Origin of the sequence: Kitasatospora sp. A2-31 (assembly GCF_022288725.1) — a bacterium.
In the GTDB taxonomy this organism is placed as follows: Bacteria; Actinomycetota; Actinomycetes; order Streptomycetales; family Streptomycetaceae; genus Kitasatospora.
Genome location: NZ_JAKNTA010000001.1, coordinates 657,096 through 764,155 on the forward strand (window position 1 = coordinate 657,096; position 107,060 = coordinate 764,155).

A 107,060-nucleotide genomic window follows, 5' to 3' on the forward strand; every position below is an offset into this window, starting at 1 on the left:
TCGGCAGGTCGTCGCCGCCGAAGACCGCCACGGTGGCCGGGTCGCCGCCGAGCGCGGCCACGGCCAGCAGCAGCGCCCCCGCCGTCCAGGTCGTGCGCTCCTCGGGCCAGATGGCGTCGTCCTCGAACACGTAGCCGGTCCAGTACGAGCCGTCGGTGTGCCGCAGGTGCTTCTGGATCCACCGCAGGATGTCCACCGCGCGGTCGGACTCGCCGACCGCCCAGAGCGCCAGCGCCAGTTCGGCGCTCTCGCCGCCGGTCACCCAGGGCCGGTCGCTGACGCAGCGGACGCCCAGGCCCGGGACGACGAAGCGGTCCCACTCCCGCTCGATCCGCTCCAGCGCGGCCGGGCCGCGCAGCGCGGTGCCGAGGACCGGGTAGTACCAGTCCATCGAGAAGCGGTCCTTGTCCAGGAACCGCTCGGGGTGGTGGGCGATCGCGTGCCGCAGCCGGCCGGCCGCCAGCTCCCAGTCGGGCTGCGGCTCCTCCAGGTAGTCGGCGATCGCCAGGCCGCAGCGCAGGGCGTGCAGGATGCTGGAGGAACCGGTCAGCAGCGCCTCGTCGGTCGCCTCGCCGTTCTCGGCCACCCGCCAGGCGATCGGCCCGCCCGGCAGCCGCAGGCCGACGATGAAGTCCAGCGCGCGCCGGACGACGGGCCAGATCCACTCCAGGAACGCGTCGTCGCCGGTGCTGAGGTGGTGGTGCCAGACGCCGACCGCGACGTACGCGCAGAAGTTGGTCTCCTTGGCGGCGTTGACCACCTCGCCGTCCGGGCCGCCGTGGCCGTAGCCGTAGGCCGCGTACCAGGAGCCGTCGGCGTTCTGGCGGTCCGCCAGCCAGCGGTAGGCGGCCTTCGCGGCGGCGTGCTCGCCGGCCGTGTCCAGGGCCATCGCGGCCTCGGTGTGGTCCCACGGGTCGAGGTGGTGCCCCGTGAACCACGGTATGGCGCCGTCGCGCTGCTGCTCCGCGAGGATGCTGCGGACGGTGCCGGCGGCCTGCTCGGCGTCGAGCACCCCGTCCAGCAGCAGCACCTCGGGAACGGCGGCGGTCACGCCACCCCGCCCGGAGCGCGGTTCGGCTTGGAGGCGTAGGCGACGAAGCTCTTGCCGATGACCGGGTTGAGCGCCTTCTCGGCGGCCTTGGTGAGGGTGCTGATCACCGGGGTGCCGACGATGTCCCAGACCAGCAGCTGGTGGTAGGCCTTGACCGGCAGCGCCTTGTCGTTGTCCACGCCGACCGCGCACTTGATCCACCAGTACGGCGAGTGCAGCGCGTGCGCGTGGTGGGTGCCGTACGGCTCCAGGCCGGCGTCCTTGAGCTTGCCGAGCAGTTCGTCGCCCCGGTAGATCCGGATGTGGCCGCCCTCGACCTCGTGGTACTCGTCGGACAGCGCCCAGCAGATCTTCTCCGGCAGCCAGCGCGGCACGGTGACGGCGAGCAGGCCGCCGGGCTTGAGCACCCGGAACATCTCGTTGAGCACGCCCTTGTCGTCCGGGATGTGCTCCATCACCTCGGAGATGATGATCTTGTCGAAGTACTCGTCCTCGAACGGAAGGGCCAGCGCGTTGCCCTCGATCGCGACCGCCGACGCGCCCTCGGGGGCCTCACCGGCCTGCTCCATGGCCGCGAACCACTTCCTGACCTCGGCGATCTCCTCGGCGTTCTGGTCGAGGGCGACCACGTTGGCCCCGCGCCGGTAGCACTCGAACGCGTGCCGCCCCCCGCCACAGCCCAGGTCGAGCACCCGGTCGCCAGGGGCGAGCGGGAAGCGCGAGAAATCAACGGTCAGCACTGCGGGCTCCCATTCCTTCGGTACCAAACGTTTCCGGCCCCGGGGCGACCTGGAGCCGACCCCGGGCCGACCCGGGCGGGCCTGACCGGCCGCCCGCGGCGGCCGGCGCGACCGACGCCGCGGCCAGCGCCGGGGTCGGGCCCGGCGCGGATCGGACAGCACGCTCCGACGCGCCGTCAGGCGACATAGCGCCAGCCCGGACCGGAGCGGGCCCGCCGCCCGGTCCCGGTGGCGATCGCCTTCCGGTAGGCCTCCGCGGTCAGTTCGGCGGCCCGCCGCCAGGTGAACCGCTCCAGCACCCGCTCGCGACCGGCCTCGCCGAGGGTCCGGCGCAGCTCCGGGTCGTCCAGCAGCCGGCCGAGCGCGGCCGCCAGCGCGCCCGCGTCGCCCGGGGGCACCGCGAGGCAGGTCCCGCCGTCCGGCCCGGCCACCTCGGGGATCGCCCCGCCGGTGGTGGCGACCAGCGGCGTGCCGGTGGCCATCGCCTCGGCGGCCGGCAGCGAGAAGCCCTCGTAGAGGGACGGCACGCAGGCCACCTCGGCCGAGCGGTACAGGTCGACCAGTTCCCCGTCCGTCAGCCCGGTGCGGAACTCGATGTGCTGCTCCAGCCCGAATCGCCGCACCGCGTCCGAGACCGGCCCCTGCTCCTTCTGCGGCTTGCCGACCACGACCAGGTGCGCGTCCCGCTCGGTGCGGACCTTCGCCAGCGCCTCCACCAGGTGGACGAGGCCCTTGAGCGGGACGTCGGCGCTGGAGGTGGTGACGATCCGGCCGGGCACCCGGGCGATCCGGTCGGACGGCGACCAGAGCCGGGTGTCGGCGCCGATCGGCACCACCGAGACCGTGCCGGGCGCGGCGCCCAGGTGCTCGACGATCTCCCGCTTCGAGGAGCCGGAGACGGTGACGATGTGGTCCAGCCGGGCGGTGACCCGGCGCTGCATCCGGGTGAACGCGTACCAGCGGCGGAGCGAGAGCCGCCGCAGCCGGGTGGTCGCGGCGTCCAGCTCCAGCTGCCGGTCGACGGTGATCGGGTGGTGGATCGTGGTGACCAGCGGGAACCCGTGCCGGGCCAGTCCGAGCAGGCCGTAACCGAGGGTCTGGTTGTCGTGCACCACGTCGTAGCGGCCCTTGTGCCGGGCCAGGTACTGGCGGGCGCGGAGCGAGAACGTCAGCGGCTCGGGGAAGCCACCGGTGCGCATGGTGGCGACCTCCAGCACGTCCACCAGGCCGCGGTACTCGGCGAGGGCGGGGGTGCGGAAGGGATCGTCGGCGCGGTAGAGGTCCAGGCTCGGCAGCTCGACCAGGCGGACCGAGCCGGGGCCCTCCACCTCGTCCAGCACCGGGTACGGCTGAGCGCCGATCACGTCCACGTGGTGCCCGAGGCGGGCCAGTTCACGGGAGAGGTGCCGTACGTAGACGCCCTGGCCACCGCAGAACGGGTCGCCGCGGTACGACAACAGGGCGATCCGCAGCGGCTGCGCGGTCATCGTCGGCCCCCATCTCTGCTGCTAGGTGTGCTGCCGGTCGGCTGCCGGGTGTGCTGCCGGTCGCTAAAGTAGATCAGGTTTCAGTGTGGTGTGGAGTTCACCAGTGACCATGTGAACAATGAGAGACCTCGAAGATACCGGCCCGTAGCATTCCGTCAGACGCCAGGGCTGGTGATTCACGCCACGCCGGACCACCCGGCCGGACCTGCCGGAGCGACTCCGCCGGACCGGTTTCCGGATCGGTTCTGAACCACGTCGGAACCATGTTGGACACCTCGCCACTCTCGCGCCCCGGGAGCATCCTTGCCGTCGTCCGCCACGCCCGCGCCCCCCGCCGCCTCCGCCGCAGACGCCGCGGGTCCTCCCGCTCCCCCGGCCGGGGCCGCGGAGGAGGCGCCGGCCGGCGCCTCCTCCGCCGCAGACGCCGCGGGTCCTCCCGCTCCCCCGGCCGGGGCCGCGGAGGAGGCGCCGGCCGGCGCCTCCTCCGCCCGGTCGCCCGGATCGCCCTCCACTGCTCCGTCCGGGTCGTTCGCGACCGACCCGCCGCTGACCGCGCGCCAGGCCGAGCGGCGCCGGCGGATCCTCCGCACCGCCACCGTCCTGGCCGCCCGCGGCGGGTACGAGGCGGTGCAGATGCGCGAGGTCGCGGAGGGCGCGCAGGTCGCGCTCGGCACCCTGTACCGGTACTTCCCGTCCAAGGTGCACTTGCTGGTGGCGGTGATGCTGGAACAGCTCCAGGGCCTCCAGGAGCAGGTCAGGCGCCATCCGCCGGGGGAGCGGGAGCCGGCGCCGCGGGTCGCCGAGACGCTCACCCGGGCGTTCCACGCGCTCCAGCGCGAGCCGCTGCTGGCCGAGGCGATGGTCCGGGCGCTCTCCTTCGCCGACCGCTCGGTGAGCGCCGAGGTGGACCTCGTGAGCTCGGCCACCGGGCAGTTGATCCTGGACGCGATCGGCCAGTCCGGCCCGCCCACCGAGAGCCAGCGTGCCGCCGTCCGGGTGATCGAGCACACCTGGCACTCGGCCCTGGTGTCGTGGCTGTCCGGCCGGGCCTCGATCGCGGAGGTCCGCGCCGACCTGCACACGGCGGCGCGGCTGCTCACCCTGCCCTGAGGGGGCGCGTGGGGGCCGGGCCGCGCTCCGTCGGGGCGGCCCCGCGCCGGTTCGGGGCCGGGCCCGCACGCCGTTCCTCCACCGCGCCTCCCCCGGCCCTCCGTCACCTCTTCCCGGGGTCTCCCCGCTGGGCACCGCCCGGCACCGGCCCCCGACGGGGCCCGGGTAGGGCCTCGAACGCCCCCACGGCCGCGGCCGGCCCGACGCGCCGGACCGCGCGGAGCCGCGAGTGGAACGTGTTCTCGACCACGTCGGTCCGACGGGCCCCGCGCGGCGGCTAGAGTCGACGCGCAGGACAACTCCATCCCGCTTCTCCCCCGGGGAAAGCCGGTGCGAATCCGGCACTGACCCGCAACCGTGAGCCCGGCGCCGGACGGCCGGGCGAGTCGGAGTGCCCGGGGCGAAGCGAGCGGCCAGTCCGGGCAGGAGCAGCGCCCGGCACCGTCGAGGACTACGGATCGGCCCACGGGCCACCACACCGCTCACCGAAAGGCTCAACCGACCATGCTCACCGCCGCCCGCCTGGGCGCCGCCGCCCTGACCGCTGCGCTGCTGACCGGCACCGCCGCCGCACCGGCCCTCGCCGACAGCCCCTCCCCGAGCGCCGCCCCCGCCGCCCCCGCCGCCCCCGAAGGCCTGTACGGCAAGGGCGACCCGACCTACGACGGGGTGTGGCGGCAGTCGCTCGCCCTCACCGCCCTGGCCGGTGCCAAGGTGACGCCCGCCGACTCGGCCGTCTCCTGGCTCACCGGCCAGCAGTGCGCGGACGGCGGCTGGCCGTCGTTCCGGGCCGACACCGCGGCCGCGTGCGACGCCAAGACCGAGGACAGCAACGCGACCGCCGTCGCCGTCCAGGCCCTGATCGCGCTCGGCGGGCACCAGGACGCCGTCGACAAGGGCGTCCAGTGGCTCAAGGCCAACCAGAACGCGGACGGCAGCTGGGCCTACAACCCCGGCAGCCCCGGCGACGCCGACTCCACCGGCCTGGCCGTGAACGCCCTGTTCGCCGCCAAGGCCGACCCGGCCGGCGTCGCCAAGGCGGGCAAGAACGCCTTCGACGGGCTGGCGCTCTTCCAGCTCGGCTGTGCCGCCCCCGCCGACCAGCGCGGCGCCTTCGCGTACCAGCCCAAGCCGGACGGGGCGCTCGGGGCGAACGCGCTCGCCACCGGCCAGGCCGCGCTGGCCGCGGCCGGCGGGAAGCTGCCGGTCACCAACACCAACCGGACCGACGCCGCGCCCAAGGCCCTGTCGTGCACCGACGGTTCGGCCGCGACGCCGGCTTCGGGTCAGGGGTCGGCTCCGGCGGGGGCGCCGGTCGCGCACGCCGACTCCGCCGAGGCGGTCGGCGCCTACCTGACCGCGCAGCTCGCGGCGGGCGGACAGCACCTCGTGCTGACCACGCCGGGTGCCCCGCCGGCCCCCGACTACACGGCCACCGCCTGGGCCGCGCTCGGCCTGATCCAGGGCGGCCACCCGCAGCAGGCCGCCGGCGCGGTGGACTGGCTCGCCAAGGAGGGCGGCACCTGGACCAAGGGCGGCACCGACGCCGCCGCCACCGCCACGCTGCTGATGGTCGCCCAGGCCGCCCAGCGCGACCCGGCCTCGTTCGGCGGCGACCTGGTCGCGCAGCTGACCGCCCTCGGCCCGGCGCCCAAGGCGACCTCGGCCGCCCCGACCGCTGCGGCGTCGTCGGCTCCGGCCAAGGAGGAGAAGAAGGACGGCGGCATCGGGCAGTGGTGGCTGATCGGCGTCGGCCTGCTGATCGGCATCGGCGGCGGCCTGGTGCTCAGCCTCCAGCGCAAGCGCGGCCCGAAGCTGTGACCGGCCCCGCCACCCCCGGGCCGGACGCCGCGGCCGGCCCGGGCGTCGCGTCCGGTCCGGGCGTCGCGTCCGGTCCGGCTGCAGCGTCCCGCCCGGTGGTGGCGGGTGAGCTGTCGGCGCCCGACGGGCAGCGGCGCTGCCGGCGGGTGACGCCCGCGGTCGTCCGGTTCGCCGCCGGAGTGCTCACCGGGCTGCTCATCCTGCTGGTGCTCGCCGCGGCCCCGGCCCAGGCGGCCGGGGCTCGGGCTGCCGGGGCTCGGGCGGCAGCGGCTCAGGCAGCAGCGGCTCAGGCAGCAGCGGCTCAGGCGGCCGGGGCCGGATACCGGTACTGGTCGTTCTGGAAGTGGTCCGACGGCGCCTGGGCGTACCAGCAGCAGGGCCCGGCCGTGTACGTGCCGCAGGACGGCGGCACGGACGGGTGGCGCTTCGCGGTCAGCCCGGACGGCGGCCGGGACGCCGCCCGGCCCGGCGGCCCCGGGGACTTCGCCACGATCTGCGGCGGCACGCCGGAACGGTCCGGGCGCAAGCGGGTCGCCGTGGTCCTGGACTTCGGCACCGCCGCGGACGCCGCCGGCGAGACCCCGCCCGAGCCCCGGACGGCGTGCGCCGTCGTCCCCGCCGACGCCAGCTCGGCAGAGGTGCTGGCCACCGTCGCCCCGCCCCTGCGGTACGACACCAACGGCCTGCTCTGCGCCATCGCCGGCTACCCGAAGTCCGGTTGCGGCGACCGGCTCGGCGCGGCCGACAAGCCCACCGCACAGGCCGCCGGCGGCAGCGGCACGGGGAGCGGAGGCGGGACCGCGGCCGGTGGCGGGGGTGGCGGTGCCGGCCCCGACATCGGCCTGATCGCCGGCGCCGCGCTGGTGGCCGTCCTGGCCACGGGCGCGGTCGTGCAGGCCCGCCGCCGGCGCTGAGCGGCGCCCGCTGCCCCACCCCTGGAGCGTCCCCTGGAGCAGGAAGTCGGGCCGCCCGACTTCCTGCTCCGAAACGGCACCGCCCGCACCGGCCGCAGCCCCGCCCGCACCCGTCCCCCACCGCACCGGCCCCAGCCCCGCACGTACCCGACCCTGGACCGCTCTCCCGTGACCGAACCCCGCGTCTCCGGCCCGCCCCGCGCCACCCGACGCCCGCCCGCAGGCCCCCGCCAACTGCACCCCGGGGCCTGGTGGCTGTGGGCGCTCGGCCTGGGCGCGGCCGCCACCCGGACCACCAACCCGCTCCTGCTGCTCCTGCTCGCCGCCGTCGCCGGCTACGTCGTGGCGGCCCGGCGCGGCGATGCGCCGTGGTCGCGCTCCTACGGCGCGTTCCTCCGGCTCGGCCTGGTGGTGCTCGGCATCCGCCTGGTCTTCGCCGTGCTGCTCGGCTCGCCGGTTCCCGGCACGCACGTCCTCCTCACCCTCCCCGAGGTACCGCTGCCCGACTGGGCCCAGGGCGTGCGCATCGGCGGCCGGGTCACCCTGGAGGGCCTGCTCGCCGCGCTCTACGACGGCCTGCGGCTGGCCACCCTGCTGGTCTGCGTCGGCGCCGCCAACGCCCTCGCCAGCCCGGCGCGGCTGCTGCGCACGCTCCCCGGCGCGCTCTACGAGGCGGGCGTGGCCGTCGTGGTCGCGATGACCTTCGCGCCCAACCTGGTCGCCGACGTCCGGCGGCTGCGCGCCGCCCGCCGCCTGCGCGGCCGCACCGACCGCGGCATCGCCGCCGTGCTGAGCGTCGGACTTCCCGTCCTGGAGGGCGCGTTGGAGCGTTCGGTGGCGCTCGCCGCCGCCATGGACACCCGCGGCTTCGGCCGCACCGCCGACGTCCCGCGGAGCCTGGCCCGCACCACCGCCCTACTCACCCTGGCCGGCCTGCTGGGGATCTGCCTCGCCGCGTACGGGCTGCTCACGGCCGGCGGTGCCGGCTGGGCGGTGCCGGTCCTGCTGCTCGGCCTGGCCGCCGCCTCCGCCGGCCTGCTGCTCGGCAGCCGCCGTTCGGTCCGGACCCGCTACCGCCCCGATCCGTGGGCGCTGCCCGAGTGGCTGACCGCCGGATCCGGCGCCGCGGTGGCCGCGTCGACGATCTGGCTCGCCGGCGTCGACCCGGCCGCCTTCGCCCCCACCGTCGTGCCGCCGACCGCCCCCGCCCTGCCCCTGGCCGCCGTCCTCGCCGTCCTGACCGGCCTCGTCCCGGCGTTCGCCGCCCCGCATCCGCCCCGGAGGGTTTCGTGATCACCTTCGAGCAGGTCTCCGTGCAGTACTCCGACGCCGCCGCCCCGGCGCTCAGCGGCGTCGACCTGACCGTGCCCGAGGGCGAACTCTGCCTGGTGGTGGGCCCGTCCGGCTCCGGCAAGTCGACGCTGCTGGGCACGGTGAGCGGCCTCGTCCCGCACTTCACCGGCGGCGTGCTGCACGGTCGGGTGACCGTCGGCGGCCGCGACACCCGGGAGCACCGGCCGCGCGAACTCGCCGACCTGGTCGGCACCGTGGGCCAGGACCCGCTCGCGCACTTCGTCACCGACACGGTCGAGGACGAACTGGCCTACGGCATGGAGTCGTTGGGACTGGCACCGGACGTGATGCGGCGGCGGGTCGAGGAGACGCTGGACCTGCTCGGCCTCGCCGACCTGCGCGACCGCGCGCTCACCTCCCTCTCCGGCGGCCAGCAGCAGCGCGTGGCCATCGGCTCGGTGCTCACCGCCCACCCGCGGGTGCTGGTCCTCGACGAGCCCACGTCCGCGCTCGACCCGGGCGCGGCCGAGGAGGTGCTGGCCGTGCTGCAGCGACTGGTCCACGACCTCGGCACCACCGTGCTGATGGCCGAGCACCGGCTGGAGCGGGTGGTCCAGTACGCCGACCAGGTCCTGCTGCTGACCCCCGGCGAGCCGCCCGTCCTCGGCGAGCCCGCCGCGGTGATGGCCCACTCCCCCGTCCACCCGCCGGTCGTCGGCCTCGGCCGGCTGGCCGGCTGGCGTCCGCTGCCGCTCTCGGTCCGCGACGCCCGCCGCAAGGCCGCCGCGCTGCGGACGCGTCTCGACGGCCTGCAGCCGGGCGCCGTGCCGTCGACCACCGGTGCACCCGTGGCGGAGGCCGAACGCCTGGTCGTCAGGCGCGGCCCGGTGCCGGCCCTGCGGGGCGTGGACCTCGCCCTCCACCCGGGGGAGATCACGGCGCTCATGGGGCGCAACGGCGCCGGCAAGTCCACCCTGCTCGGCACGCTCGTCGGCCTGCACGCCCCGGCGTCCGGCAGCGTCCGGGTCGGCGGCCGCACGCCGCACCGCACCCGGCCCGCCGAACTGATCCGCCGGGTCGGCCTCGTCCCCCAGGACCCGCGCGACCTGCTGTACGGGGAGAGCGTCGTCGCCGAGTGCGCCGCCGCCGACACCGATGCGGGCGCCGCCCCGGGCACCTGTCGCGCCCTGGTCGAGCGGCTGCTGCCCGGCGTCCCCGACGCCGCGCACCCCCGCGACCTCTCCGAGGGGCAGCGGCTCACCCTCGCGCTCGCCGTCGTGCTCACCGCGCGCCCGCCGGTGGTGCTGCTGGACGAGCCGACCCGCGGTCTGGACTACGCCGCCAAGGCCCGGCTGGTCGAGATCCTGCGCACGCTCGCCGCCGAGGGCCACACCGTCCTGCTCGCCACCCACGACGTCGAGCTGGCCGCCGAACTCGCCCACCGCACGGTCATCATGGCGGACGGCGAGATCGTCGCGGACGGCCCGACGCCGGAGGTGGTGGTCTCCTCCCCGGCCTTCGCACCGCAGGTCGCCAAGGTGCTCGCCCCGGGCCCGTGGCTCACCGTGCACCAGGTCGAGCGGGCCCTGGCGGAGGTCGAGCCGTCGTGACCGCCGCCGACCACCCGAAGGACGCCCCCGGTGCGGACGACATCGCCGCCACCCGCCGCCGGCTCGCCCGACCCGTCCCGCTCGGCCGCCGCTCGATCGCCGTGCTGGCGCTCACCTCGCTGGTCGGCGTGGCCGGCTTCGGCTGGCCGCTGCTCGCCGCCACCGACTCCGCGCTGGTCGGCCACGCGACCGACGCCCCGTGGCTGTTCGCCCTCCTGCTGCCCCTCCTGCTCGCCGTCGTCGTCGCCCAGATCTCCGAGGGGCGCTCGGCGGGCGGCGGCGCGCCCGGCCTGGACGCCAAGTCGGTGGCCCTGCTCGGGGTCCTCGCCGCCGCAGGTGCCGCACTGCGGCCGCTCGGCGCCGGGACGGCCGGGCTGGAGCCGATGTTCTTCCTGATGGTGCTGGCCGGGCGGGTGCTGGGGCCGGGCTTCGGCTTCGTCCTCGGCTCGCTGTCGATGTTCGCGTCCGCCCTGCTGACCGGCGGGGTCGGGCCGTGGCTGCCGTTCCAGATGCTCGCCATGGGCTGGGTCTGCCTCGGCGCGGGCCTGCTGCCCGGCGCCGCCACCCTGCGCGGCCGCGGCGAGCTCGTCATGCTCGCGGCGTACGGGGCCGTGGCCTCGCTCCTCTACGGCACGATCATGAACCTCCAGGGCTGGCCCTACATCGCGGGCCTGGCCGGTTCGATCTCGTTCGTCCCGGGCGACCCGGTGAGTGCCAACCTGGTCCGGTTCACGGCCTACTGCCTGGCCACCTCGCTCGGTTGGGACCTGCCCCGGGCGGCGCTCACCGTCGTCCTCTGCCTCACCCTGGGCACCTCCGTCCTGCGCGCCCTGCGCCGGGCGACCCGCCGCGCCGCCTTCAACGCCCCGGCGACCTTCGACCCGCCGGAGGCGTGAGGGGGCTCTCCCGTCGGCCGGAGGGCCCCCGGTTCGCTGCCTGAACCCGCTACCGGACCGCCGAGTTCAGCAGGCTCGCGAGCGAACGGTTGACCTGCCGGGTTGCACTCACCGAACCATGGCGAGGAAGGACTCGTCCGGCGACACCGCCGATCGGCACGGCAGGACAGTCGGGGACCTTCTCCTGCTTCTTCAGTTCGTCTTCGAGCTCCTTGATCAGCGCACTCGTCTTCCGGTGCAGCCTGGAGAACCGCGCGATCAGGTAGCGCTGCCGAAGGTCCAGTGGCCCGGCGCTCTCTCTCATTTCGCGCAGGATCGACTGGAACTCCAGGTCGAAGAAGAGATTGAGATTGCGGAGCCCCTCCCTGAACTTGGCCCGATGGAATTCACACCTCTGGGCGTCGCCGGACTGCCGCCCCTCCATGTGCTCCTGTAACGCCAGGAGTCTCTTGACGGACTCCGCCAGGAACTCCGCGAGGTGCGCCTTGGCCTGCCGCTCTGCGGTGAGGCTCTCGAGCAGTTCCTGCGCCGAGGCCGGCGAGTACCCCGGGCCGCTGTGCGTGACGGCATCGAGAAGCTGCCCGATTCGGGAGTTCCGCGGCATGGACCAGCTGTCCGCGGTGTCGACTTCGTAGCCGGGCCCACGCCTTGCCAGGGCATCGGAGAGTTTCGCAGCCATTTCACGCACCACCTTCGGATACCGTCGATGTGGACAGGCTTTCGGGGGCCTCTGCCGCAGGCTTTCGCCCGCGCGACGTCCTCGTGGCCTGACGGGGGGTCCTGGCAGGAGTGTCGCCGTCCAGCTGGCTGGCGGCTGCCACCTGCGGACCCATGCGCTGCCACTGTTCGAGGATGGCCGGCGCGCCCGCTCCGGCCATCAGTGCGCCCAACGTCCCGAGCGGACCTGACGCAGCCAGCCCCCACGCGACGATGGCGCCGAGGATGATGCGGATCAGTTCGCCGGTGAGATATATCCCGAAGGTGGGCCCGTTCTTGACGTGCCAAGGCCACTGTCGCCTGGTCTGGAGGTGGCGGTAGAGGGAGACGAGGAAGATCAGCCCACCGCCCACAGCTCCACACAGGAAGCTCTGCCAGTGTGGCATGGCGCTCCTTCACTCGGCCCGGCCGACTCAAGGGGGCCGGAGCCCCGGGACAACTCCTGACTGCCAGTCAGACCTACCCAGTGTAGTGAGGCCGAACGCCCGGTGCTGGCCGAACGAGTGATCGGCGCCGACCGGCGCCCCTACGGCGCTACCCCCCGCACGCCGGACACACCCTTCCGGCCATGGCCACCGGCCGCCCGCAGAGGCCGTCCCGCCCGGGACACTCATGGCCGACGGCGCTCGGTACCTGCGCGGCGGCAACGGGCTCGCGCCTCGGGCTCGGCGGCACCGCCGCCAGCCTCGCCGAGACGATCGCCCCGACGCTGTGGGTGATCCTCTCCGGCAGTGGCGCGGCCAGGATGCTCGTGAGCGCGTCCGCGGTCCAGCCACCCGCGAGCAGGCCCTCCACCCGGGTGGCCTGATCACTCAACGGCTTGCCGGCCAGGGCGAACCGAGGGTTGCGGCAGCCGAGTTCGAGCAACAGTGCCATGCCCTCCGTCGTGCGCGACGGGCGAGGCGGCGCGACCTTCACCGTCGGCTCCTCGGACGGAGGGACGGAAGGTTCTTCCGCATCCTTCACCGCTTCCTTTACGGAGGGGCTTCCCGCGATCCCGCCGCCCGAGGGACCAGCTCCGGGCCGACCGGCGGCCGGGGGTACGGGAAGCGGCGGCATTGCGTGAACGGCTTTGCCCGTCACGGGCACCTCGTGGACGGAGACCACCGTTCGGACCTGGCCGGTGACCGGGTCGCGGTGCGTCCGGCGAATGTAGTGCCCGGCCTCCTCCAGCTCACGCAGCGCGCGGGCCACGGTCGCGCGCCCTTCCACGCTCTTCGCGGCGAGCGTGCGGACGTCCTCGCGGGAGCCGTCGGGCAGGCTGAGCAGGTAGCCGAGCAGCCCGCGTGCGGCCCAACTCAGCGAGTGCTTCCGGACGACATGCCCGTTGTCGAGGATCGTGTACCCGGGCGCATGCCGGGGGATACGATGAATGTGCATTCGGGAGTCTCGTTCCTGGTGCCATACCCCGGGGTGTTCCAGCACCGCCGGGGCTCATTGTTCGTCGAACACGGGGCACCCTTCCGAGCACCCGCGCCGCAATCGTCACCGTAATGCCGCAGCCGGGCACTCAATTCCCTTTCGTGTCACCCGATCGGGCGGCGCAAGCGCACCCCACCCGGCGCGCACCCCGAACCCGAGCGGCGCACCCCGGCCGACAGCCCGGGGTGCGCCCTTATCAGCTGGTCAGCCGACGATATGACCCGGCTCGTCGAGCCACACCCGGTGTTCGCCCGCGACGGTGACCGTCAGGCCGAAGCGGGTCAGTCCGAGTGAGCCCTGGCGCCGCCACCAGGCGTGGGCCGCCGTCAGCTCGTCCCACAGGTTGCGAGGCCCGGACTGGGAGACGGCGTGTTTACCGTCCCAGTCGGCGAGGCGGCAGTGGGCGTACGACCCGCCGTCCCAGACCTCGAAACGCCCGGTGCCGAACCGGTCGTAGCCGGCCCACACCTCCTGCCGAAACAGTCCCGGCGACCGCAGTCCGATCGCGAACGCGGCGTCGGTGTAGTCGGCGACGGCAGCAGGATCGAGCTACGCGTGATGCTCTACGGCCATGGCAAGCGCGGCACGGACGGCCCGATTCTCGTCTTCGACAAGGGCACCGAGGCCGGCACTCCCTACTGGCAGTACTTCGCCGATCAGCTCGCGTGGATGCTCCGGCTGGCCTCCGCCGACGAAATCCCCGAGCCCTGGCGCTCCAAAGCCATCCACATCCGCGAGTACGGCCGGAACTGACACCGGCGCGCCCCGGACAGGTCCCGGGGCGCGCCGGGTGAAGGGGGGGCGGCTCTGGATCAGGGGATGATCGGGTTGCGGACTGCGTCGCTGCGGTGACGGCGAGGTTGAACTGACGGGTGGTGCCGCCCCAGCTGTTCCGGTAGTCGAAGTGCCCGATGTAACCGGTGACCTGCTCGATGGCCAGGCCGGTCTCCTCCGCCGTCTCCCGGTGAAGGGCGGAACTTGGACCGGCCGGGATCTGCGTGAACACTGTCGTAGCCGGAGCCATCCAGGTCGAGGCGGAGAACGACCTGCCCGCCCACCGCCGCGCACGCCCGGAGGGCCAGATCCGCCGCCAGTGCGTCCGGCGCCGGGGGCGGCCCGAGGATGTCGCCGCCGCGGTCGCTTCCCCGCCGGTCCCAGCACGTCCTTCATCACCGGCCAGTCGTTGCACGTCGACGGAGGCTGGCTCCTCCACTGACCGGCCCGTCCCACCGAACAGGAGACAGACCACCATGCAGCACCGCGTCCGCGCCGTCCTCCTCACCCCGAACAACACCATGCTGCTGATCAAGCGCATCCGCCCCGGCATCGACCCGTACTGCGTGATCGTCGGCGGCAAGATCGAACCGACCGACGCCAGCCCCGAGGACGCCGTGCGGCGTGAGGTCCGTGAGGAGATGGCCGGCGAAGCCGAGATCGTCAGGGTCCTTCACACCATCGAGACCTCCGACGAACGCCAGGACTTCTACCTCGCCACCATCGAGAAGTGGAGCTTCGAGGACCGCACCGGCCCCGAGTTCAGCCAGGAGGGCCGCGGCGAATACCTCCTGGAGGAGATCCCCCTCACCGCCGACGCCCTCGACGCGGTCAACCTGCTGCCCCAGGAGATCGCGGCCGTCCTGCGAAACGCCGTCGAGCGCGGGGAACTCCTCGCCGCCAGGTAACCGCAAGGGGTGGCCGGGTCGGTGAACCGGCCCGGCCACCCGGGAGCACGCGCCACCCACACCGACCAGCGCATATGGCCTCGCCGGAGACGGGTGCTGAATGTGATCAGGGGCGCGTGTGACAACGCGCCTTGTGCGCCTGGTCGTTGTGGTAAGTAGCCCTCAATTGGACGCCGCCACTGACACCTGCGCGGCCCGACTCTCGGAGCGCCGAGAGGCGAGCCGCGCCGCGCAGCTTCCGGGGGGGGGCGGCTCTGGGTCAGGGGGCGATCAGGTTGCGGACTGCGTCGCTGACCTCGGGAAGGTCCGCCGGGAGTGCCCACTGGTAGGCGTCGTGTTCGGTGAGGACGACCGGTTCGGTCCTCTCCACGGTGACGGCGAAGTTGAACTGGCGGGTGATGCCGCCCCGGCTGTTCCGGTAGTCGAAGTGCCCGATGTAGCGGGTGACCTGCTCGATGGCCAGGCCGGTTTCCTCCGCCGTCTCCCGGTGAAGGACGTCCAGGACGGTTTCCCCGGTTTCGACCGTTCCGGAGGGGATCTCCCACATCCCGCCCATGTAGTCGTCGGGGTTGCGACGCACGAGCAGGACCCGGCCGTCGTAATTGATCACGGCGCCGACGACGAGGCTGGTGATGCCAGCGGCTTCGGCGTCGGCCGCCAGGCCGGCCACGAACTCGGGGGAGGTGACGGTCACAGCAGCTCCTCGTGATGGTCGCTGATCTCGATGGCCGCGCGGATGTCGCTCGGCCACTTCCAGATCCTGGTCACGATGCCAGAGCGAGAAGCTTGATCGTGCCGGTCGTCGGGCCGCCCCTTCCTCGAACCGACGCCGGCGCGCCCCGGACGGGTGTCCGGGCGCGCCGGGTGGGTGGAGCCTCAGGCCTTGGGGCCGGCGGACTGGACGACCTCGAAGGACCACAGGGTGGAGCCGGACGCGGCGGGCCGCTTGGGCGCCTCGCCCTCGGCGGCCGGCGGGCCCTGGCGGTGAGCCGCCTGCATGGGGCCCTCCATCCAGGCCTTGAAGTCCTCCTCGCTGCGCCAGCGGGTGTAGACCAGGTACTGGTCCGTCCCCTCGACCGGACGCAGCAGCTCGAACCACTCGAAGCCGTCCGAGTTCTCGACGGCCCCGGCCCGCGACGCGAACCGCTTCTCCAGCTCCGCCCGCTGCTCGGCCGGAACGGTCAGTACGTTGATCTTCACGACGGACACGACGCGCCTCCTCATCCACCGGGGCTCGGCGAATCCCGGTTCTGTTCGTGCGAGCAGTCTCCTACACCTGACGCCGGCGACCGTGGGACGTCTCCACTTCGGAGCTGCGTGACGTCTCAAAGCGCTGGTCACCGCGATGGGACGAGATCTGCTCCGTCCCACGGGATCGAACTTCGGCGATCCGTCCGGATCGGGCACCTAGGCTGGGCCACCGCCCGGCGTCGACCGGGCCCCGCCGGGCGCGACGCATCGAGCCGCACCGGCCGAACCCCAGCCCCAGAACCGAGGAGCGATCCGCCATGCCCTTGAGCCGGAGCGGAAGGACTGCCCGCGGCCGAACGTCCGGCCGCGCGCCGGGCGCCGTCGGCCCGGGCACCGGGCTGCTCGCGACGTTCGCCGCCCTCGCCGCCCTCACCACGCTGAGCGGCTGCGCCGGCGGCCCGCCCGCGGCGGCGCCGATCGTCGTGCCGCCGACCACACCGGTGGCGACACCGTCGGCGGGCACCGGCGTGGACGATCTCCATCTTCCCATTGAACAGTACATGCTGACGCCCTATCAGTCGGTGCAGTTCGAATGGGTCCGCAAGGCGGCCACCGGCGCCTGCATGAAGCGGTACGGGCTGGACTACCCCGTGCCCGCCAAGCCGGGGCCGGGCGACACGGCAGTCCGCACCTACGCCCCGATGAACCGCCGCTACGGCATCACCGACCCGGACGCCGCCGCCCACTGGGGCTACCACGTCCCCCTGACCGCCTCCGCACCCACCGCGGCCGAGCAGCCGGTCGCGCTGGCCGCACTGCCCGTAGCCGCGCGGACCGTTCTGCTCGGCGTGGACCCGGAGCACGGCACCCGGGCGACCTCGTACCAGGGCAAGCCGCTGCCCGAAGGGGGTTGCTTCGCGGAGCTCGACCGGATCATGCCGGGCGCGGCCGGCGGCCCGCAGGGGCCCGGCAACGGCCCGCAGGGCACGGTGACCGAGATCAAGTCGGGGAGCTTCACCGAGTCGAAGTCCGCTCCGGAGGTGGCCGCGGCAACCGCCGCCTGGACCGGCTGCATGAAGGAGCACGGCTTCGACCTGCCGGATCCGCTGCAGGCGCCCGCCGCCGTGCCGTCGATGAAGGACCCGGCACCGGGTCAGGGCGAGATCGCCCAGGCGGTGGCGGACGTCGACTGCAAGCGCCGCACCAACCTGATCGGCGTCTGGTTCGCCACCGAGTCGACCCTGCAGAACGCCGCGATCGGTCGGCACGCGAAGGACCTGGCGACCGTCAAAGCGGCGCTCGACTCCGAGGTCCGCTCGCTCGGGCGGCTGCTCGACCACGACTGGTCCTCCGCCGCGCCGCCCGCCCTCTGACCACCTCTCCCCGCCCGCGGACCGGTTCCGCGGGCCGCCCGACACCACCACCGAGTGAAGGAGCCACACACCGATGAAGCTCAAGTCCGCAGGCCGCCGCCTGGCCACCGGCGCGGCAGCCCTCGCCGTCGCCGGCACCACCATGCTCACCGGCGCGGGCCCGGCCAACGCCGACAGCGTCACCTGGATCAACGGGTGGAGCACCTGGTCCTCGCCGGTCCGCTGCCAGGACAGCAACGGCGCCAGCGTCACCTTCTGCATCTACTACTCGCCGAGCGCCGAAGGCGCGATGACGATGGAGTACGGCCTCCAGGACGGCGAGATCTCCGAGACCTTCTGGAAGAAGGACCAGTACGGTTCGGCCGGCTACGGCCAGAAGGTGCGCAACAACGCCGCATCCGTCGAGAACGCCAGCAGCGGGACCATCGGCGTCTGGGTCTACCCGTGGTTCTACGGCGACGCCAACTACGTCCCGGCCGGCCGCGGCGGCAGCCTGACCTCGAACCTGCGCAACAACGAGGCCTCCTGGGGCATGGTCGACTACCTGAACCGCGGCGGTCACGTCCGCCTCGACTGAGGTCGGCCGAGCGGTACCCGGCACCTGCACCCCGACCGCCCGCACCGCGGCACCCTGCCGCGGTGCGGGCGGTCGCACTCCCGGCGCTCCCCGGAGCGCGAGTCCCGCCAGCGGCGACGCCTCGGCCGCAATCCGGTGCATCCGACGCCAAATTGACGGTGCGTCATGCTGTGCAACACCGCGCCAGCCGGGTTTTAAAGCTTACGCAATGAGGAGCAGCCCCCGTCCGCAGTAGCCTGTGGCCGGGGGGACTGGACTCATGGACGACGTACTCGGCGAACTGCTCGGCTCGCTCCGTCTGGAGGGGGCGTTCCACACCCACTGGCGCGTTCGGGCGCCCTGGGGGATCCGCGGCCCGGCGGAGAACTGCGCCGTGCTCCACTACATCGTCGAGGGCTCGTGCTGGGCGACGCTCGCCGACGAGGTCGAACTGCCGGGCGCCGCACTCCACCTGCGCAGCTCGGTGCTGCGCGAGGGCGATCTGGCGATCTTCCCGTGGGGAGCTCCGCACGCGCTGAGCGACCGGCCCGGACGGGAGGCCGTGCCGCTGCCGACCGTCCTGGCCGGCCGGACGGCCGAGCGCCCCGTGGCGGCCCACGCGGCCCCCGCTCCGGTGCCGCCCGGGACGTCCGAGGGGTTCGGGGTGGTACGGCTGCCCGGTCCCGGACCGGAGACCCGGATGCTCTGCGGCGGCCTGTCCTACAACTCCGTCGGCGAGTCCGCGCTGTACCGAGCGCTGCCGCCGATGATCGTGCTGGACCGCAGCCTCGTCCGACGGCAGCCGCTGCTGCACCACACGTTGGACGCGCTGTCCGCGGAGCCCGACGGGGACCCCGGCGAGCGCCGGTTGATCAGCGTGCGGGGCTTCGAGACCGCTCTGGTGCTGGCCCTCGGCCTGGCACTGCGCGGCGAGGCGGCGAAGCGCCTGGCCGAGGACTATCCGGCGATGCGGGCGCTCAACCACCCCGGCATCAGCCGGGCGCTGCTCGCCGTATACGGCCGGTTCGAGGAGCCGTGGACGGTCGAACGGCTGGCCCGCGAGGCGCGGATGTCCCGGACGGCGTTCACCGCGGCCTTCCGCGATCTGGTCGGCGAGAGCCCCGGCCGGCACCTGACCGCCCGCCGGATGAGGGAGGCGGCCCGCCTGCTCACGGAGACGGACCGGGCCCTGTCCGTCATTCCGGAGGCGGTCGGCTACCGCAGCAGCGTCGGCTTCCACCTCGCCTTCCGCAAGTGGTTCGGGATGCCGCCGGGCGAGTACCGGGACAGTCGCCCCGGCCACCACGGCCCCGGCCTCCACGGCCCGACGGTCCGCGCGGTGTCCTGACCGAGGGCCGCGGACCGTCCCGAGCGCCGCACACCGTCCCGGCTCCCGCCCGGGCTCCGATCCCGTGCAGGCACGGTGCAGGACTCATGCCCAGCCGGCGGAGGGCCGCCCGGAGGGGAACGGCCACGGGCCCCCAGCAGCCGAGTGCTCGGGGCCCGCGGCGCTTCACGGCACCGCTCTGCGCCTCAGCGCGCCGCCCAGACCTGCCAGTCGCGGGCGGCGATCCAATCGACCGCCGGGGTCAGCCGGATGCCCAACGCCGACTCCACCGCCGCCGGGTCGGACTCCAGCAGGCCGGCCCCCTCCTCGGTGGCGACCCAGCGGTAGGTGCCGGCGATCCCGGCCGCGGTCTCCGGTCCGAAGGCCTGGGCCAGCCCGGCCTCGAACTGCTCGGGCGGAAGCGGGATGTAGCGGACCTCGCGGCCGAGGCCGGCGGTGAACCGCTCGGCCAGCTCGGGGCCGGTCAGCAGCTCGGCGCCGCCCAGGTCGATCGTCCTCCCCGCGAGGTCGGCGGTGGTCAGGGCGGCCACCGTGGCCTTGGCGAGGTCCTCGTGGGACAGCCAGGCGATCCGCACCGACGGCGGCACCGGGAAAGCCAGCACGCCGTCGTTGACCAGCGCGGGCCCGGCGATGGGGCTGTAGAGGTTGTCCAGGTAGATCGGCGGGCGCAGCGCGGTCGTCGGCACGCCGGACTCCAGCAGGATCTGCTCGGCCTCCCGCCGGGTCTCGAAGCCGGTGAACTCCGTGCGCTGCGCGGGGACGCGGGTGTTGCCGTTCACGACCAGCCGCTCGACGCCCTCCTCGCGGGCCGCACGGGCGACGTTCCGCGCGAAGCGCACCACCGTGTCGCGGTCGTAGACCTGGGGGATCACGACCGACGCGTGGGTGACGCCCGCGAAGGCCTTCCGCACGGAGTCCGCGTCCCCGAGGTCGCCGGTGACGACGTCCACACCGGGGACGGCCTTGTCCGCGGTCGGGGCGGTCCGGGCGAAACCGCGCACCGGCCGGCCCTGTTCGGCGAGCAGCCGGGCCACGGCACCGCCCTGGAACCCCGTCGCGCCGATGACAAGAACAGTCATTACTCGTTCCTTCCCTTCACACATTCACGGCAGAGTGAGCCGACCGACCGCGGGATCGCGTCGGGTCGCCATCGGCTCGGTTCGGTTCGGTTCGGTTTGGTACAGCTCGGTTCGGTTCGGTACAGCTCGGTTCGGTACAGCTCGGTTCGGTACAGCTCGGTTCGATTCGGTACAGCTCGACTCGGTACAGCTCGGCACAGATCACTCCGCTCGTCGGAGAGCGATCAGGCGAGCACCTCCGCGATCGCCGCCAGGAAGGCGTCGTTCTCCTCGCTGGTCCCGACCGTCACCCGCACGCCCTCGCCCGCGAACGGCCGGACGAGCACCCCGCGGTCCTCGCACGCCCGGGCGAGCTCGACCGCCCGCTCCCCGACCGGGAGCCAGACGCAGTTGGCCTGGCCTGCCGGGATCCCGGCGATCCACGCCGACAGCGCCTTGGCCACCCGGTCGCGCTCGGACACCACCAGGCCGACCCGGCGCAACATCTCCGGCTCGGCCCGCAGGGCCGCCAGCCCCGCCGCCTGGGCGAGTGCGCTGGTGGAGAACGGGGTCACCACCTTGCGGACGGCCGTCGCCACCGCCGCGCTCGCCACCAGGAAGCCGAGCCGGATCCCGGCCAGCCCCCAGGCCTTGGACAGGGTGCGCAGCACCACCACGTTGGGGCGGTGCCCGTGCTCGACGAGGGCGTCCGGCAGGGCCGGGTCGCTGACGAACTCCCGGTATGCCTCGTCCACCGCCACCACCAGGTGCGGGGGCACGGCGTCGAGGAAGTCGGCGAGCTCGGCACCGGTGAGGCCCACGCCGGTGGGGTTGTTGGGGTGGCAGAGCAGGATCATCCGGGTGGCCGGGGTCACCGCGGCGAGCATGGCGTCGAGGTCGTGCCGGTGGTCCGGGGTGCAGGGCACGGGGACGGAGCGCCCGCCGCCCCCGGCGATCAGCACGGGGTAGGCCTCGAAGGAGCGCCAGGGGTGCACCACCTCGCCGCCGCCGGCGGCCGTCGCCCGGACCAGGTGCTCGATCAGCGCGGCGGATCCGGCGCCCGTGACCAGCCGTTCCGGGGCGACCCGGTGCCTTGCGGCCAGGGCGTCGCGGAGCTCGGTCGCGGCCATGTCCGGGTAGCGGTGCACCGTGGCGGCGGCCTGCGCGACGGCTTCGGCCACGCCGGGCAGCGGGCCGAACGGGACCTCGTTGGTGCTGAGGTTGATCTTCCGCTCGGGGATCGGGTCCACCACGTAGGAGGGGACGGCGTCGAGCTCGGCCCGCGTCAGCCCGCCGCTCCCGGCTCCCCCGCTGCCGCCGGCACCCCCGGGCCCGCCGGGTCCCCCGCTCCCGCCGGGTCCCCCGCTCCCGCCGGAGCCCTCGCTCACGCCGACACCCCCGTCCGGCCCGGCACCACCGAGCGGTCCGCCGCCGAGCGGTCCGCCACCGAGCGGTCCGCCACCGAGCGGTCCGCCGCCGCCGAGCGCGGTGCGGGCACCGTGACCGCCACCGGCGCCACCGCCTCGTCGACGAAGTAGGTCGGTTCGTCGAGCGGCAGGAACGGCGTGAACGGCGGCACCTCCTCCCGGGCGAGCCGCAGCTCCAGCAGCCCCGGCAGGCCGGTCCCGTCGGGGGCCGCGGCGCTGCGGGCCGCGTACTCGGCCAGGGCCCGGTCGAGCTCCTCCCGGCTGTCGACGCTCGCCACCCAGAGGCGGTCCGGGCCGCCGAGGCCGCGCGCCACCGTGGCGATGTCCACCGGCGCGTAGCGCACCGACTCGATCCGGGACTCGAAGTAGGTCTGCTGCCTGGTCACGCACATGCCGTGCATGGCGTTGTTGAACACCACGTACAGGACGGGCAGCCGCAGGTCGACCGCGGTGTGCACCTCCAGGCCGTTCATCAGGAACGCGCCGTCGCCGAGGATCACCACGGTGCGGGCGCCGGCGGCGGAGCCCAGTTGGGCACCGACGGCCGCGCCGAGGCTGTAGCCCATGCCGCCCGCACCGAGCGCGATGGTCGAGCTGGTCCCGTCGGGCACGTCGCTGAGGTGGATCGCGGCGGACGCGCAGTTGCCCGCGTCCAGCACCAGGTGGCCCTCGGCGGGGAGCCAGGCGGTCAGCGCGGCGATCGCCTCGCTCTGCAGCAGGCCGCCACCGACCGGCGCCGGGTCGAGCCCGGGTGCCAGCCGCGGGCGGAACCTCGTCCGCCGGTAGCCCGCCAACTCCTCCGCCTGGAAGGGCTCCTTGCGCAGCAGCTCGAGGAGCCGCCGCGCCGCCGCGCCGGCGTCCGCCCGCACCACCAGCCCGGGTGAGGCCGCACGGGACGCCTCCCCGGGGTCGATGTTGACCACCGCCAGGCGGTCCCCGCTCAGATCGCCGAGCGGGCCCCGGGTCATCGCGTTCAGGCCCGCGCCGACGGCCACCACGAGATCGGAGTCCCGCACCGCGGCGTGCGCGGAGGGGTGGCCCACCACACCGGCCACGCCGAGGAACAGCGGGTCGGAGTTGGAGAACTCGGCGCGCGCCGACATGGTGGTGGCAACCGGGATGCGCGCCTCCCGGACGAACTCCGCCACGGCGTCGCGGTCCGCGCTGCGGCGCACGCCGTGCCCCAGCAGTACGACCGGCCGCTGCGCCTCCCGCAGCGCGTCGAACAGGGCCCGCACCTCGTCCTCGTCCACCTCGGGCCGCTCGACCAGTTCCTCCGGCGCGGACGGCCAGTCGGCCGGCCGCTCGGGGACCGTCCGCTCGAAGACGTCCCGGGGCACCAGCAGTGCCACCGGGCCGGGGCGACCGGACAGGGCGGTGCGGGCCGCCTCCGCCAGCTCGTCCCAGAACCGCTCCGGGTCGGTCAGCGTCACGGTGCGCTTGGTGACGGCCGACAGCAGCAGCGCGGAGTCCACCGTCCGCCCGATGCCGGAGCCGTCCTGGAACGCGCCCTTGCCCGCCAGCGCCTGCGGCGGCTGTCCGACCAGCGCGAGCACCGGGACGGACTCCGCGTAGGACTCGGCCAGTCCGACCGCCAGGTTGACCAGCGCGCCGCCGGAGGTCGAGCAGCAGACGCCGAGCGTGCGGTGCACCCGGGCGTGCCCGTCGGCCATGAAGGCGGCGCCGTCCTCGCGGCGGGCCAGCACCGAGGCCAGCCGGCCGCGGCCGAGGCGGCGGATCGCGTCGTGTAGATGCTCGATGTTGGCGCCGCTGACGCCGAAGACGTACCGCACGCCCCAGTCGCGCAGCGACGTGACCAGCGCGTCGGCGACCGTGGCCGCGGTCGCCGCGGTCTCTCCCGCGCGGTCCTCCCCTGTCGCCGACCATGCCGCCGACCCGGCCCGGTCGGACGCCGCGGCGGCCCCCGGCGCCGTCGCCGTCGCCCCCGTCGTCCCCGTTGTCGTCCCCGTTGTCGTCCCCGTCGTCGTGCCCGTCGTCCTCGTCGTCCTCGTCGTTGGCCCTGCCATCTCTCCCCCTGCCTTCTCTCCCCGTTGGTCCCCCGTCAGGCCGGTCCGGCCGGCCTCCCCGTCGTTCCCGTGCACGCCGGAACAGCCGGCCGTCCCCGTGTCCCCACCGGTCCGGCCGGCCGTCCCGTTCCGCTCCGCGCCGCCCCCGGTCACGCTCCCGGCCGGGCGGCGTTCTCCGTCACCGGCCCGCGTGCCAGCGGACGGTCATGGCGCTCACCAGGTCCCCGCCGTTGGCGAAGGTCCCGAAGGCGAGGATGTCGCCGTCCTTGATCAGGCCACGGTCCAGTGCGTCCGCGACCGTCACCGGGATGGAGCCGGCGAAGAGGTTCCCGTACTTCGCCAGCGTGTCGTGCGTCCGCGCCTCCTCGATCCCGCACCGCTTGCGCCACTCGGCGAGGAAGTCCTCGTTCGGCTGGTGCGTGATCAGGTAGTCGACGTCGTCGCTGCTCAGACCGGCCTCGGCGAGGCTGGCGGCGACCGCGTCCGGCACCAGGGACATGGAGTTCTCCCGGATGGCCGCCAGCCGCTCCTTGGTGAAGTTCACCGTGATCGGCCCGCAGCCGCGCTCCCAGTAGTTGCGGAACACCCCGTCGACGAGCTCCGGTTCGAAGCGCAGCAGGCCGTAGTTCTCGCCGTGCGAGCGCTCGTAGGTGGAGAGGATGCTCGGGCGGCCGGGCGCCACCAGCGTGGCGGTGGCACCGTCGCCGAGGACCCTGGAGCGCTTGGAGCTCTGGAACTCCGGCAGCCGGGAGACGAAGTTGGTCACCGTCAGGACGATGACGTTCCGGTGGATGCCGGACTCCACGAACGCCTTGGCGGTGCGCAGCCCGGACAGCCAGGAGCAGCAGCTGGTGTCGAGCTGGAGCACGGTGGCGCGGGTGGCTCCGATCGCCGACTGTACGGCCGAGCCGATCCCGGGCCAGAACGTGTCGTTGAAGATGCAGTTGTAGATGATGAGGTCGACCTCGTCGGCGGCCAGCCCCGTGCGGTCGAGGAGCTTGGCGCAGGCCCCCGCCCCCAGCTCGGCCGAGGTCTGGTCCGGCGAGGCGAACCTGCGCTCCGCGACGCCGCGGAAGAACTCGTGGTCGCCGAGGTCGTCGTCGGCGCCCGGGCCGCCGGCGTTGGAGACCACCCGCTCGGGCAGGAAGTTCACCACGTCGATCAGCTGTGCCTGCGGGCCGGTGGTGCGGCCCTTCGGTTCCGTCGTCATGGTGTCAGCCGCTGGCCCGGCCGTTGCCGAAGCGGTGCTCCAGGATCCGCTTGAGGTTGGCCGTCTCGATGCGGTGGATGGCGTCGAAGTTCGGCCAGATGTCACCGACCCAGTAGCGGTCGGTGCGGGCCCGGCCCTCGGCGATGTAGTCCGGGACGTCGGTGACGGACCGGTCGTAGTACGGGTGCTTGCAGTTGGTCCAGAGCACCACGGTGCCGGGGCGGCCCAGCGTCTTGTTCGCGTCGATGAACGTGAAGTAGTAGCGCATCCAGAGCTCCTTGCCCTGGTCCCAGGCACAGGGGTAGAACACCAGCCCGTGCTCGGGGCCCTTCATCACGTCGGCGCGGATGAAGATCTCGGTGTTCGGCTGGATGGCCTCGGTGCCCCGGTAGAGACCGCCGCCGACGTGGCGCAGGTCCCGGACGCTGAACGTCCACTCCTCCATCGAGTGGATGTTGGCGGCGTACTCGAAGACGACGTCGTAGGGGACGTCGATGTACTCACCGAGCGAGCAGTACTGGCCGAAGACCTCCTCGTGCGAGTAGGTCTCCTTGGTGCCCTCCACCATGAGGCGGTAGCACTCCTCCTGACTGACCGTCTCGCTGCGGACCAGGCCGGGTATCTTCACCAGGTCCGTGCTGTCCAGCAGGTAGTTCTTCAGATCGCCCGAGTCGTCCGCCCGGCGAGGGGTGATGTCCGCGGTCACTTTCCGACCTCCTTGAGGAATCCGTCGATGTCTTCCCAGTGCTCCGTGGTGGAGATCAGGCCGTTCGTGACGGTCTGGGTCTCCTCGCCGCGGAAGCAGACGTACTTGTACGTCGCCGGGACGCCGGCGAACTCCGCCGAGTGCGTGCCGCAGTGCTGCAGCGACACGTGGATCCGGTCGCCGCTGCGGGTGATGCCGGTGACGGCCTCCACCAGGTCCGGGAAGACCGCCCGGATCTCGCGGACGAGCTGCTGGGCCCCGGCCACGCCGGTGCCCAGACCGGGGTGGGTCGGGACGTCGACCCAGTCCTGGCTGACCGCCCGCGCCATCAGGCCGGTGTTCCCCGTGCTCAGGGCCCCGTAGAAGTGGGCCACGGCGCTCAGGCCGCCGCCCGTCCAGGCCTCGGCACCGGCGTCGGCCGCGGGCACCGCCGCTTCGACCACCGGCACCGCGTCACCGGCGGCGGCAGGCTGTGCCTCCGCCACCGAACCGCCCGTGAGCACCGCCGCCGCGGCAGCCGCCGCGACCGGTCCGCGCACGGTCCACGATGATTTGCAGGTCATAGCGAACCTCCCCCAAAGGTTCGACGAACAACTGATCACCCATCCTTGTGGACTCCCGTGGTGCCGTCGATGAGAATCCGGCCGGGATGGCTTAGCAATCGTCCTGAGCCCGCGTCGTGAACCGGTCGGCGTCGCCGACGCATTGTCATGCACTCTCTCCCCCGCCGGACGCCGGGCCATGCTTATGACTTGTGCCACACCGGTCGGCACCCGCACCGCGAGCCCCGGGGGCCTCCCGGACCGCGGACGGCCGCACGGGCCCCACCGCCCCCGGGCGTCACACCCCGACCGGCCTCCCGCGGCGTCAGAACGACCGGCCCTCGCCCCGGTACGGGGGCTCCGGGCCGACCGGGTCGGGCCGGTCCCGGCGGTCGGCGCAGAGCGTCGCGGAGAGCCTGGTCAGCAGCGCGGCGAGGTCGTCGAACTGCTTCTCGTCCCAGTCCCCCAGCAGCTCCGCCAGCTGCTCCCGACGGGCCTCGACCAGCCGGATCGCGACCGCCTCGCCCGGTTCGGTCAGACGCAGCGGCAGTCCGCCGGTGCGGGAGGCGAGACCGCGCCCCTCCACCTCGCGGACGGCCTCGTCGATCACCGTGAACGGGACGATCCGGCGCTCGGCCAGCTCCGCCGGCTCGACCGAGCCGTGGTGGTGCATCTGCAGCAGCAGCCAGCTGGAGGCCGGCTTGAGGTCGAGCCCGGCCGTGGCGGTGATCCGGCGGAAGAGGTCGCGCCGGGCCTCCCGGCTGTTCAGCACCGACAGCGCGCGGGCGATCTCGTCCAGCGAGGAGCGTTCCACCGGGTTGACGCCGATCGACTCGCTCAGGTCCGGGGCGGTCACCGTCTCGCGGAGCTTCTGTTCGCGCAGGAACAGCGAGAGCACGAAGGCGAGGGCGGCGATCGGCACCGCGTAGAGGAAGACGCGGGTGATCGACTCGGCGTAGGCGTGCAGGATCGCGGTCCGGGTGGCCTCCGGGAGCCCGTCGATCACGCGCGGGTCGGCGGTGATCGCCCCGGGGTCGAAGCCGGACGGCAGCGGCACGCCGGCCAGGGCGTCCCGCAGCCGGTCGGTGAGGCCGCTCGCGAAGACCGCCCCGAAGACGGAGACGCCGAAGGACGCCCCGATGGAGCGGAAGAAGGTGGCACCGGCGGTTGCCACGCCGAGGTCCTGGTAGCCGACGGAGTTCTGCACGATCAGCACCAGGACCTGCATCACCAGCCCCAGGCCGAGGCCGAAGACCAGGAAGTAGCAGCTCGTCTCGAAGGTGCCGGTGTTCTCGTCGAGCCGGGAGAGCAGGACCAGACCGACGGTGGTGACGGCCGTTCCGGCGATCGGGAACGCCCGGTAGTGACCGGTCCGGGCGACGACCTGGCCGGATCCGATCGAGGTGACCAGCATCCCGAGCACCATCGGCAGCATGTGGATGCCGGACAGGGTCGGCGAGACGCCCATGACCACCTGGAGGAAGGTCGGCAGGTAGGTCAGGGCGCCGAACATGGCGAAGCCGACCACGAACGAGATGACGGCGACCAGGCTGAACGTCCGCGAGCGGAACAGCCTCAGCGGCAGCACCGGTTCGGCCGCGGTCCGCTCGACCAGGACGAACGCGACCAGCAGCAGGGCACCCAGCACACCCAGGCCGACGATCTGCCAGGAGCCCCACGCCCAGGTCGTCCCGCCGAGCGAGGTCATCAGCACCAGGCAGGTGGCCACCGCGGCGATCAGCACGGTGCCGAGGTAGTCGATCCGGTGGCGGCGCTTCACCTCGACGCCGTGCAGCACGGCGGCGATCACCACCAGGGCGACCACGCCGATCGGCAGGTTGATGTAGAAGACCCAGCGCCAGCTGAGGTGGTCCACGAACAGGCCGCCGAGCAGCGGCCCGAGCACGCTGGTGACGCCGAAGACCGCGCCGAAGAGGCCCTGGTACTTGCCGCGGTCCCGGGGCGGCACGAGGTCACCCACGATGGCCTGGGTGAGCACGATCAGCCCGCCGCCGCCGAGGCCCTGGAGGGCGCGGAAGGCGATCAGCTCGCCCATGTTCCTGGCGACGCCGCAGAGCGCCGAGCCGACCAGGAAGATGACGATCGCGGCCTGGAAGAAGCGCTTCCGGCCGTACATGTCGCCGAGCTTCCCCCAGAGCGGGGTGGCCGCGGTCGAGGCGAGCAGGTAGGCCGTGACCACCCAGGAGAGGTGCTCCAGGCCGCCGAGGTCGCTGACGATGGTGGGCAGCGCGGTGGAGACGATGGTCTGGTCGAGCGCGGCCAGCAGCATCGCCAGCAGCAGGGCGCCGATCGGCACCCAGAGGTTGTGGACGGTGACCTGCGGCGGACCCGGCTCGCTCGCCGGGCTCCGGCCGGACGCGGCGATCGGATCCGTCATGGGGTCTCCGTAGGGGTCGCGGGCCCCGGTCGGGCCGGTCCGTGGGAACGATCACTCCCGACTCACCATGCTGTCAGAAATGCCCTGGTTTGCGCCGTTCAGTTGAGCCGAACGTCATTCCCGCCGCCATCCGGGGGACGCTTCCGGAGCGCCGACCGTTCATCGGGCAACAACCACCACCAACCGGCACAACACCCCTGGACCGGGCCGGACGCCCCTGTCCACCCACAGAGACGTCCTGCATAATCAGGCGCGTTCGCCCCCCCCCGGGAACACGCTTCCGAGCAGACAGGGGGCCAGATCCGAGACCGAGGAGGGCCGGCCGATGCCGGACCAGCACTGCCCGACGTGCGGCACCGCACGCTCCGCCGGGTGCAGGTGCCTCCCCGACCCGGCGCTCACCGACCCGGCGCTCACCGAGACGGCGCTCACCGAGACGGCCGTGCTGCCGCACCTGGAGGGCCCGCCGCTGGTGCGCCCGTACGTGCCGCTGGCCGCCGGTCAGGTGACGGACGCCCCGGCGGCCGGCGCCACGGCGGACCCGTTCGCCACCACCCTCCTGCCGCCGGTCGCCCCGCCGGCCGGTCCGGATGCGGACGCCTACGCGACCACCGTGCTGCCCCCGGTGATGTCGGTGCCTCAGCAGGCCCCGACCGCCCCGCAGCCGCCGTACGGTCAGCAGGCGCCGTACGGCCGGCAGTCCCACGACCCGCAGCACGGCTACGGCGAGCAGCACCCGCACGACCCTCGGCACCCCTACGACGGCGCGGAGGAACCGGCGGCGGACGGTGGCGACGAGATCGGCCTGTTCGCCTTCGCCGGCGCGGCCCCCGACGCCCACGACGGCTCCGCCCGCACCGGCGGCCGGGCCGCCCGGCGGGCGCAGGAGCAGGCCGCGGGCGGCCCACTGGCCCGGCGCCGGGGTCTGGTGGTCGCGGCCGGCGCCGGCCTGCTGGCGCTCACCGTCGGCCTCGCCTACGCGGTGACGCCCTCCGGCGAGCCCGAGCGGCAGGCGCAGCCCCTGCCGTCCCGCACCCTGGCCCCGGCGCCGGTGGACCCGACCACGCCCGCACCACCCCCGAGCCCGAGCGCGCCGCCGTCCAGCAGCGAGGCGCCGAGCCCGAGTCCGAGCAGAACGGCGAAGCCGAGCAGGACCGCGACCCCGACCCCGGCGGCCACCCCCACCACGGTCGCGGCTCCCCCCGTGGCGGCCCCTGCGCCGGCGCCCACCACCCAGCCGCCGAGCCCGACGCCGACCGCCCCCACCCAGACGCCGACCCCCACGCCCACCACCCGGGTGCTGGAGCGCGGGATGAGCGGACCGGACGTCAAGGACATGCAGCTGCGGCTCTCCGCCGCCTCCTGCGGATTCGTCGACAAGTCGATCGCGACCGGCACCTTCGACTGGTGGACCCAGAGCGTGCTGGGCGACTTCCAGCGCAGCAACAAGATCAAGGGCGAGGTCAACGCCGGTGCCCCGGTCTACGGCCCCAAGACCCGGGCAGCCCTGGAGAGCGACCCGGGCGGCTGCTGAGCGGCCGTCAGCCGGTGACGGCGCGGAAGATGCTGACCCCGGCCATCAGGACCATCACACCGGCGGCCACCCGGATGATCACCTTCATCGGGACGTGCTTCAGCAGCTTCTGACCGCCGAGGATCGCGATGCCGGCGACGGCGCAGAGCGCCAGCCAGGCGCCGAGGCCGACGGCGAGCGGGTCGGCGTACTTGGCGGCCAGGTTGGCGGTCATGATCTGGGTGAGGTCGCCGAACTCGGCCACCGCGACGACCACGAAGCTGGCCCCGGCCACCTTCCAGAAGCTGTTCGAGGACGGCTCCTTGGCCGCGTGCCCGTCGTCGTCCCCGCCGCCGTGGAAGAGCAGCATGGCCGCGCCGGCCAGGAAGAGCACGCCGGTGACGCCCTCCACCCAGCGCTGCGGCAGCAGCGAGAGCAGGTGGCCGGCGACCAGGGCGATGCCGACCTGCAGGGCGAAGGCGGCGGCGATGCCGGCGAAGACGTGGCTCGCGCGGTACTTGGCGCCGAGCATCAGGCTGGCCAGTGCGGTCTTGTCCGGCAGTTCGGCCAGGAAGACGATGCCGAACGTGATGACGGCGACGGTCAGGCTCATGGGGAGATCGGTATCCCTCGGTCGGGCTGCCGGCCTGGGCAGCTCCGTCAGGGGTCGCTCCGGCCCGACAGCACTGGTCAGAAGTCACAGCACTGCGGCCGAAGGTCTCGCCGGCACCGCCCCGAAAGACGCGTGCCCCGGGCGCCGGGCCCCGCGGGGGGCCAGTATGTCGACGGTCCGGTGGAGGGCTACTCCCCTTCAACGCCGTCCAGCCTACCCGATGCCGCCCGGCCTCCCGCCGGTCGCCGGCCCGGCGGCCACCCGGCCCCGGGCCACCAGTTCCAGCACCACCACGATCGCCGCCGACTCCACCGCGAGCAGCGCGACCAGCACGAACAGCTGCACCGCGCCCGCCTGCACCGGGGTGGCCCCGCCGAGCAGCATGCCGACGAACGCGCCGGGCAGCGTGACCAGGCCCACCGTCCGGGTCTGGTCGAGGGCCGGGACGAGCGAGGTCGCGGCCGCGGTGCGGCAGATCTCCAGCCGGGCGTCGCGCTCCTCGAAACCGAGCGCCAGTGCCGCCTCCACCTCGCCGTGGCGCTGCCGCAGCTCGTCCAGCGCACGCCGGCCGGCCAGCGAGGTCGCGGTGAGCGCGCCGCCGATCAGGATGCCGGCGACCGGGATCACCGACAGGCCCTTCGGGGGCAGCAGCCCGACGGCCAGCAGCAGCGCGAGGACGGGGACCACCCCCGCCGCGATCGGCGCGGCCGCCCAGACCCAGGCCGGCCCCCGGGTCATCCGCCGCCCGGCCGTCCGGACCGCGACCGCGAACATCACCAGGACGAACAGCGCCGACCACCAGAGCGAGCCGACCACCCAGGTGATCACCAGCGCGACGGCGGCCAGCTGCACCGCCGCCCGCAGCCCGGCCCGCAGCACGGCGTGCCCGTGGCCGAGCAGGCCCCGGCCGGCCACCGCCACGGCGGCGGCGAGCAGGACGGCGGTGACCACCCCGAGCCCGGGGGTGACCGGCAGCAACTGGTCGGCCGCCGACCGGGTCACGGCGGTCAGATCCAGCTGGTGAACCACATCCGGTCCTGCCAGGACGACATCGGGATCACCTCCGCCGTGTAGAGCGGATAGAAGAACGCGAAGCAGCCCACGATCGCGAGCACGATCAGCCCGGCCCCGGCCGCGCCGATCCGGCGCCGGCGGGGTGAGCAGCCCTCCGGGCCGAGCATGGCGCCGAGCATCTGGGCGACGGCGAGGCAGAGGAACGGCACCAGGACGACCATGTAGAAGGAGAAGACGGTCCGCTCCTGGTAGCGGAACCAGGGCAGGTAGACGCCGGCGACGGCGCAGAGCACCGCGCCCGAGCGCCAGTCCCGGCGGAAGAACCAGCGCCAGAGCAGGTAGGCCAGGGCGAAGCAGGCCGTCCACCAGAGCAGCGGGGTACCGAGGCCGAGGATCTGCGCGGCGCAGCCGCCGGAGGCGGTGCACCCCTGCTGCCCGGCCGGCACCTGCTCCCAGTACATGGAGACCGGGCGGCCCTGGACCAGCCAGCTGAACGGGTTCGACTGGTAGGTGTGCGGGGTGCTCAGCCCGGTGTTGAAGTCGTACATCTGCGAGTGGTAGTGCCAGAGGCTGCGCAGCGGCGCGGGCACCCAGGTCATCGGCACCTGCGGCAGCGGGACGCCGAGGAAGCGCGCCGGGGAGAGCCCGGCGCGGTCGTCGGCCCAGTGCCGGTCGTAGCCGCCGCCGGTGGCCAGCCAGCCGGCCCAGGCCCCGACGTAGACCACCAGGGCCGAACCGGCCACCGCGAGCAGCGCGGGCAGCGCGTCCCGGCGCAGCATCGAGCGCCAGGGGCGGCGGGCCCCGGCCCAGCGGCGGCCGGACTGGTCCCACAGGACGGTGAGCAGGCCGAAGGCGACCAGCACCATGGCGCCGTTCCACTTGACCGCGCCGGCGGCGCCGATGAGGACACCGGCGGCGATCCGCCAGGGCCGCCACCCGAGCCGGACGCCGTCGCCGCCGCGGCCGTCCCGGACGGCGGCGAGCCGGGCGCGGGTGCGGTCGCGGTCGATCAGCAGGCTGCCGAACGCGGCGAGCACGAAGAACATCTGGACGCCGTCGAGCAGGCCGATCCGGCTCATCACCAGTTGGAGGCCGTCGACCGCCATCAGCAGGGCGGCGGTGCAGCCGAGCAGGGTGGAGCCGAAGAGCCGGCGACCGATCCGGGCGAGCATCAGCACGGTGACGGTGCCGAGCAGGGCGGTCATGAACCGCCAGCCGAAGGGGTGCAGGCCGAACGCCCACTCGCCGAGCGAGATCACCCACTTGCCGAGCGGCGGGTGGGCGATGAACTCGGGCGCGGACGTGAGCGGGACCTGCTGCGGGACGGCGAGGATGTCCGCGTTGGCGCTGTCCGGCCAGGTGCCCTCGTAGCCCTGCCGGAGCAGCGACCAGGCGTCCTTGGGGTAGTACGTCTCGTCGAAGACGAAGGCGTTGGGGTAACCGAGGTCCCAGAAGCGCAGCAGCCCGGCGAAGAGCGCGACCCCGATCGGCCCGAGCCAGCCGGACCAGTCGGCCGCCCGGCGCAGCAGCCCCCGCGGAGCCGGTACGGGGGCTGCGGGGGCCGGGGGTGCGGGTGGGTGCGTGAGCGCCGCTTGCGTCATTGCCTCGCCGATTCGCCTGTCTCGCCTATGCCGGCCGGGGCCGGGCGGTCAACAGCAACCGACACTATGTGCCGGTCGGCGGGAAACCAAGCGCGACGGGCGCCGACCAGGTGACCCGGTGGGCGCCCGTCGCACGGCCGTGCGGGGGGTCGTACGGCGGCCGTCAGGCGGCGGTCTGCAGCTCCCGGAGCGGGAGGGTGCGGACCGGGGCCGGGGCCGGCGCGTTGTCCTGGGCGGCGGTGAGGTGCGGCCGCAGCCGCAGCGCCAGGGCGACGACCAGCAGGGTGGAGCCGGCCATCGCCGCCAGGTAGAGCGGCCAGGTGCCGGAGCCGACCAGCAGCACGCCGACGGCCGGGCCGACCGCGACGGCGATCTGCTTCACCAGGGCGTACCCGGCGTTGTAGGTGCCGAGCAGGCGGGCCGGGGCGAGGTCGGCGACGATCGGGCCCATGGTGGGGGCGAGCAGCGACTCGCCGACCCCGAACAGGGCGTAGATCGAGACGATCGCGACCGTGGCGGCCATGGTCTCGGTCCGGATCAGGCCGGCGACCAGGGCCATCGCCCAGGCGCCGAGCCAGACCACGCCGGCCGCGGCCATCGCGGTGGTACGGCGGCGGCGCGCGGTGATCCGCACCATGAACATCTGCAGCACCACGATGGTCAGCGCGTTGGCGCCGATGGCGATGCCCAGGGTGGAGGGCGCGGTGCCGACGGTGTCGGTGGCGAAGGCCGCGACGCCGGACTCGAACTGGCCGTAGCAGGTGAAGAAGATCAGGCCGGCGAGCACGCAGAGCCGCAGCATCGCCTTGTCGGCGACCAGGGCGCGCAGGCCCTGCGGGCCGTCCGCCTTCTCCTGGACCAGGGCGGGCGCGGCGTTCGGGATCCGTGCGGTGCCGGTGACCAGGGCCAGGCCCAGGAAGGTCGCGGCCTCGATGGTGAACAGCCGGGTCAGGCTGGCCGGGTCGGCGACGTCGACGATCTGGCCGCCGACCAGTGCGCCGATGCCCATCCCCAGGTTGACCAGGGTGAACTGCAGCGCGAAGGCGTGCGAGCGGGTCGCCGCGGTCGAGCAGCGGACGATCATCGTGGCCAGCGCCGGCTGGCAGGTGGTGACGCCCGCGCCGAACAGGAAGGACGAGACCAGCAGGGCCGTGGTCCCGGTGGCGTGGCCGAAGGCGAACGCACCGGTGGCGGCCAGGGCAGCGCCGGCCAGCAGCACCGGGCGCGGGCCGTACCGGTCGATGCCGCGGCCGGTGAGCGGGAGCACGGCGAGCGCGGCCAGCGCGAAGACGGTGAACACCATCCCCGCGGCCAGCGACCCCAGGCCGCGCACCTGGTCCACGTACACGAACATGTACGGCATCGTGAACCCGCTGCCGAACGCGCTCAGTGCGTTCCCGATCTGGACGCGGCGCAGCGGGCCCGCCCCGCGCGACTGCTGCCTCTGCTGCTTCACCGTGCCGGCCACCGTGCACACCCCTTCACTGTTTCACTGGACACTCTTAAGACCAGAAGATTTAAGAGCTAAAGTCTTGCGAGATATAGTCTTAGCACCAGAAGAGTGCGGAGTCAAAGGCTTAAGGGGTGCACCTCGCGTGCGACACTGGTCCGCATGACAGCAGAGAAGCCCGCGCCGGCCACCGCCCGCGAGCTGGGCATCGCCGAGCAGGTGGCCGTCTACCAGCGGGAATTCCCCACCGTGGACCCGCAGGTGGAGACCATCGTTCAGACGCTCTCCCGGGTCGCCCGGCGGATGGGCGTCGCCTACGACCGGCAGCTGACTGTGCTCGGAATCACCTCCGCCGAGTGGGAGGTGCTCAAGGCCCTGGTGGTCGCCGGCAGCCCGTACCGGCTGGGTCCGGGCGAGCTGGCCAAGCGGCTCGGCCTGACCCCGGCGGCGATGACGCACCGGATCGACCGGATGGTCGCCGAGGACCTGGTGACCCGCGAGCGCGACGAGACCAACCGGGTCCGGGTGATCATCGAGCTGACCGAGAACGGCCGCGACAAGTGGCTGGAGTCGATGCGGATGGCCGCCGTCTTCGAGGAGGAGCTGCTCCAGGACCTCGCCGGCGACGAACGCGCCGTCCTCTCCCACCAGCTGGCCCGGATGCTGCGGCGGATCGAGGAGTCCCAGCCGGACGCCCTGGGGCGCACCGCGGACCTGGACTGACGACACCGCCCGGCCCGCCCCGCGAGGGCGGCGGGCGGCAGGGCGGCGGGGGGACGAGGGCGGCGGGGGGACGAGGGCGGCGGAGCGGCGGCGCCCGGGGACGACAGCGGTCCGGCCCGCCGGGGGGCAGCTCCCCCGGCGGGCCGGACTCGTGGGTGCGAGGGTCGGTCAGGCCCTCATCGGCTCAGTGCCGCGTCAGCAGGGGCCGTTGTCGGTCCAGACGCCCCACTGGCCGGTGGTGGTGGGGTCCTCGCCCTTGGTCCACCACTTGTTCGTGTAGTAGTGACCCTTCCAGGAGACCTTGGTGCCGGCGGTCGCGTAGGTGGCGGCCGCGTCCCAGCCCGGGGCCCCGGCGCAGCCGGCCGGGGTGGTCGGAGGCGTGGTCGGCGGGGTCGTCGGAGGAGTGGTGGGCGGGGTGGTCGGCGGCGTGGTGGGCGGGGTCGTCGGCGGCGTGGTCGGGGCGGCCGGGCAGCCCGCGGCGGAGCCGTTGGTGGCCTCGACCATCTTGTCGAACAGCGCGGTCCTCGTGCCCAGGTCGTACAGCGAGAAGGCGAAGGAACCGCCGAGGCCGTTGCAGTGGGCGTAGTCCACCTTGGCCTGGATCGAGCGGGTGTCCTCACCGCTCCAGAACGTGGTGCCGTCGTAGAAGTAGGTGGTCTTCGCGGTGTCGTCCCAGAACGTCTTCGCCGGGTTGTCGACGAAGCCGGCCAGCTCCTTGTACATCTGGATGCCGGGCACGCTGCCGGACATCGAGGCGCCGGCGGCCGGGCCGGTGGCGGACTGGAAGAGGCCGTTGCGGCCGTTGTTCGCAACGCCGGTCCACCCGCGGTAGTAGAACGGGATGCCCACGTTGATCTTCTTGGCGGGGAAGCCGCCCGGGATCCCGTAGTCGGCGTCCCCGGCGGTGTAGGCCTTGATCGCGGCGTCGACCGAGTACTTGCCGTGGCCCGGCGCGGCCGGGGTCATCGGGTCGTCCGGGCCGGAGTAGATCGGGGCCTGGTGGTTGGTCGGGCCCTTGGCGTCCCACGCGCCGTGCATGTCGTAGGTCATGATGTCCAGGAACGTCAGGTACTGGCCGATCTTGTCGGTCTCGACGTTCCGGATCTTGTCCTGGCCGGCGCCGACCGCCGCCGCGGTGGCGTAGGTCTTGCCGTCGGCCTTGCCCTGGGCGTCGAGCTGCTCGCGCAGCTCCTTCAGCAGCAGGGTGAAGTTCTGCTTGTCGTTCGGGCTGGAGAGGTTGCCGGTGTGGCCGCCGCCCCCCGGGTACTCCCAGTCGATGTCGATGCCGTCGAAGACGCCGGCCGCCGAGCCCGGGCCGCCGTAGCCGGCGTCGGTCGGCAGGTTGCCCTTGATGAACATGTCGATGCAGGACGAGACCAGGTGCTTGCGCGAGGCGTCCGTGGCGGCCGCCGCCGAGAAGTACTTGGAGTAGGTCCAACCACCCAGCGAGATCAGGATCTTGAGGTTGGGGTTCTTCGCCTTCAGCTTCTTGAGCTGGTTGAAGTTGCCCGCGATCGGCTGGCCCCAGACGTCGCCGACGCCGTCCACCGAGATGTCCGGACCGAAGCTCTTCTGGTAGTCCGCGAAGGCGTCGCCCGCGCCGTCACCGGCGTTGGGGTTGTTGTCGTCCTGGTTGGCGGCCTTGGTGGCCTCGAAACAGCCCAGGTCGGTCGGGTGGATGTTGGCGAACGAGTAGATGAGGTAGTCCAGCTTCCCGGCCACGCCGGTGTCCTGGATCGTCTTGGGGTAGTACGCGTTCGCGTAGATCGACCACTGGTCGAAGTAGGCCACCTTGATGCCGCCGCTGGTGGCGGGCGCGCCGGTGGAGTTGGTGACGGCCGCGTTGGCCGCACCGCCCCCGCCGAGGGCGAGGCCGGCGCCGAGCAGCAGGGAGGCAGTGGTCCCGACCGCGAGGGCGGCCAGGCTCTTCGGGCGCCGGCGGCGGCCGGGCTCCGGGGCCGGGCTGCCGGCCCTTTCGATGCGTGAACGGAGCATGGGTGCGTGACTCCTGGTCTGTGGGGGATTCCGTCGGCGCTGGGGGACACGTACGGGGTGGGGCCGCACGACCAGGACATGACAGAAAGGGGGAGGGAATCGAGCGGGAACATGCCTTGGCGGACACCGGGATATGCCGAACCGGCGCCGGCGGCGGACCGCTGACGCCGGTTCAGGGGCTCCCTGCACCTGGGCACTAAAATGGACTAGACCAACTACCCCGTCAAGGGGTGCCGGTTCGCCTTGAGCCGCCCTTAAGGTTGGCCCCCTGCCCCGCCCCTGCCCCGCCCCCTGCCCCGCCCCCTCTTCCGGCCCGGGTACCGGCACCGCCGCCGACCTGCGGCCCGGTGCCGCCTGCGGGCCCGGTGCCGCGCCGGGTCCGGCACCCTCCGGACCTCCCCCGCGCCGGCCTCCGCGCTCCCGGGTTCAGTACCGGACGGCGTTGGCCACCTCAGCCCTGACCGTGCCGGTGAGTTTGCGGTTGCCGGTCGCGGTGACCTGGGCGCTCTGCCCGGCGGCCACGTCCGGAACGGTCACCGCCGTCGCGTCCAGCACGTTGCCTGAGCCGTCGGTGAAGTTGACCTGGATCACGTACCGGTTGGACTGCTGCCCGCTGTTCTTCACGGTGAGCGGCACCGAGGCCTTGCCGTCCGAGCCGATCGTCACCGCGCCGGTGGTGACGTCGCCCTTGGCGTCCAGCCCGCCCTTGACGCTCGCGACCGCCGACGAGGCCGCCGCCTCGGCCGACGCCGCGGCGGACGCGGCCGCCGAGGAGAGCCCGCTCGCCACCGAGGAGGCGGCCGACGCCGCGGCGGAGGCTGCCGCGGACGCCGCGGCGGAGAGGCCGGACTCCACGGCTCCGGCGGCCGAGGAGACGGCGCTGCTCGCCTTGCCGTCCGAGGAGCAGCCTGCCAGCGCCGCGCCGCCGAGCACGGCGGCGGCCAGCACGCCGGCCACGGCGCGCCGCGGGCGGCGGACCACCGGGGCGGTCAGGTCGGCGGCGGTGGTGCGGGTGGGGCGGGTCGCCCCGGTCAACGGCTGGCGGTCCGACTGGCGGTCCATCGGGTCCTCGTTTCTGCCCGGCGCCGGGGGTACCCGGCACACCTCCCGGCCCACCCTCGGGCGCCCCGGGCGGGCCCGCCAGCAGGACGGCGCATCCGGGTGAGGCGGCCCGTGGGGCCGGCCGGCCGCGGACGTGCGGGAGGCCCCGGTGCATCCGGGGCCTCCCGCCCTCCGGTCGGGGTCAGGACAGCCCGGAGCCCTCCTGGAACTCCGACTCCACGACGGCCCGCTCCTCGCGCAGCCGCATCACGTGCCGGCGGCGGGCCACCGCGCCGTACGCCCCGGCCGCGCTGGCGAGGAAGGCCAGCACGCCCACCCACGGGCGGTCGAAGGCATGCCCGCTCCAGTGGTCCAGCGAGTAGCGGCCCGGGCCGGCCAGACCCAGCGCCAGACCGGTCGCCCCCAGGAAGGCCGGGTACTCGTAGCCCCCGGAGGTGATGAAGAAGCCGGCCGGGGCGTGCACCGCGACGGCGCCGGCCATGGTGCCGGCCACCACCGAGCCGGCCACCGGCGTGGCCAGCCCGGCCACCAGCAGCGCGCCGCCGCCCGCCTCGCCGACGCCGGCGGCGAGGGCGCTCTGGCGCGCCGGATGGAAGCCCATGTGCTCCATCGCCTGGGCGGTGGCGTCGAGGCCGCCGCCCCCGAACCAGCCGAACAGCTTCTGGGTGCCGTGCGCGATCAGCACCCCGCCGACGGCGCCGCGCAGGGCCAGCAGGCCCAGGTCCTTACGGTTCAGACACATGTCGAATCCTCGTTCCAGCGGAGGGTGATCCGGCTTCCATGGGAGCCGAAAGGGCGTGCCGACTCGACTCGGGACCGCCATCCGGGCGAACATCGAGTCGTCGAGGAATACCGCCGCGCCCAGGAAGCGAGCCGATGAGCATCACCCGGCCCGAACCGCCCGTCTACGTCCTGGACGGCCGCGGGATCACCGACCGCGCCGCCTTCTACACCGCCCTCGGCGCCGCACTGAACGGCCCCGGCGGCTACTACGGCTCCAACCTCGACGCGCTGGCCGACTGCCTGCACGGCGGCTTCGGTCCCACGCCCCCGTTCACCCTGGTCTGGGAGGACGCCGGGACGGCCCGGCGGCACCTGACCGGCACCGTCGTCATCGGCGAGCGGCGGCTCGACTACTTCGGCGCGATCCTGGCCACCTTGCGCTCCGAGGGCGTGGCGGTCCAGCTCCGATGATCACCCCGGCCATCCTTGGCACATGTTCGTCTTCAACCTGAGCAGCGCCTTCATCGCCTTCTTCGCCGTGGTGGGACCGCCGAAGGTCCTGCTCTCCTTCGCCCGGCTGGCCGGCACCCGCAGCACCCGGGAGCTGCGCCGGCTGGCGGCCTGGTCCACCGTGATCTCGGCGGTGATCGGGCTGGTGCTCGCCTACACCGCCGACGCCGTCACCTCGCTGTTCCACATCAGCGACCAGTCGCTCCAGCTGGCCGGTGGCGTGATCTTCTTCATCTACGCCGTCGCGCTGGTCCTGGGCGTCCACCTGGGCGCCGGCGGCGACGAGGAGGACGAGCACCTGCGCAACCCGATGGTGGACGGCCTCCGCGAACTGCTGCTGCCCTACATCGCCAGCCCGCTGGCGGTCACCGCGGTACTGGTGGCCTCGCTCTTCAAGGACGACTGGGGCTGGCGGACCACCGTGGTGGGCGCCTACGTCGCGGTCGTGGTGATCAACTACTTCTGCGTGGCGGCCCTCGCGCCGTTGATGCAGCGCGCCCACCGCACCTCGTTGGAGGTGCTCTCCCGGCTCCTCGGTCTGCTGCTCGCGGCGGTCGGCGTCGAGCTCTTCCTGAACGGCCTGGCCGGCCTCGGCGTGCACATGGCCGAGGGCCACTGAGCGGGGACGGCGCCCCGGGGCCTCACGGCGCGACCACCGGGCGCCACGGCACCGGGCTGGAGAGGATCATCGAACTGGCCGGCTGCCCGTGGGCGCCGAGCCGGTCGATCAGCGCCTCGAAGTCCGCCATCGCGGGCACCGCGACCAGCAGGATGCAGCACGCCCCGCCGGTCACCCGGTGCAACTGCAGCACCTCCGGCCAGGTCGCCACCTCGGGATCGCGCAGCACGCAGCGCGGGCCGTAGCACTGGAGCTGGACCAGCGCGGTGATCGGCAGCCCGGCCCGGGCGGGGTCGACGTGCGCGTGGTAGCCGGCGATCACCCCGTCGGCCTCCAGACGGCGCACCCGCTCGGCGACGGCGGGTGCGGAGAGGCTCACCCGGCGGGAGAGTTCGTTGTACGAGAGCCGGGCGTCGGCCTGCAGCTCGGCCAGCAGGCGGCGGTCGACGGCGTCCATGGCGACTCCCGGGAGTTGTGGGCCGGCCGGCACTGCGGCGGGCCGTTCGGCGCAGGTCAGCGGGGTTCCGGCGGCGATTTCACGATCGTAAAGCCGATCGGCCCGAAGACCTCGCGAACGAAAGGTTCGGGCGCGGTTGCCGTGCCCGGAACCCATTCAAGAGCAGGCCGGGACCGCCGCACAATGGGGCCCCCGCAAGGGACGGGGTCATCAGGAGGGATCGGGATGGGGCACGACTCGGTGGAGACACCCAACCTGTCGTTCGTTCGGGGCGGCGAGCCGGGTCACGGCACCCCGTACGCGCGCTACGCCCGGCTCGCGGAGCTGCACAGCCTGCAGAACCCGCGCAGCAAGGTGCCGGCCGAGCTGTCGTTCATCGTCACCACCCAGGTGATGGAGCTGCTCTTCGGCCTGCTGCGGCACGAGTGGACGCTCGCCCAGCAGGCGCTGCGCGAGGACGACCTGCCGCAGGCGCTGGCCGCCCTGCGCCGGGGCACCCACGCCCAGGACGTGCTGGTGGAGTCCTGGGACCTGCTGGCGACCATGACGCCCCAGGAGTTCAACGCCTTCCGCTCGGTCTTCGGCGAGGCCTCGGGCTTCCAGTCCTCGGCCTTCCTGCACCTGGAGTTCCTGCTCGGCAACAAGAACGCCGCGCTGCTGCGGATGTACGACGAGGTGCCGCAGACGCGCGCCGAGCTGGCCGAGGCACTGCGCTCCGCCAGCCTGTACGACGACGCGCTGGCCCTGCTGGCCCGGCGCGGGCTCGCCGTGCCGCACGAGCCCTCCGAGCAGCGCCACCGGACCGACCCCGCGGTGGAGGCGGCCTGGCGCCGGGTCTACACCGACCCGGACCTCGCCTCCCTCCAGCCGCTCGCCGAGGCGCTGCTGGACGTGGCCGAGCGGGTGACCCGCTGGCGCCAGCGCCACCTGGCGGCGGTCCGGCGGGCGATGGGCGCCAAGCCGGGTTCGGGCGGCTCCAGCGGCCTGAGCTGGCTGCGCAAGGCCGCCGAGCAGGACGTCTTCCCCGAGCTGTGGTCCGTCCGGGACGAGATGTGAGCGAGCAGTGAGCGAGAGAGTGGGCAAGAAGGTGGGCATGATCACGCGCGAGGAGTGCGCGGCGCTGGACGCCGTCGACCCGCTGGCGGCGTTCCGCAAGGAGTTCGCCCTGCCGGACGGCGTCGTCTACCTGGACGGGAACTCGCTCGGCGCACTGCCGGCCCGCACCCCCGGCCGGGTGCGGCAGGTCGTCGAGGAGGAGTGGGGCCGCGAGCTGATCCGCAGCTGGAACGAGGCCGGCTGGTTCGAGCAGCCGTACCGGCTCGGCCGGCGGATCGCGCCGATGATCGGGGCCGAGCCGGAGGAGGTGGTGGTCTGCGACACCACCTCGGTCAACCTGTTCAAGGTGCTGACCGCCGCGCTGCGGCTGCGGCCCGGCCGCCGGACGGTGCTCGGCGACGGCGCGGCCTTCCCCACCGACCTGTACATCGCCGAGGGCGTGACCGCGCTCTTCGAGGGCGCGCGAAGCGTCCTGGTCGCGCCGGAGGAGCTGGACCGGCACCTGGGCGGGGACGTCGCCGCGGTCGTCCTCTCGCACGTGGACTACCGCACCGGCGAGCTGCTGGACATGCCCGGCATCACCGCCCGGGTGCAGGCCGCGGGGGCCCTGATGATCTGGGACGTCTGCCACTCGGTGGGCGCGCTCCCGGTCGAACTCGGCGCGGCCGGCGCGGATTTCGCCGTCGGCTGCACCTACAAGTACCTCAACGGCGGTCCCGGCTCGCCGGCCTTCCTCTACGTGGCCCGCCGGCACCTCGCGGCGGGGCCGCAGCAGCCGCTGAGCGGCTGGTTCGGGCACGCCCGCCCGTTCGCCTTCGAGCCCGGGTACGACCCGAAGGACGGCATCGGCCGCTTCCTCACCAGCTCGCCCTCGCTGCTCGGCCAGGCCGCCCTGGAGTCCTCCCTGGACGTCTGGGAGCAGGCCGACCTGGCCGCGGTACGGGCCAAGAGCCTGGCCCTGACCGACCTGTTCATCTCCCTGGTGGAGGGCCTGGACGGGATCGAGGTGGCCACCCCGCGCGAGCACGCCCGGCGCGGCAGCCAGGTGGCCCTGCGGCACGCCGACGGGTACCCGGTGGTGCAGGCGCTGATCGAGCGCGGGGTGATCGGGGACTTCCGCGCCCCGGACCTCATGCGGTTCGGCTTCACCCCGCTCTACCTCTCCCACACCGACGTCTGGGACGCCGCGCAGCAGCTGGCCGAGGTGCTGGAGAGCGGCGAGTGGCGCGAGGAGCGCTTCTCCCGCCGCGGCGAGGTGACCTGAGGCACGGGGTCTGCGAAGGCCCGGAGGCCGCCGGCCCGGTGACGGACATCCGTCGCCGGGCCGGTGGCCTTCCCCACACCGCCCGGCCCGGAAGGTTCATCGCAACACCCAAGGGCAGCATCCCTCATGACAGTTCGTCAGACCCCGGGAGGGATGCATGGACCTGGAGAAGCTCGGACCGCTGAAGCCCGAGCCGGCCGCACTGATCGTCGGCCTGGCCTGCTTCTTCCTGATGATCTGGCTGCTGGGGCGCAAGGTCCTGCCGCGGATCGAGCGGGTGCAGGCCGATCGCCGGGACGCCACCGAGGGCCGGCTGGAGCGTGCGGAGGAGCTCAACGCCGAGGCCGACCGGACCTACGAGGCCTACCGGAAGGTGCTGGCGGACGCCCGGCACGAGGCGGCGCGGATCCGGCAGGAGGCCGCCGAGCAGGGCGCGGCGCTCATCGCGACCGCCCGCGAGGAGGGCCTGCGGGAGCGCGACCGGCTGGTCGGCGAGGCGCACGCACAGATAGCCGTGGACCAGGCGCTCGCAGCCGTCACGCTCCGGCACGACGTGGGCGAGCTGGCCGTCGAGCTGGCCGGGCGGGTGGTCGGCGAGTCGGTGTCGGCCGTGGCCGCCGAGCGCGCGACGGTGGCGCGCTTCTTCGACGAGCACTGAGGGCACGCGCCGGACGGCCCCTCGCCGGCGCACGGGGCGCTGGCGAGGGGCCGTCCGGCGCTGCGGGGCCTGCTCAGCTGTGCCGGCCGCGGCGGCGGGCGGCCAGGACGCCGAGTCCGCCGAGGGCCAGCAGGCCGGCGCCGGCCAGGCCGAGGACGACCGGGCCGTCGCCCCCTCCGGTCGACGGCAGTTCGGCGCCGCCGGTCGGCGAGCCGCCGGTCGGCCGGTGGCTGGTGGGGCGGTGGCCGGTCGGGTGCGTGGTCGCGCCGGTCGGCGAGGCGCTCGACGAGCCGGACTGCGTCCAGGTGGGGGTCGGGGAGGTCGGACTCGGCGACGTCGGCTTCGGCGAGGTCGTGGTCGGCTTCGGCGAGGTGGAGGTGGGCTTCGGGGAGGTGGTGGTCGGCTTCGGGGAGGCGGTGGTCGAGGTCGGCTTCGGGCTCGGCGAGGTCGGGGAGGGGGACGGCGAGGTCGGCGACGGGCTCGGCGTCGCGGTGCAGTCCGGCAGGTCCCCGTCGAAGGGGTAGCTGTGGATCTCGTAGCCGCCGCTGCCGGTCTGGACCAGGTTGCCGGCCAGGTAGACCCGGCCGTTCACGCCGGGCATGGCGATGGTGGTGGTCGAGGCCGGGTTGCCGGCCATCACGGAGCCCTGGAACTGTGCACCGCCCAGCAGCCGCGCGGTGGTGGCCGTGGGGAAGTTCCACAGCAGTCGGGGGCGCAGCTCGGTGATCCGGTCCCCCGGCAGGCCGGTGCCGGTGTAGGTGTTGATGATCGCGTCGTCCGGCAGGACGTTGACCACCACGGTGGCGCCGGCGGGGATGCCGGTGAAGACCAGGCCGATCTGCCGGGTCGCCGTGCCGAGGTTCCGGTCGACGTTGAAGACCTGCCGCTTGCTGGTCCCGTCGCCGGCGAAGGTCGCCTCGCTGTTCGTCACGGTGACGGTGCCGGTGGCGGTCGCCCTGCCGGTGCAGGTGGAGATCTCCTCGATCCGGGTCCGCAGCCCCAGGAAGGGCCCGACGGCGCCCGCGTCCCTGATCGCCCGCCCGGTGGGATCGATGTTGACCGTACCGCTGAGGTCGCCCGCATGACGCAGGTTGCCGAAGGCCCGGTGCGTGGAGTCGCTGCCGCCGATGAGGATCCGGTTGCCGGACTTCACGTCCACGTCGCCGCCGACGGTGACGAAGTCGCTCCCGTCGGGCGGCACCACCCTCGAACCGACGCCCACCACACCCATGTTGAAGGCACCGCCGCCCTGGCTCCTGTCCACGGTGAGGTCGCCGAGGGTGACGATCCGGCCCTCCACCTCGGCGGCCCGGCCGGTGACCGTGTAGTCGCCGCCGGTGAAGACGTTGATCGTGGCGTCCCGCCCGGCGAAGTCGCCGTTGTGCGGGGGCGTGGGCCAGGTGGCCGGGCAGTCGGGCCCGGTGCAGGCACCCAGCGGCGGCGCCAGCGGGGCGGCTGAACCGGCCGTCAGCACGGCGGCCATCGGCAGTGCGGCGACCGCGGTCGCCACGCCGATCCGGACGGCACGGCGCCGCCGGACCGCGACCGGCCCCCTGGTGGCGGTTGTCCTCTGTTCCGGCGTACCGGCGCTGCCCTGACCCATCGAAACGTCCTCCGCACCGCGAAGGGGGCAGGCCACACGGCTCTGCCCCGCAGCTCACTTGACACCGGATCACGTCCGGCAGATCCACGACATAAGTCACGAAATCGGACGAAACATACCCTACGGACCATCAACACCGATCCGGCAATCATCCGGACGGGCCAACGCCCCCGGCGCCTGCGCGTCCGGTTAGGTTGGGGGCATGACTTCCGAGGACCAGGACCCGCACGCCCCGATCGCCGCCGTGTCGGCCAGCGCGGACGTGCTGCGGCACCCCGCAGCCGGCGAGCACCTGCTCACCGCGGTCGAGCGCCAGCGCGCCGCGCGGTTCCGGCAGGAATCCGGCCGGGTGGACTTCACGGCCGCGCACATCCTGGTCCGGCTCTGCGCCGCCCGCCTGCTCGGCGTGCCGGCCGACACGATCACGCTGGCCCAGAACTGCCCGGACTGCGGCAAGGCCGACCACGGCCGCCCGTCCCTCCCGGACCACCCGGACGTCCACGTGAGCCTCTCGCACACCCACGGCGTGGTCGCGGCCGCCGCCGGCCACCACCCGGTCGGCGTCGACGTCGAGCTGACGGCGCGCAGCGGCTCGCTCCTCCAGGTCGCCGGCCGGGTGCTCGCCCCCGCGGAGCTGCGGCAGGTGGAGGCGCACCCGGAGCCGGGCCGGGCGTTCCTGCGGCAGTGGGTGCGCAAGGAGTCGCTGATCAAGCTCGGGCGGACCAGCCTGGACGGGCTCGCGGAGGTCGACCTCTCCGCGCTGCCGCTGGACGTCCCGCCCGGCCGGCCGCTGCGCAGCCGCTACCAGGACCTCCACCTGGTGGACTGGACCGACCCCGTCCGGGGCGCGGTGGTCTGCGCGGCGAGCACCGCCGCCCCGCGCATCGTGGTGCTGGCGCCCGAGGCCGGCTGAGGCCTCGGAGGCCAGGACCGGCGGGGGCCTCCCACCGCCTCCCGAGCCGCGGACCCGCGCCGAGGACCTCCGGATAAGCGGTGTTAGCGTGCGTGCTCGGGGCCGGAACCGCACGCCCCGGCTGCCCGTGCCGCCGCACCGGCGCGCAGCCCCCGTTGGACCCAAGGGGTGTCCCCGCGATGGCCAAGTTCCTGCTGAGCCTGCACGTCCTCGCCTCGGTGCTGTTCATCGGCCCCGTCGCGGTGGCCGTCAGCATGTTCCCGCGGAAGGCCCGGGCCGCACTGGCCGGCGGGCCCGACCGGGCGGCCGACGCGGGGATCCTGCGCACGCTGCACCGGATCACCCAGGTCTACGCGCTGCTGGGGATAGCCGTCCCGGTGATGGGCATCGGCGTCGCCCAGGTGATGGACGTGCTCGGGCAGTCCTGGCTGATCGTCTCGATGGTGCTCACCGCGCTCGCGGGCCTCTCGCTGCTGCTCTTCGTCCTGCCCGCGCAGCAGGCCGCGGTGGACGCGCTCGACCTCGACGCCGAGGCGGCGGAGCACGGCAAGGCCGTCCAGGGCCTGAAGCTGCTGCCGATGACGGCCGGGGTGTTCAACCTGCTCTGGGCCGTGGTGGTGGTTCTGATGATCATCCGCCCCGGATCCACTACCGGAGTCTGATCCACGGCGGCCGGCGTTCCCCGCATGAACGGCGCGGGGGCGGCGGGGACGACGAGGACGACGGGCAAGTCGGGGGGCCGCAACCGCTCCGGCGGGCGGCGACACCGCCGCCGGCGTGGGGGCGCTGCTGCGCGGCCGGCGCGAACGGCGACGGCTCAGCCGGCTCCGACCGGCGCTCCGGGCCGACTCCTCGGCCCGGCACATCAGCTCACGGCCCGGCCCGCCGGTCCCGGGGGCCCGCCACGCCCGCCGGGCCGGCGGCGTTCAGCACGATGCCCGCCCGCTTGACGGCCCGTCCGACGATCGCCGTCTCGGCCCGGGTGATGCCGAGCGGGCCGAGCGTCCCGGTGACGAAGCGGTAGAGGCCGGCGTGGTCCGGGCAGAACACGGTGGCCATCAGGTTCGCCGGGCCGCTGGTGGCGAACACCCCGTGCACCCGGGGGTGGCCGGCCAGTGCCGCCCCGACCTCGGCGAGCCGGCCCGGGGGCACGTCGAGCCAGAGGTTGGCGTCCACGGCCATGCCCAGCAGGCGCGGGTCGATCGTGGTGTGGGTGCGCAGCAGCCCGCCCTCGGCCAGCCGGTGCAGCCGGCGGCGGACGGTCGACTCGGGCGCGCCGACCGCCGCCGCCAGCGCGGCGTGGGACTGCCGGGCGTCGGTGCCGAGCCCCGCCAGCAGTGCGCGGTCCAGCGCGTCGAGCGGCGTCTCCACCGCCGCCGGCCGCGGGACGGACGGCGGTGCCAGGGCGGCCGCCTCGGCCTCGTCCAGGTAACCGGCCCGCCACTGGCCGGCGTCGGCGTAGGCGTGCAGCACGGCGTGGGCGGTGGTCTCGGTGACCGCCGCCGTGGCGGGCAGCTGCCCGTAGAGCAGCCGGTCGCGGGAGCCGGCATCGCTGAGCACCACCGCGCCGACCTCCTGGCCACCGAGCATCACGTCGACGAACGGCACGTCCGACCGGTCGGCCAGCGCCCGCGCGATGGTGTCGACCTTGCCGCGGAGCACCCGGACCCGCAGCAGCAGGGCACCGACCGCCGCGTCCTCGATGTCGGGCATCCGGACCACCCGCAGCAGCCCGGACTGCTGGAGCCGGGCGAGGCGGCGGGTGACCGTGCGGGCCGAGACGCCGAGCACCTCGGCGATCCGGCCGGTCTCGGCCCGGCCGTCGACCTGGAGCGCGCAGACCAGCCGGCGGTCGAGGACGTCCAACACGGTGTCCGGATCAGCTGCTGAGAGGTCCACGGTGTCCGATCTCCGTCGTCCGGCCCGGTTCGAGCGTCCTGTTCGGCAGCCATGACGGTACTCCTTGTCCTGAAGCGAGCAGAGCCCGGCCGGTGGGGAAGTCCCGCTCGGCCCGGGGACGCAAGGAGGGGAGTCGGCGATGAACGACGAGGTCCGGGAGCTCAGGGAGCTGCTGCCGGGTGTCGAGGCGGCGGTCCGGGCGGTGGGCGCGCGGCTGGCTGCAGTGCGCCCGGCCGAGCCGGTCCCCGGGAGGACGGTGGCGGAGGCGATGGCGCACTTCGCCGAACTGGACGGCCCGGCCGCCGCCGAGCTGCGGGCCCGGCTGGCCGAACTCCGGCCGGGGGCGGGCTGGGTGGCGGACGAGTTGGAGGGCACGGTGCCGTCCGAGGGCGAGTGGTGGCTCTGCGACGCCACCGACGGCGCCGTGCAGTACCTGCTCGGGCAACAGCAGTGGGCGGTCACCGCCACCCTGGTCCGGGACGGGGCCGCGGTGCTGGCCGTGGTGCACGCGCCGCAGCTCGGCGGGCGGACCTACCGCGCGGTGCGGGGCGGCGGGGCCGAGCTGGACGGGCGGCCCGTCGCGCCGCTGGAGCGGGAGCTCGCGGTGGCCGTCGCCGGAACCAGCCAGCCGCCGCGGGTGGCCGCGGACGGCCCGGCGCTGCGCCGGGCCGGCGCCTCGCTGACGGCGGTACTGGCCGAGGTGTTGGCGGTGCGCAACCTCGGGCCGACCGCGCTGCAGGTGGCGCAGGTGGGATCCGGACACCTGACGCTGTTCTGGGAGTACGGGGCGGACGCGGTCAACCTGCTGCCGGGGGCGCTGATCGCCGCCGAGGCGGGGGCTGCGGTGACGGACGCCGCCGGGGCGGTCTGGTCGACCGCCTCCGACAGCTTCCTCGCCGCCCCGCCCGGGCTGCACGCGGAGGTGCTCCGGGTGCTCGCCACCGTGGCGTGAGCCCGTCGGGGCGGTGGGCCGTGCCGGGGCGGTGGGCCGTGCCGGGGCGGTGGGCTGCGCCGGGGCGGTGGGCTGCGCCGTACGGCCGCCGGGCCGCCCGTCAGCCCGTCAGCCGGCCGGGTGCGCGGGCAGGCCGAACAGCCGGGCCGCGTTGTCGTGGCAGACCGCCCGCAGCCACTCCTCCCCCAGCCCCAGCCGCTCCAGCGCCTCCAGCTGGTGCCGGTACCGGTACGGGATATTGGGGAAGTCGCTGCCGAGCAGGATCCGCTCCCGGAGCCCCGCCAGGCGTGGCAGTTCGGCGGGCGGGAACGGCGTGTCGCGCTCGGCGAAGTCGGTGAAGGCGATGGTGGTGTCGAGCCGGACCTCCGGGTACCGCTCGGCGAGGTCGAGGAAGTCGGTGTACTCCGGCATCCCGAGGTGGGCCACCACCAGCCGCAGCCGCGGGTGCCGGGCGAGCACCGCGCCGATCGGCCCCGCACCGGTGTGCTTGCCGGGCACGGGCCCCGAGCCGCAGTGCGTCACCACCGGCGTGCCGGTCTCGGCCAGCAGGCCCCAGACCTCGTCGAGCAGCCGGTCCGCCGGGTCGTACCCGCCGACCTGCAGGTGCGCCTTGAACACCCGGGCGCCCTCCGCGAGCGCCCGGGCCACGTACCCGGGCGCGCCGGGCTCCGGGAAGAAGGTGGCGGTGTGCAGGCAGTCCGGGGTGCGGGCGGCGAATCCCGCGGCCCAGCCGTTGAGCCAGTCCGCCATGCCGGGCTTGTGCGGGTAGAGCATGGACGTGAACGCCCGGACGCCGAAGTCCCGCAGCCGGCCGACCCGTTCGTCCTCGGCCTCGCGGTAGGTGATCGGCCACGGCCGGTCCACCAGCGGGCCGGCCGCGTCGAAGTACGCCCACACCTTGTCCAGGACGTTCTGCGGCATGAAGTGGGTGTGCACGTCGACCAGGCCGGGGAGGCCGAGGCCCTGCCAGAAGGCGCGGACCTCGGCCGCCTCCACCTCCGCGCCGTCTCGCCGCCCGGCGGCGCCGGCCTGCCCGGCGGCGTCGCCCTGCCCGGCGGCGTCGACCGCCCTGGGCGGGGCGTCGCCCTGACCGTTCGTCTGCCGCCCGGGGCTGCCCGGGTTCCCGGTACTGCCCGGGTGCCCGGTACTGCCCGGGTGCCCGCCGCTCATGCGGGCACCGGGCGGGCACGGTCGATGATCGCCCCGGCGTCCACACCCGCGGGCAGCGTGCCGAAGGCGGCACCGTGGTCGCCACTGAGGCGGGAGGCGCAGAAGGCGTCGGCCACCGCCGGGTCGCCGTGGCGCACCAGCAGCGAGCCCTGGAAGGCCAGCGCCATCGACTCGACCAGCCGGCGGGTGCGGAACTCCAGCTCGCCCGGGTCGGCGAGCTGCTTGCGCAGGTCGGCCACCGCCGCGTCGAGGCGGCGGTCCCCACCGGCCGCCGCGTCCAGCTCGCCGAGGAAGGCCTCGACGGTCTCCGGGCGCCTGGCCATGGCGCGCAGGGCGTCCAGGGCGGCCACGTTGCCCGAGCCCTCCCAGATCGAGACCAGCGGCGCCTCCCGGTAGAGCCGGGGCATGCCGGACTCCTCGACGTACCCGTTGCCCCCGAGGCACTCCAGCGCCTCGGCGGCGTGCGCCGGACCCCGCTTGCAGACCCAGTACTTGCTCACCGCCAGCCCGAGCCGCCGGACCAGCGCCTCGGTGCCGTCCCCGGCCAGCGCGCCGTCGGTGGTCTGGGCGAGGCGCATCGCGACCGTGGTGGCCGCCTCCGACTCGACGACCAGGTCGGCGAGCACGTTGCGCATCAACGGCTGGTCGACCAGCGCCCGGCCGAACGCCCGCCGGTGGAGCGCGTGGTGCACAGCCCGGGTGGCCCCCAGGCGCATGCCGGAGGCGGCGCCGATGGTGCAGTCGAGCCGGGTCATGTTGACCATCTCGATGATGGTCGGCACACCGCGCCCCTCCTCGCCGACCAGCCACCCGACCGCGCCGTCGTACTCGATCTCGGCGGAGGCGTTGGACTTGTTGCCCAGCTTGTCCTTGAGCCGCTGCAGGTGGAAGCGGTTGCGCCCGCCGTCGGGCAGGATCCGCGGCACCATGAAGCAGCTGAGTCCGCCCGGCGCCTGGGCGAGCGTCAGGAAGAGGTCGGACATCGGCGCCGAGGTGAACCACTTGTGCCCGGTGAGCCGGTAGGTGCCGTCCGCGTGCGGGACGGCGGTGGTGGTGTTGGTCCGTACGTCCGAGCCACCCTGCTTCTCGGTCATCGACATCCCGGCGATGAGCCCGCGCTTGCCGTGCGGCTCGCGCAGCCCGAAGTCGTACTCCCGGGAGGCCAGCAGCGGCTCCAGTTCGGCCGCCAGCGACGGGGTCGCGCGCAGGGCCGGGACGGCGGCGTAGGTCATCGAGACCGGGCAGGTGTGGCCGGCCTCGACCTGGCCCCAGACGAGGAACTTGGCCGCGCGGGCGGAGTGCGCGCCCGGCCGGTCGTCCTGCCACGGGGCGGCGTGCAGGCCGTGGCCGACGGCGGTGCGCATCAGCTCGTGCCAGTGCGGGTGGAACTCAACCTCGTCGATCCGGTGCCCGAAGCGGTCGTGGGTGCGCAGGACGGGCGGGTTCTCGTTGGCCAGCCGGCCCCACTCGGCGGCCTGCTCGGAGCCGGCCAGGCGACCGAGCTCGTGCAGCTCGTCCTCGGCCCAGCCGGCGCCGGCCCGGTGCAGGGCGGCGATCAGGGCCGGGTCGGCGGCGGTGTCGTGTCCGTACGGCAGGGGCACCTGGTTGGTGACCTCATGCGTCGCTGTCATCGCGTCCTCCCAGGGCACGCAGGGTGAAGGAGACCAGAGCGGGGACGACGTCGGGCAGGGCGTCCCGTGGAGCGGGTGCGGCCGTCGGCGCCGGTGCCGTTGCCGGCGCTCGGCCGTGTGCCGGAGCTTGCGCTCGGTCCTGTGCCGTTGCCGGCGCTCGGCCGTGTGCCGGTGGTGCGGGGGCGGCTGCCAGCGGCCCGGCCAGCGCCTCGCCGACCGCACCGACGATCGCGGCGGCGGTCAGCTCCGGGTCCTGCCGGGGCAGCCGGCCGGCCGCCAGCGCGACCGCGATCTCGGCGGCGATCACGTCGCGGAAGGCCCGCCGGAAGACCAGCCGCTCGCTGTCCACGACGGCATCGGCCGGCTCGACCAGCAGCGCGTGGGCAAGCCGCGGGGCGCGCAGGGCACGGGCGGCGAAGGTCTCCACCACGGCCGCGATCCGCTGTTCTGGGGTCTCGCGGCGGGCGACGGCCTCGTGGACGGCGTCGATCTCCCGGTTCACCACCCGGCGGAACAGCTCGACCGACAGCTCCGCCTTGTTGGCGAAGTGCTGGTAGAGGCTGCCGGTGGCGATCCCGGCGCGGTCCGCCACCGCCGCCATCGAGCAGCCGCCGTACCCGCGCTCGGCGAGCAGCCCGACGGCGGCCTGGAGCACCGCTTCGCGCTGGGCGTCGAGCCGGGCTTGGACGGCGGGCGTGCGTCGGTAGGCCATGGAAGCATTGAAGCACTGATTCAGCGCTTCGGGGAGGGGGCGCGCGCCCGGGAGGGGGGGCGCGCCCGGGAGGGAGCACTCAGGGGAGGGGGCGCGCACGGAGCATGGACGGAGCATCACACTCACGAGCATGCGAAGGGGCCACCCCCGGCGCGCTGCCGGCGGGTGGCCCCGAAGGGACAGGCCTTAGGGGCGGTCCCGCTCCACCTTCAGGCCCTCCTCGTCCAGCGGGCCGAACGGCGGGATCCGGTGGCTCTGAGCGAGCGAACGCGCGCCTGCGGCGTCGGCCAGGCCGGCCCACTCCAGCACCTTGGCGGTGGCCTCCGCCGACTCCGCCGCCGGCAGCTTGCCGATGTTGGAGCCGTGGTTGCCGCCGGGCACGGTGTAGACGTAGCTGTCCTCACTGCCCCAGCCCAGCCGGAACGGCTCGGCGCCCCACGGATCGTTCTGCCCGTAGACGAAGATGATCCGCTCGGCGGAGTGCCGCACCCAGCGGTCGATGTCGCGCATCGCGGACGGATCGAAGCGCATCGGGATGTCCTTCGGCACGTACGTCCGCGGCGAGTACAGCTCCTTGAAGTCGTAGTTCAGCACGCCCTTGAGGTGCGGCACGGCGAAGGTGGGCGAGCCCAGCTCGGTGCCCGCCTGGTAGTAGTACGGCGTGTAGGCGGCGAGCGACTGGTCGCTGTTGCCGGTGATGCCGACCTGCTCGTCGAACCACGCGTACAGCTGGTCGTCGGTGGCGGTGGCTGCGGCCGGCACCTTGGCGCAGTCCGCCTCGGTGCTGTACTGCCAGAACGCCCAGACCGTGTCGAGCACCCCGGCCTCGTACGCCCGGTCGGCGCTGCCCGTGGTGGCGAACGTCGAACCCGCGGCGGCGTTGTCGGCCACGTAGCGGGCCTCCAGGCGGTCGCGGCGGACCAGCAGCTCGCGCTGGGCCGCCGACAGCGCGGCGCGGCACTCCGGCGTGCCGACGTTCTGGAAGAACTCGGTGTAGGCGGAGTCCTCGCGGTTGTCGACGTCGTTCGGCGCGACGTAGGCGATGGTGCCGTTCACGTCGTCGGGGAAGAAGCGGCGGTGGTAGGTGGAGGACATCCCGCCCTTGCTGGCCCCGGTGGAGAGCCACTCGCGCTGGTAGATCCGCTTGAGCGCGGTGATGATCCGGTGCGAGTCGGTGGCGGCCTGCCGGATGCCGGCCTTCGTCCAGTCGGCGGGCTCCGGGCGGGACGGCGTGAAGTAGCGGTACTCGATCGAGACCTGGTTGCCGTCGGTCAGCCGGGCCGGCTCGGTGCGGGACGGCGTGGTGCGCAGCGTGTAGCCGTTGGTGTAGAAGACGGTCGGGCGGTCGTACCCGCGGTGCAGCACGCTCAGCCGCTGCTGGAAGGTGCCCAGCCAGGGACGGAAGTGGTCGATCGGCTGGGTGTAGGTGAGCAGGAAGTAGCGGTGCTCGGCGTCGCCCGCGGGCTTCTCCTCGGTGACGGTCATGCCCGGGATCGCCGCGAGCCGGGCCTTGACGTCGGCCGAGGGGTCGTCGGCGACGGAGCCGGCGGCACCGGGGGCACCGGCGACCGCCCCCGGATCGGGCTGCGCCAGGGCGGGCGTCGCCGCGCCCAGGCCGATCAGCGGTATGAGCAGGACGGCGGCCAGCAGCCTTCTGAGCTTGGTTGACATCAACTCTCCATCGATTCAACGGAACTGTCGGACACTCTCCGGCAGCCGGCGGGCGGCTGCCGGTCGGGTCGGCCGTCCGGTAGACGGCCGAGTGGGCCACCCGCGGGATCGCGGATGGCCCACCGGCGAAAGGTGTGCTGGTCAGGGGCGCGGCAGGGTGCAGCCGGGCAGGGTGAGGTCGAGGCGGTTGCCGGCGGCGAAGCAAGCCGGGATGCCGTAGGTCTCCTGGGCGTAGTTGATGCCCTGGCGGACGGTCACCACACCGTTCGGGTCGACCTCGCAGGGGTTGTTGTCGGTGCAGCGCTGGCCGTCCTCGTTGCCCGTGTTGTTCACGGCGACGACCTGGCCGGTGTTGACGTCGACCACGGGCGAGCCGGAGGTGCCGCCGATGGTGTTGCAGCTGGAGGTGTAGCGAACCGAGTCCTTCCAGGTCCAGCTGCCCTCCTTCAGCCGGTAGGCGAAGCCGTCGATCGAGCAGGAGTAGATCTTCTTCCAGTACCCGGAGACGACCTTGATCGGGGTGCCCTGCACCGGGTGGCTCGCCGAGATGGTGAGCGGGGCGATGCCGTAGCGCGACTGGATCGAGGCGTAGGTGGTGTTCAGCTGGTAGATCGACACGTCGGTGTCGGTCATCGTCCCGTAGACCACCTTGGTGGCGCGCAGCGTGGCGGCCTTGGCACCGGTGGAGTTGAGCAGCGTGAAGGACCGGCTGGAGGACCGGTTGACGAGCACCTCACCGGGGCCGGGGAACCCGGTCTCCAGGCAGTGGCCGTTGGAGAGCACGAGCGCCGGGTCGTTGGCGGCGGAGCCGGGGAGCCGGACCAGCGAGCCGGAGCAGTTGCTGAGCGCCACCGTACCGGCGAAGTTCACGGCGGCGGCCTGCGCCTGTCCCTGCGCCGCGGCCGGGCCCTGGTCCTGCGTCTCGGTCCCGGCCGCGGCGAGGGCCGTCGGCGACGGGGCGGCCGCCGCGCCGGGGGCACCGGCCAGGGCGGTGGCCCCGGCGAGCAGGAGCGTGGCGAGCATGCCTATGAGCGGCTTCTTCATGAGAGACCTCTCGTCGTGGGGGTGCACCAAAGCTGGCGCGGACATGACGTGATGTCAAGAGTCCGACCACAACGGGAGGTCAGGTCCGGCCGGTCCGGCCGGCGGGGGTCAACTGCCGTGCCAGTGGCGGCGTCCGAGGCTGATCAGCCGCAGCTGGAACCCGGCGGCGGCGGCGATCCGCCGCACGGCGGCCGGGTCGGCGCCGGCCGCCGGGGAAGCCTCCGGGCGGGCGGCGGGGTCGGCGCCCGGGTCGGCGGCCGGGTCGGCGCCGGCCGCCGGCGCCTCCAGCGCCTCCAGCGCCTCCAGGAAGGCGGCCGCCGTGGAGACCATCCGGTCGACGTAGAGCTCGGCCAGCATCCGCAGGTCCTCCGGGCTCCACCCCTCGGACGCGGGCTGGAGTGCCAGCGCCGCGCCGACCTCGGCGGCGAAGCGCCCCAGCTCGGCGTCGATCGCCTCCCGCACCTGGCGGACCCCGCCGTGCCGCTCCCGCGCGAGGAAGCGGACGTGCGGGCGGTGGTCGCGGACGTGCTGCTCGATCACCTCCACCGCCCGGTCGATCACCTCCTCGGCCCCGTCCCCGCCGGCGAGCACCGAGCGGATCATGACGTGCAGGCTGGCGAGGGACTCCTCGACCAGGGCCACGCCGAGCGCGGCGAGGTCGGGGAAGTGCCGGTAGAACGCGGCCGGCGAGAGCCCGGCGGCACGGGTGACCTCGCGCACGCCGAGGCTCGCCAGGTTCTGATCGGCCAACAGGTGCAGCCCCGCATCCAGCAACGCACGCCGACTCTGCTGCTTCTGGGCCTGCCTGGCCCCCATGGTGTGACTCACGCCATTCAGTAAACAAGTGTTTGCCGAACTTGGCCAGCCAGGCGTAGAGTGGCAGAGGATTCAGCGAACAGTTGTAAACCGAACGCCGTGCCGAACCGACGGCGCACGGCCTCTGGAGGGGACCGCCATGATCCTGCTCACCGCCCTCATCGCCCTGGGCGCGCTGGTCGGCGCCGCCGCGCACACCTCGCTCCCGGTCTTCCTCACCGCCTCCGCCGCCATCACCGCCTGGCTACTGGCATTCGGCGCCCGCGAGGGCCTCGCCCGGCTGCGACAGCGCTGAGCCGCCAGCCCGGGCCGCCGCGACCCGGCCTCGCCCCGGCCTCGCCCCGCCGTCGTACCGGCGGGCGCCGACACGCGCCGGGCACACCCACGTCCGCCTCCGTCCGCGCGCTTTCCACTCGGGAAGGACCACCGCCACCATGAGCACCGTCACGCCCCGTCACGACACCGCCGAGGCCGACAACCTGGCCGTCGCCTCGTTCCTGCTCGGCCTGCCGGGCCTGCTGCTCTTCAACCTCGTCCTCGGCCCGCTCGCGATCACCCTCGCCACGCTCGCCCTGGTCCGCGGCACCAGCCGCCGCGGGCGCGCCGTCCTGGGCCTCGTGCTCGGCGTCGCCGCGCTGGTCATCCTCGTCGTCACCAACGCCACCGCGCACGGCATGCTCTGGCAGATCGGCGACTGAGCCCCGCTCAGGCCGCCGCCCGGCTCTCCGGCATGATCCGGCCAACCCGGGACACCGTCCGCATCCACCACGTACTGTGGCGCCATGGGCCGGGTGACCACATGGGGGCTGGAGTGACCACCGAGAACCGCAGCGACGCGGGCGCCGCACGGGCGGGAGGGGCCGGACGGGCCGGCCGTCTGCTCGCCGTGAGCGACCTGCACATCTCCTACCAGGAGAACCGCGACCTGGTGGAGAAGCTGCAGCCCGAGTCCCCCGACGACTGGCTGATCGTCGCCGGCGACGTCGCCGAGCTCACCACCTCGATCGAGTGGGCCCTGGGGCTCCTGGCCGAGCGCTTCGCCCGGGTGATCTGGGCCCCCGGCAACCACGAGCTCTGGACCCACCCCGACGACCCGGTGCAGCTGCGCGGCGTGGCCCGCTACGAGCACCTGGTGGAACTCTGCCGCGGCCTCGGCGTCGTGACCCCCGAGGACCCGTACCCCGTCTGGGAGGGCGCCGGCGGCCCGGTCGCCGTCGCGCCGCTGTTCCTGCTGTACGACTACTCCTTCCGGGCCCCGGGGACGACCACCAAGGAGGAGTCCCTGGCCGCCGCCTACAGCAGCGGCGTGGTCTGCACGGACGAGCGGATGCTCCACCCCGACCCGTTCCCGGACCGCGACTCCTGGTGCCGCGACCGCGTCCGCCTCACCGAGGAACGGCTCGCGGCCCACGACCCGGAGCTGCCGCTCGTCCTGGTCAACCACTACCCGCTGGTCCGCCAGCCCACCGAGGTCCTGTGGTACCCGGAGTTCGCCCAGTGGTGCGGCACCGAGCTGACCGCCGACTGGCACCGCCGCTTCAACACCGCCGCGATGATCTACGGCCACCTGCACATCCCCCGGGTGACCCACTACGACGGCATCCGCTTCGAGGAGGTCTCGCTGGGCTACCCCCGGGAGTGGCACCGCCGCGGGCTGCCCGACCCGCTGCTGCGGGAGGTCTTCCCGCAGCGGGGCTGACCGCCGCAGGACTCCCGGGGCGGCACTGACCGCCGCAGGATCCGGGGCGGGACTGACCGCCGCAGGATCGACGGGGCGGGGGTGGGATGGGGCCGGCCGGTCCTGGGCACCACCCCACCCCACCCCCGCCCTCGCGGTTCCGTCGTGCTGCGCTACGCCGCGGGGGCGCCGCCCCTAGGCAGCCGCCGAGGGCTCCGAGCGCTCGGAGCGCTCCGAGGGCTCCGAGGGCTCCGAGGGCTCCGGCCGGGCGCGCGCCACCACCAGGTCGCCGTCGCTCACCTCGGCGAGCAGCGTGTCCCCCTCCTGCACCGTGCCGTCCAGCAACAGGTTGGAGATCCGGTTGTCCAGCTCCGACTGGATCGTCCGGCGCAGCGGCCGCGCCCCGAACTCCGGCTGGTAGCCCCGGTTCACCAGCCACTCCTTGGCACCCTCGGTGACCTCCAGCCGGACGCCCTGCGCCTTCAGCCGGCGCCGGCTGCGGTCCAGCATCAGGTCCACCACCTGGAGCAGGTCCTTCCGGGTGAGCGCGTGGAAGACGATCACCTCGTCGATCCGGTTGAGGAACTCCGGGCGGAACTGCGCCCGGAGGTCGCGCATCAGGTCGTCGCGGATCTCGTCCACGTCACCGGCGTGGTCCAGGATCCGCTGCGAGCCGATGTTGCTGGTCATGATCACCACGGTGTTGCGGAAGTCGACCGTGCGCCCCTGGGAATCCGTCAGCCGGCCGTCGTCGAGCACCTGGAGCAGCAGGTTGAAGACGTCCGGGTGCGCCTTCTCCACCTCGTCGAAGAGCAGCACGCTGTACGGCTTGCGGCGGACCGCCTCGGTGAGCTGCCCGGCCTCCTCGTACCCCACGTACCCGGGCGGGGAGCCGACCAGCCGGGAGACGGTGTGCTTCTCCTGGAACTCGCTCATGTCGAAGCGGATCATCCGGTCCGGGTCGCCGAACAGCAGCTCGGCCAGGGCCTTGGCCAGCTCGGTCTTGCCGACCCCGGTCGGGCCGAGGAAGAGGAAGGAGCCGGTCGGCCGTTCCGGGTCGCCCATCCCGGCCCGGCCGCGGCGCACCGCCTGGGCGACCGCGGTGACCGCCTGGTCCTGCCCGATCACCTTCTCGTGGAGGTGATGCTCCAGCCGGAGCAGCCGCTCGCGCTCGGTCGCGTTCAGCTCGGCGACCGGGATGCCGGTCCGACCCGAGAGCACCTGCGCGATGTCGTCGGCGGTGACGTCGACGACCTCCTCGCGGGACTCCCCGATCGCCGCCAACTCGTCCTCGGTCTTCCGCAACTCGGTCTTCAGGTTGGCCGCACGCACGAACTCCTCGTCCGCGACGGCCTCCTCCAACTCGCGGCGCAGCTTGGTGATCCGCTCCTGGACCGGCATCGCCTCCGTGGAGGCGCTCAGGCTGCGCAGCCGCACCCGCGCCCCGGCCTGGTCCACCAGGTCGATCGCCTTGTCCGGCAGGAAGCGGTCGCTGACGTAGCGGTCGGACAGGGTCGCGGCGGCGTCCAGCGCCTCGTCGGTGAACCGCACCTGGTGGTGCGCCTCGTAGGCGTCCCGCAGGCCCCGCAGGATCTCGATCGTCTCGTCGACGGTCGGCTCCGGCACCAGCACCGGCTGGAAGCGGCGCTCCAGCGCGGCGTCCTTCTCCACGTGCCGGCGGTACTCGTCCAGGGTGGTGGCGCCGACCACGCTCAACTCCCCGCGGGCCAGGGCCGGCTTGAGGATGTTGCCGGCGTCCATCGAGCCCTCGCCGCCGCCGCCCGCGCCGACCACGGTGTGCAGCTCGTCCAGGAAGAGGATCACCCTCTTGTCCGCCGCCGTGACCTCGTCGATCACCGACTTCAGGCGCTCCTCGAACTCCCCCCGGTACCTGGAGCCCGCCACCAGGGCGGTCAGGTCGAGCGAGACCACCCGCTTCTCCTTGAGGCTCTGCGGCACCTCGCCCGAGACGATCCGCTGCGCCAGCCCCTCGACGATCGCGGTCTTGCCGACGCCCGGCTCGCCGATCAGCACCGGGTTGTTCTTGGTGCGGCGGGAGAGGATCTCGACGGTCTGCTCGATCTCCTCCGCCCGGCCCACCACCAGGTCCAGCCGCCCGGCCCGGGCCTCGTCGGTGAGATCGCGGCCGTACTGGTCCAGCGTGGGTGTCGGGCTGGGATGCGCGCCGGTGCCGCTGCGCTCGCCGCCCACGCCGCGCCCGTCCAGCACCGTGCGCAGCGCCTCCTGCGAGGGCGCCGCCTCGCGCAGCGCCGTGCCCGCGCCCGACCGCTCCTCCTCCACCAGCGCGCCGAGGATGTGCTCCGGCCCGATGTACGACGCCCCCGCCGCCTGGGAGCGGGCGTGGGCGGCGAGCAGTGCGCGCTTGGCCGACGGGGTGAGCGACGGCTGCCCGCTCGGCGTGACCGGGCCGTCCCCGACCGGCAGGGCCTTGCTCAGGTCGTCGGCCAGCTGCTTCGGGTCGACCCCCGCGCGCTCCAGCATCCGACGCGAGGCCTCCACCCGGGTGGCCGCCCAGGCGAGGTGCCCGGTGTCGAGGTTGCTGCTGCCGTCCTCGACGGCGCGCTGTGCGGCGAGGGAGAGCAGCTCCTGCGCGGACTCGCTCAGCAGCCGCCCGATCGGCACCCGCTGGACGGCGGGCGGGGAGGCCATCGGGCTCATTCCGAAGAAGCGGCTGAGCAGATCGGAGAACGGATCGTTCGATCCGAACGGGGGCATCGTCACGGTGGACCACCTCTCCCAAGGGTTTGGGCCCACACAAACACAGCCCCCCGCGGCCCGCCTGTCGGGACGAAACGCCCCCCGCTCCGCTATCCGGTGACGTGATCGAGCAGCACGCCGCCGCTGTACGTCACCACCATCGCCAGCGCGCCGCCCACGACGTTCCGCAGCACCGCCCGGGCCGGCCCGGCGCCGCCCAGCCGGGCGCTCGTCCAGCCCGACACCGTCAGCGCGACCAGCACCGCCGCCACGGTCACCGCCAACCGCCAGTCCTGCGGCGGCAGCAGCACCGCGAGCAGCGGCACCAACGCGCCCAGCGTGAACGCGGCGGCGCTGGCGAGCGCCGCCTCCCAGGGGTTGGTCAGCGCCTTCGGGTCGATGCCCAGCTCGGTGTGCGCATGCGCGGCCAGCGCGTCCCGCTCCGTCAGCGCCACGGCCACCTGCCGCGCCAGGCCGTCGTCCAGCCCGCTCCCCCGGAAGAAGTCGGTCAGCTCGTCCAGCTCCCCCTCCGGGTCCTCCGCCAGCTCGCGCCGTTCCTTCGCCAGCGCCGCCCGCTCGGTGTCCCGCTGGGTGCTGACCGAGACGTACTCCCCCGCCGCCATCGACATCGCCCCCGCCAACAGCCCCGCCACCCCCGCCGCCAACAGCGCCGTCCGCGACCCGGAAGCCCCGGCGACACCCGTCACGATCCCCGCCGTGGACACCACCCCGTCATTGGCCCCCAGCACGGCCGCCCGCAACCAGTTCAGCCGCGCCGACAGCTCCGCCCGACTCTCCCCCGCCCCGGCCGCGCCGATCTGCTCCTCCATCACCGCCCACATCCACTCGTCTCGCTCCCCCTTTCCGCCTTCCCCGATCCTCCCCCGCCCCACCCGACCCCGCTCGCCACCGCCACGCCGCGCCGGTCCGGCCGCTTGGCTCGCTGCGTTCCCGCTCATCGGTACGTGGGCATGCTGATCCCTTGTCAGGGAGGGCGCGCGGGAGGGGCGGGCATGACGGAACTGGTGGTCAAGCAGTGGCGCGTGCCGGGCAGAGAACGGCTCTACGTGAACAAGGCCGGAGCCCGCGGCGACTCGGTGGCCTGGCTGGACTGCAGGACCGGGGTGGTCACGGTGGACGTCCCGGAGTTCGAAGCCGTCGCGCTGGCGGAGGTCGAAGAGTGGTGCCGCACCTCCGGCGACCACGTACCACCGCGCACCGTGCGACGCCGGGGCAAGGGCAACCAGCCGGAGAAGGCGACGCCGTCTCCCTTGCCGGGGCCTCGGTTAGAGGTCCCGTTCCTCCCTCCCATGCGCGAAGAGGACGACCTCGCGCGGAACCTTCCGGGTGCCGGGCTGGAGAGCCTGGTCCGTGAGAGCGAGAAGAAGTACAACCTGCTCGTCCGTCTGGCGGCCAAGCTCTCCCGGCAGCGTCTCGGCGACGCCCACACCCTCCGCGGGCTGGAGGGCGAGCAGATCGTCGGAGCCAGCCTGGAACCGCTGAAGGCCGCCGGCTGGAAGGTCCTTCACGGCGTACCGCTGCCCTCCGGTGCAGACATCGACCACGTGGTGATCGGCCCGCCGGGCGTCTTCACGGTCAACTCGAAGCACCATCCCGGCGCCACCGTGTGGGTGGGGGACAGGATCGTGAAGGTCAACCGCAACGGCTTCCCGTACCTGGAGAACTCCGAGTTCGAGGCAAGCCGCACCGCCAGACTGCTGACCGAGTGGTGCGGCTTCGACGTCCCCGTCCACCCCGTCATCGCCGTCGTGGGCGCTCAGAGGATCACGCTCGGGGCAGCACCCGGAGTGGCCGTCATCGACGGCGAGCAGATCGCCTCGGTCCTGCCCGCTCGGCCGGCCGAGCTCTCCCCGAACAGGGTGGACCGGGTCTTCACCGTCGCCCGCCACCGCCACGTCTGGAGCCACATCGGCAAGCGAAGCAGGACCCCGCGCTGAACCAGCCCGCCCGACCTGCGGCACGGCGATGAGCCGACATCAGCGGTTGCCGTCAATCAGCGCAGTCAAAAGGCCCGCAGCGTGATCGCTGCGGGCCTTTTGCGCTGGTGGGCGCGGACGGTTTCGAACCGCCGACATCTGCTTTGTAAGAACGGCTCTCTCGCTCCGCCTAGCTGCACCGATGCACCCCTTGAAGATCCTTTGGGAGAGATTTGGGAGATCAACTCGTTTCCCACACTCGATCCCAGCCGAGCGCCGCCATCCCGCGCTCGTAGATCTGCTGCAGGCCCTCCAGTCGCTCCTGCCGCATCTCCGGCGTCGCATGCTGGTAGGTGCCCTTGATTCCAGGGTACCGGTGCCCTGCCTGCTCGTACGCAAGCACCGGCTTTACGCCGATCTCGGCTTGATAGGTGTCGTGGGTGTGCCGCAGTGCCCGCATCGTGAGCCCGGGCATGATCGGCTCCCATGCCTCCCGCGGCGCATGTCCCTTCGACGCAGCCAACGCCGTCCGCCCGTCGGCGGCTGGACGGACCACCTGCCGACCGAAGTTCCCGCGACGCCAGTGCTGCCCGTCTTTCGTCATGAACGCGAACGGGTGCTTCACCGCATCGAGATGGACAACGAGGAGCTCGGCGAGGAACGGCGGCACGTCGATGTCGCGCGCGGAGTGCTCGTTCTTCAGCGGCTCAATGTCCAGCACCATCGGGCCCTTGGACCCGTCCGCGCTGCGCGTCTGATACTCGGCCACTTCCTGGTGAACTCGCAGGATCGGACAGGTCCACCACTTCCCGCGGTGCGGGATCCGGCGCTCCCGCAGGACGTCATCCCGGTGCAGGCCAAGACTCTCGCCCCAGCGCAGGCCGCTGAATGCGGTGGTGAGGATGTGCATGCCATCGCGGGGGCCGACTCTGCGGGCCATCCTCAAAACCACCTCGGGCGGCGCCCAGAGCTCGCCGCTGTCGCGCTTCGGCACGGCAGCCTTGGCCGCCGCGGAACGGCTCCGCCGACGGCCGAACAGCGGGTTCGCCTGCAGGTAGTTGGCATCCACCGCGCCGGTCATGATCTGCGACATGAGCGTCAGACACTGCGTCGCCGTGACGTCGTGGCACTCCAAGTTGTTCGCCCAGTTCTCAGCGTCGAACCAGGTGATCGCGTTGAGCGGGACGTTCTCCCAGCGGGGCAGGATGTGAGCGTCCAATCGGTCCCAGCGGGTGGTTCGCGTCCGGCCGCGGGGCTCCTTCGCCGCCATCCACTCCCGGGCCCACTCGCCGAAGGGCTTACGCGCAAGGCTCGGGTCGAGCCACCGCCCGGCGCGGATCGCGGCTTCCTGCTCGTTGCCCCAGTCCTCGGCGGTCTTCTTCGTGGGAAACCCAGGCTCGCTGCCCGTGCTGCCGTCCGGGAGCTTGTAGCGGCAGCGCCAGGTGTACTGCTTGGTGGGCTTGCCGTTGCGGACCTTGTAGACCTTTTCGGCGTAGGCCATATGCACCTCCTGTTGGGCAGGCGGGGCCTGCTATCCCACAGGCCCCGCCTTGCCAAGGTGCTACACGCCGTGCCCACCGCTGCCGTCGAGGCCGTTGGCGATCCGACGTCCGAACTGCGCCGCCTGGGCCTCTGTGACGAGGCGAGCGTTCAGCAGAACGACGGGCTCGCGGCCCGGCTTTCTGACGACTATGACGAGCTCGTCGTGGGGGATGTCCGGTACGCGCTGGATCCGCATGGGGCGGTCCTCCCCCTTACCTGTTGGGTGACCACCCCTCTCAGGTAAGCGGAATCTTTGCACACCTTTGGCATATGCGCAGGGACTTGCGGGCGTGTCGTAATGATTGTCGACTTATCAGGCTGACGGGGTGTCGTCAGCCAGGATCTCGCGGGCCACGCGCTGGAGACGGGCCCACTTCTTGAGGTCGGCGCGGAGCTGTTCCGGGGTGGCGTCGGGCCGCTGGCCGCGCTTCCAGATCAGAACCACCTCGCCATCGTCGGGTTCGTCACCAAGGCCGATCGCGTCGGCATCGGCGACGGTCCCGCCGAGGAGTGCTGTACGCACGCGCTCCGTAAGGTCGTCGAGGAGGCCGTCAACGGACTCAGTCTCGGACGACGTCGCCACGCTGACCGTGGGCTGGTAGGCCATGGCAGACGGTGTGCTTCGGGCTGGCTCGCCACCGGCGAGCACGAGTGCGATGGAGTCGGGTGTCCAGCCGAGGACCTGAGCGACGCTGCGGTGCGATAGCTGCGGGGCACCGAAGGCGCGCCCTCGTTCGATGCTCTGCACCGCGCTGCGGCTGAGGCCGGCCAACTCGGCCAGCTCGACCTGCGATAGGCCGGCAGCCTCGCGCGCCTCCCTGACAGCCCTACCGAGCCGTCCCCAATCCTGCTCCATGAGCACATCATGCCTCACCTTGAGGCAACCCGTGCACACATATCAAGCCCTTTTGAGCTGGGGTTGAGGCTCACTGAAGGGGCGCAATGGTTGCCCCGCAAGCCCCGAAGGGCATCCAATGCCACGGAAGGCACTCTGAGTAAGCTCACAAACCTGTAGTCCGAGTGAGCCTAGATGCTTGCTCAGTGAGCCTTCTTGTGGTGTGATTCTCATGTGACACCGAACGGCACTGCGATCCGCAGCATCCGACAGGCACACGGAGTGAGCCTCCGCACGCTTTCGGCCCGCGTGGGCAGAGACCGGGGCTACCTCTCGAAGGTCGAACGGGGGCTGAAGGGGGCGAGCGAATCGACCCTCCGAGACATCGCGGACGCGCTCCACGTGCCTGTCGCCGCCATCAACCGAGAGGAACAGCCGTGACCAAGAAGGTCGCGACCACCACGCTGCCGGAGTGGCTGACCGCCACGGACCGGCTCCGGCTCTACTCGCCGGAGGAGGTCATCGCGCTGGGGCTCCTGCCTCACACGATCGGCACCCTCAAGGACGCCGCGTACCGCAAGCGCGTCCCGCACACCAAGGTCGCCGGGAAGATCCGCTTCCGCCTCGACCACATCTACGAGATCCAGCAGGCCGGCGAGTCGAACCCGGCCACCCGCGGCCGCCGCGCCGCCTGATCCACCCCTGACGCGGGTCGGGCCCCCACCCGGTGGCACCCGGACGAAGGCCCTCGCCCACCAACCGCGAAGCACACGAAAGAGAGGTGGACTGTGTCCATCTTGGCAGAGAACACCGAGCTGGTGTTGACCGAGTCCCGCACGATGCGGGCCGCGACGGTCGAGCGGACCGAGGCGCTCACGAAGGTGAAGGCGCTCGTCCTGCTCCCGGACAACACGCACGCCACAACCGAGCTGGTGGCCGGCTTCTACGAGGTCGATGTCGAGACCATCAAGAAGCTCGTCCAGCGCAACCGCGACGAGCTGACGGAGAACGGGCTGCGGGTGGTCCGCGGCTCCGAGCTCGCGGAGGTGAGGGACACCCTGTCCCTCACTGGTGCCCGCAACTTCACCCTGTTCACCCGGCGGACGATCCTGAACGTCGGCCAGTTGTTGACCGGCAGCGAGGTCGCGCACCGGGTACGCGAGTACCTGCTGAACGTCGAGGAGTCGGCGTCGACCGCGGCCCGTTCCGAGGCGGTGGACCGGGCGGAACTGGCGGCCCTGCAGATGCGGGTGCTGGCGGCGGCCGGCGGGATCGTCGACCCGAAGTGGCTGGAGCTGAAGGCTCGCCACGTGGCGGCGCGGGCGCTCGGCGAGGAGCCGGAGGTGGCGTCGGAGGACCGGCCGCTGTACGTGCCGGACTTCCTCAAGAGCAAGGGTCTGAAGAAGTCGCAGATCCTCAGCGTGCAGTCGTGGTTCGGCCGGCGTGCCGCTGCCCTGTACGAGGCGGAACACGGCGAGCGGCCGGGAACGCGCACTGAGGAGACAGCGCGCGGGTCGGTGCGGGAGACGGTGGCGTGGACGTACGCCGCGCTGCCGGTCTTCGAGGAGACGTGGGAGCGGTACTACGCGGCCGACTACCCGGAGGCCCCGGCTCAGCTGAGCATCGCTGGCGGTGCGGCGTGATGGCTCCGCTGGTGGATGTGTCGGTGCTGCGGTGGTTGCCCGCCGAGGTGGTCGACGTGGACGAGGTGCGCGATGCGGTCGCCGCGCTGGTGGCTGGGGTTCCGGGTGCGGGGGTGGAGTCGGTGGACGTGTCGCTGGACGGCTCGGTGGCCCGGCTGCAGGTGGCGGACGTGACCGCGCTGGCGGCCTGGTACGAGGCGGTTGGCGGGGCGTCGGGGGCGACGGCTTCGCGGGACTGCGGGGGCCTCGCCTGGTTCGTGAAGTTGCCGCCGCGGGTTGACCTGCCGGGTGTGCGGGTGGAGTTGACCACGCTGTCGGCCGAGTTCGAGCGGCTGCCGCGTACGGCGCTGGTGCGGGACCTGTGCGAGTGGATGCCCCGCCAGTGGGCGATCGAGGACCGGGAGGCCGCGGCTGCGGCTCGGCTGGAGGTGGCGGCGTGATGGCGACGTTGAGCGAGCCGCAGCAGGCGGCGGTCCGGCGGATGGCGGAGCACTCGGCGGAGCTGCCGGTGCGGCGGCGGATGCCGGGTGAGCAGGCGCTGATGAGCCGGTTCATGGACGAGCACGGCGACCCCGCCGAGTGGTCGGACGCGGTGGTGGCGGAGTACTCGGCGATGGTTGCCCAGCTCCGCGTCGAGATCCTGAGGGCGGAGAGCTGATGAGCCGGGACGGGATGTTGCACGCCCGCATCGACGCGATGTGGATGCACGTGATCCTGCGGGACCGCGGGCCGCGGTACGAGACGCTGCGTGTGCTGGCGGAGGCGTGGGCCGAGGACCGCGACGTGGTCATCCGGGCGCTGGACCAGTTGGCCGCGGTGGTCGAGCAGGGCGGCCCGGCGTGGGACGCGGCGGTCGACGACGTCGAGGCCGACCTGCAGATGCCGGAGCCGGAGACCGAGCTGACGCAGCTGGACGCCGAGCGTCTGGCGGACGAGCTGTTGGCGGCGGCGCCGCTGACGATGTCTGCCCGGCGCGAGGCGGCCCAGGCCGCGGAGGTCATCGCGTTCCCGCACCAGCACGGGGAGGTGGCGTGATGTGGCTGCCCCTCACCGCCATCGCGGTGGTCATGTTGGCGTTGGGCCTGTGGTGGGACCGCCGCCCGCGTCGTCGGGTGCGGCCGGTCCCGGCGGCCGACGTGACGCCGGAGGCGATCCGGTACGTGTCGCTGCGGCAGGACGACGGCCGGTGAGCCGCCGCCTCCGGACCCTCGCGGGCCTGCGGGTTCGCCGCATCGCCTGCTGGCCCTGGCCGGCGCTGGAGCTCCAGCGCGCCGACGGCAGCGGGTGGCTGATCTGCCACCTCCCGAACCCCAAGAACTGATCAACCCCGGCCGGGGCCGCCGTGCCCCGGCCACTCTCCGACGGAGAAGACGTTGAGCACTGACATCGTGCGGGCGACACCGGTCGCCACCAACTTGCCGGACATGGTCCGGTACGCCGAACACTTGGCCAAGGCCGACATGCTGCCCAAGGGCTTCGCCGGCCGGCCGGCCAACGTGCTGTACGCCATGGAGTACGGCCGCACCCTGGGTATTACCCCCCTCGCCGCGCTGACCGGCATCCACGTCATCGAGGGCAAGCCCTCCGCCAGCTCCGGCCTGATCGGGGCGCTGGTCCGTCAGGCTGGTCACAAGCTCCGGGTCAAGGGCGACGGTCGTACGGCGACCGCGCAGATCATCCGGGCCGACGACCCGGAGTGGACGTACGAGTGCACGTGGGACCTGGAGCGGGCCGAGCAGGCTGGCCTGTGCCAGATCAAGAACGGTAAGCCGTGGGCGCGGGACCGGAACGGGAAGCCGACGGCGTGGGAGAAGTACCCGGCCGCGATGCTGAAGGCCCGTGCGATCACTGAGGTTGCGCGGGACGCGTGTGAGGACGTGCTGTTCGGTCTGCACTACACGCCGGAGGAGTTGGGCGCGTACGTCGACCAGGACGGCAACCCGGTGGACGCGCCGGTGCAGCCGCTGCGATCCGTCCCGAGCGAGAGCGTGACGGTGCAGGACGTGGCCGCCGACTCGCAGCAGGCTGCGGAGGATGCCGCGCACACGACGGATGCCAGCGTGGTACGGCAGATCTGGCAGGCGGCCGGGAACGCCGGGCTGCTGGAGGTGCCGGTCCAGACTCCGCTCGGGAGTATGTCGCTGCGGGAGTACCTGGTTGCCCGGGGCGGCCAGCTGACCGCGGCGGGGCCGGTGGACGCCGAGATCGTCGAGGACGAGGCGGGACCTACTCAACCGCCCGCCTCCACGCTCGGATCTGGCACGGCGGGGGCGGCTGCGACGGCTCCTGTTGCGGGTTCGCCCACCCGTGACCGCGATGCCGCGTTGGACGCCCTGCGAGGCGCCGCGATCGCGGCCGGCGTCGCCGACACCATCGAGGCCGACTTCCTGCAGTCGTACGGCGTGGACATCTCGCGGGCTGAGCTGTCGCAGCTCGCCGAGATGGCCGAGATCCTGCGGAGGGCTGCCGCGTGAGCCTGTCCGAGCTGGCCGCCCGTGAGGCGGTCCTGAAGGCCCTGGCCGACAAGATCGACAAGCAGTTGAAGGCGGTCCGCGCCGACGTGCAGGCCGCGCTGGACGAGAACCGGGGCGTGCAGCAGGTCGCCGCGGTGCTGCCGAACGGGCGGCAGGTTGCCAAGGTCAGCCTGACCGACCCGACGCCGGCTGCGGTCGTCACCGACCCGGCGGCGTTCACCGCCTGGGTCCGTGACCACCACCCCGACCCGAACGCCGTGACCCGGCGTCTGGTGACCGAGGTGCGGCCGGCGACGCAGGTCGCGCTGCTGGCGGAGATGACCGCCGCGGGTGTCGCCCAGTGGTGCAACACCGAGACGGGCGAGGTGCATGCGGTGCCGGGGGTGGAGATCCGGCCGACGCGGTCCCGGTCGCACAGCGTGCGGTTCGACAAGGACGGCCGGGACCAGGTGGCCCGCGCGTGGCGGACCGGCGAGCTGGCCGCGCTGGTCCTGCCGGAGCTGACCGCTGGGGGTGCGGAGTGAGGCGCAACATGAAGGCCCGGCACACGCCGCTGCGGCACCAGCCGATCGCCGATGGGCTGCAGGCCCTGCCGGGCGAATGGGGGCTGGTCGGGAACTACGTGTGGCAGGGCGCCGCGAAGACCGCGGCCCGCTCGATCGAGACCGGGCGGCTGGTCGCCTATCAGCCGGCGGGCTCGTTCGAGGCCCAGGTGCGGATCGGCAGCGAGGGCGACGCGCTGGTGTACGCCCGGTACATCGGCACGGGCGAGGTGGCCGCATGAGCGCCTGGTACGAGGGGCCGCTGGCCGCTGCCGACACGGAGACCACGGGCCTGGACGTCGAGGCGGACCGGGTGGTGACCGCCACGGTGCTGGGTGTCCGTGCCCAGCGCGGGAAGTGGCCGGAGGACGACGAGGGCCGTTGGACGCCGGACCGGCTGTCGTGGCTGGCCGATCCGGGGATCGAGATCCCGGAGGCGGCGGCCCGGGTGCACGGGGTGACGACGGAGGTGGCGCGGGCGAAGGGCTGGCCGGCCGCCAAGGTGGTGCAGGGTCTGGGCGTCGCGTTGGCGGAGCACGTTGCCGCGGGCACGCCGCTGGTGGTGATGAACGCCCCGTACGACCTGAGCCTGATCGACCGTGAGTTCCTGCGCCACGACCTGCCGACGCTGGCCAACCAGGCCGGCTGCGAGCCGCTGGTGATCGACCCGCTGGTCCTGGACCGGCACGTCGACCGGTACCGGCCCGGCCGCCGCAACCTCGGGTCGCTGTGCCTGCACTACGGGGTGCCGCTCACGGCGGCGCACGACGCGACGGCCGACGCCCTCGCCGCGGTGCGCGTCGCGGTGGAGATCGGCCTGCGCTACCCCTCGGTGGGCCGGATGTCTCCGACCGAGCTGCACGCCGCACAGGCCGAGTGGGCGCCGCAGCAGGCCGCCCGGTACGAGGCCTACCGGCAGCGCACCGAACCGGCGTTCACCACGCACCGGCACTGGCCGATCATTCCCCGGCAGGGGGTGACGTCGTGACCCCCGAGGAGCACGGCGACCTCGCCGAGCAGATGCTGCCGTACGCGAGTCGACTCGCCTGTCTGACCCACGGGGACGGCGACGCGGAGGACATCCAGCGCACCATTGCCCGCCTCGACGACACCCAGCGCACCGCACTGATCGTCGTACTGGCATCGATGGTCGACCCGAACGCCCAACTGCAGGACGTCCTCGGCCACGTGACGTGGGACGAGCACGGACGACCCGCGGGAATCCCCCTGCTGCCCGGCACGGTCCGAGCACTGACCCACTTGAAGCGCTGGCCGGAGACGCCAAGCGGCGCGCACGGTGTGCTGGAGGACGAACAACGTCATCAGGCCTGGACGCTGGCGGCGCACGGCGAGTCGCATGCCGAGATCGCGGCTCGTCTCGGTGTGGCCCAGCGGACGGTCACTCGGTGGCTGGCCGAGCGCCGGAAGCGAGTGGCGGCGTGACAGCCCGACGATACCCGGACCCCGCTGTTCAGGCCGAGTCGCACGGTGCCACGCAGACGGCCACTGCGGTGCCCGAGGAGGACCGCCAACGGGCCCGCCGGTACGTCGCCTCCCGCGCCTTGGACGCGGCCGATCTGGTCCTGCTGCTGGACGCCCTCGGCCTCGACCAGCCGGCGCCGTGAGCGCCTGCCGGCAGCCGCTGCCCCGACAGGACGACCAGCCGGCAGGCGAGGACCGCTACTGCGGCCGCACCGCCCGCTGGTACCGGACCGGATGGCGCTGCCCCGACCACACCCCCGCCCGCGAGAACGGGCGCCCCGAACCACCAGACCCCCAGGAGACCAAGCAGTGAGCACCCCGATCCGTGCCGCCGAGTTGGCCGCCAGCCTCACCAGGGCCCTCCCCCACGTCAGCAAGGACACCGAGCTCGACGCCCTGAACGCCGTCCGCATCGAAGCCAGCGGCGGCTACCTCTTCACCATCGCCACCGACCGGTACACCTTCGCCATCAACCGCGTCGAAACCATCGACAACGGACCGTGGGCAGCCCACCTCCGCCGCGATGACGTTCCCGTCGTCGTGGCCTGGCTGGAGCGTCTCAACCCGGGCGCCGTCATCGAGCTCAGCACCGAGGTCATCAACGATGACACCGTCATCGTGCTGCAGTCGCTCGTCGGCTCGATGCGGGTGCCCGACAAGACCTCGCACCGCCAGCACTTCCCGGACTGGCGGAAGCTGGCCCGCGACATCATCCAGCGCGAGCCGGCCGACCCCGGCTTCACCGGGTTCAACAGTCGCTACCTGGCCCGCTTCAAGGGCATCGGCCCGATGCTGCACGCCTGGCAGGACGGCCCGCGCTCGCCGCTGGTGCTGGCCAACGAGGACGGCGACTTCATCGGCTTCGTGATGCCCGTGCACAACGAGAAGAAGACCCGGGACGGCGTCGCCGAGAAGTGGGCGGGCCCGCTCCGCCGGACCGACGCCGTGGTCATGGGCGCCCGGTTCGACCTGACCGCTACGTACGAGGACAGGCACGGCGACCCGTGGCAGTACGCCGGTCGTGACGGGAAGTACGGCGAGCCGCTGATGGACCTGGTCGGCATCGCTGACGACCCGTGGCTGCTCAGCAAGGTCATCGCCGAGTTCGGGCCGCTGAACCAGTCCGACGCCTGACCCACCCACCTCCCGGGGCGGGGCGGCACCGTCCCCCGCCCCGGGACACCAACCACCGACCGCACTACCGGAAGAAGGACACGTGGGCTACGAGCTGCGACGCCAGTTGCGGGAGGCCTTGGGCCCGCAGGTGACTGGCCTTCAGCGCGCCGTGGCCTTGGAGATCGCGGACGACGCCAACGAGGAGACCCGGAAGAGCTGGGCCGCCCTTGAGGACCTGGCGCGGTGGACCGGAGCGAAGGACGCCAGCGTTGTACGGAACGCGCTGAAGCGGCTGGCGGCCGCCGGCTGGGAGTTCCGTATCCCGATCGGCCAGGGCAAGGACGGGCGGGCTCTGTATGCGGTGCCCGGGGTTCGGATGACGTTCCTCGTTCCGTCCTTCGAAGGGGTAGCCGTGGCTCTCCCTTCCGAGTCGAAGGAGGAGCAGGGGCTCTCTCTAGGGGGAGCCGTAGCTACCCCTTCCCCCGCCCAAGGGGGAGCAGGGGCTCACTCAGAAGGAGCCGTGGCTCCTTCAGAAGGTGCCGTGGCTCCCCCCTTCTCCTCATACCCCTCAGCCCCCTCAACAGATAGAGACTCTTCTCCGACCCCCGCGCGGCAGCCCAAGAAGGCCGCCGCCCCGAAGGTCGATCATCACCTCGAAGCGTTCGGCGCCTTCTGGCTCGTCTACCCGAAGAAGAAGGCCCGCGAGGAGGCCAAGCGCGCCTGGTGCCAAGCCATCGAGCGCGGTGCCAACCCGCAGTGCATCGTCAGCGCGGCCACCACCTACGCCCGCGAACGCGTCAACGAGGACCCGAAGTACACCAAGTACCCGGCGACCTGGCTGAACAAGGGCTGCTACGACGACGAGCCCGATGCTCCGGCTGGCCAGCGTCCTCCGCTCCGCGCGGTCGCCGGCGGCTGGCAGCCCTACACCAACCCGAGCGACCACTCCGTGTACGAGAACGGATTCTGACCATGGCTGAGCCCTGGCTCATCAGCAACGCCGAAACCCTCACCCGCCTCGCCGAGATCCTCGCCGCCCGCGGCATCAAGCCCCCCACCGACCAGGAGATCGACGGCTACAGCCCCGACGAACCCGGCCACCCCCACTTCCACCGGCAGCAGCGCATCACCGTCGCCCTCTCCCGCTGGACCACCGCCACCCCACCCCGCTACCAGCACGCCGCCGCCACCGACCCCACCGTCATCGCCTGGGCCGCCGACGTCATCGCCAACCCCGACAACGCGTCCAGCCTGCTCATCACCGGCACCACCGGGACCGGGAAGACCTACGAGGCGTTCGGTGCGCTCAAGCTCATCGCCGCCCACGGCCTCAAGGACTACCGGCTCATCGCCACCACTACCGCCGACCTGTACGGCAACCTGCGCCCCACCGGTTCCGCCGGCGCCAGCGAGCAGGGGTTGAAGCGGCTGTGTGAGATCCCGTTGCTGCTGCTCGACGACCTCGGCTCCGCGAAGACCTCGGAGTGGACGGAGGAGATCACCTACCGACTGATCAACCACCGGTACAACCAGTGTCTGCCGACGATCTTCACCAGCAACCTGCCGCCCCGCGCCGCAACCGGCCCCGACCTCACCAGCACCCTCGGCGAGCGCATCGCCTCCCGCTTGGCCGAGATGGTCACCGTCGTGCCGATGGCTGGCGCCGACCGCCGCCGGGCCGCCTGATGGGCGCCCCGATGCCCGCCGGCCTCCGCCACCGCGAGCACCCGCCCGAGTGGGCCATCCCCTGCCCCGTCCCCACCTGCCGCGCCAAGCCCGGCACCCCCTGCCGCAGCCCCCGCGGCCGGCGCCTCACAACCGGCAGCCACCCCAGCCGGCTCGACGCCTGGCGCACCCACCAGCACACCCGCCCTGCCGCCTGACCACCCACCAGGAGACCACCGTGACCCAGCCCATCATGTGCGCCGTCTGCCGCACCGCCATCGAGTGGATCGACTGCCCGACCGGCGGCTGGTGGAGGCACGACCAACACCCCGCCGACGACCACGACGCCTTCCCGCCGTGCGGCGGCCACGACTCGTCGTGCGCCTACGTCGGCGGCATCAGCAGCCGCTGCACCTGCACCCCCGCCGTCCCGTCTGCCTGAGGACCCGCCATGGCCCAGCCCCTGACCGCCGAGCAGTGGAACGACGTTCACCCGGTCGGCACGCCCGTGATCGCCTACCCGCTGCTTCGTCCTGAGTACGCCGCCGAGATCGGCGCGACCGCCAAGACCCTCATCACCCGAACCCGCTCAGTCGCTTGGACGCTCGGCGACGGCGAGCCGGTCGTCCTCGTCGACGGCTACGTCGGCGGCATCTCCCTGGAGCACATCGACCCCGCCCCGGCCGCCGAGATCGTGCACGCCGGCACCGACACCGCCCACGCCCTCGTCCACGCCGCCACCGAGGAGACCACCCGATGACCGCCTACCAGCACCGGCTCCGCCTCCACGGCGGCCGCAACACCCACGCCGCCCGAGCTGTGGCAAGCCGCTTCGAACCGACCTATCTCGTTACCCCTTGCGGTCACACCAGCGGCCGGCGCGACGAGCTCAAGCCCGACGACACCCCCATCACCTGCCCCACCTGCACCCGCCGCATCGCTGCCGAGGAGACCGCCCGATGAGCGACCAGCCCAACGCGCCCCTCGACCTCGACGCCATCAAGGCCCGCGTGCAGGCCGCCACCCCCGGACCGTGGCGGTGGCGAGGCAACACCGAAGCCCGTCACCTCCGCCTCCAGACCCCCCACCGCGGCGGACTCACCGTCATGGACTTCAAGCGCTGGGGCATGCAGGGCGCCCGGCCCCGATTCGCCCGCGACTACGTGATGCACCCCGCCGACGAGATGGTCGAGTACGAGGTCGCGGCCTGGTCCGAGCACATCTACCGCAAGGACGTCGTCGGCATCGACCACCCTGACGCCCAGTTCATCGCTGCCGCCCGCACCGACGTGCCCGCCCTGGTCGCCGAGGTCGAACGCCTCACCGCTGAGCTGGTCGAGATGACCGACCTCCGCGACCGCGCCATCGCCAAGCAGGACGAGCTCCGCGCCGAGCGCTGGCCCGCCCACTTCGGCACCCCGCACGCCAGCATCGGCGACGCCGTCGGGCACGCCATGGCCCACAACGCCCGACTTGCCGCCGCCGTCCGGAACGCCCAGGACGGCCCGCAGCGGCCCGCCTGACGGCCTCACAGCGCGGGACCGGACCCACGGAACCCCGCGCCCACGACAAGCCCCCACACACCCCGCCACGCCACACACGCCACGGAGACCCGCAATGCCCAAGCGCACCGCCCGCCAGGAGATCGAGCGCGCGTTCCACGTCAGCTTCAAGCTCCCCGAGCAGGCCGCCCAGCTCCTCGACGCCTACCGCGCCGAGATCCTCACCGAGGCCGCCGAGATGATCCGCACCACCGCGTCCGCCCGGCTCGACGAGGTCGGCGAGGACGACATCCGCCCGAGCGACTGGGAGCGGCACGGCGAGTGGTACGACGCCGCCGACATCCTCATCGAGGCCGCCGGCGGTGCCCGGTGACCACCACCCCAACGCCGGCCACCCTCCAGCAGCGCATCGCCTTGGGCCTGCTCGCCGCCGCCTACTCCTGTGACGGCACCGACTGCCGCGCCACCGAGGACGAGTGCGAGGCCGCCCACCCGGTTCGCCGGCCCGCACCGTGGCGGTACGTCGTACGGATCGAAGGCAGCCCCGAGGGCTTGGCCGCCGCCGTGCTGGCCGTCGTGCAGCCCGAGCTGGACGCCCGCGACGCCGAGAACAAGCGGCTCCGCATCGCCGCCCAGTCCGCCGCCACCCTGCTCCGCTCCACCCACGACAAGGCCGCCGTCGGACAGCCCCTCGATCTCGACACCCTCCAGCGCGCCGCCACCGCCCTCGACGACGCCGCCCGCGCCACGACCAGCTGACCCCGACGCCCGACGCCCGACGTCGCCCGTGACCGCGGGCGGCCCCACCCCGAGGAGACCACCGTGCCCGACCAGCCCGCCGACCTGCTCACCGCCGCAGCTGAGATCCTCCGTTCCGCCGCCACCGGCGCCATCCACGGCGGCCGCACCACCTGGACGCTCGGCAACACCCTCCGCAACGGAAGCCCCGTCGTTGTCGACGACGCTGCGGCGCCGACCGTCCTCATCGAGACGTGGGCCCAACGGCTGGAAGCCGTGAACGAGTACCTCACCCGCGTGCCGCCCACCGTCGGCCTCGCCGTCGCGAACTGGCTGGAGCGCGAGGCCGAGATCTGGGCCCAGTGCGAAACCACCAAGGCCGAGATTGCGCCGAAGGGGTTCAAGCTCTCGTGGGGCATCAACACCCACGACGAAGCCCTCGCCGTCGCCCGCGCGGTGCTCGGCCAGGACGGCGGCCAGCAATGACCGGCGCCATCATCTGCCCCACCCTCTGCTGGCCCTGCCAGTTCGGCCAGCACTACACCCCGCCCGCCCCGCACCCCTGGGCCGACGACGAGGACCGCGCCCACGCTGCCGCAACCGATCAGCCCGAGCCAACAGGCAACTGCGGCTGCTGGTGCGCCAAGACCGCCGAGCCCACCGCATGACGGTCTCCCCCTGGCTGGTCGTGGCCGGCGCCCTCCTCGGCGCCGGCACCACGGCCACCCTCCTCGCCCTCCACCCCCACCGCCGCGACCACCAGCAGGCCGAACAGCCCGACCCCGTACGCCAAGCCGCCGAGACCAGCGGCCTCATCCCCCAACCCGGAGGCACATCGTGAACGACCGCCACGACCACCGCATGTACCTCAACGACGTCATGGCGCGTGTCGAGCAGCGCCTCAATCTGCAGCTAGCCCCCGAGAAGACCGCAACCCACGGCAGCTGCCCCAGCTGCAGCCGGCGCTACCAGCTCAAGGCCGACGGCACCCTGCGCAAGCACTGGTCCCGTGACGGGATGGGCCGCGGCCTCCCGTTCTCCGAGCCGTGCGCCGGCTCGGGCACGCGTCCCACCGAGGACCCGCAGTGAACGCCGCCTGGATCGCCGCCGGAATCGTCGCCTTCATCGTCCTGCTGTGGGCCGCCATCCTCCTCGGCCACCGCAGCCAGCAGCCCCCGGCCAGCCCCCGCCCGTACGTGCCCCCGCCCATCACTGACGCCTACATCGACGCACAGATCACGGCCCTCGAACGGAACTGGAAGGAGCCGCAACCGTGACCCGCGAGCACGCGCCCCGCCCCGGCGCCACCTGGGAGACCCGCCTCGTTGCCAACGAGGTCGTCGTCACCGCCCCCGAGGGACCGTGGGGCGGCTCAACCCGGGTCACCCCCTGGATCGTCGACGGCCCCCAGGCCGTTCCGCCCCGCCCGAACCGAGCCACCCGCCGGGCCACCGCCCGGGCCGCCAGGAAGGCCAGCCGATGACCTTCAACGCCCAGCCCGGCCAGGCCCTCACCCGCGTCGAGATCGAAGCGCTCGCGCTCGCCGCCGACGGCTACACCAGCGAGCAGACCGCCCGCCGCCTCGGCATCAGCCGCGAAGCCGTCCTCACGCGTACTGCCTCCGCCCGCCGCAAGCTCGGCGCCCGCAGCACCACCCACGCCGTCGTCCTCGCCCACCGCACCGGCCAACTCGACTTCGACTGTGGAGCTGCTGGCATCACCCGGGCACTCGAAGCCGCCGCCCGCCTCGCCGCCGCCCTCGACAGCAACCAGCAGCCCAGCACACCCCGGAGCGCCGCATGATCCCCAGCGCCTACACCCAGGACCTGATCCACCAGCGCGACCGCGCCATCGCCGAACGGAACACCAGCGAGACGGAGTGCGGCCGGCTCCGCCGTCACGTCGCCGAGCTCACCGAACAGCTCGGGTTCACCCGCGAGACACTCCGTCTCTGGGTCGAGCTGTGGACCAGAGACTCCGCTCAACTGCGATACGCCACCGCTGCATGGCAGTCCACCATCGTCGAGGCCCGGCGGCAGGCCGCCCGCGCCGAGCAGGCCGAGGCCCGCATCGCCGCCGTACGGGCGCTCCACCGGCCCATCACCCACCACTCCGTGCTGGAGCACTGCCCCCACGACCAGAGCCACGACCAGGCCTGCATCGTGTGCGGCGACTGCGCACCCTGCCCGACGATCGCCGCCCTCGACGGGGCCACCACCGCGGCCGAGGCCCGACCGTGATCGAGGACTTCGAGACCTGGTGGGACGGGGCCGCCGACGAGGAGCGGCAGGAGTTCCTCGACGGCTGCCTCGACCTCGATGACACCCCCACCTACCCGCCCTGGTGGCGCCGCCCCTGGCCCGTATGGCGCGAGACCGCCGCCGCCGAACCGCTCCCCGACCTCGCCACCTACCAGCTCCGCACCGACGCCTGACCAACCCGACGAGCACCCCCAGGGACAGCACATGAGCACCACCACCCTCACCCCCGGCCAGCTCAAAGCCGCCCGCATCCGCCGCGCCGCTGGCCACCGCGCCACCATCCCCGGCGACCGGGCCGCCGCCCACATCCGGCGCCTACGCCGAGCCGGCATGACCGACGGGCAGATCCGCGCTGCCGCCAAGATCAGCCGCGACACGCTGTACCGGATCATCGCTGGCGCCCCGGTGCTGCGGGCTACGGAGGCGCGGGTCCTCGCGGTCCGGCCCACCCCGGCCGCGGGGCCGACCCGGTCCACCTCCGCTGTCCCGCCGCACGGCACCCGCCGCCGGCTGCAGGGCCTGGTCGTCGCAGGCTGGCCACCGGTTGTTCTCGCCGCCGCGCTGGGCATGCGCCTGCAGCTGGTGCACGAGCTGCTGAACCGGTGCGAGCAGGGCGTCAGCGTCGGGACTGAGGAGCGGGTCCGGCTTCTCACCCGCGAGCTGTGGTCCCGCCGGCCCGAGGCGTGCGGCGTCACCCACACGGCCACGCTGCGGGCCCGGCAGCTGGCCGACCGCCGAGGCTGGCATCCCCTCGCCGTGTGGGACGACGACACCATCGCTCTTGCGGATGCGGTTCCGGAGTACGGGGTCGAGGTGTCGCGGGTGCAGGCCGTGGTCGAGGACACTGCGGAGCTGATGGCCGAGGGCTTGTCCCGGGCGGGCATCGCGAGCCGGCTTCGCATCCAGTGGGACGCGGTGCGGCAGGCGCATCGTCGGGCGGGGGTCGCGACGCCGGAGCCGCGGTGGTGGGAGGAGTGATGCGCCGGTGATGCGGCAGTGATGCGCCGCAGGCCAGGGGGGATGACAACGGCCCCGCCCGAGACGTCGGGCGGGGCCGTGATGCGTGGTGATGCGTCAGGCTGACGGGGGGTCGGCGGTAGGGGTTTTGGCGCTGACGACGGTGCGCTCTCGCAGGGGCGGGACGCCGCCGGCTTTGGCGATCCGGCCGACGTGCTGCCGTTCGTACGGAACGATGCGCGTCACCTCGGACGGGCCGAGGGCGCGGGCCTTGAGCACGTCGACGATGCCCGTGTTGAGGGCGTCGCGTGCGGCTTCGAGTTCAGCTTCGGCGGCGAGGTAGGCAGCACTGAGCTTGGCGAGCCGGTCGCGTGCTGCCTGCTGATCATCAGTGCTGGTCATGCCCCGATGATGCCACGCCTGCCTCCTTCGCTGATAGGTCCGATACTTGCCACCTCGTGATGCATCTTGACGTTGCAACCTCATGATGCAATCATAGAGCCAAGCAGGAACCACCGCTACCGCGAGGGGGAGGAACCCGATGCGCACCACCGCCAACACCCGCCGCCGCAACACCGCCCAGGCCCGCACCACCAGCCGCCACATCCAGTACGCCACCCTCAACGGCTGGCTCCAGGCCGCCCTCGACCGCGGCCAGATCACCCGCACCGGCGACCACCTCGACCGCCTCGGCATCCACCTCCCCGACGGCCAGCAGTCCTGGTACGGCCGCCACGTCGCCAAGGCCCACCGCGACACCACCGGCACCGACGCCCCCCGCGCCTGGGTCCAGCACCGCACCACCAACCGCTGGATCGCCGTGTACGTCTACGCCCCCGACGCCCCGGCCCTGGTCGCCGGCCTCTGGTCCTACAAGGCCACCCGCCCCGCCGCCCAGCGCCTCTACTCGGAGGCCGCGTAGACCAACTTCACCGCGCGCACCACTGGTCGCGTCGTTGCCATCCTCGCCGGGGCCGCCACCGTGCTCGCACCGATCGACCCGGCCGCGATCCGCGCCGCCCGCCGAGCCCTCGACCCGGCCGCCCCGTACGAGCAGGACCCCGCCGTGGCCACCGACCTCGCCACCATCCAGCGCATCACCGCCTGGCTGCCCACCTGGCAGCACCACGGTGCCGCCGACCTGGAGTGGCGGCTGCGCCAGATCGATGCCGCCGAAGACCGCCTCCTCACCGCCCACGGCCACGCCGTCCCCACCAGCGAGCAGCGGCACCAGGCCCGCCGGGCGGCGCACGCCGCCAACGCCGCGATCCAGGCCGCCGCCGACCTGGCTCACCCGGCCGCCGACTGCCCCCGCTGCCGCGCCTGGGAGGACTGCCCGGACGCCGACCGCGCCTACCGTGACGCGCTCCACACCGCCTGGGTCGACCGCTGGACCGTCGCCACCTGACCCGTCCCCAAAGCCGGCCCGGCGGCCGTGATCACCCCGGCCGCCGGGCCCACCAACCACCCGCCCCGCTTCCCCGGAGCACACCCATGACCACCACGTCGCCCCCCGGCCGTTTCGACTGGCCCTTCGCCGTCCGGCCCGCACGCATCGCCTGGCACGCCGCCATGGCCATCGTCCGCCCGGCCGCCGCCGCCATGGCCGGCTGGTCGCTCTACGTCGTCGCCAGGCACTACGGCATGCCCCACTGGCTCGCCTTCTTCTGCGTCGCCGTCTTCGACGGCATCGGCATGGGCTGCCTGTACCAGGCAACCGAGGCCGTACGCGCCGGCCGATCCGCGTTCACCGCGATCATCGCCACCCTGGGCATGGCCAGCATCAGCGTCTACCTCAACATCCAGCACGCACGGATCATCGGCCGCGGCCTGCCCGCCGAGGTCATGTTCGCCACCCCGGCCGTCGGCCTGCTCGTCCTCTCGGCACTCTCGTGGGCCGCCACCCGCGCCAACGCCCGGGCCGAACGCGGCGAGTCCCCGATGCGTCTCCCCACCTACGGACTGTGGGGCTGGGTCCTCGCACCGCAGCAGGCCGCCGAAGCGCTCCAGCAGCGCGCCCGTGCCCACGTGACCAGCGGCGCATCACCCGCGCATCAGCCCGCATCACTGCCCCCGGCCCGCACCGCCGAGGACGTCATCGCCGCCGAGTTCGCCAACATCGGCCCGGCCGCCGCCGTCCAGCGCGTCGCCGCCGCCAACCCCGGCGCCGACGACGCCGAGATCGCCGAGATCCTGGCCACCTACCGCGTCACCCTCAGCGCCGCGCAGGTCGGACTGCTGCTCGAACGGGCCGCCGTGCCCACCGTCCGACTCGACCGGGTACCCAAGCCGCCGAACGTCGACGAACACCCCGCGCTCGACCCGGCCCACGTGATGCGCGGTGATGCGCCCCAGGTCAACGGCATGTCCCTCGCCGGAGCGATCACCACCATGGCCCGCCACCTCGGCGGCCTCGACGCCGACGCAAAGACCGTCGCCCAGCACCTCGCTCTCCAGGGCATGGCCACCGACACCACGTACATCCGCACCGCCCTCTCCCGCGCCCGGAAGACCGAGGAGAAGCTGGCCGCTGAGGCAGCGGCACAGGCCGAGCACGAGCGCGCCGAGTACGAGCGGCGCAACGGCAACGGCGGCTACGCATGACTGCCGCCCTCTGGTGGGCGCTCCCCGCCGTCCTCGCCTTCGCCGGCCTGTACCGCGCGGCCGACCACCCGATCCGCCAGACGCTCCGCCTCGCCGGAGCCGCAGCCCTCTGGGCCACCTGCATCACCCTGATCATCACTTGGAGATAGCCATGGGCCTTTGGTCCAAGCTCACCGGCGGCCAGACCGCCACCACCCCGGCCAGCCGCAGTGCGGGGGAGCAAGCCCGCCGCTCCGCCGAGATCCGCCGCATCGACGCCGGCACCGCAGCCTGGCTCCGGGCCGGCGGCCGCGGCCCCCGAAAGGGGAGCTGACCGTGACCACCATCCCGCCCCCGCCCACCTACCGGCCGGCCGTCGGCCCGCCCCCGGCCACCATCAATCCGCCCCTCGACATCGAGCCGGTCGAGGACAACGAGCCCGAGACCGAGCAGGACGACGACCGGGCCGCGCTGCTCGCCTTCGCCGACCGCCTCGGAGCGCTCATCGCCGAGACCCCCGAGGAACGCCGCGAACGCCAGCACGCCGAACGTGAGGCCCAGTTCGAAGCGGCAGGGGAGACCCCCGACCAACGCAAAGCCCGTCACAAGGCCGAAGCCCGGGAGGCCAAGCGCAAGGAAGCACGTGCCAGGCAGAAGGCCACAGCTGGCCCCAGCGGCCGCACCCGACGCTTCCGCCGCTGGTGCATCCTCACCGCCATCTCCGCCTCAGCCGGATACGCGCTCAGCCTGCCCCAGGCTCTCGCCGCTGGCGGGACTGGTGTCGCTCTGCTTGCATCCGGCGCCGGATGGGCCCTCGACCTGCGCCTCCGAGGCTGGGGCCGCATCCGGATCAGCGAGATCCGCCACCCGCTCGGCATCGCCGTGCTGGTCGTCTGCCGGATCCCGGTCGCCTCCGGCCTCGTCGCCGCCCTATCCATCCTCCCCACCACCTGAGAGAAGGCACCTCATGGACGGGATCATCGCGCTCGGCAGCGGCGGCGCCGCCGCCATCGGCAGCTTCACCCTCCTCGTCGGCGTCAGAGGTAAGAACAAGATCAAGATCGAGAAGGAGCACGTGCCCTACTGGGCTTACGGCATCGGCCTCGTGAGCGCCGGCACCGGGGCGGCGTTCAGCAACCTCGGGACCATCGGCACCCAGTTCACCCAGGCGTTCCAGCAGACGAACGGGCTGGGCGACTGGAAGACCGGCGCCACCGCCGCGTTCCTGACCATCGGCGTGTTCGGCCTCAAGGCCCGCCCCTGGAAGGACGCCCTGTTCGGAGCCATCGCACCGTCCGTCTTCACCGCGGCAGGCGGACTCTGGATGCTGCCGGTCACCCTGCCCACCGGCCTCCTCAAGGCCGTGGTGGGTGCCTGATGCTTCGCCACGCCATCGCCAACGCGGCCGTTCCAGTCCGGGCCATCATCGCCGGCAGCCCGGTCCTGGCCGCCCGCCTCTGGGCCCCTGCGGGCGCACGCCTGGACCAGGCATCCCAGGAGCGGGAGGCCATCGCCAAGGCGATCGCTGAGACCCGCGCCGCCGAGCTCGCCAAGCTCACCGACGAGAAGGCCATCGCTGAACGGAAGGCTGCCCACGCCAAGGCCGACAGGGCCGCTCGCGCGGAGAAGCGCGACCAGGCCGCCGACGTCGTTGTTGGCGCCTCCCTGGTCGCTGTCGTCGCAGGCCCCGTCTCCTGGGCGCTGGTCGGGCCGTGGGTGCCAGTGGCCACCTGGTCCGGCATTGGCGTGTGGTGCATCGCCGCGATGATGCACGCCCCCAGAGCCGACGAGACGGCCCCCAAAGTCGAGCCCGCCGAGCCCGCGGCCCCGGCCGCCGCCGGCGAGCCGGACGACACCGACGAGTGGATCCAGGACTCGCCCCCCGAGGCCGTCCTGTGGGCCCTCATCCGGCACACCGCGGCACTCACCCGACAGGGCACCGCTGCCCACCTCCAAGCGGTGCTGGAGGAGGGGCAGCGGCGGGGGGAATTCGGGGACTGGACGGTGGCCGATCTGACCGAGGAGCTCGCCTCATACGGGGTGCCCGTCGTGGGGCAGAAGAAGCTCACCGTCGAGGGCCGCAACCTCAACCGGAGCGCGGTCCTCCTGGCCGCCCTCCCCGAGGCTGACTCCGCGCCCGTCCCAGCCATCCGCCAGCCCGTACCGACGGCGGCCGCCCAGAGCGCCGCGTGACCCCCCTTCCCCGCGGCGTCCGCGCCCCGCCCCAGGGCGACCGGTAGGCGGTAGGAACCGCAGGTCAGAGCATGCCTACCTACCTCCCTACCGGCCCCCTACCCGACCAGCTACCGGCCCCGCCTACCCTCCCAGGAGAGCCCTCGTGATCACCACCGAGACCGTCAGCACCCACGGCACCGTCACCGTCGAGAGCACTGACGACGACCAGACCGGCAACTCCGCCATCAGCTGGCGCTGCACCTGCGGCACCCACAGCGAACCCGCCGTCTTCACCTACGAGACGTGGCCCCAGCGTGACACCGGCATCCACCTCGTCCAGCGCGAAGCCGCCAACCACGCCAACTCCTGCACACCCGCCCGATAGCTCCTGAGAGGACCACCGAAGTGACCACCATCGAGCAGCTCGCCGACGCCGAAGCTCGGCTCACCGAACTGCAGCTCGCGTTCGTCGACGCCGCGGACGACCCGAACGACCGCCGCCGCATCGCCACCCAACTCCGCGAGACCCGCGACGAGATCACCCGCCTGTACGAGCTCCTGCCCGCCTGACCTCGCCCCGGGGCGGCCGTGAAGCCTGCCAGCACGCCGGCCGCCCCGGGCCCTCCACCCACCGCACCAGCAGTAGAGGAGACCGCCATCATGGCGTACGCCGACGGAACCCAGCCCCAGCCCCAGCAGCCCGAGCCGCGCGTCGAGGAACGCGGGCCCGGCATCAGCGTCTGGCTCACCCCCGCACCCGACCCGCAGCCCGCCCCCAGCCAGTGACCAACCCGCCCGCCCCAGGTCCTACCCGGGGCGGGCGGTCCTGCGAGAGGATGAAGCATGACCACCAGCAACTACGAGGCACCGCCCGGCAAGGTGGCCCTCAGGACCGTCATCGAGATCAACGGTAAGCGGCTCGCGGCGCAGACCTTCGCCGAGGCTGAAGCGTGGGACCGGGACGAGCAGTACCGGGAGTACATGAAGGCCGACCTGCTGAGGCAGCTCGGCGAGGCCATCGTCAAGAAGCTCAACCCCGAGATCACGGCCACCTTGCCGCCGCCCACCCTGCACGAGGCGCTCACCGAAGCCCTCCGGCCGTTCGACTACCCGAATGAGTACTGAGCCGTGACCGCTGACCTGGTGGCGTTCCTCCGTGCCCGCCTCGACGAGGACGAGGAGGCAGCCCGGGCCGCTGCCGAACCGGAGTCGTGGGTCCAGATAAACCGGGACCTTATGCCGTCATGGAGCCTGCAGTGGTGGGCAGATCCGGACGTTGTGGCTGTCGTCGCGGATGAAACAAGCGCCCACCCGGTGGCCATCACACCCGACGGCATGGAGGAGCGCGATGCGGAGGCACGGGCCGCTCACATCGCCCGCCACGACCCGGCGCGGGTACTGGCCGAGGTCGACGCCAAGCGGCGCATCCTCAGCCGGTACACCTCCGCCGTCGAGGACTCAGCCGAGGACGCCGAGGGCTACTACGACGAGAACCGGGCCGAGGATGCTCGACAGCTGCGGCCGGTCCTCCGCCTGCTCGCGCTGCCGTACGCCGGCCACCCCGGCTACCGGCCCGAGTGGGCACCCGGGGCTTGACCAAAGCCTCCCCACGCCCCAGGCGTCTCCGGCAGGATGGCCGCCACCATCCAGCTGAGGAGACCCCCGTGGAGCCCTGGCACATCGTCGTCCTGTTCCTGCTCGCCCTGGCCGCGGTAACCGTCGGCATCGTCGCCGCCGTCCGAGCCGGCCGCCGCAAGTAGCTGTCCCACCCCTGCGCCACTCTGCCTTCGGGGTCACGGCGGCCCGCCCCTCCCCCCGAGCGGGCCGCCAACCCCAACGGTTGGGCGGGGCACCCACACAGCCCCCGGGAGCGACGGGCCCGGGGGCTGACCCACGCCCTCCCTACCCTGCCCAGCAGGAGGAGGGACCCCATGACCGACCAGCACGACCAGCTCCGCGGAGGCAACGGCCGCTACACCCGCGACCCCGCCACGGTCGAGCGCGACGCCCACGCCGCCCAGCTCCGCGCCGAAGGCAAGTCCTACCGGCAGATCGCCGCGGAGCTCGGCTTCAGCCACCCGCAGTCCGCGCACGACGCCGTCGCCCGAGCCATGGCCGAGGTCATCACCGAGCCGGCGGAAGCCGCGGTCGCCTTCGAGCTGGAGCGCCTGGACCGCGGCCTACAGCGGCTAGAGGACGCCCGCGGCCACGTGCAAGGCGTGCTTGAGCGGGAGCACGTCACCGTGTCCCAAGGCCGCGTCGTCTACCTGGACAACGGCGCGGCAGTCCCAGACGACGACTGGATCCTCAAGGCCGTGGACCGGCTGATCCGCATCGAGGACGCGATCCAGCGAAACGGCGAGTCTCGCCGCAAGCTCCTCGGCTTGGACAGCCCCACCAAGACCGCTGTCTCTGGTGGCCTGACCTACGAGATCGTCGGGGTCGATGCTGGCGACCTGGCATGATCAGCGCCGTCGTCCGGTACGAGCCGCGCGGTGCAGCCCGCGAGTTGTTCCGCACCCGCACCTCCGAGGTCGTCATGGCAGGCGCGGCTGGCACCGGCAAGTCCCTCGCCTGCCTGTTCCGTGTCCACCTCGCGGCACTCAGGACCCCCGGCATCCGCTGCCTGATCGCCCGCAAGACCGGCGTGAGCCTCGGCTCGACCACCCTCGTCACTTTCGAGAAGAAGGTAGCTGCCGAGGCATTGCGTGCTGGCGTCATCTCGTGGTTCGGCGGCAGTGCGCGCGAGGCCCCGGGCTACCGGTACAGCAACGGCTCCGTGATCAACGTCGGCGGCCTCGACAAGCCGGAGAAGGTGCTGTCATCCGAGTACGACCTGATCTTCTGTGATGAGGCGACCGAACTCACCATCACCGACTGGGAGACACTCGGCACCCGCCTCCGGAACGGCGTCCTCTCCTGGCAGCAGCAGATCGCCGCCTGCAACCCCGTCCACCCCACCCACTGGATCAAGCAGCGCGGCGACGCCGGGGCCCTGCGCCTCCTCACCTCCCTCCACCGCGACAACCCGGCCTACGTCAACGCGGACGGAACGCTCACCACCAAGGGCGTCGACTACATGGCCAAGCTCGACGCCCTCACCGGGGTGCGCCGCCTGCGCCTGCGGGACGGCAAGTGGGCCGCCGCCGAAGGCCTCATCTACGAGGCGTTCGACCCAGCCATACACGTCGTCCCCCGCTCCGTCATCCAGCCCGGCTGGACCCGGCGCCTCGTCATCGACTTTGGTTTCACGAACCCGTTTTGCGCGCAATGGTGGGCCGAGGATCCCGACGGCCGGCTGTACATGTACCGGGAGATCTACAAGACGAAGACCCTCGTCGAGGACCACGCCAGGGACATCCTCCTCCAAGTCACCAAGGTCATCGGCAAGGTGCCGCAGCGCACCGTCCTCACCGCCAAGGACATCAACGAGGACGTCGCCGCCGGCCTCCGGGTCTGGACTGAGGCCCGGCCGCAGGTCGTCATCTGCGACCACGACGCCGAAGACCGCGCCACCCTGGAACGGCACCTCGGCATGGGCACCCGCGCCGCACACAAGACCGTCAAGGACGGCCTTGACGCCGTGCAGGCCCGCTTCAAGGTCGCGGGAGACGGCAAGCCCCGTATCTACCTGTGCGAAGACGCCCTGGTCGACCGCGACGCGGCACTCGCCGAAGCGAAGAAGCCGACGTGCACGGTCGAAGAGATCGTCGGGTACGTCTGGGACGCTCAGCCAGGCAAGACCCCGAAGGAGGCCCCAGTGAAGCAGGACGATCACGGCATGGACACCATGCGCTACGCAGTCGCCGAACGCGACCTCGTCGCGCAGCCCCGGGTGAGGTGGCTGTGATCCCCTACCAGCGCCTCGCCGCCCTCGTACGGGCCGTCCTCCGCCCGCTCCTGCCGGTCGTTCTCGTTGTCGCCGGGCTCGGCCTGCTGTCCTACGGCCTGTGGATGGCGTGGCCGCCCCTCGGCTACCTCGGCGCCGGCACGTCGTGCCTGTGCGTTGAGATGGCCATCTCGGACCGCCGACCGTCCAACCGCTGAGGAGACCCTGATGGCGTCGTTCATCCGCACCCTCCTCAACCGGGCCGCAGTCAGCCCCGTCTCGTTCGCCCCGAACCGCGGCAACGGCTACTTCACCTCGTGGGGCCAGCCCTCCGGGATGACCGCGCAGATGCGCGCCATGGGCAGCGTCGGCACGCTGTTCAGCATCGTCAACCGCACCTCCACCTCGACCGCGCAGGTCGAGTGGAAGCTGTACCGCAAGGCCGCCAAGCCTGGCGCCGAGCGCACTGAGGTCACCTCGCACGCCGCACTCGACCTGTGGAACAAGCCGAACCCGTTCATGCCCCGGACTGAGTTCGTCGAGGTCGAACAGCAACACATCGACCTGACGGGCGAAGGCTGGTGGGTGATCGCCCGCGACCCGCGCTCGCCGATCCCGCTGGAACTGTGGCCTGTCCGACCGGACCGCATGGACCCGGTGCCGTCCCCCACGGCGTACCTGTCCGGCTACATCTACACCAGCCCCGACGGCGAGCGGATCCCCCTCCGCCTCGACGAGGTCATTCAGCTCCGCATGCCCAACCCGCTGGACCCCTACCGCGGCATGGGCCCCGTCCAGTCCATCCTCACCGACCTCGACGCCACCAGGTACAGCGCCGAGTGGAACCGCAACTTCTTCCTGAACAGTGCCGAGCCCGGCGGCATCATCGAAGTCCCCGGCACTCTCGGCGACGCCGAGTTCGACCAGCTACGGATGCGCTGGAACGAGCAGCACCGCGGGGTAGCCGCCGCCCACCGGGTGGCCATCCTCGAAGCCGGCAGGTGGGTCGACCGCAAGTTCACCCAGCGCGACATGCAGTTCGCCGAGCTGCGGTCCGTCTCCCGGGACGTGATCCGCGAGGCGTTCGGCATGCCGGCCTTCGCCCTCGGTGAGGTCGCCGACGTGAACCGGGCCACCGCCGACGCATCCCGGGTCTGGTTCGCCGAGCAGATGACGGTGCCTCGGCTGGAGAGGTTCAAGTCCGCCCTCAACTTCGACCTGCTGCCGCTCTTCGGTTCCACCGCGGCCGGGCTGGAGTTTGACTACTGCAGCCCGGTGCCGGACGACGAGGCAGCGGAGAACGCCGAGCTGACCACCAAGGTCGATGCCGTGGTCGCATTGGTCAACGCCGGCTTCGACCCGGCCGCCGCCTGCTCCGCCATCGGCCTGCCTGACATCGCCTTCCGCGGCGCCACCCCGACAGCTGGCGGGCCGCTGAAGCTCGGCGCATAGCCGCTGGCAGTAGCAGCCGCCCGGTTTCATCCCTTGTGACGCGACCGTCACGAGGAGGCTGGATGGCTGGCAGGCTACGGACCGCTCGGCCCCGTGCCCAGCTTCGGGAGGGCCGCACCGACTGGTACCGGATCACGAACAGCATCGGCGGCGGCACCGCCACCGTGCACATCTACGACGAGATCGGCTACTGGGGCGTGACCGCCTCGGATTTCGTACGTGAGCTCTCGGCCGTGAACGCGTCGCTGATCGAGGTGCACATCAACTCCCCGGGTGGGGAGATCTTCGACGGCATCGCCATCGCCAACGCCCTACGTGCGCACCCTGCCAACGTGGTCACCTACGTGGACTCGCTCGCCGCGAGCATCGCCAGCGTCATCGCGCTCGCGGGCGACCGCGTCGTCATGGCACCGAACAGCCAGATGATGATCCACGACGGGTCCGGCATCTGCCTCGGCAACGCCGCGGACATGCGGGAGATGGCCGAGCTCCTCGACCGCCAGTCCGACAACATCGCCGAGGTCTACGCGGCGAAGGCCGGCGGCACCGTCGAGGAGTGGCGGGCCCTGATGACGGCGGAGACCTGGTACACGGCTGCCGAGGCGGTGGCCGCGGGTCTCGCCGATGAGCTCGCCGCCCCATCAACCCAAAGTCCGACGGATGACAACTCGTCCACCCCGACCGCACCGACGGCCGAGTGGGACCTGTCGATCTTCCGGTACCCGAGCCGGGCCGAGGCACCCGCTCCGCCACTCACTGCGTGCGCCGAGCCGGCCGAGACCCCGGCCGCCGTGGCCGAGACGCCCGTCGATCCGGCGGCTGACGGCCCCGAGCCCGACCAGCCGGCCGCCCCCGCGCCGGCCGCCATCACCGAGGACACCCCGGAGCCGGCCCCAGCGGCCGACGACTGGGCCAGCATCACCGCACACCTCACCATCACGCCGTCCCCCGAGGACGCGTTCCGACGCCTCAGGGAGGCACTGCTGTGACCACCGCCGCCACCCCCGTTCCGAAGAACTCGGCCGAGCTCGCCGAGATGCTGGCCGACCCCGGCCGCCTCGCTCCGGTCCTCGCCAACCGCGAGGCCCTCGGCGAGTTCATCAACGCCTACGCCCAGGCCCAGCAGGGCGACGGCACCGACCTCAACCGCGCTGTGGCGGAGGAAACCCAGCGTCAGCTCGCCAACATGCTCCGCGAGAACGGCCAGGACAGGGACGCCAAGGAGCGGATCCAGCGCCTCGACCTGAACCCGCAGGCCAAGCGCACCCCGAGCATGCTGACCTCGCACCGGCAGGGCACAGCCCACAACCCGCGCGCCGCCGGCGCCCTCCTCGACCAGCACTTCGACGACGGCATCGACTACGTCCAGACCATCTGGCACAAGAACCCGGCGACGAACCTCGGCGAGAAGCTGGAGGCGCTCCGCAACGCTGCGTCCAGCGTTTCCCCCTCGGACGGCGGCTTCCTCGTCCCCGAGGTCCTGAGGAGCCAGCTCCTGCAGATCGCTCTGGAAGAGTCGGTCGTGCGGCCGCTCGCCACCGTCGTGCCGATGGACTCGGCCCGCGTGCCGATGCCGATGATCGACGCCACCACCAACTCCGGCTCGGTGTTCGGCGGCATGGTCGCGTACTGGGGCGAGGAGGGCGCCGCCCTCACCGACTCCAACCCCAAGTTCGGCCGAGCCGAGCTCGACGCCAAGAAGCTGACCGGTCTCAGCGCCGTGCCGAACGAGCTGCTGCAGGACAGCATTGTCAGCTTCAGCGCGCTCATCGAGTCCCTGTGGCCGAAGGCCCTGGCCTTCAGCGAGGATGCCGCCTTCATGAGCGGTACCGGTGTTGGCGAGCCTCTCGGTTTCATGGGTGCCGGCAACACTGCGGCGATCGCGGTGGCGGCGGAGGCGGGCCAGGCCAGCGGCACGATCCTCTTCGAGAACATCGTGAAGATGTACTCCCGGATGCTGCCCAGCAGCCTGGCGAAGGCCGTGTGGATCTGCTCGCCGGACGCGCTGCCGGAGCTGTTCACCATGGCTCTCGCGGTCGGTACCGGTGGCAGCCCCGTCATGGTCGCCAACGCGGCGGGCCCGGCGCCGATGACAATCTTCGGGCGTCCGCTCATCGTCTCCGAGAAGGCCGGCACGCTCGGCTCCCGCGGCGACATTGTCTTCGCCGACCTCAGCTACTACCTGGTCGGCGACCGGCAGACCATGACCGCCGACAGCTCCACCGACTTCAACTTCGGCTCGGACAAGACGACCTTCAGGATCATCCAGCGGGTCGACGGCCGTCCGTGGCTGAGGTCGGCGATCACCCCGAAGAACGGCGGCAACACCCTGTCGCCGTTCGTCGAGCTCGCCGCCCGCTAACCCCAACCGGCCGGCGCCGGCATCAACACCCCGGCGCCGGCTTCTACCCGGGCCGGCAGTGTCGCCCCGGCAGGACACCCCAGACACGAGAGGTACAGCTCATGGCCCAGAAGGGACTCGGCTCCGGCTTCAACAGCTCGCCGGCCGCCGACGGCAAGTGGATCGCCCTCCGCGACGCGGGGGCAGTGGCCTTCCTCTGCTACCTCGCCGGCGCGGCCGGCGACACCTACACGCTGCAGGAGGCCAAGGACAGCGGCGGCACCGGCGCCCAGAACCTGGCCTGCATCACCGAGTACCACACCAACACCGGTGACGGCTCGGACGCGTGGACCCGACGCACCCAGGCGGCCGCCGCGACCGTCGTCACCGCCGCCACGGCCACCCAGAACGCCATGGTGGTCGAGGTGCTGGGCACCCAGCTCTCCGACACGTACAAGTACGTGAAGCTGACGTCGACTGGCGCGGGCACCGTCAACGCGCTCACCCACGACCTGGCCACCCAGCGCGCCGCGGCGAACCTGCCCGCGATGGGGGCGTGACCCATGTCCGCCATCATCCAGGGAGACCAGCTCCGTACGGTCCTCGTCGGCACCAAGGTGGACCGGGCGACCGCGGCCCTGCCGCAGACCGCGCAGGCCGCGATCTTCACCGTGGCCGGCGGCCGCGTCCTCGTCACCGGCCTGGTCGGCGAAGTCACCACCGTCATGGGCGCTACCGCCACCACCCTCAAGGTCACGTCGAACCCGACGACCGGCACGGACGTCGACCTCACATCGACCACCGCGGTGACGTCGAAGGAGGTCGGGAGCCTGATCACCCTGCCGTCCGCGTCCGGCTCGGCCCTCGTGGTCAAGAACGGCGGAGGCGGTGGTCAGCTGCCCGCCCACAACCCCTACGTGGTGCCGATCGGGACGATCGACCTGGTCACCGACGCCTCGGACACCGGCTCGGTCAAGTGGTCGCTGACCTACATCCCGCTGGACAACGGCGCCTCGGTGACGGCGGCCTGACGTGGCGCTCTGGGTCTGCGCGGGGTGCACCACCGCCTATTCGGTGGGCGCCCCGTGTTGCCCGCACTGCGGCGGCACCGACCACTACGAGGAGGGAACCATGCCGAAGATCAGCCAGCACGGCGGCGCCACTAACGACGCCGAGCCGGTCCGCATGGGATGGATCGGCGAGCCCGGTCCTGAACTGCTCAACCTTCCCGGCGGCCCCGCCGCGGTCATCACCCCCGAGGAGGAGACATCTCCTGGGAACAGCTCCGAGACATCGTCGCCGAAGCCGCCGCAGAGCGAGACGCCGAGCGCGCCCAAGGGCCGGTCGCGTGCCCGAACGACGGCGAGCCGCTCCGCAACGGACCAGACGGACAGCTCTACTGCCCGTGGGACGGATGGCGACCCGACGGCACCTACCTCTGACAAGGCGTCGTCGTGAGCATCTACCGCTCCGGTGAGCTGTTCCGTGCGAGCGGGCTCACGCTGAACTCGAACAGCGACACCGTCACCGCGGGCACGACGAACAGCCTGACCGGCTCGACGGCGGGCACGATCGACGTGTCCAAGGTCAGCAACGGCCTGCTCGTCGTAACCGCAGCCAACGCGCCGACCGGCACGACCCCGGCTCTCGCCGTGTTCTTCGACGTCCGGGACGCACTCGGTAACTGGTGCCTCGTCTCGAACGCCACCGCGATCAGCGGTGCCACGCTCGGGACCAGCGGCACGACGTACGGGAACATTTCGACCGGCTACCAGCTGACCGACATCGGCCGGATCCGCTGGGTCCTCACCGGCACCAACCCCGTATTCACTGGGGTCAGCTTCTCCCTGTACGGGCGGTGATCCGGTGACGGTGCAGCCCTGGTACGCCACCCGCGAGGACGTGAAGAACGCGCTCGACCTGAAGGAAACCGCCCGCAGTAACGGGCAGGTCGACCGGGCGATCGATGCTGCCTCCCGCCTGGTCGAGGGCCTGTGCCACCGCCGGTTCTACCCGGACTACGGCACCAGGTACTTCGACTGGCCGGACCAGTACGCCCGGCCGTGGCGCCTGTGGCTGGACGACTCCGAGCTGATCAGCCTCACCGCCGTCTCCTCCGGCGGCGTCACCATCCCGACCAGCCGGATCAACCTGGAGCCGAACCGCTGCGGCCCGCCGTACAACCGCGTCGAGATCCAGTTGGACACGGACTCCGCGTTCGGTGGCGGCTCCACCCCCCAGCGGGACATCACCATCACCGGCCTGTGGGGCTACCGCAACGACGAGTCCCCGGCCGGCACGGTCACGGCCACGGCGAGCGACACGGTCACCACCGTGGTCGTCAGCAACGCATCCGCGGTCGGCGTCGGATCTGTGCTCCGCATCGGCACCGAGCGTCTCGTCGTCACCGAGCGGGCGATGACGTCGACCGGCCAGGCCCTGCAGACGCCGCTCACCGCCGCGAAGAACGCAGAGACCGTGGCCGTGGCGGACGGTACGGCGTTCGCCGTCGGCGAGGTGCTCCTCCTCGACGCCGAGCGCATGCGCATCACCGACATCGCCGGCAACAACCTGATCGTCGACCGGGCATGGGACGGCTCTACCCTCGCCGCCCACGCTGCCCCCACGATCTACGCCTCCCGCTCTCTGACCGTGACCCGCGGTGCCCTCGGCACCACGGCGGCAGCGATCGCCCAGAACGCCCCGGCCTACTGCTGGAATCCGCCCGGCCCGGTTCGGTCCCTCGTCATCGCTGAGGCGGTCAACACGCTCCTGCAGGAGTCCTCCGGGTACGCACGCACCACCGGCACCGGCACATCCTCCCGGCAGGTCGGTGGCGGGACCGTCACCAAGACCGCCTACGGCGCCGGCCTCGACGCCCTCCGGGAACAGGTCTACGTCTCCCACGGGCGCAAGGCGAGGGTGAGGGCGGTCTGATGGAGGTTGTTGTTCTTGCGTCGGGCCCGCTGTTCAACGGCACCGCGTCGGCGCTGGTCAACCGGTTCACTCGGGAGGGCGGCGAGGAGGTTGCCCGCTGGGGTGAGGGCGAGGTGCAGCGCGTCCTGGAGCAGGTGCTGCGGCACCCGACGGGCTACTACCAGTCGCAGGTCACTGTGAACCGGGTCTCGAACGACAGCTTCGCGATCACGGACGGCGGGGTGGTGTACGGGCCGTGGCTGGAAGGCACCAGCCGCCGCAACGCGGAGACGAACTTCAAGGGCTACGGCACTTTCCAGCGGGTCGCGAAGCGCGTCGAGGCCAGGGCCGACCGCACCTTCGCCGCGATCTTCGCCCAGACCCAGGGGAGGCTGTGATGGCGGTCGACATCGACGGCGTCCTCAACGCCCTGGTATCCCATGCCGCGGCGACGGGCTACCTGGACCAGATCAACCAGCACGAGCCCAAGAACCGGCCGGGCCACGGCATCACCGCCGCCGTGTGGATCGACCACATCCGGCCCGTCCAGTCCTCAGGCCTGGACGCCACGTCGACGCTGCTGGTGTTCAACATCCGGCTGTACACCAGCACGCTTCAGGAACCGCAGGACGCCATCGACCCGGAGATGGTGCGCGTCATCGACGCCCTGTTCACGGCGTACATCGGGGACTTCACGCTGGGCGGCCTGGTCCGCGGGATCGATGTGCGGGGCGTCGAGGGGCCGCCGCTTGATGGCCAGGCCGGCTACCTGAAGCAGGACGAGGTGCTGTACCGGGTGTTCACGATCACTCTGCCTGTGGTCGTCAATGACGCATGGGACGAGGAGGCATAGATGACCAAGTCCGGCGGGCTCGGCGACAACTTCTACTCGGGCGGGTACGACCTGTCCGGCGACATCGGATCTGTCGACAAGGTCCAGGGCGGGCACAAGCCGATCGAAGTCACCGGCATCAACAAGCTGGCGCCCGAGAGGATCGGCGGCGTACGGGATGCCTCCATGTCGTGGAAGGCCTTCTTCAACACCGCGGTCGGTGCGGCACATCCGGTGCTGAGCGCGCTCCCGACGGCGGACGTGGTCGCCACGTACTGCCGGGGCACGACTCTCGGCAGCCCGTGTGCGTCGCTCGTCGCCAAGCAGATCAACTACGACGGTAACCGGTCCGGCAGCGGCGAGTTCGTGTTCTCGGTGGATGCCGAGGCCAACTCCTACGGCCTGGAGTGGGGCGTCCTGCTGACGGCCGGCCTGCGGACGGACACCGCGGCAACCAACGGGGCGTCCATCGACACGACCGCCTCGGCCGCGTTCGGCGCCCAGGCATACCTGCAGGTCACCGCGTTCACCGGCACCGATGTCACCATCAAGATCCAGGACTCGGCGGACAACGTCAGCTTCGCCGACGTCGCCGGCCTGACCTTCACCGCGGTCACGGCGGCGCCGTTCACCCAGCGCGTCGCCACGGGCAACACCGCCACCATCCGCCGATACCTGCGCGCGGTCACCACCACCAGCGGCGGTGTCACGAGCGTGACGTTCGCTGTGCACGTGACCAAGAACGATGTGGCGGGGGTGGTGTTCTAGTGAACCGGATCGAGCCGAACATGCCGGTCGCGGCCTACAAGACGTACCGGATCCTGTCGCCGCAGAGCACCCACTTCCGGCCCGCTACCTGCGCCGAGGCAGAGTGCGAGGCCCACCTGAACGGCTGGCGGTCCACGATCGACGAGGCCACCGACCTCGGCCAGCGGCAAGCGCACTACATCCGCAAGGAGTCCGGGCGGCGCTTCGTCGAGGAGCGCCTGGAATCGGGCCTGACTCGCTTCGAGTTCGAGGCCGGCCAGCAGTGCTTCGCTGGCGGGCATCAGGTGCGGCTCGACCGGCCGGAGCACTACCTGCTGCAGGACGGCGACTGGCGCGGCAACCCGACCGGTCGGAACCAGGCCCTGACCGCGCAGGACTGGATCGACGACTTCGGTGAGCACCAGCAGCGTCTCGCCGACCAACTGGAAAGGGGCTGACCATGGCCAAGGCATCCGGTCTCGGATGGACGACGTGCTCGGTCGACGACTCGTCCGGCGTCGCCAAGGCGATCAAGAACGACGTGACCGACCTGCAGTTCAGCACCCCCCGTGCGGTGCAGGACATCACCGGCATCGACAAGTCTGCAATGGAGCGGCTGCTCCTGCTCGCTGACTTCAGCGCCACCCTGAAGGGCGTGTTCAACGCCGCCTCCGGCCAGGCCCACGACGTCTTCAAGACGGTGCCGTCCACCAGTGTGAACCGCACGCTGTCGCTCACCGTCAACGGCGTCTCCCTCAACAATGAGGTTCTGCTGACGGACTATCAGCTGTCCCGGAGTTCCTCGGGTGAGCTGACGTGGTCGGTGCCCGCAGTCCTCGCCGACGGCACCGTCCCCACCTGGAGCTGACCATGGGATACAAGGTTCAGCGCAACACCTACCAGCTGACTTTCAAGGGCACCGAGTTCGACGGCCTAGAGGTGAGAATCCGGGGCCTCAACACTGGACAGATGCTGGAGCTGGAGGCCGCCCGACTTGCACGCGAGGCCGGCGGCGAGACCGGTGTGGGTGCAACGCGTCAGATGACGGAGATGCTGGCTTCGGCACTCGTCAGCTGGAACGCAGAGGATGAGGACACCGGCCTGCCGATCCCCCCGACCCTGGAGGGCCTGCTCGCGCAGGACGCCAGCTTCAACGCCGTACTCATCGACCAGTGGACCAAGGCCATGGTCGGCGTGCCCGCCCCTTTGCCGCCCGCCTCCAGCGATGGGCAGCCGTCCCTGGAGGCGTCGATTCCGATGGACGTGCCCTCACCGAGCCGGACGAGCTGAGGCAGGCCCGATACGTGCTCGGCCTATGCGATCGCTGGCACAAGCTGCCCAGCGAGGTGCTGGCCGAGCCGGCAGAGATGTTGCGTTTGCTGCGGATCGTTGATCTGGGCCAACCGAAGGGGGTGCTTGAGTGAACATCGTCGAAATCGTCGTCACCGCCAAGAACCTCACCGGGCCCGCCTTCGCCGAGGCCAAGGCCGGCGCCTCCGCGATGGAATCCTCCATGGGCAAGCTCAACGCCGTGGCCAACGCCAGCGCTGTGGCCCTCGCCGCGGTCGGCTTCGAAGCCGTCAAGATGGCCAGCAAGTTCGACGGGGAGATGTCGCTGCTGGTCACCCAGGCCGGCGTGGCAGAGGACCAGCTCGACGGGCTGAAGAAGGGCGTCCTCGGGATCGCGGCGAAGGTCGGCCAGGACCCGGACTCGCTGGCCGAAGCGCTCTTTCACGTCGAGTCCAACTTCGAGTCGATGGGCATCACGTCCCAGCAGGCCCTGAAGTTGACCGAGACCGCGGCAAAGGGCGCGGCCGTCGGTCACGCCGACCTGGTCGACGTCACCAACGCCCTGACCGCGGCGGTCGCGGCCGGCATCCCCGGCGTCGAGGACCTCGACCAGGCGATGGGTGTCCTCAACGCCACGGTCGGCGTCGGCGACATGAAGATGCAGGACCTGGCCCAGGCGTTCGGCAGCGGCATGGTCGCCACCGTCAAGGGCTTCGGTCTGACTATCGAAGACGTCGGCGCTGCGCTTGCCGTCTTCGGTGACAACAACATCCGCGGGTCCCTGGCGGGCAACCAACTCCGCATGTCGGTGATGGCGCTGGCCAAGCCTGTCAGCACCAGCGAGGCGGCGCTGAAGACCCTCGGCCTGACCGCGACCACTCTCGCTGAGGACATGCAGCGTGGCGGTCTCAAGCTCGCCCTTGAGGACCTCGTCGGCCGGATGAACGCGGCCGGCATCACCGCCGACCAGCAGGGCCAGATCATCACGGACGCGTTCGGCCGTAAGGCGGGCGCCGGCCTCAACGTTCTCGTCGGACAGATGGAGCGTCTGGAGTCGAAGTACCCGGCGCTGGAGGAGGGCGCCAAGGGGTTCGGCGCGGCGTGGGAGCGAACCCAGCAGACTTTCCAGCAGCAGACGAGGGAGTTGGAGGGCTCCCTCCAAGCGCTGATGATCACCCTTGGCGAGAAGCTGATCCCGCCGTTGCAGCACGCCACGACGTGGATGCTCAACAATCGCGACACCATGATCGAGATGGCGAAGGGTGTTGGCGTCGTCGTTGCCGCCCTCGCGGGATTCGCTGTCCTCAGCAAGGTGATCGCGGGGGTCCAGACACTGGTCACAGCGTTTCAGGCCGTCGGTGGGGCGATGGCCGCCTACTACACCCGTGTCATCGAGGCGCAGGCGGCGTCTGTGGCTGCGACGGGCGGCGTCAACGGGCTGGGCGCGGCTTTCACGGCCCTGTCCACGAAAGCCAAGATCGCCGTCTCGGCGACCGCGCTGGGCCTGATCGTCGCCGTTGCCTACAAGCTGAGCGAGTCCAGCCAGAAGGCGGCGCCGTCGGTCGACCGGATGACGACGTCTCTGGAGGCGCTGGGCCACGCTGGTGCCAAGTCTGGGCAGTTGACCGAGACGTTCGGCGGCGACCTGGAGAAGCTCTCCTACGCCGTCGATCGTGTGGCCGGCAAGGCGTCCGGCATGGACAAGTTCAACGACACCATGAACGCGATCTTCTCGCTGGGCATGGCGAAGTCGAACAGCTTGAAGGACGCGACCAAGCAGATCAACAGCATCGACGAGGCGCTCGCCGGGATGGTGCAGGGCGGCCACGCCGACCTCGCCGCCGCGGCCCTGAAGAAGCTGCAGGATGCGCTTGCGGCGAAGGGCGGTGACGCGGGCCAGCTCGGCGCGGAGATGCACAAGTATCAGGACGCGCTGGCTGCCACGGCCCAGACCGAGGAGATCGCCGCTGCCAGCATGGGCGAGCTCGGCAAGCAGGCCATGGAGACGAGCAAACACCTCGACGAGCAGAAGATGACGGCGAAGGGCCTGAAAGAAGCCATTTCGGACCTGAACGACGTCAACCGCAGTGCGCTCGACGCGATGGCCGGCTTCGAGGCCGCGATCGACGACGCGGCGAAGGCCGCTACGGAGAACAGCGGCGCGCTGAAGATCAACCACGGCGAGCTGGACCTGACATCCGAGAAGTCCAGGACCGCCGAAGCAGCGCTGACGGACCTGGCGTCCAAGACCGACGCAGCCGGGGTGGCCGCGCTGAACTCCGGTGAGTCCATGGAGTACGTCAACAAGATCTACGACCGGGGCCGCGACAAGTTGATGCAGGTCGCGATGCAGATGGGCCTTACCCGCGAGGAGGCTCGCCACCTGACCGACGAGATCTTGGCGACGCCGGACAAGACGGCCTACCTGCGGGGCGATGTCGAGGACTTGAAGGCAAAGCTGGCCGATGCCGAGTGGGCGATCAGGGGCACGACCGGCGAGAAGCGGGTACGACTGCAGGCCGAGATCGACGGGCTGAAGCGGGACCTCGCCGAGGCTCAGGCACAGGTCAATGCTCTGCACGGCAAGACGATCTACATCACCGAGTACTTCCAGATGGGTGGCGGCAACTACTCGGGCAGCAGTGCCGGCCGGTTCGCCCACGGCGGCATCATCGGTGGCGCCGCGACGGGCGGCCCGCGGGGCGGCCTGACCTGGGTTGGTGAGCAGGGCCCGGAGCTGGTTCGACTGCCGGGCGGCTCAACGGTCATCCCGGCCGGGCAGTCCCGCACGATGGCGGACGCTTCGGCCGCCGACGGGGGCGGGCCGCTGGTCCTGGAGATCCGCTCGGGCGGGTCCCGGCTGGACGACCTGTTGGTGGAGTTGCTCCGCAATGCCGTCCGCGTCCGCGGCGGCAACGTTCAGACGGTCCTTGGGAGGGCTTGATGCACCGGTACAAGATCTGGAACGGGCCGATGCCGACAACGGCCGCACAGGCCAGCGTCACCACGGGCACGTCCATCAAGACGATGCTGCAGTTGGCGACGCCGTCCACGCGACAGCTCCAGCCGATAGCTTGGGGGTTCAGCCTGGACGATCCGCCGGGCGCCGACGGCGTGATCGAGCTGCTGCAGACCGACGTCGCCGCGACTGTCACGGCCCATGTGGCCTCCGGCATCCAGTCTCTCGACCCCAACGCCCCACCATCGCTCCTGACGCTGGGCGCCAGCGCGACCGGCTACACCGCGACCGCCGAGGGTGCCATTACCGCCACTCGGGTGTTCGACGCAGTATCGCTGTCATCGGTGTCAGGCGAGTCGTCGCTGTCCTACGCCTACCAGTGGATGCCGGACGAGCGACCAACCGTTGCCATCTCCAAGTTCCTGCGGGTGCGGGCGACAACGCCGACCACGGCGGTGGACCTGCGCTGCTGGGTTGTGTGGGACGAGTAGCCGATGCCGTCGATTGCCGCGCGGGTCGCAGGCTGGCAGCGCCGTCTGGGCGGACAGGCCGGCCCGCTCGGACCCGTGTCCGCGGGCAGCGGCGAGTCTCCGAACGGTCAGTTCCTGCAGGTCGAACTGCTGCTGGGTGGCACCTGGGTGGACATCACGTCCTACGTGATGGTGCGGGACGGCAGCGGTTCCGTGGACATCTCGCGCGGCCAGCCGAACGAGTCCGCCAACACGGACCCGGCGCGGGCCACGTTTCAGCTGAACAACCGGGACGGCCGGTTCACGCCACGGAACCCGGCGGGCCCGTACTACGGGCTGATCGGGCGCAACACGCCGCTGCGGATCTCGGTGCCGTCCGGCAACGACAAGTCGTACCGGTTCCAGGGCGAGGTGGCGCAATGGCCGCAGCACTGGGACACCACGGGCACCGATGTATGGGTGGAGCTGGAGGCGTCAGGGATTCTGCGTCGGCTCGGGCAGGGGACGTCCCCGGTGTCCTCCGCGCTGAAGCTGTCCCTGACGTCCGATGCTGACAACCACCCGCCGGTCGTGTACTGGCCGTGTGAGGACCGGCAGGGGGCAACATCCGTGGCGTCTGCGGTCGCCGGGGTGGGGCCGATGGCGGTGGCGGGTTCGCCGACGTTCGGCAGCAGCACCGCGTTCGTCTGCTCCGAGGCCATCCCCATGATGCGCGACGCCTCGTTCACTGGCACGGTGCCGGCCTACACGGTGACGGACGTGACGTCAGTGCAGTGGCTGATGGCCGTGCCGCAGACTGGGCTGGCTGACGGGCAGAGCCTGATGTGGGTGCGGACGAACGGCACGGTGCCTATCTGGGAGGCGTACTACGACGCCGCCGATGGGTTCATGCGGATGCGCGGGATGACCGAGGCCGGTGTCGTCCTCTACTCCGGGTTCGGCGGAACGCCGGTTCAGGGCCTGCTGGTGAACTGCTCAATCGAGCTGATCAACTACGGGACCGACTACGACGCCAGCGTCTGGGCCCAGGAGGTCGGTTCGATCGGCCGCGGTGGTGCGACGGTGACGGTGCCGAGCACCAACATCGGGCAGGTCATCAGCATCGTGGCCGGCTTCGACCGCGGCCTGGGCGACACTGCGATCGGGCACATTCGACTCCTGACGACCGCTGACTTCTACGACATCTACTACGTGCTCAACGCCTACGCGGGAGAGCACGCAGGGGAGCGCGTGGAGCGGCTGTGCGGTATCGCCGGTGTCCCGTTCGAGAGCGGGGGCGATCTGACGATCAGGTCATGGATGGGCGCCCAGACTGCGTCTGGTGTCCGGTCGCTGATCGATGAGTGCGCCGAGGTGGACGGCGGCATCCTGTACGAGCAGACGTCTGCGGTCGGCCTGGGGTTCCGGCCGCGGCCCACGCTGGAGAACCAGTCCCCGGCGGTGACGCTGTCGTACACGGGCAACCAGCTGGCGGAGATTCCCACCCCGGTGGATGACGACCAGTACACGCGCAACGACATCACGACCAGTCGTAGCGGTGGCTCGTCGGCCCGGGTGGTGCAGGCTGACGGGCCGATGTCGATCCTCACCCCGCCTGCAGGTGCCGGCCGGTATGACACCGCGGTGACAGTGAACGTCCAGCTTGATAGCGACCTGCTGGACCAGGCCGGATGGCGCGTCCACCTGGGGACAGTGGACGAGCCCCGCTACCCGGTGATCGCGGTGAACTTGGCGCACCCGTCGATCACTCCGTCGCTGCGGACCCAGCTGCTGGCGGTCAAGCAGGGTGATCGGATTGCCGTGACCGGGTTGCCGTCGTGGCTGCCGCCGGGTGACCTCTCGCAGCTGGTGCTGGGCTTCAAGGAGCGCATCACGCAGTTCGAGCACCGCATCTCGTTCACGTGCGCGCCGGAGTCGCCGTACCGGGTCGGTGTCCTTGAGGACGCCGTGCTGTCGCGGCTGGACACCGCGGGCAGCCAGATTGCGGTGGAGGCGGGCCCGGCCGCGACGAGCCTGCAGGTGTCCACGATCAGCGGCCCAGTGTGGACCACCACGGACGTGCCGTTCGACGTGATGATCGCCGGGGAACAGGTGACCGTCACCGCGGTCACTGGGGCCAGCAGCCCGCAGACCTTCACCGTCACCCGGTCCGTCAACGGCGTCACCAAGACCCAGCCGGTCGGCGCTGACGTCCGTCTCTACCAGCCCACCATCCTCGCCCTCTAGGAGGTCTCATGCCCGTTTCAGTACCGTTCCTGACCGCTCGGGCGGCTGGCAGTCGTATCACGGGGGCGACCTATCAGCAGGACGTCACGGACGCGGCGACGTTCCTCACCAACCGGCCGTTGTTCAAGGGCTACCAGTCCGCGGCGCAGGCCATCAGCTCCGGCTCGTTGACCGCGCTTCTCCTCGACACTGAGGTGATCGACTCGTACAACGGGCACGACCTCAGCGTGAACACATCCCGGTGGACGTGTCCGGCCGGAGCGGCTGGTTACTACTCCGTGCTGATCAGCGTGGGTTTGGTGGCGAACGCGGTGGGCGACCGCGTCATCGAGATCCACAAGAACGGCACCGTGATCCAGTTGGGCCAGTTCAACATGATCGCCCCGACCGCGGGTGTCTCCGCGGTGTGGCAGGCGAAGACCATCGTGCCGCTGTCGGTCGCCGACTATGTCGAGGGCAAGGTGTACCAGACGTCCGGAGGGTCGCTGAACACGGTGCCGACGCAGACCGGGATGACCGTGCAGTGGGAGCACGCGTGAGCGGGCCTACGGCGTGTTGGGCGGACGGCTGCACGGAGCTGCCGGAGGTGCAGTGGATGCGCCGGATGGCAGGTGCTGCCGAGGACGTGGAGGCGGTACTCGCCTGCCGACTGCACGCGATCGCGTTGGACGCGGCAGGCCGTGTGCACCAGTCGGCGTGTGCACCGGATCTGAAGCGGCTGCCGGCCTGCGGGTGCACTCCAGAGTCGCCGGAGACGGGTGCGTCACGGGCGGTTGTCAGACTGCCGTCCGGCTGGGTGGTACCAGCCGAACGACCTGCGACCCTTGAGGAGTCTGGGGATGGCGTGGTACCCCGGGGCTCAGAAGCTGGAGCTCCAGCCTGAGTCCGATCAGCAGCCGGCGATCCGGCCGACGCAGCTCATTCTGCACAGCATCGCGGCTCCGTGGACGCCTGGCCGGATCTACGAGTACTGGCGGGACTCTACGAACCTGGAGTCTCACTTCGGTCTCGGCTACGACGGGTCGCTCGCGCAGTTCATCGGCACGGAGACCAGGGCTGATGCGAACATGCATGCCAACTTGCGGGCGGATGGCACTGGCGCGGTGAGCCTGGAGTCGGCCAGCAACCTGCAGCACACGGACCCGTGGACCGACGCCCAGATCGCGACGATCATCCGCCTCGGCGTCTGGCTGCACCAGCAACACGGCATCCCGTTGCGCGTCTGCCGCAGCGCCACCGACCCCGGCTTCGGCTACCACCGCCTGTTCCCCGACTGGTCGGACGGCGGCACCGCCTGCCCCGGCGACGCCCGTGTGCGCCAGTTCCACGACGTGATCATGCCGGGGATCATCGCGGCCGCCAACGGCCAGACCCCACCCGCCCCGGCGCCGACCCCGGCGCCCACCCAGGAGGACGACATGCCCCTGAACGACGCCGACAAGCAGGCCATCCGCGAGATCGTCCGCGACACCGTCCGGTCCGGTCCGCCGGCCGACCGGGATGCCTACGCGGATGCCTACCTGCTGGCCTATGCGTTGGCCGGTGAGGCGCCGCCCGGAGCCAGTGACGACCTGAAGAACCTGTGTGCCTGGTACCACCAGGCGTTCCAGTCCTGCGTGGCCGCGGTGGTGGACAACCGGTTGGCAGCATCGGCGCTGGAGGAGAAGGTCACGGCTGCGGTTTCCGCTGCTGTCGGTCCCGCTGTCGCGCAGGCGCTCGGGGCCGGTCTGGAGATCACCATCACCCCGAAGGGAAACTGATCATGCCTCGTATCCTCGGCCGCGAGCCCGCCCTGTGGCTCGGCCTCGTCGCGGTCCTCGTGAAGGCCGGCGCTGCGTTCGGCCTGCAGGTCACGCCGGACCAGCAGGCACTCGTCAATGCCCTGGCTGCGGCGCTGGTCGGCGCGGTCGTGGCGTTCGCCGTCCACGACGGAGCGGCGGCGGCGATCCTCGGCCTGGTCCAGGCGACGATCGCTCTGGCGGTGGGTTACGGGCTGGACTGGTCCGCGGATCAGCAGGCCGTGGCGATGTCGCTGGTGGCTGCGGCGGTGGCGATGTGGACGCGTACGCAGGTGACGGCGCCGGTGTCGGCGTCGAGGCCGCTGCCGTCGCTGAGCGCGGTGGCTGACGACGCGTACGGTGGGTGATTTGGCGGGCGGCCTGGTGGTGCAGGGTGGGGCGGCGGCGATCCTATCCGCGGTTGTGATGCTGATCCTGGTCGGACGGCTGGTGCCCCGGTCCGTGGTGGAGGATGTCCGCGCGGACCGGGACGCCCGGCTGGCCGAGCTGGCAGCGGAGCGGGATGCGTGGCACGCGGCGCACGACCGGTCCGAGGAGGCCCGGCACATCGCCCAGGACCAGGCGGCCGAGTTGCTGGAGCTGGCCCGCACGGCTGACCACATGCTGCGGTCTCTGCCGAGCCCCAGACCTACGGTCGAGGGGGTGACCGATGCCCTGGATTCCGGCCTGGCTCCGCAGACGTAGCAGGGTGTCGTTGGTCCGCCAGTCTCCTCGACCCACGTCGGGGCAGCGGGAGGCAGTGGAGGCTCTGCGCCGCGCGGAGCAGGCGCGGACCGAGGCGCTGGCCCGGTCAGCCGAGGTAGCCGAGACGGCCGAGCGGCTGCGCGAGTGCCGCAGCCAGAACCACTTCGCGGAGCGCATCCGCCTGTCGTTGGAGGGAGGCCGCTCGTGAGCCTCGCCGATCTGAGTCCCGACCAGCTGGCCAACTGGGCGGCCAGCGCGCTGCTGGCGGCCACGTCGGTCGCGGCGGCGGTCACCTACCACCTGCGGGCGCCGTGGCGCCGGACGAGGATCGGCCGGCACGTGATGACGGTGACCGTGGCGCTGGGCCTGCTGGGCGCGTACACGGTGGTGGTTTCGGTCTGGCCGACCGGCCCGGTCGCCGCCTGCCTCCGGATCGCTCGGACGGTGCTGCTGGTGGTCCTCGCGGTCAGCATGGTGCAGCGGGTCCGCCTGATCGCGGACGCCCAGCGCCAACCGGACCGCCCTCCCGACGACGACCGCTGAACCACAACGCCCCCGTCCGGCCGTGTGCCGGGCGGGGGCGCTTCGTCGTCAGCGGCGCCACACGTTGACCCGTTCGGTCGCCAGCATCGACGACCCGGAGCTGGGCCACTCCTGTCACAGGCGTTCCTCGGTGCCGGAGATCCGGGGCGGGCGGACCCGGAGTCCGCTGGCCGTGCGGGGCCGGAGTGCGTCGACCCGCGCCCTGAAATCAGCGTTGCGGGCGATACGGTTGTAGACCTGGCCCTGAGTCAGTCCTGCTTTGCGTGCCGCTCCCATGAGCGTCTCGGTGGGATCCTCCAGGAATGTGAGAAAGCTCTCGATCTCGGCCGTGCCTGCCGTGCGGGCCTTGTTCTTCCTCCCCCTCGGGCCGGTGGCGGTCCTGAGCCAGTTCCGGAGCGCCTGCTCAGCGGCAGCGAACTCCGGGTCTGTGCGCCGCCAGTGATAGATCGCCTGGCGGGCGTCGGTCTGCTGAAAGGCTGCAGCCACCGAGCCGCCCTGGTCGACCAGCGCCTTCAGGTAGTCCGCCTGCCGCTCGGGGGCGAGGCGGCGCGGCTCCGGCGTGGCCTGTTCGGCCAGCGCGGCCTGTTCAGCGAGTGCGACGGCGATGCGCGGGTGGTCTTTGGCCAGGGCGCGGGCCCGCGCGGGATGGATTCCAAGGTCTCGCGCGGCCGCGGTGGGGTCGGCCCCGGCTTCGAGCCGGGCCGCATAGGCGTCGACGATTTCCGGCCTGGGCGCGTTGCGGGCCCGTCGGGCCTGGGCGGTCTCGGCGTTGTGGGCCGCACGGCATCGCTGGCAGCGGCCACCTGTCCGCCACCCCGACGCCGTACCGCATACCGCCGGGGACGCCTTGCATGGCTCGTTCACTCGGTGCTCTCC

Annotated in this window: 139 protein-coding genes and 1 riboswitch (2 of these 140 cut by a window edge); of the genes, 99 read left to right on the forward strand and 40 right to left on the reverse strand. The window is 72.5% G+C overall.

The annotated features are described in order from the left end of the window. The 3 genes from MCM47_RS02920 to MCM47_RS02930 all read right to left on the reverse strand — a co-directional run. A protein-coding gene (locus MCM47_RS02920; RefSeq protein WP_238740634.1) for a prenyltransferase crosses the window boundary here: on the reverse strand, window positions 1-1,051 show its 5' portion. Its footprint begins 29 nt before the window's first position; the window shows 1,051 of its 1,080 coding nt (coding positions 1-1,051); its start codon is at window positions 1,049-1,051; its stop codon lies beyond the left edge, outside the window. Continuing rightward, complete coding sequence (locus tag MCM47_RS02925) at window positions 1,048-1,791, reverse strand: class I SAM-dependent methyltransferase (protein WP_238740636.1); 744 nt, start codon at window positions 1,789-1,791, stop codon at window positions 1,048-1,050. Before MCM47_RS02925 ends, MCM47_RS02920 begins: the two co-directional genes overlap by 4 nt. Before the next feature lie 176 nt (window positions 1,792-1,967). Then, complete coding sequence (locus MCM47_RS02930) at window positions 1,968-3,278, reverse strand: glycosyltransferase family 4 protein (protein WP_238740638.1); 1,311 nt, start codon at window positions 3,276-3,278, stop codon at window positions 1,968-1,970. A 546-nt stretch (window positions 3,279-3,824) separates the two neighbouring features. Here MCM47_RS02930 and MCM47_RS02935 point away from each other — a divergent pair. The 6 genes from MCM47_RS02935 (at window position 3,825) to MCM47_RS02960 (ending at window position 10,922) form a co-directional block, all read left to right on the forward strand. Beyond that, window positions 3,825-4,388, forward strand: coding sequence for a TetR family transcriptional regulator (locus MCM47_RS02935; protein WP_238741491.1), 564 nt, complete (start codon window positions 3,825-3,827; stop codon window positions 4,386-4,388). 326 nt (window positions 4,389-4,714) lie between these two features. Beyond that, window positions 4,715-4,779: riboswitch (cobalamin riboswitch) on the forward strand. Window positions 4,780-4,892: 113 nt separating this feature from the next. Then, the gene (locus MCM47_RS02940) at window positions 4,893-6,209 is read left to right on the forward strand and encodes a prenyltransferase/squalene oxidase repeat-containing protein (protein ID WP_238740640.1); all 1,317 of its coding nucleotides are present in this window, start codon (window positions 4,893-4,895) and stop codon (window positions 6,207-6,209) included. A gap of 206 nt (window positions 6,210-6,415) precedes the next feature. Beyond that, window positions 6,416-7,123, forward strand: a complete 708-nt coding sequence (locus MCM47_RS02945; protein ID WP_374209075.1) for an SCO2322 family protein — start codon at window positions 6,416-6,418, stop codon at window positions 7,121-7,123. Between the two features lie 168 nt (window positions 7,124-7,291). After that, window positions 7,292-8,416: a CbiQ family ECF transporter T component gene (locus MCM47_RS02950; protein ID WP_374209056.1), complete on the forward strand. Its 1,125-nt coding sequence runs from the start codon at window positions 7,292-7,294 to the stop codon at window positions 8,414-8,416. After that, the gene (locus MCM47_RS02955; RefSeq protein WP_238740643.1) at window positions 8,413-10,026 is read left to right on the forward strand and encodes an ABC transporter ATP-binding protein; all 1,614 of its coding nucleotides are present in this window, start codon (window positions 8,413-8,415) and stop codon (window positions 10,024-10,026) included. Before MCM47_RS02950 ends, MCM47_RS02955 begins: the two co-directional genes overlap by 4 nt. Before the next feature lie 41 nt (window positions 10,027-10,067). Next, complete coding sequence (locus MCM47_RS02960) at window positions 10,068-10,922, forward strand: ECF transporter S component (RefSeq protein WP_238741495.1); 855 nt, start codon at window positions 10,068-10,070, stop codon at window positions 10,920-10,922. Between the two features lie 49 nt (window positions 10,923-10,971). Here the strand turns inward: MCM47_RS02960 and MCM47_RS02965 are convergent, their stop codons facing one another. From MCM47_RS02965 to MCM47_RS02980, 4 genes are all read right to left on the reverse strand, one after another. Continuing rightward, on the reverse strand, window positions 10,972-11,601 hold the full coding sequence (locus tag MCM47_RS02965; RefSeq protein ID WP_238740644.1) for a hypothetical protein: 630 nt from the start codon (window positions 11,599-11,601) through the stop codon (window positions 10,972-10,974). 1 nt (window position 11,602) lies between these two features. Beyond that, complete coding sequence (locus tag MCM47_RS02970; RefSeq protein WP_238740646.1) at window positions 11,603-12,025, reverse strand: hypothetical protein; 423 nt, start codon at window positions 12,023-12,025, stop codon at window positions 11,603-11,605. Between the two features lie 148 nt (window positions 12,026-12,173). Beyond that, window positions 12,174-13,064, reverse strand: coding sequence for a helix-turn-helix domain-containing protein (locus MCM47_RS02975; protein WP_238740648.1), 891 nt, complete (start codon window positions 13,062-13,064; stop codon window positions 12,174-12,176). A 201-nt stretch (window positions 13,065-13,265) separates the two neighbouring features. Then, window positions 13,266-13,529 (reverse strand): hypothetical protein, encoded by a 264-nt coding sequence (locus tag MCM47_RS02980; RefSeq protein WP_238740650.1) that lies wholly within the window; start codon window positions 13,527-13,529, stop codon window positions 13,266-13,268. A gap of 90 nt (window positions 13,530-13,619) precedes the next feature. On the opposite strand from MCM47_RS02980, the gene MCM47_RS02985 reads away from it, so the two are divergent. Together MCM47_RS02985 and MCM47_RS02990 are read left to right on the forward strand one after the other, a co-directional pair. Continuing rightward, window positions 13,620-13,814, forward strand: coding sequence for a hypothetical protein (locus MCM47_RS02985; protein ID WP_238740652.1), 195 nt, complete (start codon window positions 13,620-13,622; stop codon window positions 13,812-13,814). A 497-nt stretch (window positions 13,815-14,311) separates the two neighbouring features. Beyond that, window positions 14,312-14,743 (forward strand): NUDIX domain-containing protein, encoded by a 432-nt coding sequence (locus MCM47_RS02990; RefSeq protein ID WP_238740654.1) that lies wholly within the window; start codon window positions 14,312-14,314, stop codon window positions 14,741-14,743. Window positions 14,744-15,002: 259 nt separating this feature from the next. On the opposite strand, the gene MCM47_RS02995 is transcribed toward MCM47_RS02990, so the two are convergent. Then, entirely contained in the window at window positions 15,003-15,437 is a 435-nt protein-coding gene (locus MCM47_RS02995; protein ID WP_238740656.1) for an NUDIX domain-containing protein, read from the reverse strand. A 182-nt stretch (window positions 15,438-15,619) separates the two neighbouring features. Beyond that, on the reverse strand, window positions 15,620-15,952 hold the full coding sequence (locus MCM47_RS03000) for an antibiotic biosynthesis monooxygenase (RefSeq protein WP_238740658.1): 333 nt from the start codon (window positions 15,950-15,952) through the stop codon (window positions 15,620-15,622). A 299-nt stretch (window positions 15,953-16,251) separates the two neighbouring features. Here MCM47_RS03000 and MCM47_RS03005 point away from each other — a divergent pair, with 299 nt between their 5' ends. The 3 genes from MCM47_RS03005 (at window position 16,252) to MCM47_RS03015 (ending at window position 19,211) form a co-directional block, all read left to right on the forward strand. After that, a complete protein-coding gene (locus tag MCM47_RS03005) occupies window positions 16,252-17,307 on the forward strand; it encodes a hypothetical protein (protein ID WP_238740660.1) in 1,056 nt (351 codons plus the stop codon). Window positions 17,308-17,380: 73 nt separating this feature from the next. Next, window positions 17,381-17,884: a hypothetical protein gene (locus MCM47_RS03010; protein WP_238740662.1), complete on the forward strand. Its 504-nt coding sequence runs from the start codon at window positions 17,381-17,383 to the stop codon at window positions 17,882-17,884. A gap of 259 nt (window positions 17,885-18,143) precedes the next feature. Beyond that, window positions 18,144-19,211 carry an AraC family transcriptional regulator gene (locus tag MCM47_RS03015; RefSeq protein ID WP_238740664.1) on the forward strand — a complete coding sequence of 356 codons (1,068 nt, stop codon included), beginning with the start codon at window positions 18,144-18,146 and terminating at the stop codon, window positions 19,209-19,211. Window positions 19,212-19,396: 185 nt separating this feature from the next. On the opposite strand, the gene MCM47_RS03020 is transcribed toward MCM47_RS03015, so the two are convergent. From MCM47_RS03020 to MCM47_RS03060, 7 genes are all read right to left on the reverse strand, one after another. Next, complete coding sequence (locus MCM47_RS03020) at window positions 19,397-20,290, reverse strand: SDR family oxidoreductase (RefSeq protein ID WP_238740666.1); 894 nt, start codon at window positions 20,288-20,290, stop codon at window positions 19,397-19,399. 224 nt (window positions 20,291-20,514) lie between these two features. After that, complete coding sequence (locus tag MCM47_RS03030; RefSeq protein WP_255751716.1) at window positions 20,515-21,558, reverse strand: histidinol-phosphate transaminase; 1,044 nt, start codon at window positions 21,556-21,558, stop codon at window positions 20,515-20,517. Window positions 21,559-21,653: 95 nt separating this feature from the next. Continuing rightward, complete coding sequence (locus MCM47_RS03040; RefSeq protein ID WP_238740670.1) at window positions 21,654-23,723, reverse strand: thiamine pyrophosphate-binding protein; 2,070 nt, start codon at window positions 23,721-23,723, stop codon at window positions 21,654-21,656. 178 nt (window positions 23,724-23,901) lie between these two features. Then, window positions 23,902-24,933 carry a 3-oxoacyl-ACP synthase III family protein gene (locus tag MCM47_RS03045; RefSeq protein ID WP_238740672.1) on the reverse strand — a complete coding sequence of 344 codons (1,032 nt, stop codon included), beginning with the start codon at window positions 24,931-24,933 and terminating at the stop codon, window positions 23,902-23,904. 4 nt (window positions 24,934-24,937) lie between these two features. Further along, on the reverse strand, window positions 24,938-25,639 hold the full coding sequence (locus MCM47_RS03050) for a hypothetical protein (RefSeq protein ID WP_238740674.1): 702 nt from the start codon (window positions 25,637-25,639) through the stop codon (window positions 24,938-24,940). After that, window positions 25,636-26,202 (reverse strand): ester cyclase, encoded by a 567-nt coding sequence (locus tag MCM47_RS03055; protein WP_238740675.1) that lies wholly within the window; start codon window positions 26,200-26,202, stop codon window positions 25,636-25,638. Before MCM47_RS03055 ends, MCM47_RS03050 begins: the two co-directional genes overlap by 4 nt. Before the next feature lie 304 nt (window positions 26,203-26,506). After that, the gene (locus tag MCM47_RS03060) at window positions 26,507-28,579 is read right to left on the reverse strand and encodes an MFS transporter (RefSeq protein ID WP_238740677.1); all 2,073 of its coding nucleotides are present in this window, start codon (window positions 28,577-28,579) and stop codon (window positions 26,507-26,509) included. A 325-nt stretch (window positions 28,580-28,904) separates the two neighbouring features. Here MCM47_RS03060 and MCM47_RS03065 point away from each other — a divergent pair, with 325 nt between their 5' ends. Further along, entirely contained in the window at window positions 28,905-30,113 is a 1,209-nt protein-coding gene (locus MCM47_RS03065) for a peptidoglycan-binding domain-containing protein (protein WP_238740679.1), read from the forward strand. Window positions 30,114-30,120: 7 nt separating this feature from the next. Here the strand turns inward: MCM47_RS03065 and MCM47_RS03070 are convergent, their stop codons facing one another. The 4 genes from MCM47_RS03070 to MCM47_RS03085 all read right to left on the reverse strand — a co-directional run bounded on the left by MCM47_RS03070 (window position 30,121) and on the right by MCM47_RS03085 (window position 34,776). Next, window positions 30,121-30,705 (reverse strand): TMEM165/GDT1 family protein, encoded by a 585-nt coding sequence (locus MCM47_RS03070; RefSeq protein WP_238740681.1) that lies wholly within the window; start codon window positions 30,703-30,705, stop codon window positions 30,121-30,123. A 213-nt stretch (window positions 30,706-30,918) separates the two neighbouring features. Next, window positions 30,919-31,734 carry an ABC transporter permease gene (locus tag MCM47_RS03075; RefSeq protein WP_238740683.1) on the reverse strand — a complete coding sequence of 272 codons (816 nt, stop codon included), beginning with the start codon at window positions 31,732-31,734 and terminating at the stop codon, window positions 30,919-30,921. Next, entirely contained in the window at window positions 31,713-33,320 is a 1,608-nt protein-coding gene (locus MCM47_RS03080; protein ID WP_238740685.1) for a dolichyl-phosphate-mannose--protein mannosyltransferase, read from the reverse strand. Before MCM47_RS03080 ends, MCM47_RS03075 begins: the two co-directional genes overlap by 22 nt. A gap of 163 nt (window positions 33,321-33,483) precedes the next feature. After that, on the reverse strand, window positions 33,484-34,776 hold the full coding sequence (locus MCM47_RS03085) for an MFS transporter (protein ID WP_238740687.1): 1,293 nt from the start codon (window positions 34,774-34,776) through the stop codon (window positions 33,484-33,486). A 156-nt stretch (window positions 34,777-34,932) separates the two neighbouring features. On the opposite strand from MCM47_RS03085, the gene MCM47_RS03090 reads away from it, so the two are divergent. Beyond that, entirely contained in the window at window positions 34,933-35,493 is a 561-nt protein-coding gene (locus MCM47_RS03090) for a MarR family winged helix-turn-helix transcriptional regulator (protein ID WP_238740689.1), read from the forward strand. A 195-nt stretch (window positions 35,494-35,688) separates the two neighbouring features. Here MCM47_RS03090 and MCM47_RS03095 read toward each other — a convergent pair whose 3' ends face one another. The 3 genes from MCM47_RS03095 to MCM47_RS03105 all read right to left on the reverse strand — a co-directional run bounded on the left by MCM47_RS03095 (window position 35,689) and on the right by MCM47_RS03105 (window position 39,292). Then, the gene (locus tag MCM47_RS03095; protein WP_238740691.1) at window positions 35,689-37,488 is read right to left on the reverse strand and encodes a glycosyl hydrolase family 18 protein; all 1,800 of its coding nucleotides are present in this window, start codon (window positions 37,486-37,488) and stop codon (window positions 35,689-35,691) included. 426 nt (window positions 37,489-37,914) lie between these two features. Beyond that, window positions 37,915-38,550, reverse strand: a complete 636-nt coding sequence (locus tag MCM47_RS03100) for an FxLYD domain-containing protein (RefSeq protein WP_238740693.1) — start codon at window positions 38,548-38,550, stop codon at window positions 37,915-37,917. Window positions 38,551-38,731: 181 nt separating this feature from the next. Continuing rightward, a complete protein-coding gene (locus MCM47_RS03105) occupies window positions 38,732-39,292 on the reverse strand; it encodes a DoxX family protein (protein WP_238740695.1) in 561 nt (186 codons plus the stop codon). A gap of 134 nt (window positions 39,293-39,426) precedes the next feature. Here MCM47_RS03105 and MCM47_RS03110 point away from each other — a divergent pair, with 134 nt between their 5' ends. Together MCM47_RS03110 and MCM47_RS03115 are read left to right on the forward strand one after the other, a co-directional pair. Further along, on the forward strand, window positions 39,427-39,744 hold the full coding sequence (locus MCM47_RS03110) for a barstar family protein (RefSeq protein ID WP_308222275.1): 318 nt from the start codon (window positions 39,427-39,429) through the stop codon (window positions 39,742-39,744). A 22-nt stretch (window positions 39,745-39,766) separates the two neighbouring features. Further along, entirely contained in the window at window positions 39,767-40,402 is a 636-nt protein-coding gene (locus MCM47_RS03115) for a MarC family protein (RefSeq protein WP_238740697.1), read from the forward strand. A 22-nt stretch (window positions 40,403-40,424) separates the two neighbouring features. On the opposite strand, the gene MCM47_RS03120 is transcribed toward MCM47_RS03115, so the two are convergent. Then, a complete protein-coding gene (locus MCM47_RS03120) occupies window positions 40,425-40,859 on the reverse strand; it encodes an Lrp/AsnC family transcriptional regulator (protein WP_238740699.1) in 435 nt (144 codons plus the stop codon). 225 nt (window positions 40,860-41,084) lie between these two features. On the opposite strand from MCM47_RS03120, the gene MCM47_RS03125 reads away from it, so the two are divergent. The 3 genes from MCM47_RS03125 (at window position 41,085) to atpF (ending at window position 43,837) form a co-directional block, all read left to right on the forward strand. Further along, window positions 41,085-41,915, forward strand: a complete 831-nt coding sequence (locus MCM47_RS03125; protein ID WP_238740700.1) for a tryptophan 2,3-dioxygenase — start codon at window positions 41,085-41,087, stop codon at window positions 41,913-41,915. 37 nt (window positions 41,916-41,952) lie between these two features. Next, entirely contained in the window at window positions 41,953-43,179 is a 1,227-nt protein-coding gene (kynU, locus tag MCM47_RS03130) for a kynureninase (protein ID WP_238741497.1), read from the forward strand. 157 nt (window positions 43,180-43,336) lie between these two features. Continuing rightward, on the forward strand, window positions 43,337-43,837 hold the full coding sequence (gene atpF / locus MCM47_RS03135) for a F0F1 ATP synthase subunit B (protein ID WP_238740702.1): 501 nt from the start codon (window positions 43,337-43,339) through the stop codon (window positions 43,835-43,837). A 73-nt stretch (window positions 43,838-43,910) separates the two neighbouring features. Here the strand turns inward: atpF and MCM47_RS03140 are convergent, their stop codons facing one another. Then, a complete protein-coding gene (locus MCM47_RS03140) occupies window positions 43,911-45,440 on the reverse strand; it encodes a choice-of-anchor A family protein (protein ID WP_238740704.1) in 1,530 nt (509 codons plus the stop codon). A 202-nt stretch (window positions 45,441-45,642) separates the two neighbouring features. Between MCM47_RS03140 and MCM47_RS03145 the strand changes: the two genes are divergently transcribed. Together MCM47_RS03145 and MCM47_RS03150 are read left to right on the forward strand one after the other, a co-directional pair. After that, window positions 45,643-46,353 carry a 4'-phosphopantetheinyl transferase superfamily protein gene (locus MCM47_RS03145; protein ID WP_238740706.1) on the forward strand — a complete coding sequence of 237 codons (711 nt, stop codon included), beginning with the start codon at window positions 45,643-45,645 and terminating at the stop codon, window positions 46,351-46,353. Between the two features lie 179 nt (window positions 46,354-46,532). Beyond that, window positions 46,533-47,015 carry a DUF2269 family protein gene (locus MCM47_RS03150; RefSeq protein WP_238740708.1) on the forward strand — a complete coding sequence of 161 codons (483 nt, stop codon included), beginning with the start codon at window positions 46,533-46,535 and terminating at the stop codon, window positions 47,013-47,015. Between the two features lie 208 nt (window positions 47,016-47,223). Here the strand turns inward: MCM47_RS03150 and MCM47_RS03160 are convergent, their stop codons facing one another. Then, complete coding sequence (locus MCM47_RS03160; RefSeq protein ID WP_238740710.1) at window positions 47,224-48,252, reverse strand: Lrp/AsnC family transcriptional regulator; 1,029 nt, start codon at window positions 48,250-48,252, stop codon at window positions 47,224-47,226. Window positions 48,253-48,391: 139 nt separating this feature from the next. Between MCM47_RS03160 and MCM47_RS03165 the strand changes: the two genes are divergently transcribed. Then, the gene (locus MCM47_RS03165; protein ID WP_238740712.1) at window positions 48,392-49,204 is read left to right on the forward strand and encodes an inositol monophosphatase family protein; all 813 of its coding nucleotides are present in this window, start codon (window positions 48,392-48,394) and stop codon (window positions 49,202-49,204) included. A 108-nt stretch (window positions 49,205-49,312) separates the two neighbouring features. Here the strand turns inward: MCM47_RS03165 and MCM47_RS03170 are convergent, their stop codons facing one another. From MCM47_RS03170 to MCM47_RS03195, 6 genes are all read right to left on the reverse strand, one after another. After that, the gene (locus tag MCM47_RS03170; protein WP_238740714.1) at window positions 49,313-50,374 is read right to left on the reverse strand and encodes an amidohydrolase family protein; all 1,062 of its coding nucleotides are present in this window, start codon (window positions 50,372-50,374) and stop codon (window positions 49,313-49,315) included. Further along, window positions 50,371-52,005, reverse strand: a complete 1,635-nt coding sequence (locus tag MCM47_RS03175) for an acyl-CoA dehydrogenase family protein (protein ID WP_238740716.1) — start codon at window positions 52,003-52,005, stop codon at window positions 50,371-50,373. The genes MCM47_RS03170 and MCM47_RS03175 overlap by 4 nt, the downstream gene beginning before the upstream one ends. Beyond that, a complete protein-coding gene (locus MCM47_RS03180) occupies window positions 51,989-52,717 on the reverse strand; it encodes a TetR/AcrR family transcriptional regulator (RefSeq protein ID WP_238740718.1) in 729 nt (242 codons plus the stop codon). Before MCM47_RS03180 ends, MCM47_RS03175 begins: the two co-directional genes overlap by 17 nt. Window positions 52,718-52,903: 186 nt before the next feature. Next, window positions 52,904-54,388 (reverse strand): S28 family serine protease, encoded by a 1,485-nt coding sequence (locus MCM47_RS03185; RefSeq protein WP_238740720.1) that lies wholly within the window; start codon window positions 54,386-54,388, stop codon window positions 52,904-52,906. A 141-nt stretch (window positions 54,389-54,529) separates the two neighbouring features. Next, window positions 54,530-55,432: a serine protease gene (locus MCM47_RS03190; RefSeq protein WP_238740722.1), complete on the reverse strand. Its 903-nt coding sequence runs from the start codon at window positions 55,430-55,432 to the stop codon at window positions 54,530-54,532. A gap of 108 nt (window positions 55,433-55,540) precedes the next feature. Beyond that, window positions 55,541-56,260: a TetR family transcriptional regulator gene (locus MCM47_RS03195; RefSeq protein WP_238740724.1), complete on the reverse strand. Its 720-nt coding sequence runs from the start codon at window positions 56,258-56,260 to the stop codon at window positions 55,541-55,543. A 127-nt stretch (window positions 56,261-56,387) separates the two neighbouring features. Here MCM47_RS03195 and MCM47_RS03200 point away from each other — a divergent pair, with 127 nt between their 5' ends. From MCM47_RS03200 to MCM47_RS03210, 3 genes are all read left to right on the forward strand, one after another. Beyond that, window positions 56,388-56,543, forward strand: a complete 156-nt coding sequence (locus MCM47_RS03200; protein WP_238740725.1) for a hypothetical protein — start codon at window positions 56,388-56,390, stop codon at window positions 56,541-56,543. A gap of 139 nt (window positions 56,544-56,682) precedes the next feature. Continuing rightward, entirely contained in the window at window positions 56,683-56,946 is a 264-nt protein-coding gene (locus tag MCM47_RS03205) for a DUF4190 domain-containing protein (RefSeq protein WP_238740727.1), read from the forward strand. A gap of 113 nt (window positions 56,947-57,059) precedes the next feature. After that, window positions 57,060-57,947 carry a metallophosphoesterase gene (locus MCM47_RS03210; RefSeq protein ID WP_238740729.1) on the forward strand — a complete coding sequence of 296 codons (888 nt, stop codon included), beginning with the start codon at window positions 57,060-57,062 and terminating at the stop codon, window positions 57,945-57,947. 174 nt (window positions 57,948-58,121) lie between these two features. Here the strand turns inward: MCM47_RS03210 and MCM47_RS03215 are convergent, their stop codons facing one another. Together MCM47_RS03215 and MCM47_RS03220 are read right to left on the reverse strand one after the other, a co-directional pair. Continuing rightward, entirely contained in the window at window positions 58,122-60,662 is a 2,541-nt protein-coding gene (locus tag MCM47_RS03215) for an ATP-dependent Clp protease ATP-binding subunit (RefSeq protein ID WP_305067938.1), read from the reverse strand. A 92-nt stretch (window positions 60,663-60,754) separates the two neighbouring features. Next, window positions 60,755-61,474, reverse strand: coding sequence for a VIT family protein (locus MCM47_RS03220; RefSeq protein ID WP_238740731.1), 720 nt, complete (start codon window positions 61,472-61,474; stop codon window positions 60,755-60,757). A gap of 183 nt (window positions 61,475-61,657) precedes the next feature. Here MCM47_RS03220 and MCM47_RS03225 point away from each other — a divergent pair, with 183 nt between their 5' ends. Beyond that, window positions 61,658-62,602 (forward strand): nuclease-related domain-containing protein, encoded by a 945-nt coding sequence (locus MCM47_RS03225; protein WP_238740733.1) that lies wholly within the window; start codon window positions 61,658-61,660, stop codon window positions 62,600-62,602. Between the two features lie 220 nt (window positions 62,603-62,822). Here the strand turns inward: MCM47_RS03225 and MCM47_RS03230 are convergent, their stop codons facing one another. From MCM47_RS03230 to MCM47_RS03240, 3 genes are all read right to left on the reverse strand, one after another. Beyond that, complete coding sequence (locus tag MCM47_RS03230) at window positions 62,823-64,082, reverse strand: hypothetical protein (protein ID WP_238740735.1); 1,260 nt, start codon at window positions 64,080-64,082, stop codon at window positions 62,823-62,825. Window positions 64,083-64,142: 60 nt separating this feature from the next. Further along, the gene (locus tag MCM47_RS03235; protein WP_238740737.1) at window positions 64,143-64,319 is read right to left on the reverse strand and encodes a hypothetical protein; all 177 of its coding nucleotides are present in this window, start codon (window positions 64,317-64,319) and stop codon (window positions 64,143-64,145) included. A 117-nt stretch (window positions 64,320-64,436) separates the two neighbouring features. Next, window positions 64,437-64,979 (reverse strand): helix-turn-helix transcriptional regulator, encoded by a 543-nt coding sequence (locus tag MCM47_RS03240; protein ID WP_238740739.1) that lies wholly within the window; start codon window positions 64,977-64,979, stop codon window positions 64,437-64,439. 213 nt (window positions 64,980-65,192) lie between these two features. On the opposite strand from MCM47_RS03240, the gene MCM47_RS43950 reads away from it, so the two are divergent. The 35 genes from MCM47_RS43950 to MCM47_RS03405 all read left to right on the forward strand — a co-directional run bounded on the left by MCM47_RS43950 (window position 65,193) and on the right by MCM47_RS03405 (window position 79,359). Continuing rightward, on the forward strand, window positions 65,193-65,399 hold the full coding sequence (locus tag MCM47_RS43950) for a helix-turn-helix domain-containing protein (RefSeq protein ID WP_374209057.1): 207 nt from the start codon (window positions 65,193-65,195) through the stop codon (window positions 65,397-65,399). Further along, window positions 65,396-65,653, forward strand: a complete 258-nt coding sequence (locus MCM47_RS03245; protein WP_238740741.1) for a hypothetical protein — start codon at window positions 65,396-65,398, stop codon at window positions 65,651-65,653. The genes MCM47_RS43950 and MCM47_RS03245 overlap by 4 nt, the downstream gene beginning before the upstream one ends. A gap of 102 nt (window positions 65,654-65,755) precedes the next feature. Next, window positions 65,756-66,601, forward strand: coding sequence for a hypothetical protein (locus tag MCM47_RS03250; RefSeq protein WP_238740743.1), 846 nt, complete (start codon window positions 65,756-65,758; stop codon window positions 66,599-66,601). Then, on the forward strand, window positions 66,601-67,041 hold the full coding sequence (locus MCM47_RS03255; protein ID WP_238740745.1) for a hypothetical protein: 441 nt from the start codon (window positions 66,601-66,603) through the stop codon (window positions 67,039-67,041). The genes MCM47_RS03250 and MCM47_RS03255 overlap by 1 nt, the downstream gene beginning before the upstream one ends. Further along, window positions 67,041-67,259: a hypothetical protein gene (locus MCM47_RS03260; protein ID WP_238740746.1), complete on the forward strand. Its 219-nt coding sequence runs from the start codon at window positions 67,041-67,043 to the stop codon at window positions 67,257-67,259. The genes MCM47_RS03255 and MCM47_RS03260 overlap by 1 nt, the downstream gene beginning before the upstream one ends. Then, complete coding sequence (locus MCM47_RS03265) at window positions 67,259-67,636, forward strand: hypothetical protein (RefSeq protein ID WP_238740748.1); 378 nt, start codon at window positions 67,259-67,261, stop codon at window positions 67,634-67,636. The genes MCM47_RS03260 and MCM47_RS03265 overlap by 1 nt, the downstream gene beginning before the upstream one ends. Beyond that, window positions 67,633-67,791, forward strand: a complete 159-nt coding sequence (locus tag MCM47_RS03270) for a hypothetical protein (protein WP_238740750.1) — start codon at window positions 67,633-67,635, stop codon at window positions 67,789-67,791. The genes MCM47_RS03265 and MCM47_RS03270 overlap by 4 nt, the downstream gene beginning before the upstream one ends. After that, window positions 67,788-67,922, forward strand: a complete 135-nt coding sequence (locus MCM47_RS41555; protein ID WP_255751578.1) for a hypothetical protein — start codon at window positions 67,788-67,790, stop codon at window positions 67,920-67,922. The genes MCM47_RS03270 and MCM47_RS41555 overlap by 4 nt, the downstream gene beginning before the upstream one ends. Window positions 67,923-67,974: 52 nt before the next feature. Further along, entirely contained in the window at window positions 67,975-69,075 is a 1,101-nt protein-coding gene (locus tag MCM47_RS03275; RefSeq protein ID WP_238740752.1) for a hypothetical protein, read from the forward strand. After that, window positions 69,072-69,599, forward strand: coding sequence for a hypothetical protein (locus MCM47_RS03280; RefSeq protein ID WP_238740754.1), 528 nt, complete (start codon window positions 69,072-69,074; stop codon window positions 69,597-69,599). Before MCM47_RS03275 ends, MCM47_RS03280 begins: the two co-directional genes overlap by 4 nt. 8 nt (window positions 69,600-69,607) lie before the next feature. Beyond that, window positions 69,608-69,859, forward strand: a complete 252-nt coding sequence (locus MCM47_RS03285; RefSeq protein WP_238740756.1) for a hypothetical protein — start codon at window positions 69,608-69,610, stop codon at window positions 69,857-69,859. Further along, window positions 69,856-70,605: an exonuclease domain-containing protein gene (locus MCM47_RS03290; RefSeq protein WP_238740758.1), complete on the forward strand. Its 750-nt coding sequence runs from the start codon at window positions 69,856-69,858 to the stop codon at window positions 70,603-70,605. The genes MCM47_RS03285 and MCM47_RS03290 overlap by 4 nt, the downstream gene beginning before the upstream one ends. Next, window positions 70,602-71,060 (forward strand): helix-turn-helix domain-containing protein, encoded by a 459-nt coding sequence (locus MCM47_RS43130; RefSeq protein WP_238740760.1) that lies wholly within the window; start codon window positions 70,602-70,604, stop codon window positions 71,058-71,060. The genes MCM47_RS03290 and MCM47_RS43130 overlap by 4 nt, the downstream gene beginning before the upstream one ends. Beyond that, window positions 71,057-71,242, forward strand: coding sequence for a hypothetical protein (locus MCM47_RS03300; protein WP_238740762.1), 186 nt, complete (start codon window positions 71,057-71,059; stop codon window positions 71,240-71,242). The genes MCM47_RS43130 and MCM47_RS03300 overlap by 4 nt, the downstream gene beginning before the upstream one ends. Continuing rightward, window positions 71,239-71,412, forward strand: a complete 174-nt coding sequence (locus tag MCM47_RS03305) for a hypothetical protein (RefSeq protein WP_238740764.1) — start codon at window positions 71,239-71,241, stop codon at window positions 71,410-71,412. Before MCM47_RS03300 ends, MCM47_RS03305 begins: the two co-directional genes overlap by 4 nt. Beyond that, window positions 71,409-72,233, forward strand: coding sequence for a phiSA1p31-related protein (locus MCM47_RS43135; RefSeq protein WP_238740766.1), 825 nt, complete (start codon window positions 71,409-71,411; stop codon window positions 72,231-72,233). Before MCM47_RS03305 ends, MCM47_RS43135 begins: the two co-directional genes overlap by 4 nt. A gap of 523 nt (window positions 72,234-72,756) precedes the next feature. Further along, entirely contained in the window at window positions 72,757-73,185 is a 429-nt protein-coding gene (locus tag MCM47_RS03315; RefSeq protein WP_238740768.1) for a hypothetical protein, read from the forward strand. Window positions 73,186-73,187: 2 nt separating this feature from the next. After that, entirely contained in the window at window positions 73,188-73,901 is a 714-nt protein-coding gene (locus MCM47_RS03320; protein WP_238740770.1) for an ATP-binding protein, read from the forward strand. A gap of 11 nt (window positions 73,902-73,912) precedes the next feature. Beyond that, window positions 73,913-74,098 carry a hypothetical protein gene (locus MCM47_RS03325; protein WP_238740772.1) on the forward strand — a complete coding sequence of 62 codons (186 nt, stop codon included), beginning with the start codon at window positions 73,913-73,915 and terminating at the stop codon, window positions 74,096-74,098. Between the two features lie 20 nt (window positions 74,099-74,118). After that, the gene (locus tag MCM47_RS03330; protein WP_238740774.1) at window positions 74,119-74,322 is read left to right on the forward strand and encodes a hypothetical protein; all 204 of its coding nucleotides are present in this window, start codon (window positions 74,119-74,121) and stop codon (window positions 74,320-74,322) included. A 9-nt stretch (window positions 74,323-74,331) separates the two neighbouring features. Further along, window positions 74,332-74,640 carry a hypothetical protein gene (locus MCM47_RS03335; RefSeq protein WP_238740776.1) on the forward strand — a complete coding sequence of 103 codons (309 nt, stop codon included), beginning with the start codon at window positions 74,332-74,334 and terminating at the stop codon, window positions 74,638-74,640. Further along, window positions 74,637-74,843, forward strand: a complete 207-nt coding sequence (locus tag MCM47_RS03340) for a hypothetical protein (protein ID WP_238740778.1) — start codon at window positions 74,637-74,639, stop codon at window positions 74,841-74,843. The genes MCM47_RS03335 and MCM47_RS03340 overlap by 4 nt, the downstream gene beginning before the upstream one ends. Then, on the forward strand, window positions 74,840-75,403 hold the full coding sequence (locus MCM47_RS03345) for a hypothetical protein (protein ID WP_238740780.1): 564 nt from the start codon (window positions 74,840-74,842) through the stop codon (window positions 75,401-75,403). The genes MCM47_RS03340 and MCM47_RS03345 overlap by 4 nt, the downstream gene beginning before the upstream one ends. 94 nt (window positions 75,404-75,497) lie before the next feature. Further along, window positions 75,498-75,755, forward strand: coding sequence for a hypothetical protein (locus MCM47_RS03350; RefSeq protein WP_238740782.1), 258 nt, complete (start codon window positions 75,498-75,500; stop codon window positions 75,753-75,755). After that, window positions 75,752-76,141, forward strand: a complete 390-nt coding sequence (locus MCM47_RS03355; protein ID WP_238740783.1) for a hypothetical protein — start codon at window positions 75,752-75,754, stop codon at window positions 76,139-76,141. Before MCM47_RS03350 ends, MCM47_RS03355 begins: the two co-directional genes overlap by 4 nt. 63 nt (window positions 76,142-76,204) lie before the next feature. Beyond that, window positions 76,205-76,606: a hypothetical protein gene (locus tag MCM47_RS03360; protein WP_238740785.1), complete on the forward strand. Its 402-nt coding sequence runs from the start codon at window positions 76,205-76,207 to the stop codon at window positions 76,604-76,606. Further along, window positions 76,603-76,788: a hypothetical protein gene (locus MCM47_RS03365; RefSeq protein ID WP_238740787.1), complete on the forward strand. Its 186-nt coding sequence runs from the start codon at window positions 76,603-76,605 to the stop codon at window positions 76,786-76,788. Before MCM47_RS03360 ends, MCM47_RS03365 begins: the two co-directional genes overlap by 4 nt. After that, complete coding sequence (locus tag MCM47_RS03370) at window positions 76,785-76,961, forward strand: hypothetical protein (RefSeq protein WP_238740789.1); 177 nt, start codon at window positions 76,785-76,787, stop codon at window positions 76,959-76,961. The genes MCM47_RS03365 and MCM47_RS03370 overlap by 4 nt, the downstream gene beginning before the upstream one ends. Further along, the gene (locus MCM47_RS03375; RefSeq protein ID WP_238740790.1) at window positions 76,958-77,209 is read left to right on the forward strand and encodes a hypothetical protein; all 252 of its coding nucleotides are present in this window, start codon (window positions 76,958-76,960) and stop codon (window positions 77,207-77,209) included. The genes MCM47_RS03370 and MCM47_RS03375 overlap by 4 nt, the downstream gene beginning before the upstream one ends. Then, window positions 77,206-77,397, forward strand: coding sequence for a hypothetical protein (locus MCM47_RS03380; protein WP_238740792.1), 192 nt, complete (start codon window positions 77,206-77,208; stop codon window positions 77,395-77,397). Before MCM47_RS03375 ends, MCM47_RS03380 begins: the two co-directional genes overlap by 4 nt. Beyond that, the gene (locus tag MCM47_RS03385) at window positions 77,394-77,603 is read left to right on the forward strand and encodes a hypothetical protein (RefSeq protein ID WP_238740794.1); all 210 of its coding nucleotides are present in this window, start codon (window positions 77,394-77,396) and stop codon (window positions 77,601-77,603) included. Before MCM47_RS03380 ends, MCM47_RS03385 begins: the two co-directional genes overlap by 4 nt. Next, window positions 77,600-77,923 (forward strand): helix-turn-helix domain-containing protein, encoded by a 324-nt coding sequence (locus MCM47_RS03390; protein WP_238740796.1) that lies wholly within the window; start codon window positions 77,600-77,602, stop codon window positions 77,921-77,923. Before MCM47_RS03385 ends, MCM47_RS03390 begins: the two co-directional genes overlap by 4 nt. Next, the gene (locus MCM47_RS03395) at window positions 77,920-78,360 is read left to right on the forward strand and encodes a hypothetical protein (RefSeq protein WP_238740798.1); all 441 of its coding nucleotides are present in this window, start codon (window positions 77,920-77,922) and stop codon (window positions 78,358-78,360) included. The genes MCM47_RS03390 and MCM47_RS03395 overlap by 4 nt, the downstream gene beginning before the upstream one ends. Then, window positions 78,357-78,554 carry a hypothetical protein gene (locus MCM47_RS03400; RefSeq protein ID WP_238740800.1) on the forward strand — a complete coding sequence of 66 codons (198 nt, stop codon included), beginning with the start codon at window positions 78,357-78,359 and terminating at the stop codon, window positions 78,552-78,554. The genes MCM47_RS03395 and MCM47_RS03400 overlap by 4 nt, the downstream gene beginning before the upstream one ends. A gap of 31 nt (window positions 78,555-78,585) precedes the next feature. Then, window positions 78,586-79,359: a hypothetical protein gene (locus MCM47_RS03405; protein ID WP_238740802.1), complete on the forward strand. Its 774-nt coding sequence runs from the start codon at window positions 78,586-78,588 to the stop codon at window positions 79,357-79,359. Between the two features lie 96 nt (window positions 79,360-79,455). On the opposite strand, the gene MCM47_RS03410 is transcribed toward MCM47_RS03405, so the two are convergent. After that, window positions 79,456-79,740 carry a hypothetical protein gene (locus tag MCM47_RS03410; RefSeq protein WP_238740804.1) on the reverse strand — a complete coding sequence of 95 codons (285 nt, stop codon included), beginning with the start codon at window positions 79,738-79,740 and terminating at the stop codon, window positions 79,456-79,458. 139 nt (window positions 79,741-79,879) lie between these two features. On the opposite strand from MCM47_RS03410, the gene MCM47_RS03415 reads away from it, so the two are divergent. The 39 genes from MCM47_RS03415 (at window position 79,880) to MCM47_RS03600 (ending at window position 106,184) form a co-directional block, all read left to right on the forward strand. Beyond that, window positions 79,880-80,260: a hypothetical protein gene (locus MCM47_RS03415; protein ID WP_238740806.1), complete on the forward strand. Its 381-nt coding sequence runs from the start codon at window positions 79,880-79,882 to the stop codon at window positions 80,258-80,260. Window positions 80,261-80,320: 60 nt separating this feature from the next. Then, window positions 80,321-80,746, forward strand: coding sequence for a hypothetical protein (locus MCM47_RS03420; RefSeq protein ID WP_238740808.1), 426 nt, complete (start codon window positions 80,321-80,323; stop codon window positions 80,744-80,746). A gap of 86 nt (window positions 80,747-80,832) precedes the next feature. Continuing rightward, a complete protein-coding gene (locus MCM47_RS03425; RefSeq protein ID WP_238740810.1) occupies window positions 80,833-81,942 on the forward strand; it encodes a hypothetical protein in 1,110 nt (369 codons plus the stop codon). Then, entirely contained in the window at window positions 81,939-82,091 is a 153-nt protein-coding gene (locus tag MCM47_RS03430; protein ID WP_238740812.1) for a hypothetical protein, read from the forward strand. The genes MCM47_RS03425 and MCM47_RS03430 overlap by 4 nt, the downstream gene beginning before the upstream one ends. 2 nt (window positions 82,092-82,093) lie before the next feature. Further along, window positions 82,094-82,255: a hypothetical protein gene (locus tag MCM47_RS03435; protein ID WP_238740814.1), complete on the forward strand. Its 162-nt coding sequence runs from the start codon at window positions 82,094-82,096 to the stop codon at window positions 82,253-82,255. Window positions 82,256-82,257: 2 nt separating this feature from the next. Continuing rightward, window positions 82,258-82,875: a hypothetical protein gene (locus MCM47_RS03440; RefSeq protein ID WP_238740816.1), complete on the forward strand. Its 618-nt coding sequence runs from the start codon at window positions 82,258-82,260 to the stop codon at window positions 82,873-82,875. Window positions 82,876-82,888: 13 nt separating this feature from the next. Then, entirely contained in the window at window positions 82,889-83,299 is a 411-nt protein-coding gene (locus MCM47_RS03445; protein ID WP_238740818.1) for a hypothetical protein, read from the forward strand. After that, complete coding sequence (locus MCM47_RS03450; RefSeq protein WP_238740820.1) at window positions 83,299-84,114, forward strand: hypothetical protein; 816 nt, start codon at window positions 83,299-83,301, stop codon at window positions 84,112-84,114. The genes MCM47_RS03445 and MCM47_RS03450 overlap by 1 nt, the downstream gene beginning before the upstream one ends. A gap of 145 nt (window positions 84,115-84,259) precedes the next feature. After that, window positions 84,260-84,481, forward strand: a complete 222-nt coding sequence (locus MCM47_RS03455) for a hypothetical protein (RefSeq protein WP_238740822.1) — start codon at window positions 84,260-84,262, stop codon at window positions 84,479-84,481. A gap of 20 nt (window positions 84,482-84,501) precedes the next feature. Continuing rightward, window positions 84,502-84,666 carry a hypothetical protein gene (locus tag MCM47_RS03460; RefSeq protein WP_238740823.1) on the forward strand — a complete coding sequence of 55 codons (165 nt, stop codon included), beginning with the start codon at window positions 84,502-84,504 and terminating at the stop codon, window positions 84,664-84,666. Window positions 84,667-84,756: 90 nt separating this feature from the next. Next, complete coding sequence (locus MCM47_RS41570; RefSeq protein ID WP_255751579.1) at window positions 84,757-84,882, forward strand: hypothetical protein; 126 nt, start codon at window positions 84,757-84,759, stop codon at window positions 84,880-84,882. 57 nt (window positions 84,883-84,939) lie between these two features. Further along, entirely contained in the window at window positions 84,940-85,221 is a 282-nt protein-coding gene (locus MCM47_RS03465) for a hypothetical protein (protein WP_238740824.1), read from the forward strand. Between the two features lie 18 nt (window positions 85,222-85,239). Further along, window positions 85,240-85,692, forward strand: a complete 453-nt coding sequence (locus MCM47_RS03470; RefSeq protein ID WP_238741501.1) for a DUF6221 family protein — start codon at window positions 85,240-85,242, stop codon at window positions 85,690-85,692. A 335-nt stretch (window positions 85,693-86,027) separates the two neighbouring features. Continuing rightward, window positions 86,028-86,561 (forward strand): hypothetical protein, encoded by a 534-nt coding sequence (locus MCM47_RS03475; RefSeq protein WP_238740825.1) that lies wholly within the window; start codon window positions 86,028-86,030, stop codon window positions 86,559-86,561. Then, entirely contained in the window at window positions 86,558-87,946 is a 1,389-nt protein-coding gene (locus MCM47_RS03480; protein ID WP_238740827.1) for a phage terminase large subunit, read from the forward strand. The genes MCM47_RS03475 and MCM47_RS03480 overlap by 4 nt, the downstream gene beginning before the upstream one ends. Next, on the forward strand, window positions 87,937-88,143 hold the full coding sequence (locus MCM47_RS03485) for a hypothetical protein (protein WP_238740829.1): 207 nt from the start codon (window positions 87,937-87,939) through the stop codon (window positions 88,141-88,143). The genes MCM47_RS03480 and MCM47_RS03485 overlap by 10 nt, the downstream gene beginning before the upstream one ends. A 10-nt stretch (window positions 88,144-88,153) precedes the next feature. Next, window positions 88,154-89,377, forward strand: coding sequence for a phage portal protein (locus tag MCM47_RS03490; RefSeq protein WP_238740831.1), 1,224 nt, complete (start codon window positions 88,154-88,156; stop codon window positions 89,375-89,377). Between the two features lie 62 nt (window positions 89,378-89,439). Next, a complete protein-coding gene (locus MCM47_RS03495) occupies window positions 89,440-90,366 on the forward strand; it encodes a head maturation protease, ClpP-related (RefSeq protein WP_238740833.1) in 927 nt (308 codons plus the stop codon). Then, complete coding sequence (locus tag MCM47_RS03500; RefSeq protein ID WP_238740835.1) at window positions 90,363-91,739, forward strand: phage major capsid protein; 1,377 nt, start codon at window positions 90,363-90,365, stop codon at window positions 91,737-91,739. Before MCM47_RS03495 ends, MCM47_RS03500 begins: the two co-directional genes overlap by 4 nt. A 101-nt stretch (window positions 91,740-91,840) precedes the next feature. Continuing rightward, entirely contained in the window at window positions 91,841-92,278 is a 438-nt protein-coding gene (locus tag MCM47_RS03505; protein ID WP_238740837.1) for a hypothetical protein, read from the forward strand. A 3-nt stretch (window positions 92,279-92,281) separates the two neighbouring features. Further along, window positions 92,282-92,749, forward strand: coding sequence for a hypothetical protein (locus MCM47_RS03510; protein ID WP_238740839.1), 468 nt, complete (start codon window positions 92,282-92,284; stop codon window positions 92,747-92,749). A gap of 100 nt (window positions 92,750-92,849) precedes the next feature. After that, window positions 92,850-93,176, forward strand: a complete 327-nt coding sequence (locus tag MCM47_RS03515; RefSeq protein ID WP_238740841.1) for a hypothetical protein — start codon at window positions 92,850-92,852, stop codon at window positions 93,174-93,176. Beyond that, window positions 93,173-93,580 carry a hypothetical protein gene (locus tag MCM47_RS03520; protein ID WP_238740843.1) on the forward strand — a complete coding sequence of 136 codons (408 nt, stop codon included), beginning with the start codon at window positions 93,173-93,175 and terminating at the stop codon, window positions 93,578-93,580. Before MCM47_RS03515 ends, MCM47_RS03520 begins: the two co-directional genes overlap by 4 nt. A 4-nt stretch (window positions 93,581-93,584) precedes the next feature. Then, window positions 93,585-94,655, forward strand: coding sequence for a hypothetical protein (locus tag MCM47_RS03525; RefSeq protein WP_238740845.1), 1,071 nt, complete (start codon window positions 93,585-93,587; stop codon window positions 94,653-94,655). Then, entirely contained in the window at window positions 94,655-95,032 is a 378-nt protein-coding gene (locus MCM47_RS03530) for a hypothetical protein (RefSeq protein WP_238740847.1), read from the forward strand. The genes MCM47_RS03525 and MCM47_RS03530 overlap by 1 nt, the downstream gene beginning before the upstream one ends. Further along, on the forward strand, window positions 95,032-95,487 hold the full coding sequence (locus MCM47_RS03535) for a hypothetical protein (protein ID WP_238740849.1): 456 nt from the start codon (window positions 95,032-95,034) through the stop codon (window positions 95,485-95,487). The genes MCM47_RS03530 and MCM47_RS03535 overlap by 1 nt, the downstream gene beginning before the upstream one ends. After that, window positions 95,488-96,234 (forward strand): hypothetical protein, encoded by a 747-nt coding sequence (locus MCM47_RS03540; protein ID WP_238740851.1) that lies wholly within the window; start codon window positions 95,488-95,490, stop codon window positions 96,232-96,234. Further along, entirely contained in the window at window positions 96,234-96,671 is a 438-nt protein-coding gene (locus tag MCM47_RS03545; protein ID WP_238740853.1) for a hypothetical protein, read from the forward strand. Before MCM47_RS03540 ends, MCM47_RS03545 begins: the two co-directional genes overlap by 1 nt. A 2-nt stretch (window positions 96,672-96,673) precedes the next feature. Further along, the gene (locus MCM47_RS03550) at window positions 96,674-97,081 is read left to right on the forward strand and encodes a hypothetical protein (RefSeq protein ID WP_238740855.1); all 408 of its coding nucleotides are present in this window, start codon (window positions 96,674-96,676) and stop codon (window positions 97,079-97,081) included. Window positions 97,082-97,083: 2 nt separating this feature from the next. Beyond that, the gene (locus MCM47_RS03555) at window positions 97,084-97,503 is read left to right on the forward strand and encodes a hypothetical protein (protein WP_238740857.1); all 420 of its coding nucleotides are present in this window, start codon (window positions 97,084-97,086) and stop codon (window positions 97,501-97,503) included. Window positions 97,504-97,633: 130 nt separating this feature from the next. Continuing rightward, window positions 97,634-100,447 (forward strand): phage tail tape measure protein, encoded by a 2,814-nt coding sequence (locus MCM47_RS03560; protein WP_238740859.1) that lies wholly within the window; start codon window positions 97,634-97,636, stop codon window positions 100,445-100,447. Beyond that, window positions 100,447-100,953: a hypothetical protein gene (locus tag MCM47_RS03565; RefSeq protein WP_238740861.1), complete on the forward strand. Its 507-nt coding sequence runs from the start codon at window positions 100,447-100,449 to the stop codon at window positions 100,951-100,953. Before MCM47_RS03560 ends, MCM47_RS03565 begins: the two co-directional genes overlap by 1 nt. 3 nt (window positions 100,954-100,956) lie before the next feature. Beyond that, window positions 100,957-103,158 carry a hypothetical protein gene (locus MCM47_RS03570; protein WP_238740863.1) on the forward strand — a complete coding sequence of 734 codons (2,202 nt, stop codon included), beginning with the start codon at window positions 100,957-100,959 and terminating at the stop codon, window positions 103,156-103,158. Window positions 103,159-103,166: 8 nt separating this feature from the next. Then, window positions 103,167-103,697: a hypothetical protein gene (locus MCM47_RS03575; protein ID WP_238740865.1), complete on the forward strand. Its 531-nt coding sequence runs from the start codon at window positions 103,167-103,169 to the stop codon at window positions 103,695-103,697. Between the two features lie 300 nt (window positions 103,698-103,997). Continuing rightward, window positions 103,998-104,918: an N-acetylmuramoyl-L-alanine amidase gene (locus MCM47_RS03580; protein WP_238740867.1), complete on the forward strand. Its 921-nt coding sequence runs from the start codon at window positions 103,998-104,000 to the stop codon at window positions 104,916-104,918. A gap of 2 nt (window positions 104,919-104,920) precedes the next feature. Continuing rightward, complete coding sequence (locus MCM47_RS03585) at window positions 104,921-105,304, forward strand: hypothetical protein (protein ID WP_238740869.1); 384 nt, start codon at window positions 104,921-104,923, stop codon at window positions 105,302-105,304. A 1-nt stretch (window position 105,305) separates the two neighbouring features. Continuing rightward, entirely contained in the window at window positions 105,306-105,641 is a 336-nt protein-coding gene (locus MCM47_RS03590; protein WP_238740871.1) for a hypothetical protein, read from the forward strand. Window positions 105,642-105,696: 55 nt separating this feature from the next. Beyond that, on the forward strand, window positions 105,697-105,849 hold the full coding sequence (locus MCM47_RS03595; RefSeq protein WP_238740873.1) for a hypothetical protein: 153 nt from the start codon (window positions 105,697-105,699) through the stop codon (window positions 105,847-105,849). After that, window positions 105,846-106,184 (forward strand): hypothetical protein, encoded by a 339-nt coding sequence (locus MCM47_RS03600; protein WP_238740875.1) that lies wholly within the window; start codon window positions 105,846-105,848, stop codon window positions 106,182-106,184. The genes MCM47_RS03595 and MCM47_RS03600 overlap by 4 nt, the downstream gene beginning before the upstream one ends. 114 nt (window positions 106,185-106,298) lie before the next feature. Here the strand turns inward: MCM47_RS03600 and MCM47_RS03605 are convergent, their stop codons facing one another. Then, on the reverse strand, window positions 106,299-107,048 hold the full coding sequence (locus tag MCM47_RS03605; RefSeq protein WP_238740877.1) for a hypothetical protein: 750 nt from the start codon (window positions 107,046-107,048) through the stop codon (window positions 106,299-106,301). Further along, a protein-coding gene (locus MCM47_RS03610; protein ID WP_238740879.1) for a hypothetical protein crosses the window boundary here: on the reverse strand, window positions 107,045-107,060 show its 3' end. The gene runs 506 nt beyond the window's last position; the window shows 16 of its 522 coding nt (coding positions 507-522); the start codon falls outside the window, past its right edge — the gene reads right to left on this strand; its stop codon occupies window positions 107,045-107,047. The genes MCM47_RS03605 and MCM47_RS03610 overlap by 4 nt, the downstream gene beginning before the upstream one ends.

Bases quoted from the DNA above. Each gene is read 5' to 3' on its own strand.
- MCM47_RS02965 (WP_238740644.1), bottom strand. From the start codon at position 11,601: ATGGCTGCGAAACTCTCCGATGCCCTGGCAAGGCGTGGGCCCGGCTAC.
- MCM47_RS03145 (WP_238740706.1), top strand. From the start codon at position 45,643: ATGACTTCCGAGGACCAGGACCCGCACGCCCCGATCGCCGCCGTGTCG.
- MCM47_RS03565 (WP_238740861.1), top strand. From the start codon at position 100,447: ATGCACCGGTACAAGATCTGGAACGGGCCGATGCCGACAACGGCCGCA.
- MCM47_RS03535 (WP_238740849.1), top strand. From the start codon at position 95,032: ATGGCGGTCGACATCGACGGCGTCCTCAACGCCCTGGTATCCCATGCC.
- MCM47_RS03515 (WP_238740841.1), top strand. From the start codon at position 92,850: ATGCCGAAGATCAGCCAGCACGGCGGCGCCACTAACGACGCCGAGCCG.
- MCM47_RS03105 (WP_238740695.1), bottom strand. From the start codon at position 39,292: ATGTGTCTGAACCGTAAGGACCTGGGCCTGCTGGCCCTGCGCGGCGCC.
- MCM47_RS03140 (WP_238740704.1), bottom strand. From the start codon at position 45,440: ATGGGTCAGGGCAGCGCCGGTACGCCGGAACAGAGGACAACCGCCACC.
- MCM47_RS03575 (WP_238740865.1), top strand. From the start codon at position 103,167: ATGCCCGTTTCAGTACCGTTCCTGACCGCTCGGGCGGCTGGCAGTCGT.
- MCM47_RS03405 (WP_238740802.1), top strand. From the start codon at position 78,586: ATGAGCACCACCACCCTCACCCCCGGCCAGCTCAAAGCCGCCCGCATC.
- MCM47_RS03165 (WP_238740712.1), top strand. From the start codon at position 48,392: ATGAACGACGAGGTCCGGGAGCTCAGGGAGCTGCTGCCGGGTGTCGAG.
- MCM47_RS03450 (WP_238740820.1), top strand. From the start codon at position 83,299: ATGCTTCGCCACGCCATCGCCAACGCGGCCGTTCCAGTCCGGGCCATC.
- MCM47_RS03475 (WP_238740825.1), top strand. From the start codon at position 86,028: ATGACCGACCAGCACGACCAGCTCCGCGGAGGCAACGGCCGCTACACC.
- MCM47_RS03260 (WP_238740746.1), top strand. From the start codon at position 67,041: ATGGCGACGTTGAGCGAGCCGCAGCAGGCGGCGGTCCGGCGGATGGCG.
- MCM47_RS03190 (WP_238740722.1), bottom strand. From the start codon at position 55,432: ATGAAGAAGCCGCTCATAGGCATGCTCGCCACGCTCCTGCTCGCCGGG.
- MCM47_RS03445 (WP_238740818.1), top strand. From the start codon at position 82,889: ATGGACGGGATCATCGCGCTCGGCAGCGGCGGCGCCGCCGCCATCGGC.
- MCM47_RS02985 (WP_238740652.1), top strand. From the start codon at position 13,620: ATGCTCTACGGCCATGGCAAGCGCGGCACGGACGGCCCGATTCTCGTC.
- MCM47_RS03120 (WP_238740699.1), bottom strand. From the start codon at position 40,859: ATGGACGCCGTCGACCGCCGCCTGCTGGCCGAGCTGCAGGCCGACGCC.
- MCM47_RS02970 (WP_238740646.1), bottom strand. From the start codon at position 12,025: ATGCCACACTGGCAGAGCTTCCTGTGTGGAGCTGTGGGCGGTGGGCTG.
- MCM47_RS03180 (WP_238740718.1), bottom strand. From the start codon at position 52,717: ATGGCCTACCGACGCACGCCCGCCGTCCAAGCCCGGCTCGACGCCCAG.
- MCM47_RS03235 (WP_238740737.1), bottom strand. From the start codon at position 64,319: ATGCGGATCCAGCGCGTACCGGACATCCCCCACGACGAGCTCGTCATA.
- MCM47_RS03090 (WP_238740689.1), top strand. From the start codon at position 34,933: ATGACAGCAGAGAAGCCCGCGCCGGCCACCGCCCGCGAGCTGGGCATC.
- MCM47_RS03320 (WP_238740770.1), top strand. From the start codon at position 73,188: ATGGCTGAGCCCTGGCTCATCAGCAACGCCGAAACCCTCACCCGCCTC.
- MCM47_RS03390 (WP_238740796.1), top strand. From the start codon at position 77,600: ATGACCTTCAACGCCCAGCCCGGCCAGGCCCTCACCCGCGTCGAGATC.
- MCM47_RS03055 (WP_238740675.1), bottom strand. From the start codon at position 26,202: ATGACCTGCAAATCATCGTGGACCGTGCGCGGACCGGTCGCGGCGGCT.
- MCM47_RS03530 (WP_238740847.1), top strand. From the start codon at position 94,655: ATGGAGGTTGTTGTTCTTGCGTCGGGCCCGCTGTTCAACGGCACCGCG.
- MCM47_RS03335 (WP_238740776.1), top strand. From the start codon at position 74,332: ATGGCCCAGCCCCTGACCGCCGAGCAGTGGAACGACGTTCACCCGGTC.
- MCM47_RS03370 (WP_238740789.1), top strand. From the start codon at position 76,785: ATGACGGTCTCCCCCTGGCTGGTCGTGGCCGGCGCCCTCCTCGGCGCC.
- MCM47_RS03005 (WP_238740660.1), top strand. From the start codon at position 16,252: ATGCCCTTGAGCCGGAGCGGAAGGACTGCCCGCGGCCGAACGTCCGGC.
- MCM47_RS03040 (WP_238740670.1), bottom strand. From the start codon at position 23,723: ATGGCAGGGCCAACGACGAGGACGACGAGGACGACGGGCACGACGACG.
- MCM47_RS03115 (WP_238740697.1), top strand. From the start codon at position 39,767: ATGTTCGTCTTCAACCTGAGCAGCGCCTTCATCGCCTTCTTCGCCGTG.
- MCM47_RS03095 (WP_238740691.1), bottom strand. From the start codon at position 37,488: ATGCTCCGTTCACGCATCGAAAGGGCCGGCAGCCCGGCCCCGGAGCCC.
- MCM47_RS02990 (WP_238740654.1), top strand. From the start codon at position 14,312: ATGCAGCACCGCGTCCGCGCCGTCCTCCTCACCCCGAACAACACCATG.
- MCM47_RS03415 (WP_238740806.1), top strand. From the start codon at position 79,880: ATGCGCACCACCGCCAACACCCGCCGCCGCAACACCGCCCAGGCCCGC.
- MCM47_RS03045 (WP_238740672.1), bottom strand. From the start codon at position 24,933: ATGACGACGGAACCGAAGGGCCGCACCACCGGCCCGCAGGCACAGCTG.
- MCM47_RS03290 (WP_238740758.1), top strand. From the start codon at position 69,856: ATGAGCGCCTGGTACGAGGGGCCGCTGGCCGCTGCCGACACGGAGACC.
- MCM47_RS03425 (WP_238740810.1), top strand. From the start codon at position 80,833: ATGACCACCACGTCGCCCCCCGGCCGTTTCGACTGGCCCTTCGCCGTC.
- MCM47_RS03510 (WP_238740839.1), top strand. From the start codon at position 92,282: ATGTCCGCCATCATCCAGGGAGACCAGCTCCGTACGGTCCTCGTCGGC.
- MCM47_RS03365 (WP_238740787.1), top strand. From the start codon at position 76,603: ATGACCGGCGCCATCATCTGCCCCACCCTCTGCTGGCCCTGCCAGTTC.
- atpF (WP_238740702.1), top strand. From the start codon at position 43,337: ATGGACCTGGAGAAGCTCGGACCGCTGAAGCCCGAGCCGGCCGCACTG.
- MCM47_RS03215 (WP_305067938.1), bottom strand. From the start codon at position 60,662: ATGCCCCCGTTCGGATCGAACGATCCGTTCTCCGATCTGCTCAGCCGC.
- MCM47_RS03175 (WP_238740716.1), bottom strand. From the start codon at position 52,005: ATGACAGCGACGCATGAGGTCACCAACCAGGTGCCCCTGCCGTACGGA.
- MCM47_RS03495 (WP_238740833.1), top strand. From the start codon at position 89,440: ATGGCTGGCAGGCTACGGACCGCTCGGCCCCGTGCCCAGCTTCGGGAG.
- MCM47_RS03285 (WP_238740756.1), top strand. From the start codon at position 69,608: ATGAAGGCCCGGCACACGCCGCTGCGGCACCAGCCGATCGCCGATGGG.
- MCM47_RS03555 (WP_238740857.1), top strand. From the start codon at position 97,084: ATGGGATACAAGGTTCAGCGCAACACCTACCAGCTGACTTTCAAGGGC.
- MCM47_RS02940 (WP_238740640.1), top strand. From the start codon at position 4,893: ATGCTCACCGCCGCCCGCCTGGGCGCCGCCGCCCTGACCGCTGCGCTG.
- MCM47_RS03060 (WP_238740677.1), bottom strand. From the start codon at position 28,579: ATGACGGATCCGATCGCCGCGTCCGGCCGGAGCCCGGCGAGCGAGCCG.
- MCM47_RS03340 (WP_238740778.1), top strand. From the start codon at position 74,637: ATGACCGCCTACCAGCACCGGCTCCGCCTCCACGGCGGCCGCAACACC.
- MCM47_RS03550 (WP_238740855.1), top strand. From the start codon at position 96,674: ATGGCCAAGGCATCCGGTCTCGGATGGACGACGTGCTCGGTCGACGAC.
- MCM47_RS03255 (WP_238740745.1), top strand. From the start codon at position 66,601: ATGGCTCCGCTGGTGGATGTGTCGGTGCTGCGGTGGTTGCCCGCCGAG.
- MCM47_RS03110 (WP_308222275.1), top strand. From the start codon at position 39,427: ATGAGCATCACCCGGCCCGAACCGCCCGTCTACGTCCTGGACGGCCGC.
- MCM47_RS03150 (WP_238740708.1), top strand. From the start codon at position 46,533: ATGGCCAAGTTCCTGCTGAGCCTGCACGTCCTCGCCTCGGTGCTGTTC.
- MCM47_RS03240 (WP_238740739.1), bottom strand. From the start codon at position 64,979: ATGGAGCAGGATTGGGGACGGCTCGGTAGGGCTGTCAGGGAGGCGCGC.
- MCM47_RS03430 (WP_238740812.1), top strand. From the start codon at position 81,939: ATGACTGCCGCCCTCTGGTGGGCGCTCCCCGCCGTCCTCGCCTTCGCC.
- MCM47_RS03490 (WP_238740831.1), top strand. From the start codon at position 88,154: ATGGCGTCGTTCATCCGCACCCTCCTCAACCGGGCCGCAGTCAGCCCC.
- kynU (WP_238741497.1), top strand. From the start codon at position 41,953: ATGATCACGCGCGAGGAGTGCGCGGCGCTGGACGCCGTCGACCCGCTG.
- MCM47_RS03350 (WP_238740782.1), top strand. From the start codon at position 75,498: ATGCCCAAGCGCACCGCCCGCCAGGAGATCGAGCGCGCGTTCCACGTC.
- MCM47_RS03010 (WP_238740662.1), top strand. From the start codon at position 17,381: ATGAAGCTCAAGTCCGCAGGCCGCCGCCTGGCCACCGGCGCGGCAGCC.
- MCM47_RS03100 (WP_238740693.1), bottom strand. From the start codon at position 38,550: ATGGACCGCCAGTCGGACCGCCAGCCGTTGACCGGGGCGACCCGCCCC.
- MCM47_RS03435 (WP_238740814.1), top strand. From the start codon at position 82,094: ATGGGCCTTTGGTCCAAGCTCACCGGCGGCCAGACCGCCACCACCCCG.
- MCM47_RS03225 (WP_238740733.1), top strand. From the start codon at position 61,658: ATGACGGAACTGGTGGTCAAGCAGTGGCGCGTGCCGGGCAGAGAACGG.
- MCM47_RS03570 (WP_238740863.1), top strand. From the start codon at position 100,957: ATGCCGTCGATTGCCGCGCGGGTCGCAGGCTGGCAGCGCCGTCTGGGC.
- MCM47_RS03230 (WP_238740735.1), bottom strand. From the start codon at position 64,082: ATGGCCTACGCCGAAAAGGTCTACAAGGTCCGCAACGGCAAGCCCACC.
- MCM47_RS03265 (WP_238740748.1), top strand. From the start codon at position 67,259: ATGAGCCGGGACGGGATGTTGCACGCCCGCATCGACGCGATGTGGATG.
- MCM47_RS03200 (WP_238740725.1), top strand. From the start codon at position 56,388: ATGATCCTGCTCACCGCCCTCATCGCCCTGGGCGCGCTGGTCGGCGCC.
- MCM47_RS03170 (WP_238740714.1), bottom strand. From the start codon at position 50,374: ATGAGCGGCGGGCACCCGGGCAGTACCGGGCACCCGGGCAGTACCGGG.
- MCM47_RS03125 (WP_238740700.1), top strand. From the start codon at position 41,085: ATGGGGCACGACTCGGTGGAGACACCCAACCTGTCGTTCGTTCGGGGC.
- MCM47_RS03080 (WP_238740685.1), bottom strand. From the start codon at position 33,320: ATGACGCAAGCGGCGCTCACGCACCCACCCGCACCCCCGGCCCCCGCA.
- MCM47_RS03465 (WP_238740824.1), top strand. From the start codon at position 84,940: ATGACCACCAGCAACTACGAGGCACCGCCCGGCAAGGTGGCCCTCAGG.
- MCM47_RS03480 (WP_238740827.1), top strand. From the start codon at position 86,558: ATGATCAGCGCCGTCGTCCGGTACGAGCCGCGCGGTGCAGCCCGCGAG.
- MCM47_RS03505 (WP_238740837.1), top strand. From the start codon at position 91,841: ATGGCCCAGAAGGGACTCGGCTCCGGCTTCAACAGCTCGCCGGCCGCC.
- MCM47_RS03345 (WP_238740780.1), top strand. From the start codon at position 74,840: ATGAGCGACCAGCCCAACGCGCCCCTCGACCTCGACGCCATCAAGGCC.
- MCM47_RS03395 (WP_238740798.1), top strand. From the start codon at position 77,920: ATGATCCCCAGCGCCTACACCCAGGACCTGATCCACCAGCGCGACCGC.
- MCM47_RS03205 (WP_238740727.1), top strand. From the start codon at position 56,683: ATGAGCACCGTCACGCCCCGTCACGACACCGCCGAGGCCGACAACCTG.
- MCM47_RS03070 (WP_238740681.1), bottom strand. From the start codon at position 30,705: ATGAGCCTGACCGTCGCCGTCATCACGTTCGGCATCGTCTTCCTGGCC.
- MCM47_RS03585 (WP_238740869.1), top strand. From the start codon at position 104,921: ATGCCTCGTATCCTCGGCCGCGAGCCCGCCCTGTGGCTCGGCCTCGTC.
- MCM47_RS03540 (WP_238740851.1), top strand. From the start codon at position 95,488: ATGACCAAGTCCGGCGGGCTCGGCGACAACTTCTACTCGGGCGGGTAC.
- MCM47_RS03410 (WP_238740804.1), bottom strand. From the start codon at position 79,740: ATGACCAGCACTGATGATCAGCAGGCAGCACGCGACCGGCTCGCCAAG.
- MCM47_RS03015 (WP_238740664.1), top strand. From the start codon at position 18,144: ATGGACGACGTACTCGGCGAACTGCTCGGCTCGCTCCGTCTGGAGGGG.
- MCM47_RS03220 (WP_238740731.1), bottom strand. From the start codon at position 61,474: ATGGAGGAGCAGATCGGCGCGGCCGGGGCGGGGGAGAGTCGGGCGGAG.
- MCM47_RS03020 (WP_238740666.1), bottom strand. From the start codon at position 20,290: ATGACTGTTCTTGTCATCGGCGCGACGGGGTTCCAGGGCGGTGCCGTG.
- MCM47_RS03185 (WP_238740720.1), bottom strand. From the start codon at position 54,388: ATGTCAACCAAGCTCAGAAGGCTGCTGGCCGCCGTCCTGCTCATACCG.
- MCM47_RS03325 (WP_238740772.1), top strand. From the start codon at position 73,913: ATGCCCGCCGGCCTCCGCCACCGCGAGCACCCGCCCGAGTGGGCCATC.
- MCM47_RS41570 (WP_255751579.1), top strand. From the start codon at position 84,757: ATGGCGTACGCCGACGGAACCCAGCCCCAGCCCCAGCAGCCCGAGCCG.
- MCM47_RS03580 (WP_238740867.1), top strand. From the start codon at position 103,998: ATGGCGTGGTACCCCGGGGCTCAGAAGCTGGAGCTCCAGCCTGAGTCC.
- MCM47_RS03065 (WP_238740679.1), top strand. From the start codon at position 28,905: ATGCCGGACCAGCACTGCCCGACGTGCGGCACCGCACGCTCCGCCGGG.
- MCM47_RS02930 (WP_238740638.1), bottom strand. From the start codon at position 3,278: ATGACCGCGCAGCCGCTGCGGATCGCCCTGTTGTCGTACCGCGGCGAC.